Source organism: Acidovorax sp. GW823-FHT01C06, from assembly GCF_058798375.1.
On record NZ_JBXAKN010000010.1, the window covers coordinates 166,596 to 261,417 of the forward strand.

Genomic DNA, 94,822 nt, shown 5'->3' on the forward strand with positions numbered 1-94,822 from the left:
CTTCGTGATCGCCACCCAGAACCCGCACGACCAGCTGGGCACCTTCGCGCTGCCCGAATCGCAGCTCGACCGCTTTCTGATGCGCATCTCCATCGGCTACCCCGACCGCGCGGCCGAGCGCGTGCTGCTGGCGGGCGCGGACCGGCGCGACATGGTGGACACCATGCTGCCCCTGCTGTCCGACGAGGAACTGGCCGAGCTGCAGCGCCAGGTGCAGGCCATCCATGCGGCCGACCCGCTGCTCAACTATGTGCAGGACCTCATCGCCGCCACGCGCTCGGGCCGGTGGTTCCTGCAGGGCCTGTCGCCCCGCGCGGGCATCGCCCTGGTGCGTGCGGCCAAGGCGCAGGCCCTCATCAGCGGGCGCGACTACGTGGCGCCCGACGACGTGCAGGCCGTGCTGCCCCAGACCATCGCCCACCGCCTGGTGCCCGTGGGCGATGCCGGACGCGGCGCGGTGGAACAGGTGCGCGCCATGGTCGAGGCCGTGCCGCTGCCGTGAAATGACAGCCGCCCATCCCCCCGCCACGCTCCGCCCGACCGGGGGCTGGCGCGCCATCCTGGCCCGGGTGAGCCCGCTTGCGCCACTGCGCCGCCGCTTCCAGCGCTGGTGGCAGGCGCGCCTGCCGCTGAGCGACACGCTCGCGCTCACGCAGCGCAATGTCTACATCCTGCCCACCGGCTCGGGCTGGATGCTGGCATTGACGCTCATCGTGCTGCTCATCGCGTCCATCAACTACCAGCTCAACCTGGGCTACCTGCTGACCTTTCTGCTGGCGGGCAGCGCCGTGGTGGGCATGCACATCTGCCACGCCAACCTGCGCGGGCTCACGCTGCACCTGAAGGCGCCCGAGCCACACTTCATGGGCACCAGCACGGCGTTTGACATCCAGCTGTCCAGCGAGCGCAAGACGCCGCGCTACGGCATCGCCCTGTCGGTGCACGGCACGGGCAAGGAGGCACACCACTGGGCCTGGACCGACGTGCCCGCGCAGGGCCAGTCGAGCGTGCAGGTCGCTTTCAAGCCCCCGCGCCGGGGCCTGCACCGCGTGCCCACGCTGACGGCCGAGACGCGCTTTCCGCTCGGCACCTTCCGCGTCTGGACCTACTGGCGGCCCGCGGCCCAGGTGCTGGTCTACCCCGCGCCCGAGACCCCGGCACCGCCGCTGCCGACCGGCGAACCGCGCGCGGGCGGCGCCGGCAACACGCCCACGCAGGGCATTGGCGAATTCGACGGCGTGCGCGCCTACCGCCGGGGCGACCCGCTCAAGCTCGTGGTCTGGAAGAAGGCCGCCAAATCGCTGGGCACCGGCACGGACGACCTGGTCAGCCGCGACGCCCAGCAAGCCCAGCGGCACGAACTGTGGCTGGACCTGGCCCGCGCCTCGCTGCCCGACCACGAAGCCCGCATCTCACGCCTGGCCGCCTGGGTGCTGCAGGCCGACCGGCTGGGGCTGGACTATGGCCTGCGCCTGCCGGGTGTCGAGATCGCCCCGGACACGGGTGCGGCGCACCGACGAAATTGCCTGGAGGCACTGGCGCTGTGCTGAACCCCGCTTCAAAATCCGTATCCAGTGGGCCCCTGTCGCATACAGGCAAGGCGCAGGGAGCTATATTTTTTATAGCATGTCCACCACTCCAAGCCGGGCCTGGACCGTTGCCATGAACCTGCGCCAGACCCTTGTTTCCCTGCCGCGCGACGCCCGCGACACGCTCTTTCTGCTGTTCGTGATCGTCTGGGTCATCGCACCGCAGGTGTCCAACCTGCCGGTGTGGACCAGCCTGCTGGCCGGCGGGCTGCTGCTGTGGCGCGGCTGGCTCGCCTGGAAAGGCCGGCCCCTGCCCGGGCGCTGGACCGTGGGCGCCCTGCTGGTGGTGGCGGTGGCGGGCACGCTGTTCACGCACCGCACCATCCTCGGGCGCGATGCGGGCGTCACCCTGGTCGTCATGCTGCTGGCGCTCAAGATGCTGGAGCTGCGCGCGCGCCGCGACGCGATGGTGGTGTTCTTCCTGGGCTTCTTCACGATGCTCAGCAACTTCTTCTTCTCGCAGTCGCTGCTCACCGCCGCCGCCATGCTGGTGGCGCTGCTGGGCCTGCTCATGGCGCTGGTCAATGCCCACATGCCGGTGGGGCGCCCGCCCCTGGCGCAGACCTTTCGCATGGCGGGCACCATGGCGCTGCTGGGGGCGCCCATCATGGTGGCGCTGTTCATGCTGTTTCCGCGCATGGCGCCGCTGTGGGGCATGCCCGGGGAGAACCTCACGGGGCGCAGCGGCCTGTCGGGCACCATGAAGATCGGCGAGATGGCCGAGATCGCGCTCGACGAACGCGTGGCCATCCGCCTGCGCTTCGCGGGGGCGCCCACCGATGTCCCGCCCCAATCGGCGCTGTACTTCCGCGGGCCCGTCATGACGGCGTTCGATGGCCGGCAATGGCAGGCCGAGCCGTTTCGGGAAGACAGCGCCTGGGCCGCACGCGCGGCCCTGCCAGCCAACCTGCAGGTCAGCGGACCGGCCGTGCGCTACGAAGTGACGCTCGAGCCCCAGCGGCAACCCTGGCTGATGGTGCTGGAAGCCACCCCCGAGGCGCCCGAGCTGCCCAACAACATGCGGGCCTACATGACCCAGGACCTGCAGTGGATGACCTCACGCCCCATCACCGAGGTGATGCGCTACCAGGCCGTGAGCTACCCCGAGTACCGCCATGGCCCCCAGCAGTCCGTGCGGCAGCTGCGCGTGTACACGGAGCTCCCCCCCGGCTTCAACCCCCGCACCCTGGCTTTGGCCGCGCAAATGCGCGCAGACCCCGCGCTGGCCAGCGGCGGAACAAGCGCGCTGGTCAATGCGGCCCTGCAGCGCCTGCGCACGGGCGGCTACACCTACACCCTCGATCCCGGCGTCTATGGTGAACACACCGCCGACGAGTTCTGGTTTGACCGCAAGGAAGGTTTTTGCGAACACATTGCCTCGGCCTTCGTGGTGCTGATGCGCGCCCTGGATGTGCCCGCACGCATCGTCACGGGCTACCAGGGGGGTGAACGCAATCCCGTGGACGGCTACTGGACCGTGCGCAATGCCGATGCCCACGCCTGGGCCGAGGTGTGGATGGAAGGCCGCGGCTGGGTGCGCGTGGACCCCACGGGCGCCGTCTCGCCAGGCCGCGTGGGGGCGTTCCAGCGCCTGCAGGCGCCCCAAGGCGCGTTCGCGGCAGCGATGGGCGCGCTCAGCCCGGGCATGGTGCAGAACCTGCGCGCCGTGTGGGAAGCCGTCAACAACAGCTGGAACCAGTGGGTGCTCAACTACACGCAGAGCCGCCAGATGGACCTGCTCAAGGCGCTGGGGTTTGAATCCCCCAGCTGGCAGGACCTCACCACCGTGCTGGGCACCCTGGTCATCGCGGCCGCGCTGGGCGGCATGGGCTGGAGCCTGTGGGAACGCAGCCAGCACGACCCCTGGCTGCGGCTGCTGGCCCGCACGCGCCAGCGCCTGGCGCGCGCGGGCCTGCCACTGCCGGAAACCCTGCCACCGCGCGCGATGGCCGAACGGGTGCGGGCACAATTCGGGGCGCCAGCCGACGCAGTGGCAGACTGGCTGCTGCGGCTGGAGCGACTGCGCTACGCCCCCCACCCCGACACCGAACTGGGCACGCTGCGGCGCGAATTCCGCACCCTGCCCTGGCCCAAGAAATGAATCATCCCCCTGAGCGGCTTCGCCGCTCCGTGCAGCCGCCAGAGACGGCAGCCCTTCGGGGCCGTCCCAGCCTGCGCAGGCAGGCCTGGATCCGCGGCCTCCAGCTCCTTCTCTCGGCTCCGCCAGCGCGGCGAGGCGGCCCTTGCGCGATGACGCTGGCCCGGGCCGCGCCGGTTTCGCGGCGCAGGGACACAACAAAGTAACGAACAACCGACATGAAGAAGACAGCCCGATGGGCCAAAATTGCTCTATTTTTAATAGCATCTTGCACAATAGCAGCAAGCGCCAGCCCCCAAAAACCCTCTAAACCCACCGCCACGAAGCAAAAGCCCGCGGTGCCCTATGCATCGCGCCCCGAGGCCCTGCAGTTTGCCGACGACCTGGCCGCACGCCGCGACCTGGACCGCGAATGGGTGCGCCAGGCCATCGGGCAGGCGCACTTCCTGCCACAGGTCCCCCGCCTCATGCTGCCGCCAGCCAAAGGCACCGCCAAGAACTGGCGCGTGTACCGCAGCCGCTTCATCGATCCCATCCGAATACGCGCCGGCCAGCGGTTCTGGCAGGAGAACGAGGCCACGCTGGAGCGGGCCGAGCGCGAGTACGGCGTGCCCGCCGAGATCATCGTGGGCATCATCGGCGTGGAGACCATCTACGGCCAGCAGATGGGCACGTTCCGGGTGATGGACGCGCTGGCCACGCTGGCGTTTGATTTCCCGTCAACCCACCCGCGTGCCAAGGAGCGCACCGCATTTTTCCGCGGTGAGCTGGAGCAGTTCCTGAGCCTCACCAACCGCAGCGACACCGACCCGTTCGAGCCCCGTGGCAGCTACGCCGGTGCCATGGGCCTGGGGCAGTTCATGCCGTCGAGCTGGGTGCGCTATGCGATTGACTTCGATGGCGACGGCCGCGTGGACCTGTTCAAGAGCCCGGCGGACGCCATCGGCTCGGTGGCCAACTACTTCCGCGGCCATGGCTGGACGCCAGGCATGCCCACGCACTTTGGCGTGCAGTTCGACGGCGCGCGCCTGCAGCTCGACGACCTGCTGACACCCGACATCCTGCCCACCTTCAGCGTGGCCAGCATGACAGCCAAAGGCGCGGTGCTGGATGCCCAGGGCGCGCAGCACACCGGCCCGCTGGCACTGGTGGAACTGCAAAACGGCGGCGAGCCCGCCAGCTATGTGGCAGGCACCGAGAATTTCTACGCCATCACGCGCTACAACTGGTCCAGCTACTACGCGATGGCCGTGATCGAGCTGGGCCGCGAGGTGGCGGCGGCGCGAGCGCGCTGATCCTGGCGCTGAGGCGGCCGGAGCAGGCGCACAGGGTCGACCGAGGGGCCGAGCACCGGATGACCCGCAATACCCTTCGCGAGCCGAACTGCCTGGTGGGGCTGCGGATCGGAGCCAGCTGTACTACCCGCACCGCACGCATCCGGTGGCGAAGGGGAAAAGATCTGTCCTGGCCGCAGGGCCAAAGCGGGGTTTGCCAGCGCCTGCCAGCGCGGTTGCGCAACTCAAGCCACAATGCGTCGCTCCCCCGCTTGCCCGGCAACCGCCGCGGCGGCATGCACTATTCCTGACCACCATCCCATGCCTGCATCACCTTCTTCCATGCCCGCTGCGGACGCGATCGTCCGTGTGCGCGGCGTGAGCAAAACCTACGCTGGCGGTTTCCAGGCACTCAAGAACATCGACCTGGACATCCGGCGCGGCGAGATCTTTGCCCTGCTCGGGCCCAACGGCGCGGGAAAGACCACGCTCATCAGCGTGATCTGCGGCATGAGCAATGCCACGGCGGGCTCCATCAGCGCCGATGGCCATGACACCGTGCGGGACTACCGCGCCGCCCGCGCGGCCATTGGCCTCGTGCCCCAGGAACTGCACACCGATTCGTTTGAAACCGTGTGGGCCACGGTCAACTTCAGCAGAGGGCTGTTCGGCAAGGCTCCCGACCCTGCGTTCATCGAAAAGATCCTGAAGGACCTGTCGCTGTGGGACAAGAAGGACAGCAAGATCCTCGCGCTCTCGGGCGGCATGAAACGCCGCGTGCTGATCGCCAAGGCGCTGTCGCACGAGCCCAAGATCCTGTTCCTCGACGAGCCCAGCGCGGGCGTGGACGTGGAGCTGCGCCACGACATGTGGCGCCTGGTGCGGGCGCTGCGCGATGCGGGCACCACCATCATCCTGACCACGCATTACCTGGAGGAAGCCGAGGACATGGCCGACCGCATCGGCGTGATCCGCAAGGGCGAGCTGATCGTGGTGGAGGACAAAGATGTGCTGATGCGCAAGCTGGGCAAGAAGCAGCTTGCACTCACGCTGCAGCAACCGATGCAGCAGATACCCGCGTCGCTGGCCCGCTGGCCACTGGTGCTTAGCCAGGGTGGCACCATGCTCACCTACACCTTTGACACCCAGCAAGAAGACACAGGCATTGCCGCACTTTTGCGCGCGCTGGCCGAACACGGGATTGACTTCAAGGACCTGCATTCCAGCGAGAGTTCGCTCGAAGACATTTTTGTGGGCCTGGTGCACCAGGACAAGGACCAGGACCACGCCCCGTCGCAACAGAAAGCATCCCGAGCATGACCGGCCTGAACCTGCATGGCGTGCGTGCCATCTATCGCTTCGAGATGAACCGGGCCTTTCGCACCTGGATGCAAAGCCTGATCGCACCGGTGCTGTCCACGGCGCTGTACTTCATCGTCTTTGGCTCGGCCATTGGCTCGCGCATGGGCGACATCGGCGGCGTGAGCTATGGGGCCTACATCATCCCCGGCCTGCTCATGCTGTCGCTGCTGTCCGAAAGCATTTCCAACTCGGCTTTTGGCATCTACATGCCCAAGTGGTCCGGCACCATCTACGAGCTGCTCAGCGCGCCGGTCAACTGGGTCGAGGTGCTGCTGGGCTATGTCGGCGCCGCAGCCACCAAGTCGCTGCTGGTATCGGTGCTCATCCTCACCACCGCCAGGGTGTTTGTGCCCTACGAAGTGGCGCATCCGGTGTGGATGGTGGGCTTTCTGGTGCTCACCGCCGTCACATTCTGCCTATTCGGATTCATCATCGGCCTCTGGGCTGACAGCTTTCAAAAGCTGCAGGTGATCCCGCTACTGGTCATCACACCGCTGACGTTTCTCGGCGGTGCGTTCTACAGCATCAGCATGCTGCCGCCGTTCTGGCAGACCGTTTCGCTGTTCAACCCGGTGGTCTATCTCATCAGCGGGTTGCGCTGGGCGTTCTACGGCCAGGCCGATGTCCACATCGGCGTGAGCGCGGGCATGACGTTCGTGTTCATGGCCCTGTGCCTTGTCGTGGTGTGGTGGGTGTTCAAGACGGGACGGCGCATCCGGCGCTGAACGCACCGCAAGACCTGGGCTGGGCGGTGCTTCATAGAGTCAGCATTTTGAACTTGAAACAACCCGTTCGGTCTGAGCCTGCTGCAACTGGACGACCTCTTACCGCAAGACTCCTGCCCACCTTCAGCGCCGCCAGCATACAAGCGAAGGGGCGGCGTGCTGGATGGCACCGCCGCGCAGCATCTGGGACCCCTGGCCTCGTCGAACTACACAACGGCGGCGATACGCCGAGCTACGTGCCGGGCACCGAAAACCGCTACGCCATCACCCGCTACAACTGGTCGATCTACTACGCCATGTCGGTGATCGAGCTGGGCAGCGAAGTCGCGGCTGCGCGGTCCACGCAGTAGCCGTCAACAGTCGGGCCGGCCGCCGCTGGAACCCAGCCCAGCTCCGGCGCAATGTACTGCGCGGTGTCGCTCAGGATCTGCGCGTACTCGTGCACGTTGAAGTCATATGGCAGTTCCAGCCGCAGCTCCTGCACGCGCGGCACGATCGGGTCCTGGCGCAGGCTTTCCAGGATCTCATCGGACGTCCCCACCAGATCGCGCGCAAACAGCGTACGGCGCTCGCCCTGGGGTGCCATCGTGCGAACCTCGCGCAGCGCCGCCCAGGCTCGGTAGCGCGCCCGGCTCGCAGCATCTGCGCTGTCCAGCGGCACGACGACCCGACCCAGCGCCACACGCGGGGCGTGGGGAGCCGACCAGTGGGCATGAAACAGTTCGAGCTGGCTGCGCTGCGCCGCGAAGAAATCGTCTGTCTGCTCACCGCGGTTGAGGTTGCCGATCAGCAGGTGGTAGCCCTGCGCCCCCGCCCACTGCGCAGACTTCAGCGACCCGCCGCCGTACCACAGCCGCTCCACCAACCCCGCCGCATGCGGCTGCACCCGCGGGCGCTGGCGTCCTGCGGGCGACTCCACGAAAAAGTCGTCGTCGCCGAAATAATCACCGCGCAGGTTGCTGCGCAGCCGCTCCACCCGCGCGTGCGAAAAATCGATGGCCTGCGCATCGCCGTCGAACAAGCGCCCGCCTAGCAGCGGCCCGTAGGGTGGCGCCCCCGCACTCAGCCCCACCTGCAGGCGCCCGCGCGACAGCACGTCCACCATCGCCAGGTCCTCGGCCAGCCGGAAAGGGTTCTCATACCCCATCTGGATCACCGCCGTGCCCAGCGCGATGCGCCCCGTGCGCTGCGTGGCGGCGGCCAGCAGCGTGGCCGCGGACGACACCGCCCGCTCCAGATGCCGCTGGCGCACCCACGCGCCCTGGTAGCCCAGCGCTTCCCCCAGCTCGAACAGCCGCAAGGTGTCTTCCAAACCCTGCAGCGGGCTGTCCTCGGCATAGTTGCCCGGCGTCAGAAATGCGAGATGAGAAATAGCCATGGATGAAAAAGAAAAAGGATCAACAGACGCCGATCAGACCGACAGACGCCCGCAACCGGCGCGCCCCCACGCCAGCGCACCCGTGGATCTGGCTCCGCCAGTCCACCGGGTGCGCCCCCCTGAGGGGGAAGTCGCGCAGCGGCTCAGAGGGCTTCAGAACTTGGGCAAGCCCGGGGGATTGGTTTCCGATTTGGGCAACGCTTCCTCCAGCAGACTCCAGCGCTGCAGCGCCTGCGTGTACTTGCCGTTCTTGATGAGCCCATTGGTGGCCAGCGTCAGCGCATCGGCCAGGCCCGAGCCCTTGCGCGTGGTGATGGCCACGTCGGACTTGAGCGGCCAGCCCGCGTTCACCGTGCCCACGAGCTTGATCGTGCCGTCCTTGGCCGCGTGGTAGGCCTGCGGCGCGTTGGGGTTGAAGTTGGCGTCGGCCCGGCCCGACACCACGCCCAGCAGCCGCGCGGCGTCGTCGTCGAAGTACACGGGCTCCACGGGCTTGAGGCCTGCGGCGACGTTTTGCTTGTTCCACTCCAGCAGGATGCGCTCCTGGTTGGTGCCCGATCCGGTGATGACCTTCAGCCCCGCAATGTCCTTGGGCTCCTTGATGGACGTGATCTTGCTGTCGGCGCGCACATAGAAGCCGTGCAGGCCCAGGCGGTAGGTGGAGAAGTCGTACTTCTCCTTGCGCTGCTCCGTCACGCCCACGTTGGAGATCACCGCGTCGTACTTGCCCGAGGTGAGCCCGAGCGGCCAGTCGGCCCAGGCAATCGGCAGCAGTTCGAGCTTGAGCCCCAGGGCGTCGGCAATCAGCTGCGCATAGTCCGGGTCGAACCCCACCACCGTCTTGGCGTCGCTGGCATACGTGGCGATGGGGGGCGCAAACGGCGCGATCGCCACGGTGAAGACTCCTTCCTTCACGAACTTGAAATTCTTCGGAATGGCCTGGACGGCCGCTGCGTCTTTCTCGGCGCGGATGCGGCCCATTTGCTCGGGGCTGAAGTCAAACGCGGTGGCAGCACCGGCCACGGTCCACGCGCAGGACAGCGCGCACGCCGAGGCCAGGGCCACCAGGCTGCGGCGCGACAGGGAATGGAGAGTCAGAATCATGGATGGTCCTTGAAGGCTGCAGGCTTACTTCTTGGGCAAGCCGGGAGGGTTGGTGCGCGAGACCTGGATGGCCTCGGACTGCAGGTTCCAGCGCTCGAGCGCCTTGGCGTAGTTGCCGTTCTTGATCTGCGCATTCAGTGCCGTGGTGATCGCGTCGGCAATGCCCGAACCCTTGCGCGAGGTCACGGCAATCTCGGCCGCCTGCGGCCAGCCGCCCGAGAAGGTTCCCACCAGTTTCGTCTTGCCATCGCGCGCGTTGTGCGCGGCGATGCCGTTGGGGGCCAGGTACGCGTCGGCGCGGCCCGAGGCCAGCGCCAAGTACAACACCACATCGTCGTCGTAGTACTGGATGTCCACCGGCTTGAGGCCTGCGGCGATGTTCTGCTGGTTCCAGCGCAGCAGGATCTGCTCCTGGTTGGTGCTCGCGCCGACCACCACCTTCAGGCCCGCCACATCCTTGGGCTCCTTGACGGACGTGATCTTGCTGTCGGCCTTCACATACACGCCCAGCTGGTCATTGCGGTAGGTCGAGAAGTCGAACTTTTCCTTGCGCTCCTCGGTGACGGTGACGTTGGAGATCACCACATCGAACTTGCCGGACTGCAGGCCCAGTGGCCAGTCGGCCCAGGCCACGGACACCAGCTCCAGCTTGCGCCCCAGGCTGTCGGCCACCAGCTGTGCGATGTCCGGCGCGTTGCCGACGGGCGTCTTGTTGTCGGTGGCATAGGCGCCGAATGGCAGCCGGCCGGTGGTGGTGCCCACGGTGAGCACCCCCTCCTTGGCAAACTTGAAGTCCTTGGCGACCAGCTTGAGTGCCTCGTCCACCTTCTGCGAGCGGGGGCGCATGGGCTGCTCAGGGCTCAGGTCGATGGCCTGCGCAGCAGCATGGATGGGCGCGAGTGCGGCGATGGACGCAGCGGCCAGTGCCAGGGCTGCGAGGGTTCGGTTCACAAGGGTCATGGGTCGGCTCCGGGGATGGGATGGATGGGTCAGGAAAACAGGCAAAGGAAGAAGCAAAAAAATTGCGCAGATCAGAGCGGCGCCCACGCCGCAGCCCGGCCTGGGCCACAGGCCGGCTGACCCAGAGGTCCGCTGCGGGTGAGGCAGGCCGCGGCTCAGAGCACCTTGGCCAGGAACTCCGCCGTGCGGGGATGGTCGGGCTGGCTGAACACCTTGGCGGGCGTGCCGGTTTCCAGCACGCGGCCCTGCTCCATGAAGACGACCGTGTCGGCCACCTCGCGGGCAAAGCCGATCTCGTGCGTCACGATGATGAGCGTGGTGCCGGTGCGCGCCAGCTCCTTGATCACATCGAGCACCTCGCCCACCAGCTCCGGGTCCAGCGCAGACGTGGGCTCGTCGAACAGCAGCACCTTGGGCTTGAGCGCCAGGGCGCGCGCGATCGCCACGCGCTGCTGCTGCCCGCCGGAAAGCTGCCGCGGGTAGCTGTGCGCCTTGTCGGACAGGCCCACGCGCGCCAGCAGCTCCAGCCCCAGCGCTTCGGCCTCTGCACGGGGCAGCCTGCGCACGGTGACCGGTGCTTCGACGATGTTCTCCAGCACCGTGAGGTGTGGGAACAGGTTGAAGTTCTGGAACACCATGCCCACGTCCACCCGGCGTTGGAGGATGTCCTTCTCGCCCAGCTCGTACAGGGTGTCCGCTTCCTGGCGGTAGCCGATCAGCTCGCCATCGATGGCAATGAAACCATCGTCCACGCGCTCCAGGTGGTTGATGGTGCGCAGCAAGGTCGACTTGCCCGAGCCGGACTGCCCCAGGATCACCGTGACGCTGCCGGGTGGCACCGTCAGCGTCACGTCCTTCAGTACGCGCAGGGCGCCGTAGCTCTTGGACACGCCGTGGATGGTGACTTCACCACCGCGGTTGCGCTCGCCCGTCCAGCGCGGCACGGTGGCGACGGCGGGCGTGGGCGCTGCTGCCGGTGCGGTCACCGCTGTATCACCTTGAACGGCCGCGCGCCGCGCAGGCCGCAGGCGCTGCGCAATGCCGCCGAAGATCGACGGCGGCAGGCTGCGCAGCGCGCCCTTGGAAAAATGCCGCTCGATGTAGTACTGCAGCAGCGACAGCACCGTGAGGATCACGAGGTACCACACGGTCGCCACCATCAGCAGCGGGATCACCTCCAGGTTGCGGCGGTAGATGATCTGGATGGTGTAGAACAGCTCGGGCAGGGCCAGGATGTACACGTTGGACGTGCCCTTGGCCAGCCCGATGATGTCGTTGAAGCCTGCGGGCAGGATGGACCGCATGGCCTGCGGCAGCACGATGCGGAACGCCTGGCGGCGGCGCGGCAGGCCCAGTGCGGCGGCCGCTTCCAGCTGCCCCTGGTCCACCGACAAAATGCCGCCACGCACGATCTCCGATGCAAAGGCCGCCTGGTTCAGCGTGAGGCCGATCAACGCCGCCACGAAGGGGCTGATGAGCTGCGTGGTGGGGTACGAGAAGAACGTCCAGCCGGTGAAAGGCACGCCCAGGCTCACGGTCTCGTACAGGTAGCCCAGGTTGTTGATGATGAGCAGCAGCACGATGACCGGGATGGACCGGAAGATCCAGATGAACGTCCACGACAGCCCCGCCAGCAGCGGCGAGCGCGACACCCGGGCCAGTGCCAGCGCCGTGCCCAGCGTGAATCCGAACAACGCCCCCAGCGCGGTGAGCAGCAGCGTGCGGCCCAGGCCCACCAGCACAGGCTCCGAGAAGAAATACTCGCCAAAGATGCTCCAGCCCCAGCGCGGGTTGGTGAACACCGAATACAGCACCAACGCGATGACCACGGCGGCAAACACCGTGCCGGCGGCCCGTGCCCGGTAGCGCGCGGGCACGACTTTGTAGTGGGAATAATCGCCCTTCACCGGGACAGGGGCCGGGGAGGATGAGGGTGTGAGGGCAGGCGCGCCGGGCCCATGGCTGTGGGCACCAGGGGGTGCGGCATGGCCGGGGCCCAGCGGCAGACCGGCAGCGGCGTCCAGGGTGGTGGAGGTGGACATGGTGGTGAGGTCTCGCAGGCTGTCGGGGTTCGTGGAAAAGAGCGGGGGCAGGCGGGGCCGGTGCGCGTGACGGTTTTCAGGCCGCTTGCGCAACCACCGCGGCGCGCCCTACGCCCAGGGCGTGCGGTGTGGCGGGCGCCGTCAACGTGGCGGGGGACTCCAGGCCCTCCACGGCGCGCAGAGTCTTCTCGAACGGCAGATGGCGGTACGTCTCGTGCGGCAGCGATGTGTCGAACAGCGCCGTGTACCCATGGCCCAGATACAGCCCCACGGCCTCGGGCTGGCGAAAGCCGGTGGTGAGGTACAGCCGCGCATAGCCTTGGCGCAGCGCCTGGGCTTCGAGCTCCCGCAGCACCCTGGCGGCGAGGCCCTGGCGGCGGTGGGCCGAGTGCGTCCACACGCGCTTGAGCTCCGCTGTGTGCGCGTCGCTGTGGCGCTTGAAGGCACCGCCGCCAATCGCCTGTCCGCCGCGCAGCAGCAGTACAAAGTTGCCGCCGTGCTCCGGCGTGAACAGCTCGGGCGGGTACTTCTCCATCTCGCGCTGCCCGCCCTCGCGGTCGTAGAACTCGCCGTAGCGCGACTCGTACTCGTGCGACAGCTCGTCGATGAGCGGTCGAGCCAGGGGATCGGCGGGCGAGGTGTAGATGAAGCTGTCACTCATGGGGAGGGCTTTCTCGTGAAAGGGGTCTCAGGCCAGAAACCGCTCGGCCAGCCGCACCCAGTACGTGGCCGAGGGCGCCAGGATGGCGTCGTTGAAGTCGTAGTACGGGCTGTGCAGCGATGCGCCATCGCCATTGCCCACGAACACGTAGCTGCCCGGACGTTGGAGCAGCATGAAGGCGAAATCCTCGCTGGCCGTGCGCGGGCGAAAGCCCGCTTCCACGCGGGCCGCGCCGAAGGTGTCGATCGCCACGCTGCGTGCCAGTTCCGTCTCGGCTTCATGGTTGAGCACCGCCGGGTAGCCGGGCCGGTACGACACATCGGCCGTGGCACCAAAGCTCTCGGCCTGCGCGCGGGCGATGGCCGGAATGCGCCGCTTCAGAACCTCGCGCACCTCGGGCTTGAAGGCGCGGGCCGTGAGCTTCAGTTCCACGCTGTCGGGCACCACGTTGGGCGCGTTGCCGCCGTGGATCGAGCCCACCGTGACCACGCCCATGTCGAGCGGATCGACATTGCGCGAGACCACCGTCTGCAGCGCGGTGATGATGTGCGCGCTGGCCACTACGGGGTCCACTGTCTCGTGCGGCGCGGCGCCGTGGCCGCCCTTGCCGCGCACGGTGATGGTGATCTGGTCCACCGAGGCCATGGCAGGCCCCGTCACGCAACCAAAGTGCCCCGCGCCCACGCAGGGCCAGTTGTGCAGGCCGAACACCGCGTCGCACGGAAAGCGCTCGAACAGGCCCTCGCCGATCATGCGGTGGGCGCCGCCGCCGTTTTCCTCGGCGGGCTGGAAGATGAGGTTCAGCGTGCCGTCGAAGCGGCCCGACTCGGCCAGGAAGCGCGCCGCAGCCAGCAGCACCGTGGTGTGCCCGTCGTGCCCGCAGGCGTGCATCACACCGGCGTTCTGGCTGGCATAGGGCAGGCCCGTGGCCTCGGTGATGGGCAGTGCGTCCATGTCGGCACGGATGCCCAGGGTCTTGGGGCCCTGCCCCTTGCGCAGCGTGCCCACCAGGCCGGTGCCCGCGATGCCGGTGGTCACCTCGTACCCCCAGGACGCGAGGCGCTCGGCCACAATGGCCGAGGTGCGGTGCTCCTGGAACGACAGCTCGGGGTGCTGGTGCAGGTCCCGGCGCAATGCCTGGAACTCGTGGATGAAGGCGGCAATGCCCTCTTCCACGCTTTTCACCCGCTGCACGTCGTGTGCGGACGCCGCTACGGGCAATGCTGCGCCCATCACGCCACCTTCTTCTCTGGCGCCGTGGCTGCGTCCGCATCGGCCTGCGCGTACCGGCTGGCCTTGCGCGGCAGGCCCAGGTGGTCGCGCAGGGTGTGGCCCGGCAGCGTGCGCTGGTAGCGGCCCCGCGACTCCAGCACCGGAATCACGTGCGCGATGAAATCATCCAGCCCCTGCGACAGCACGGGGAAGCCCAGGATGAAGCCATCGGCCGCGCCCTCGTCCACCCAGCGGATGATCTCGTCGGCCACGCGCTCGCCCGTGCCCACGAACTGCGAGCGCGGCGTGGCGGCCTCCAGCGCCACCTGGCGCAGGGTCAGGCCGCGCGCCTTGGCATCGGCCTTGATGCGGTCGGTGGTGGAGCGAAAGCTGTTGCGGCCGATCTCGCCCAGCTCCGGGAAGGGCGCGTCCAGCGGGTACTGGCTGAAGTCGTGGTGGTCGAAGTAGCGGCCCAGGTAGGCCAGCGCTTCATCGACCGTGAGCAGCTCGCGGATGGCCTGGTACTTGGCGTCCGCCTCTTCCTGCGTGGCGCCCACGACGGGCCCGATGCCGGGGAATATCTTCACATCGTCGGCCTGGCGGCCGTGCACCACGGCACTGGCCTTGACCTTGCGCAGAAAGCTGCGCGTCTCCTCCACCGAGGGTGAATGCGTGAACACCGCATCGGCGTACCTGCCCGCCAGGCCGATGCCGGCGTCGGAGGAACCCGCCTGGAAGATCACCGGCTGCCCCTGCGGCGACCGGCCGATGTTGAGCGGCCCCGCCACCTGGAAGAAGCGGCCCTTGTGGTTCAGCGTGTGCAGCTTGGCGGGGTCGAAGAACTGGCCCGTGGCGCGGTTGCGCACCACGGCGTCTTCGTCCCAGCTGTCCCACAGGCCTTGCGTCACCTGCAGGTACTCGTCGGCGATCTCGTAGCGCAGCGCATGGTCGGGGTGGTTGCGGCTGTAGTTGCTGGCCGTGCCCTCCAGCGGTGTGGTCACCACGTTCCAGCCAGCGCGCCCCTTGCTGATGAGGTCCAGCGATGCGAACTGCCGCGCCACCGTGAATGGTTCGCTGTACGAGGTGGAGATGGTGCCCGCTAGTCCGATCTTCGACGTCGCCACGGCCAGCGCCGACAGGATGGAGATGGGCTCGAAGCGATTCAGGAAATGCGGGATGGATTTCGCGTTGATGAACAGCCCGTCGGCCACGAAGGCGAAGGCGATGCCGTTGGCCTCGGCCTTCCGCGTGGTCTCGATGTAGAAGTCGAGGTTGACGCTTGCATCCGCGGGGCCTGCGGGGTGCTTCCACGAATTCATGTGGCCGCCTGCGCCATGCAGCATGACGCCGAAGCGGATGGGTTGTGGGGTGTTGCTCATGGTGTCTGTTCCAGGGGAAAGGGGGCGGCCAGCGGGTCAGGCCTCGGCGGTGGCATAGGCGCCCGCCAGCAGCTCCACCGAGGCCAGGCGCTCGGCAAAGCCCGTGACCGGCGTGTCGACCACGAACTCTTCGATGCCGTAGCGCTCACTGAGCGCATCGAGCTGCTCGCGCACATGCTCGGGCGAGCCGGCAATCACGTGGGGCCGGGTTTCTTCGAGCCGGTAGTCCGCCACGCCGGCCTGGCGCGCAAACTCGGCGGCGGCCTGGGCGCTGGGCAGGTTCACGCTCTGTCCGGTGGACAAATGCAGCTTGAAGACACGCAATGCGCCCACCAGGCTGTCGGCCTGCGCCTGGGTAGGGGCCACGAGCGCATAGAGCGCCAGCGAGGGGGCGCGGCCAGCGGCTTCGCGGTACACGCGCACCGTGCGCTCGATGTTGACGGGGTCGTCATTGAAATGGCCCGCGTACGTGAAGTGCCAGCCATGGCGCGCCGCCAACGCCGCGCTGTCGGGGCTGCCGCCCAGCAGGTGGCGCTCGGGCAGGCTGGGCGGCGCGGGGTAGGCAACGGCACCCGCCAGCGCGTGGTCCGGGTCCAGCGTGCCGTGCAGAAAGGCGTCCAGCTCCGCAAAGCGCGCGCCAAAGTCCGCAGGCCGGGATTTATCGTGCAGCGCCTGCAGCGCCCGGGTGGACAACGGCAGGCCGCCGGGCGCCTTGCCCACGCCCAGGTCCACCCGGCCGGGCGCCAGTGATGCGAGCACCTTGAACGCCTCGGCCACCTTGAAGGGGCTGTAGTGCTGCAGCATCACGCCGCCCGAGCCGATGCGGATGCGCGAGGTGCGTGCCAGCAGGTGGGCCACCAGCACTTCGGGTGCCGAGCCGGCCAGGCCCGGGTTGCCATGGTGCTCGGCCACCCAGAAGCGGCGGTAGCCCAGCTGCTCGGCACGCTGGGCCAGCGCTACGGTGCGCTGCAGCGCCTCGGCCGCCGTGGCTCCGTCGGGGATGGGACTTTTGTCGAGCAGGGAGAGGGTGTAAGACACGGTGGAGGCAGCGATTCGCGCATGGGTGATCAATGCGACAAATTCTGTGGCCCGACGGCCTGCACCGGTTGCGCTAACTTTTCATATCGATATGCGGCGCGCGCTGCGCAGGCAGCACTGCACACGCTCGCGAGGCTCTGCGCTCCCCTCTGGCGCGCGCTCCGTGCATGAGCATGCGCCCCGTCAGAGCCACCGTGGAACTGGCTTTGCCAGGCCACGGGTGGCGTCCCCCTGCGGGGGAAGGCGCCGAAGGCGACTCAGGGGGGTTTAGAACCTTGTCATGGTGCAGCTGTGGGGCTGCTGCGCCTTGGCGGCAGGGATCTGCCGCACCACGCGAAAGCCGTAGCCCGAGCCTTCCACGTCGAACTTCACGCCCGGTGCGCCCTTCTTGTCCATCACGCCCACCACCAGCGCCTGCTGGAACTGGTGGTCCGCCGCGCGCATGCTGCCGCCCTGGCCCGACAGCTGCACGTTGGCGCTCCCCATCTGCCGCGCCACGGCCACGGCGTCGGTGCTGCCCGCGCGTTCGATGGACTGGGCCAGCGCCTCGACCATGAGCTGCATGCGCATGTGCACGTAGTCGTCCTGCGGTTTCGGGAAACGCGTGCGGAACGACTGGTAGAACGCCTCGCTCTGCGCGCCCGGCACGTTGGGCAGCCAGTCGGCCACCGCGACCACCTTGCCGATGCCCGCGTCGCCGATGGCGGCGGGCGCACCCAGCGCGTTGCCGTAGAAGGTGTAGAAGCTGCCCTCGTAGCCCACTTCGCGCGCGGCCTTCACCAGCAGCGTGAGGTCGTTGCCCCAGTTGCCGGTGACCACGGCCTGCGCGCCGCTGGTCTTGATCTTCACCGCATAGGGTGCGAAGTCCTTCACGCGGCCGATGGGGTGCAGCTCGTCGCCCACCACGGTCACATCGGGGCGCTGGGCGGCCAGCTGCTTCTTCGCCTCGCGCAGCACGGCCTGGCCGAAGCTGTAGTCCTGGCCGATGAGGTAGACGCTCTTGAGGCCCTTGTCTTCGCGCATCACTTCCATGAGCGCGGCCATGCGCATGTCGGCATGGGCGTCGAAGCGAAAGTGCCAGAAGCTGCACTTCTCGTTGGTGAGGATCGGGTCCACCGCCGAGTAGTTCAGGAAGATCACGCGCTTGTTCGGCTCGCGCTCGTTGTGCTTGTTGATGGCTTCGATCAGCACCGCCGCCGTGGCCGACGAATTGCCCTGCAGGATGACCTGCGCGCCGTCGTCGATGGCCGCGCGCAGTGCCGACAAGGCCTCCTCGTTCTGGCCCTTGCTGTCGTAGCGCTCCAGCGCCAGCGGGCGGGGGCCGCCGCTGCTGGCGGGCAGCTGCACGCCGCCGCGTGCGTTCACACGCTCCATGGCCCAGTAGACGTTGCGGTAGACCGCCTCGCCGGTGTTGGCGAACGCGCCCGAGAGGCTTTCGATGAGCGCCACCTTCACCGGTTTGGCCGGGGCCGCGGCCGTGGTGCCGGGCGCGGTCTGGGCATGGCTGGCGGAAAGGGGGGCCACAGCGCAGACCAGCGCCGCGGCCAGCGCCAAAACCGGTTGACGTAATGCCGCTGCGCCTGTTTTCAAGCCCACGGAGCGCAATTTATTCATGCCATTTTTCCCTTGAAAAGCAACCCGGCCGTACACAACTCCTTGGCATGCGGCGACCACGTCGAGAGCCGCGCAGTTTATAGGAGTTACCCATGATCTTCGCCCCCGTGATCCGCCGTGCCGCTTATGCCCAGTCCCCCCGTTCCGCCGACCTGGCGCTGCAGCGTTTCCTGATGGGCGCACTGGCCGCACCCGCAGCCCCGGCCTCTGCCGGCTGCGCCGTGACGCAGGACGAAAAGACCACCACCTTGCAGCTGGATGTACCGGGCCTGGCCCGCGAGCAGCTGTCCATCAGCATCGAAGGCAACCAGGTGCGCCTGCAAAGCGTGGAGGGCGCGCCCCGTCAGGTGCAGCGCGCCTGGGAGCTGGCCACTGATATCGACGTGGCCAACAGCTCCGCCAAGCTGGAAAACGGCGTGCTGACGCTGACGCTGGCCCGCCTGGAGCCCGTGAGCCGGGCCACATCGCTGAGCATTCAGTAAACGGCAGCGCCTGCACAGTTACCCGCCCGCACAGGGCGGGCCGCCTGTTGCCAGCACGAATGCTATTGATTCAGTAGCTGAAAGCGCCCCTGCCGCAAGCGGCAGGGGCGCTTTTTCTTATGAAGCGACCTGCCGACAGGCCTGCGCAGCGGCCGGAGAGCGCGCTCAGTGTGGCAATGCCGGAACCCGGGCCCGCGTGCGGTATTCGCTGGGGCTGCAGCCCACATGTGCGCGGAACACACGGCTGAAATGGGCGCTGTTGGAGAAACCCCAGGACAGCGCGATGTCAGTCACCGACCGCTGCGCCTGCGCGCTGCTGCGCAGGTCTTGCAGGCACGCCTCCAGCCGCCGGTGCTGGATCATGGTGGCCAGCGTGTTCTCCTCGTCCGCCACCGCGTTGTACAGGTGCCGCTTGCTGCAGTTGAGCGCCTGCGCAATACGGTCGATGGTGAGGTCCGGGTCTGCGAGGTGGCGGTCGATGTACTGGCCGATACGGTCCCGCAGGGCCTCGCGCTGCGACACGGCGCTGTGCTGGCCGTTGCGCTCCAGCAGCGACAGCTGCACCAGGTGCGTGATCACGTCGGCCACGCCGTCGGCAGCGGCGTCGGACATGCTGGGCAGCTCGGTGAACGCCGCGCGCATGGTGTCCCACGCCAGGCGCGACACGCCCGTGGTGCCTGAAAACCGCTGCACCATCAGGTCGTCGAGCTTGAGCTTGCGCTCGGGCAGTTGTTCCTTCGGGATCATCAACACCATCTGGCGCACGGCCTCGGGGTTGCTCACGGCGTAGGCGCGCGTGGTGTCGTACACGCTCCACTCGCCGGGCGACAGCCACACCTGGCGGCCGTTCTGCTCGAAGCAGGCGCGCCCTTCGAGCTGCGCCACCACCTTGATGTAGGCCCGGTCGCTGCTGCGGATGAGGCTGGGGGTGCGCACCACGCGGTGGCGGCTCACGTCGAGCTGGCACAGGTTGACGTAGCCCGCCTGGCCCGACGTGATGTGGCCCGCGAAGGCCTCGTCGCCGAAGGCATCGGACTCCAGCCCGCCAATGAGGCGCCACACCGCATCGCCCCAGAGGTGCAGGCGGTCGCGCGGTGGCACGGTGTCGGTCGATACCTCGGTCAGAGGGTGGGCCATGGGTGTCTCCAGTCGTCATGCAGACGGTGCCGCCTGTCTCAGCGGGATTATCGGCCGCGCCGCTATTCCTGCGGCGGGCACGGAAATCCGGGTAAACCCCCTGCGCCGTGCACGCTGGGACAAAGCTTTTGTGCACGCTCAGCCCAGCGTACCGGGCGGCGTCTTCCTACGATCCGGGTACGGCCTGCACTGCGCGGGCCTCCCATCCGAGGAGACACACAATGACAACGCATTCACCATCCCAACCCTCCAAGCGCCAATGGATCAAGGGGGCCGCCGCCACCGTGGGCGCGCTGGCCGTGGCGCCGCAGCTGCTGGCCCAAGGCAGTGGCAGCGCCCCCGTGCGCATCGGCTACGCGATTGCCCGCACGGGCCCCTGGGCCGCAGGCGCCCAGGTCAGCCAGGAGCCCAACTACCTGCTGTGGGCCGAGCAGGTCAATGCGGCGGGCGGCCTGAGCATCAAGGGCGCCAAGCGCCCCATCGAGCTCATCGGCTACGACGACCGCAGCGAGACCGAGACCTGCGTGCGCACCTTCGAGAAGCTCATGGGCAGCGACAAGGTGGACCTGATCCTGCCGCCCTGGGGATCGGGCGCCAACTTCGCCATCGCACCGCTGGCCAACCGCTTCGGCTACCCGCTGCTGGCGCCCACGGCGCTGTCGCGCAAGCTGATCGACATGAACCTGCCCTACTTCTTCTCCCTGCTGCAGCAGCCCGACAAGATGATGGGCGCGCTGGTGGACATGCTGGTGGCCAACGGCGTCAAGTCGGTGGCCATCGTCTACATGGACGACCTGTTTGGCCTGGAGAACTTCGCGGCGCTGAACAACGCGCTCAAGAAGACCAGCATCCAGGTGGTGGAGCGCAAGAGCTACCCGCTGGGCGTGAAGGACCTGGCGCCCGTGCTGCGCGGCATCAAGGACCTGAACCCCGATGCCTTCATCGGCATCACCTACCCACCCGACACCATCCTGGCCAGCCGCCAGGCGCGCGAGGTGGGGCTGAACCCCAAGTTCTTCTACGCCTCGGTGGGCACCGCCTTCCAGTTGTACAAGAACGTGATGCAGGCCAACACCGAAGGCGTGATCGGCATGGGATCGTGGAGCGTGAAGACCAGCCCCGAGGCCAAGGCCTACTTCGACGCCCACGTGAAGAAGTTCAACAAGGAGCCCGACCGCTGGGCCAGCGGCCATGCCTGGGCGGGCCTGCAGATCCTGCAGCAGGCCGTGGAGAAGGTGGGGCTGGACCGCAAGGCGCTGCGCGAGCACATCGCCAAGAACGAGTTCAAGACCATCCTGGGCGGCATCCGCTTTGCAGGCAGCGAGAACGCCTCCATCCCGGGCACGGTGAGCCAGTGGCAGGGCAGCGACTTCGAAGTGGTCTGGCCCAAGGACCGCGCCACGGCGCAGCTGAACACCGCAAAACCAGCCTGGAAATAACACAGTGTCTCTGACTTCCTGGGCCGAACTGGTCGCCAGCGGCCTCATTACCGGCGGCATCTACGCGCTGGTGGCCATGGGCCTGAACCTGCAGTACGGGCTGATGCGCATCATGAACATCTCGCATGGCGAGTTCCTGATGCTCGGCGCCTTCCTCACCTGGTGGGCGCACACTGCCTGGGGGTGGTCGCCGTTGCTGCTGATGCCCATCGCCTTCATCGCGCTGTTCGTGCTGGGGGTGGCGGTGCATGCGCTGTGCTTCAAGCGCCTGGCGGCGCGCGCACCCAACGTGGACGTGTTCGAGGCGCGCAGCCTGATGGTGGGCTTCGGCCTGATGTTCCTGGTGCAGAACACCGCCCTCTTGATCTGGGGCGGCGACCTGCGCGGCTACGAATACCTGTCCGATCCGGTGCAGGTGGCGGGCATGCGCTTCACCGAAAACAAGCTGGTGCTGTTCGGCGTGGCACTGGCGCTGTCGGCCGCGCTGATCGCGCTCCTCAAGCTCACCTTGCTGGGCAAGGCCGTGCGGGCGCTGATGCAATCGCCCACGGGGGCACAGCTCGTGGGCATCAACACCCGGCGCCTGCACCCGATGATGTTCGGCATCGGCCTGGGCCTGTCGGGTGTGGCGGGAGCGCTGCTGTCAATGACCTACGAGATCTCGCCCTCCATGGGCGAGCCCTACACCGTGACCGCGCTGATCGTGATCACGCTGGGCGGCTTCGGCAGCCTGGCGGGCAGCCTGGCTGGGGGCCTGCTGTTGGGTGTGGTCGAGGCCCTGGGCATGCACTTCAGCAGCCCCTCTCTCAAGATGCTGCTGAGCTACGCAGTCTTCATCGGCGTGTTGATCTGGCGCCCCAACGGGTTGTTTAGCAAAAAATGAAACTCCATTCCAACAAGCCCTGGCTCGCGCTCGCAGCGGGCACGGCCGTAGTCGGCACCCTGCCCTGGCTGGTGTCCGAGTTCATGGCCTCGGTGCTGCTCAGCTGCCTGATGTACATCGCACTCGCCACCAGCTGGTCGCTGTTCTGCGGCGCCACGCGCTATCTCTCGCTGGCCACCTCTGCCTTCTTCGGCATCGGGGCGTATGCCAGCGCCACGCTGCTCGGTAGCCTGCCCTGGCCGCTGGTGATCGTGGCCGGCGCGCTGATCGCCGCCGCGGTGGCCGTGGTCATGGGTGCGGCGGTGCTGCACCTGCGCGGCACCTACTTCGCGGTGCTCACCTTCGGCATGACGGAGCTGATCCGCCATGCGGTGACCTTTGTCGAAAAGCAGGTGTCGGGCACCGTCGGTCGCGTGCTCACGGTGGTGCCCAGCAACGAGACGGTGTACCTCACGGTGCTGCTGATCGCGGCGGCCGCCATTGCCACATCGATTGCGGTAAAGCGCAGCCGCTTCGGCCTGGCGCTCTCGGGCATCGGCGCCGACGAGCAGCGCGCGCAGACGCTGGGCGTGGACACGCGCCTGGCCAAGATCGCGGGCTTCGGCATCACGGCCGCGTTTGCCGGCGCCGTGGGCGCGGCCATGGCGGTGCGCTGGACCTACATCGAACCGGCGGCCGTGTTCAGCCCCTTCATCGGCTTCCAGACGGTGCTGATCGCGCTGATCGGCGGCGCGGCCAGCATCGGCGGCCCGGTGCTCGCGGCCATCGTCTTCAGCCTGCTGGCCGAGACGCTGCGCCTGCAGCTGCCCTACGGCTACATGATGGTGCTGGGCCTGCTGCTGATCCTGTGCGTGATGTACCTGCCCAACGGGCTGGCCACGCTGTGGCAGCGCAAGCGGGCGGCCACGCCTGCCACGCCGGCCACACCTGCCACTGAGGCCGGCCATGTCTGAAGCCCTGCTGACCATCGACAGCGTGACCGTGCGCTTTGGCGGGCTGACCGCCGTGGACGGCGTGAGCGCCAGCCTGCACGCAGGCGAGCTCATCGGCATCATCGGCCCCAACGGCGCGGGCAAGACCACGTTCTTCAACGCGATCTCGGGCGTGCAGCCACCGACCTCGGGCACGCTGCACTGCGGTGCCGACAACCTGACCGGCAAGGGGCCGCACCACTATGCGGCCCACGGCATCGCGCGCACCTTCCAGACGCCGCGCGTGTTCCCCGACATGAGCGTGCGCGACAACGTGCGCTTTGGCATGCAGTTCGCGGGCCGCCACCGCCAGGGGCCCGTGGGCCTGCGCAATGAGGACGAGATCCTGGCCATGTTGGGCCTGTCAGCCCTGGCCGACCGGCCCGCCGCCGACGTGACGCCTTCGCAGCAGCGCCTGCTGGAGATCGGCATGGCCCTGGGCACGCGCCCGCGCCTCTTGCTGCTCGACGAGGTGGCCGCCGGCCTGACCGAGGCCGAGGTCGATGCCATGGCCCAGCGCATCCGCCGCCTGCGCGATGACTGGGGCCTCACGGTGGTGTGGATCGAGCATGCGGTGACCACGCTGCTCAAGTACGTGGAGCGCGTGCTGGTGCTGCACCAGGGCCGCAAGATTGCCGACGGTACACCCGCCGAGGTGGTGCGCAACAAAGAGGTGATCGAGGCCTACCTGGGCGATGAGATGGGCACACAGGCCACGCCCGAAGGAGCCACGGCATGAGCGGCGCACACCTCACGGTACAAGGGCTGGTCACGGGCTACAACGGCTTCCAGGTGCTGCAGGACCTGTCGCTCGAAGCCCAGCCCGGCATCACGGTGATTGTCGGCCCCAACGGCGCCGGCAAGACCACGCTGCTCAAGGCGCTGGCCGGCCTGCTGCCGCGCCAGGGCACGGTGCAACTCGACGGCCAGGCCGTGCCGGCCCTCAATGCGACGGCCTGCGTGCAGCGCGGCCTGGCCCTGGTGGCCGAGGGCCGCCAGCTGTTCCCGCAGATGACGGTGACCGAGAACCTGGAACTCGGCGGCTGGCTGGTGCCCTCGCGCGTGCGCGCCGAGCGCCTGGCCCAGGCCTTCGAGGACTTCCCGCGCCTCAAGGAGCGTGCCCAGCAGCTGGCCGGCACCATGAGCGGTGGCGAGCAGCAGATGGTGGCCGTGGCCCGCGCCATGATGAGCGGCCCGCGCCTGTTGATGCTGGACGAGCCCTCGCTGGGCCTGGCCCCACGCATGGTGGACGAGCTGCTGGCCATCGTGCAGCGCATCGCGGCGCAGGGCGTCACCGTGCTCATGGTGGAGCAGAACGTGCGCAAGGCGCTGCAGGTGGCGCAGCGCGGCTATGTGCTGGAGCGCGGGCGCATCGTGGCCTCGGGCGATGCCGCCACGCTGCTGCAGTCCGACGCGGTGCGCCAGGCCTATCTGGGCGTTGCCTGAACGTCCCACACCCCATCCCCATCCGACTTTTCCTTCCTATTCATCCAGGAGACATTCCATGACTGCCATTTCCATGCTGATCAACGGCGAGCGCGTGCAGGCCGCCGGCGGCGCTACCTTCGAGCGCCGCAACCCGCTCGACGGCTCCGTGGCCACCACCGCGCCCGCCGCCACCGTGGCCGATGCCAAGGCCGCAGCAGACGCAGCCGCCAAGGCCTTCCCGGCCTGGTCGGCCCTGGGCCCCAATGCGCGCCGCGCGCTGCTGCTCAAGGCGGCGCACGCACTCGAAGCCAAGGGCGATGCCTTTGCTGCCGCCATGGCCGCAGAAACCGGCGCATCGGGTCTGTGGGCCGGCTTCAACGTGCACCTGGCGGCAGGACTGCTGCAGGAGGCTGCGGCCCTCACCACGCAGATCGCCGGCGAGGTGATTCCGTCGGACGTGCCCGGCAGCCTGGCCATGGGCGTGCGCCAGGCCGCGGGCGTGGTGCTGGGCATCGCGCCGTGGAACGCGCCCATCATCCTGGGGGTGCGCGCCATTGCCACGCCGCTGGCCTGCGGCAACACGGTCATCTTGAAGGGCTCGGAGCTGAGCCCGGCCACGCACGGCCTGATCATCGAGGCGCTGCAGGAGGCCGGCCTGCCGCCAGGCGTGGTGAACTTCGTGACCAATGCGCCCGCCGATGCCGGTGCCGTGGTCGAGGCCATCGTGGCCCACCCGGCCGTGCGCCGCGTGAACTTCACGGGCTCGACCAAGGTCGGCCGCATCATCGCGCAGACGTGTGCCAAGTACCTCAAGCCCGTGGTGCTGGAGCTGGGTGGCAAGGCACCCTTGCTGGTGCTGGACGATGCGGACGTCGATGCCGCCGTGGCGGGTACCGTGTTCGGCTCGTTCGCCAACTCGGGGCAGATCTGCATGTCCACCGAACGCATCATCGTGGACAACGCCGTGGCCGACGAGTTCGTGGCCAAGCTCGGCGAGCGCGCCAAGGCCCTGCCCCTGGGCGACCCACGCAAGGGCCCGGTGGTGCTCGGCTCGGTGGTGGACATGGCCACGGTGCACCGTTGCAACGCGCTCATCGACGACGCGCTGGCCAAGGGCGCCACGCTGGTGTGCGGCGGCAAGAGCGACAGCACGCTGATGCAGGCCACCGTGCTCGACCACGTGACGGCGGAGATGGACATCTACCGCGAGGAGTCGTTCGGCCCCGTCAAGCCCGTGGTGCGCGTGAATGGCGTGGAAGAAGCCATTGCCTGCGCCAACGACAACGAGTTCGGCCTGTCATCCGCCGTGTTCAGCCGCGATGTGGCCAAGGCGTGGAACGTCGCGGCGCGCATCGAGTCGGGGATCTGTCACATCAACGGGCCGACGGTGCATGATGAGGGGCAGATGCCGTTCGGTGGGGTGAAGAGTTCGGGGTACGGGCGGTTTGGGGGGATGGCGGGGGTGCGGGAGTTCACGGAGCTGCGCTGGATCACGGTGCAGACAACCCCGAGGCACTATCCATTTTGAGGGCGTTGAAACGGCCCCCATATACGGTGGACGGGCATGAGCGTCCACCTGAATGCCGCGCGCCTGGTCAATGTCGGTCAAGCCGCCATTCGCCCCCCTGCGTCCGAGCTTGAGAGGCGTATTCAAAGGTTTCTGGGAAAGGTGCACAGAAATCAGCGCCCGTCGCACAACCCCGCAGGCATCGCCGATGCCTGCGCTTTTTTTCTTGACAGCTGGTAGCCCACCCCATAAGGTTGTTAGCGATTGTTTCAGCATTCATCGGCTAGTGCGCCGGCCCGGAAATAGCTGCATGCAACGAAGTCGATGGCTTCATTCTCAAAAAAGCAGGCGCCCCCCTCAGTGACCACCGCAGCGGTATCGAGGACTTGCAGTGCGGTACCGAGTGTGAAAATCCGATTTCGTGAACATGTGGCTTGAGCGGTGACAGCGCACTAGATTCGCGCAATGTGCTGTCCAGCATGAATGGCGCGACAAACGAACCGCCGCAAATGTGCCTCCCACGGGAGCGGACACGCATCAGCGTTGTCAATCACTACAGCGGACAACCAGACATGAGCAGGATTTGTTTTCGTATTGCCACAATGATTCTCTTTGTGGTTGGTTTTTCCAGCCAGGCCTGGGCCCAGGCATTCACAGAAGATTTTGACAACATCACGTTGCTCACGGGCAATGGATGGTTCATGCAGAACAACAGCACCCCGGCCGGCTCAACCAGCTGGTTCCAGGGGACAGCAACCACAGCGACGCCAACCCCCGGCCCCTTCAACGCGTATAGCGGCGCAGCCAATGCATACATTGGCGCCAACTACAACAACACCGGCAGCACCGGCACCATCAGCAACTGGCTCGCGATGCCAAACCGGACGCTGCGCAATGGGGATGTGCTGACCTTCTTCACAAGAAAACCCACGGGGACCGACTATCCCGATCGGCTGGAAGTCCGGCTGAGCACCAATGGCGCAAGCACAAATGTGGGATCAGGCGCCACCGCCGTGGGGGACTTCACGGCGCTGCTGCTCAGCGTCAATCCAACGCTGGTGGCCGGCGGCTATCCCCAGACGTGGACGCAATACACCATCACTATCTCGGGACTTCCAGCCCCCACCTCTGGACGCATGGCGTTTCGCTATTTCGTCACCTCGGCCGGTGCTCTCGGAACGAATTCCGACTACATTGGTATCGACAACACGGTGTACACACCCTATGTGTGCCCGGCATTCACGATGACACCGGGGGGCGCGCTGGCCCCGGCAGTCTGGGGTCAGGCCTATAGCACCCCCCTTTCACAGACGGGTGCACTGGGAGCGCCAAGCTATGCGGTGACTGCTGGTGCTTTGCCCCCCGGGTTGACGCTGGGTGGTAGTGGCACCATCTCCGGCACGCCAACGGCCACTGGAACCTTCAACTTCACAGTGACAGTCGCGGACGCCAGCGGCTGTTCGGGTTCGCAGTCCTACTCCATCCAGGTCGAGGCCAATGTGCCTGGCGCGCCCCAGAACGTCAGCGTCACGGCTGGCAACGGGCAAGCGACCGTGAACTGGCAAGTACCATCCCACGATGGCGGCAGCGCCATCTCCGGCTACACGGTCACAGCGGTGCAAGACGGCAGCAAAACGTGTACGACCTCGGGTGCGCTCGGCTGCACGGTCTCTGGCCTCACCAACGGATCGGCGTACAGCTTCCGCGTCGTGGCTACCAACAACAAGGGGCCTTCCGCCGCAGGCATCAGCAATGTGGTCACACCAACACTTTCGACGGTGACCGGCGCGGTACCTGGCATGTCAGGCGCCGGCTCAGTCACCCTCGCTGGCGGAGGCGCAAGCTGTACGCTGGATTCCAGCTCTGCATTCACGGTGCCTTCTACGGCCCCCGCCAACCGCACCTTGCCTCATGGCGCGTTCGAGTTCCTCGCCACCGGCTGCACCGGCAGCGTCACCATCTCCATCACGTACCCGACTCCGTTGCCTGAAGGCGTGCAGTTCTGGAAGTTCGGACCGGCTACGGCAGGAGCACAGACCTCCACCTGGTTCTTATGGACCGAGGCAGTGCTCAGCCCGGACCGCCGCACAGTGACGTACAGCATCACTGACAACGGCATAGGTGATTCAGACATTGCCGCAGGGCGTATCCGCGATCCGCTGGCTCCGGCACTGGGCTCTGACCCCACCAGCATCCCGGTCAACAACCCGTGGGCACTGGCTGCACTGGCTGCCATCCTGGGTTGGATGGGACTGCGCAGGCAACAGCGCGGTTCTGCAGGATAGGTTTGTCGACGGGGCTGGAATGACCAGCCCATTTCAGCCGACTGGCACGATGGAATCCAGCGGCCACCGCGGCTTCACATCAAACGCATAGTCGGTGTTCGCCTCCTGCTGCCCCGCCTGCAGCCGCATTGCCGCCGCCATGGCGATCATGGCCCCGTTGTCGGTGCACAGGTGCAATTCGGGGTAGTGCACCCGCACCCTGGCCGCCGCGCAGGCGGCATTGAGCTGCGCCCGCAGATGCCGGTTGGCGCCCACACCACCGGCCACCACCACGCGCTTGAGGCCGGTCTGCTTGAGCGCCGCCAGCGTCTTTTTCACCAGCACCTCGACGATGGCGGCCTCGGTGCTGGCCGCCAGGTCGGCCTTGCGCGCTTCGAGCCCGTCGCCCAGTTTTTTGGCCTGGGTCAGCACGGCGGTCTTGAGCCCGGCAAAGGAGAAGTCGAGATTGCCGCTGTGCAGCAGCGGGCGCGGCAGCTTGAAGGCCGCCGGATCGCCCTGCTCGGCAAGGCGTGACAGCGCCGGCCCTCCCGGGTAGCCCAGGCCCATGAGCTTGGCCGACTTGTCGAAGGCCTCGCCCGCCGCGTCGTCGATGGTCTCGCCCAGGATCTCGTAGCGACCCACGCCGTCCACCCGCATGAGCTGGGTGTGGCCGCCGGAGACCAGCAGGGCCACGAAGGGGAACTCGGGCGGGTCCGCGCTCAGGAAGGGCGAGAGCAGGTGCCCCTCCAGGTGGTGCACGCCCAGCACCGGCTTGTCCAGCGCCGCGCCCAGCGCGCAGGCCACGCCGGCCCCCACCAGCAGGGCACCCGCCAGGCCCGGGCCGCGCGTGTAAGCGACCACGTCCACGTCCGCCAGCGTCTGGCCGGACTCGGTCAACACTTGCGTGGCCAGCGGCAGCACGCGGCGGATGTGGTCGCGGCTGGCCAGCTCGGGCACCACGCCACCATAGGCCTGGTGCATCTCGATCTGGCTGTGCAGGGCGTGGGACAGCAGGGTGGGAACGGCATCGCCCGTGGAGCGCACCAGCGCCACGCCGGTCTCGTCGCACGAGGATTCAATTCCGAGGATCAACAGACTCATGCCCCGAGTGTAAAACCCGGGCTCGCGAGGGGCCTGATGCAAAAACCCCTGCCGGCGGTGGCCGGCAGGGGTCGTGCATCCCCAGGGTCGCAGGCCGCGCCTACCAGCGGTCCGAGCGCATGCGCAGCTCCCAGCTGCCGCTGCGCAGTTCGTACACGCCCACCGCGCCGTAGCGCTGCTCGCCCTTGTCATCCCAGGTCATCGTGCCGATCACGGGCGCGTAGCCGTTGATGCCGTGCATGGCCTTGGTGATGTCCTTGGGGTCCGCGGACTTGGCCTTCTGGATGGCCGCCGAGAGCACGTACATGCTGTCGTAGCTGTAGTGCCCGCCGTACGCGGGCGGCTTCTTGTAGGCATCGATGTACTTTTCCAGGAAGGGCTTGCCCGTGGAAAACTCCTTGGCTTCCAGCACGGGCGAGGTGGCATAGACGCCCTCGACGATGCCGGCCCCCTTGGTCATGTCGGTGGTCTTGATGGTGTCGCCGCCCAGCAGGCTCACCTTGGTGTGCCCCACCTTGCGCAGGGCTTCCAGCAACGCCAGCGCCTGGAAGTCATTGAGGGTGGAGACGATCACCTCCACCTTCGCGGCCTTGAGTTCGCCGGCCAGTTCGTCGAATGCCGTGGTCTTGTCGTCGAACGACTTGCGCACCACCACCTCTTTCTTCTCGGCCTTGAGCTGCGCGGCGGCCCCGTCGGCCAGGCCCTTGCCGTAGGGCGTGCCATCATCCAGCGCGGCATAGCGCGCGGCGCCCAGCTGGGTGGCGGCAAACGAGCCGATGGCGCGCGCCTGCAGCGTGTCGTTGCCCACCATGCGGAAGGTGGTGGAGAAACCCAGCTGCGTGAACTTGGGGTTGGTGGAGATGGCGATCTGCGCGATGTCCTTGGCCGCGTAGATGGGCGCGGTCTCGATGCTCACGCCCGAATTCAGGTGCCCGATGACGGCCACCACGCCGGCATCCACCAGCTGCTGGGCCACCGTCTTGCCGGTGGCCGCGTCGGCCTTGTCGTCCACCGCCACCACCTCCAGCGTCACCCGCTTGCCGTCCACGGTGTAGCCGCCCTTGTTCAGTTCGGCCACGGCCAGGTTCACGCCATTGAGCAAGTCCTGCCCGAGGGCGCCCAGGGGGCCGCTCAAGGGCTGCGCCACGCCGATCTTGATGGTGTCGGGCACCTTGCCGCACCCGGACAGGAGCAGCAGCGCCATGGACGCGGCGGTGGTCAAGGCCAGCCCGGCGGCGAAACGGCGCCGGTCAATATGCTTGTTCATGCGGAATCCTCATCAATATGTCAATGTGACCAGATGTATATGCGACGACGGAGGAAAGGCGCTATCGGGTATGCCCTGCCAATCGGCAAACTATTAGCAAGTTTCAGACCCTGCAAGGCAAGGCCCTTGCCGGAACCCGGCACCTGCCCGGGGCGCACCGCTTCGGCGCACCAATTTGTGGCGTAAAAATTGCTTATGCTCCAGGGTATGAACGAGTCTCTGCGCATCGTGGTGGTGGCCCCGGACCTGGCCATTGCCGACCCCGACGACGAACACGCCGTGCTGCAGGCGGAGCGTTCGCGGGCGCTGCGCATCGGGCTGCTGGAGAACAATTTCAACCTGATCGCCACGCTGCCCGCGGATGTGTTCCTGAGCGAGCGGATCGCCCAGCTGCAGCCCGACCTGATCATCGTGGACGCCGAGAGCGAGGCCCGCGACGCGCTGGAACACGTGGTGGTGGCCACGCGCGACGAACGCCGCCCCATCGTGATGTTCACCAACGACGAGGACACCTCGCACGTCAAGGACGCGGTGGCCGCGGGCGTGTCGGCCTACATCGTGGCCGGCCTCGCGCCCCAGCGCATCCGCCCCATCCTGGACGTGGCGATGGCGCGCTTCCAGCACGAGCAGGCGCTGCGCGCCGAGCTCGCCGATGCCAAGACCGAGCTCAAGGACCGCAAGACCATCGACCGCGCCAAGGGCCTGCTCATGCAGCGCCAGGGCCTGACCGAGCAGGCCGCGTACGAGAAACTGCGCAAGACCGCCATGGACAAGGGCCTCAAGCTCGTGGATGTGGCCCAGCGCATGCTCGACGTGATGGACCTGCTCGGGTAAGCAGGTGACATCCTCCTGAGGCGCTGCGCGCATCGGTGCAGCCGCCAGAGGCCGCCCGCTCTCGGAGACCGTCCAGACTGCACAGGCAGTCTTGGAGCCGCGGCCCCTGGCCCCTCCTCTGCCCGGCTCGGGAAAGGGGACGATCCCCTCGCTGCGCAGCGGTCCTTACCCGGCATCCCCGGCCTGGGCCACGCCCAGGTCCACCGGCTTCTCCCGGATGGTGCGCCGCACAAAGGCAGTGCGGCATTCACCGCGCGCACCACCTCCGCGCGTTTGCAGGTCAAAAAGGCCCCCGGCGCTTGATCCATTTGCGCAAGAAGCTATCAGTTCAATAGCAAATCATGCGCCGAACTGATGCGGAGCCCGTGCGGCAAGGCCTGGCACGCCACTTGCTTTAACCCCTGCGAGACCAATGGCGGTCTCACCCCCACACAGCACGGGCCCAAAGGCGGGCCGGTGCTGGGCGAGCCCTTCATCGGGTATCGCCATGGACAGAGGCGTCCCTCACCGACCGGTGCTGCATGTATGCAGGCTGCTCGGGAGGACGCCTTTTTTGTTTTCAACGCTATGAGGAAGTGCCCCATGACCGATCTGCTCAAAACCAGCCTCAACCGCCGCACCGTGCTGCAGGCCGCCACCGTGGGCGCCGTCGGCGTCAGCCCCGCGCTGCGTGCGCTGGTGCACGCCCAGGGCTCGGACGCGCCGGAGAAGAAGGAAGTCAAGATCGGCTTCATCCCGCTGACCGACTGCGCCAGCGTGGTGATGGCCTCGGTGCTCGGCATCGACAAGAAGTACGGCGTGACCATCATCCCCACCAAGGAAGCCTCCTGGGCCGGTGTGCGCGACAAGCTGGTCAACGGCGAACTCGACTTCGCCCACGTGCTGTACGGCCTGGTCTACGGCGTGCACCTGGGCCTGGCCGGGCCCAAGAAGGACATGGCCGTGCTGATGAACCTGAACCACAACGGGCAGGCCATCACGCTGTCCAAGAAGCTCGCCGACAAGGGCGCCGTCAATGGCGCGGGCCTGGCCAAGCTGATGGCCAGCGAGAAGCGCGAGTACACCTTCGCGCAGACCTTCCCCACCGGCACGCACGCCATGTGGCTGTACTACTGGCTGGCGGCCAACGGCATCAACCCGATGAAGGATGCCAAGGTCATCACCGTGCCCCCGCCGCAGATGGTGGCCAACATGCGCGTGGGCAACATGGACGGTTTCTGCGTGGGCGAGCCCTGGAACCACCGCGCCATCATGGACGGCATCGGCGTGACGGCCACGACCACGCAGGACATCTGGAAGGACCACCCCGAGAAGGTGCTGGGCACCACGTCCGAATTCGTGCAGAAGTACCCCAACACGGCCCGTGCCGTGACGGCCGCCATCCTGGAGGCCAGCAAGTGGATCGACGAAGGCCTGGCCAACAAGAACAAGATGGCCGAGACCATTGCCGGCAAGGCCTACGTGAACACGGGCGTCGATGCCATCAACCAGCGCATCCTGGGCCGCTACCAGGACGGCATGGGCAAGACCTGGGACGACCCCAACCACATGAAGTTCTTCAACGAGGGCACGGTGAACTTCCCCTACCTCACGGACGGCATGTGGTTCCTCACGCAGCACAAGCGCTGGGGCCTGGTCAAGGACCACCCCGACTACCTGAACGTGGCCAAGGCCGTGAACCGCATCGACGTCTACAAGCAGGCGGCCGCCGCTTCCAAGACGCCGCTGCCCAAGAGCGAAATGCGTACGAGCAAGTTCATGGACGGCGTGGTGTGGGACGGCAAGGACCCCGCCAAGTACGCCGACAGCTTCAAGATCAAGGCGTAAGCGCCCTGCCCCGTCCACCCTGCACAGGAGAACACCATGGTCAGTGCCGTCTTTCACTCCCCGCTGGATGCAGCCCCCGTGGTTGCACAGAACGCTATGAATAATGTAGCTAGCAGCGCTTCGCCCGCAAGCGCCAGAAGCCAAAAACAGTCAAAAACGGCAATGGCGGCAAGCCCTGCGCCCACGGCATCTGCAGCCCCCGCCGGTCGCGACTGGGCGGCGCTGTCGCGCGGCTTCTGGATGGCGGTGCTGCCGCCGCTGTGTGGCCTGGGCTTGCTGGTGGGTCTGTGGGCCGTGGTGTCAGCCACCACGGGCAACAGCATTCCCGGCCCGGTGGAAACCTGGAAGCAGGCGCTGGAAATCTTCAGCAACCCGTTCTACCGCAACGGTCCCAACGACCAGGGCGTGGGCTGGAACGTGCTGATGTCGCTCGAACGCGTGGCCGTGGGCTTTGGCATGGCGGCGCTGGTGGGCATTCCAGCGGGCTTCGTGATCGGGCGCTTCAACTTCCTGTCGCGCATGTTCAACCCGCTCATCAGCCTGCTGCGCCCGGTGTCTCCATTGGCCTGGCTACCGATCGGCCTCCTGGTGTTCAAGGGTGCCAACCCGGCCGCCATCTGGACGATCTTCATCTGCTCCATCTGGCCCATGATCATCAACACCGCCGTGGGCGTGCAGCGTGTGCCGCAGGACTACATGAACGTGGCCCGCGTGCTCAACCTGTCGGAGTGGAAGATCGCCACCAAGATCCTGTTCCCCGCCGTGCTGCCCTACATGCTGACCGGCGTGCGCCTGGCCGTGGGCACCGCGTGGCTCGTGATCGTGGCCGCCGAGATGCTGACCGGCGGCGTGGGCATCGGCTTCTGGGTGTGGGACGAGTGGAACAACCTCAACGTCAAGAACATCATCATCGCGATCTTCGTGATCGGCATCGTCGGGCTGGTGCTGGAGTTCGCGCTCATCAAGCTGGCCACTGCGTTCACCTTCGAAGAGGTCAAAACCTGACCCACCCCTGAGCCGCGCCTGCGGCGCGTCATCCCCTCAGGTGCCCCCCAGTGGCCCGGCCAAGCCGGTGCCGCGGCGGTCCTCGAAACAACCCGGAGTTCCTCATGCACACCTCTCTCACCACCAAGTTCATCGAAGTCCATGGCGTGGAGCAGACCTTCAAGACCGCCAAGGGCCTGTTCCCGGCGCTGCGCGACATCAACCTCACCATCGCCAAGGGCGAGTTCGTCGCGCTGATCGGCCACTCGGGCTGCGGCAAGTCCACGCTGCTGAACCTGATCGCGGGGCTGACCACGCCCACCAACGGCGCACTGCTGTGCGCCAACAAGGAGATCAGGGGCCCGGGGCCGGAGCGCGCTGTGGTGTTCCAGAACCACTCGCTGCTGCCCTGGCTCACCTGCTTTGACAACATCTACCTCGCCGTGGAACGCGTGTTTGGCGGCAAGGAAACGAAGGCCCAGCTCAGGGCCCGCACCGATGCGGCGCTGGCGCTGGTGGGCCTCACGCACGCCGGGCAAAAGCGCCCCGGCGAGATCTCGGGCGGCATGAAGCAGCGCGTGGGCATCGCCCGTGCGCTGGGCATGGAACCCCAGGTGCTGTTGATGGACGAGCCCTTCGGCGCGCTCGATGCCCTGACCCGCGCCAAGCTGCAGGACGAGCTGCTGGAGATCGTGGCGCGCACGCAAAGCACCGTGGTCATGGTCACCCACGACGTGGACGAGGCCGTGCTGCTGTCCGACAAGATCGTGATGATGACCAACGGCCCCGCCGCCACCATTGGCGAGGTGCTGGCCGTCGACCTGCCCCGCCCCCGCCGCCGCGTGGAGCTGGCCGAGGACCCGCGCTACGTGCAGTGCCGCAAGGCGGTGATCGACTTTCTGTACACGCGGCAGGCGCATGTGGAGAAGGCGGCCTGACGGCGGGCCCCGGGATGCCGCAATCGGGCGGCCCCCCCCCACGGGAATGCAAGGGCTCTGGCCACAAGGCCAGGGCCCTTGCCGCTTCGGCCTCTGTCTCTGTCTCAGCGCGCCCCGGTGATGTACTGCTCCAGCTGCTCGATGATGAATTTCTGCTCGGAAATGATGTCCTTGACCAGGTCACCGATGGAAATCATGCCCACGAGCTTGCTGCTGTCGTCCACCACGGGCAGGTGGCGCAGCCGGTTGCCGGTCATCAGCTGCATGCACTGCTCGCTGGTGTGGTCGGGCCGCACGAACAGCACGGCGGTCGTCATCACGTCCCGCACCTGGGTGACCGAGGACGTGCGCCCCATGAGCGCGATTTTTCGCGCGTAGTCCCGCTCGGTGAAGATGCCCACGATGTCGGCGCCTTCGGTCACGATCAACGCACCGATGCCCTTGTCCGCCATGAGCTTGAGCGCATCGAACACCGAAGTGGCGGGCCCGATGGTATGCACGGTGGCATCGGGTTTGGATTGAAGAATCTTGGCGACTACGGTCATTGGAACCTCCCTCGTGATGGCTGAAACAGGTACAGAGTGATTTCAGCCCATAAGCCTTGCCGATGCAACCCGCGCAAGTGCCATTCACCACACCTTTGGCGCGTTCCCCACGGACTCGATGCACATGTTTCGCACTTGTTGCATTCGGGAGAACCCGAAACAAACCGAAAAGAATCGAAACCGCGCTGAGACGACGCATGCCGCGCCGCCCGGCACGATACAGCCCATGTCCAACGCGCTTTCGAAAGGATTCACCGCCCACCTCTCCTGCCACCACGATCGCTTGCGACTGGCTACCGGCCCTCGGGCCGCAGGCAGAAAGACAGGCGTCTGGATTGTTTCCAAAACTGGAACAGTTAGTTTGCGACCGAGTAGTTTTTCTTTGTACCACCGCGGCGTACAGTTCATCCCATCGATGAGCCGAACCCGCAAGGCGACTCACCGAACCCGGTTCAGAAATGGTTTTTGTCCCGGCTTTTTTGAGACGCTTTTTTCTTCCTGAAGGATTTCATCATGAACAAGACCGCCCGCTTCCTCTCCATCGCCGCCGTGGCTGCTTTCGCTTCGTTCGGTGCCCAGGCCGACGAGGCCGATGCCTCGCAGTTCGCCACGAAGTTCGAGACGAACCGCACCCGCGCCGAAGTGGCCGCCGAAGCCGCCACCGTGGCCCAGACCCGCTCCATCGAACCCGCAGGTTCGCGTGTGGTGACGTATCAATCCACGGCCGACCGCGCCGCCGTGCGTGCCCAGGCCGCCGATGCCGTGCGCACCGGCCAGATCCCTTCGGGTGAGCGTGGTTGATCAGCGTTTGATTCGCTGAATCCAGGCCCTCTCCTGCTGCGTATTTCCAAGTACATCGCCCTCATTTTTTTGAATTTCACCGGAGTTTCACCATGAACAAGACCGCACGCTTCCTCTCCATCGCCGCCGTGGCCGCTTTCGCTTCTTTCGGTGCACAGGCCGACGAAGTCGATGCTTCGCAATTCGCCACGAAGTTCGAAACGAACCGCACCCGTGCCGAAGTGCAAGCCGAAGCCTCGGCAGTGCCCCAAACCAGCGGTGCCATCCCCGTCGGTTCGCGTGCCTTGGTCTACACCTCCACCGCTGACCGCAACGCGGTGAATGCCCAAGCTGCAGACGCCCTGCGCACTGGCAAGATCTCGTCCGGCGAAATCGGCTCCCTGTAATCCGTCCTGCCCGCGCCGCAAGGCGGTGCGGGCAGGCAGTTGCAAATGCAAAAAGGCCGAGGCCCCTTTCGGGGCCTCGGCCTTTTGTCTTTGGGAGCCGCAATGGCGTTGCGGCAGCCGCGTCTCACCCAGGCTTATTTGCTCCCACGCGCCTGCGCCACGGCGCCCTGCACGTCCTTCCACAGCGCCTCGCCCACGTTGGCGGCAATGCTGGTATTGACCGCCCCCAGTTTCTCGCGCATGCGGCTGGCTTCTGCGGGCGACAGTTCGTTGACCTGCATGCCCTTGGCCTTGAGGTCGGCCAACGCCTTGTCGGCCTCGGCGCGCGTATCCTGGCGCTCGAAGTCGCGGCTCTTCCTCGCGGCATCGAGCAGCACCTTCTGCTCGGCCTTGTTGAGGCCGTCCCAGTACTTCTTGCTGACCAGCACGATCCAGGGGCTGTAGACGTGGTTGGTCACCGTGAGGTACTTCTGCACCTCGTAGAACTTGCTCGACAGGATGGTGTTGTAGGGGTTCTCCTGGCCGTCCACGGTGTTGGTCTCGAGGGCGGTGAACAGTTCCGAGAACGGCAGTGGAACGGCATTGGCTCCCAGGGTCTTGAAGCTGTCGAGGAACACGTTGTTCTGCATCACGCGCAGCTTGATGCCATTCATGTCCTCCAGCTTGGTGACAGGGCGCTTGCTGTTGGTCAGGTTGCGAAAGCCGTTCTCCCAGTACACGAGGCCCACGAGGCCCTTTTCCTGCAGCTTGTCCATCACCTTCTGGCCCACGGGGCCGTCCAGCACCACATCGGCCTCCTTCGCGTTGTTGAACAGGAAGGGGGTGTCCCAGATCGCCATTTCCTTGGTGATGCCCACCAGCGTGGCGGTGGAGCCCACCATCATCTCCTGCGCACCGCCGACCAGCGCCTGCTGCATCTGCACGTCCGAGCCCAGGGCGGCGGCGCCGATGGCGCGCACCTTCATCTTGCCGCCCGAGGCCTTTTCGACCTCTTCGGCGAACAGCTTGGTGGCACGCCCCTGGTTGGACACTTCGTTGAGGCCGTAGCCAAACCGGATGATGCGTGGCTTGAAATCCTGCGCGGCGGCCTGGAACGAGCAGGCAAGGGCGGCCACCGACAAGGCGGCCAGAAGGGTGCGGCGGAAAGTTTTCATGGTTGTCTCCATTAGCGGGTGGGAAAGGAAAAAAGAGGGGAGGAAACGGGCGGTCAGCGCAGCCACACCACGGGGGCGGTGACGATCTGTGGAAAGGCGACCAGCAAGGCCAGGATCAGCACGTAGGTGAAGAGGAACGGGTTCACGCCCTTGATCACGCTGTGCATCGATATCCGCCCCACCCCGGCCACCACGTTGAGCACCGTGCCCACCGGCGGCGTGATGAGGCCGATCGCGCCGTTGAGCACGAACATCAGGCCGAAATACACCGGGTCGATGCCCGCCTTCACGGCGATGGGCAGCATCACGGGCGCGAAGATCAGGATGGTGGGCGTGAGGTCGAGCGCCGTGCCGATCAGCACCAGCACGATCATCATCACCGCCATCAGGAGGCGGGGGTTCTCCACCAGCGGACCCAGCCAGCTGGTCAGCACATTGGGCAGGTCGGCCAGCGTGATCATGTAGCTGGCCACCTGGGCGCCCGCGCAGAGGAACATCACGATGGAGGTGGTCTTGGCCGCACGCACCAGCACGCCGTAGATTTCCGCGATCTTCATTTCGCGGTGGACGAACAACGCCACCACCAGCGCGTAGAACGCGGCCACCACGGCGGCCTCGGTGGGCGTGAAGACGCCCGACTTCATGCCGCCGATGATGATCAGGGGCATCAGCATGGCCCAGAAGGCACGCACCGTGGCGCGCAGGCGGTCCTTGACGGGCAAGGGTTCGCCCTGCGGCAGGTCCATGCCGCGCAGCACCCAGCGCCAGGCGAAGATGAGGCCCGCGCCCATCATCAGGCCCGGCACGATGCCGGAGACGAACAGCGCAGAGATCGAGGTGTTGGTCGTCACGCCGTAGATGACGAACGGCATGGAGGGCGGGATGATGGGCGCGATGATGCCGCCCGAGGCGATCAGCCCGGCCGACGTGTTCATCGGGTAGCCCTGCTGGCGCATCATGGGCAAGAGGATGGTGGCCAGCGCGGCCGTATCGGCCAGCGCGGAGCCGCTCATGCTGGCCATGAGCACCGCCGCGCCGATGGCCACGTAGCCCAGGCCGCCCCGGATGTGCCCGACCCAGGCCTGCGCCATGTCGATGATGCGGCGGCTGATGCCGCCCGAGTTCATCAGCTCGCCAGCCAGGATGAAGAACGGCACGGCCAGCAGCGGAAAGCTGTCCACCCCCGCCACCAGGTTCTGGGCCAGCAGCTGCGCATCCCAGAAGTCGAGCACCCACGCCATGCCCGCGCCCGTGAGCACGAGGGCCAGGCCCATGTTCATGCCTGTGCCCATGAGCACCAGCATGCCCACGGAGAAAACAATAAAAGCCTGCGCTTCGGGTCCCAGGGACATCATCGGTTACTCCACCTCGGCGCCGTGACCCAGGTCCAGCGGCTTGCGTTGAATCAATTCGATCAGCGCCATGACGCCGATGGCGACAGCGCACAGGAAGGCGGGCAGCGGCAACAGGGCCGCCGGGTAGCCCAGCACCACGGAATGGCTGTCCATGCCGACGATCACCTGGTGCCAGGCGCCCCAGGCCAGCATCGCGCAGGCCGCGATCACCAGCAGCCGGATCAACGCCGTGAGCGCGCCAAATGCCAGGGGACGCTTGGCGAGCAGGCCCGCCAGGCTGGTGAAGGCCATGTGCTCGCCGGCGGGGTAGGCCGCCGCAGCGCCAATGAAGACCATCCACACGAAAAGCAGGCGCGAGAGTTCTTCGCTCGCCACGACGCCACTGCCAAAGCCGTAGCGCAGCACCACATTCACGAACACGGCCACGGCCATCACGGCCAGGCAGGCGGCCATGAGCACCTGGGAGGCGGCGACGTACCGGCTGGGCCGCACGGGGGTGGAGTCTTCCGGGGTGGTCATGCGGCCTCCGTGGCGGCGATCCAGGCCGAGGCCTGCTGTTGAAGAACGGCCAGGGCGGCCAGTGCATCCAGCCGCAGCACTCCCGCCTCGCCCACGGGCGACTCGAGCGTGGCGAACTGGCTGTCCACCAGCGCGCTGGAAAAGAAATGGGTCCCGGCACGGTCGGCCACGCGCTGGCCCGCGCTGGCACGGTCGATCTCCAGGAAAACGAACCGCAGCCCCGGGCAGGCGTCGCGCAGGCGGTCCCGGTAGGACTTCTTGAGCGCGGAGCACGTCAGGACCGCGCCATGGGGCTGTGCCTGCAGCAGCTGCCCGAGCGTGGCGAGCCACCCCTCGCGGTCTGCATCGGTCAGCGCGATGCCCTGGCGCATCTTTTCACGGCTCGCCGGGCTGTGGTGGTCGTCTCCCTCGATCAGCGGCAGGCCCTCGGCTTGCGCCAGGGCCGAGCCCAGGCTCGACTTGCCGCAGCCCGCCACGCCCATGACCACCAGAAAAACCGTTGACGGCAAGACACTCATGTTGGTAGCGCTATCCAATTGATCCATAAAAAAGGCACCCTGGCTGGATGCCGCAATAACCGTGGCAACTTTTGCAACTTCGTCCAAAATGGGCGTCAATGTCTTGTCCCATCGTTTGGACAGCGCTATCCTAACCACATCGATCCGCACCCCAATGAGGGTTAACCCTTGAACAAACCCGAGACAAGGCGCCGCTCCAGCGGCCGCATGACACTGAGCGACGTGGCCCAGGCCGCCGAGGTCAGCCCCATCACCGCCTCCCGCGCGCTGCGCGGCGAGCGCGGCGTGGCGCAGGAACTGGTGCAGCGCGTGAAAGACGCCGCCCAGCGGCTGGGCTACGTGCCCGACCCCGCCGCCAGGGCCCTCGCCTCCCAGCGCAGCGTGCAGGTGCCCGTGCTCGTGCCCCTGCTGTCCAACGCCCTGTTCGTCGACGTGCTGGAGGCCGTGCACCGCGCGCTGTTCCCCCACGGCTACCAGGCGCTGATCGGCGTGACCCACTACGACCCGCAGGAAGAAGAGCAGCTGCTGCGCACCTACCTGGCCCACCGCCCGGCGGGGCTGCTGGTCACCGGCTTCGACCGCACCGAGGCATCGCGCCAGATGATCGCCGCCAGTGGCGTGCCGTGCGTGCACCTGATGGAGATGACCTCCGCGCCCGGCGTGTACTGCGTGGGCTTTTCGCAGCAGGACGGGGGCCACGGCATGACGGCCCATCTCCTGGCCCGGGGCCGTCGCCGCGTGGCGTTTGTCGCGGCCCAGCTCGACCCCCGCACCATGCAGCGCGCCGAAGGCTACCGCCGCTGCCTGAAGGAAGCGGGCCTGTACGACCCGAAGCTGGAACTGCTCAGCCCCCAGCCCTCGTCCATGCGGCTGGGCGGAGAACTGCTGGAGGAACTGCTGCGCACCCGCCCGGGCGTCGATGCCGTGTTCTTCTGCAACGACGACCTGGCGCAGGGCGGCCTGCTGGCAGCGCAGCGGCTGGGCCTGCAGGTGCCCGGCCAGGTCGCCATCGCGGGCTTCAACGACCTGGCCGGCAGCGACCAGATGCTGCCGCCGCTGACCACGGTGCGCACGCCACGCTCGGCCATCGGCGAGGCCAGTGCGCGCATGCTGCTCGCGCTGATGCGCGGCGAGGCGCCCGAGCGGAACTCGGTCGACCTGGGCTTTGAGTTGACCGTGCGGGGGAGCACCTGAAGGGAGGAGCAGCACAGGGGCCGGAAACCCTGGATTTCTGGCCTTTTTGGCCTCCAGCCCTCATGCACAAAGCGCTAGCCGCTATGGTTTTTGATTTCACCAAGAACCCCGCCGCGCTCCCAGCCCACATCCTCAGCCCGCGCCCATGGCCTCGTGCCAATACCCGACCGTTGCGCCCCGGGCCAGAAGGTGCGCCACGGCCGAGCCAGGATCCACCCAGCGAATGTAGGGCGTGGGGTCGCCGGCCAGCACCTTGAGGCCCACGGCCGTGCCAGAGGAGCCGGGCACGCAGGGGATGGGATTGGCCAACGTGCCCGGCACCAGTTCGGCGTATTCCGCCAGCGTGTCCTCGTGCTCGCGATAGCCGCGGTAGCGGTCGTATGTTTCGCGGTCCACCCGGGCCCAGCAGATGAAACCCAGCGGCTTGAGGTCATCGGCCTTGAACGGGACCTCCAGCTCACAGCTGATGAAGTACTGCTCGTCGCCGATGCGGCAGGTGAAGTCGTCGTCGAACACGAGTTCATGCTCACGCTCGAGGGCCGGGTCCGGCAGCCGCCACATCATGTAGGGCGAGAGTTCATCGTGGTCCTTGCCGCAGCTCGCGCAGGTGTATGCCATAGGGATCGACTCCTGTGATGTGCGCACTATGCACCGGCGTGGCGTGCCACGGACACCCGCGCGTCCTGGTACGGCAACAGCGGCGTGCCGCTTGGCCACGCCTTCAGCGCACCGGCCCGCACAGGGCGGCTGCCCAGCTTGCCGACGCACTCCAGCCCCCGGCCACGGGCCGATGGAGGTACGGCTGCACCAGGCACCAGCCCTGCGCCGCACAACGGTGCCTGCGTTCTCTTGCAGCAGGCGCGCACGCAGCCATGCAGGCAGGTCGCGATGAATCGTTCGGTGGTTGAAACTGCCATGGTCTCCATCAGCAGGCAGGCACCCGCGCCCTGCCCTGGCCGCGAAGGCTACCGCACACCGCCGGCCGCGGCCACCCTACCGGCGGGGGGCGGGCGTGCAAGAACCCATGTCCCGCGAGGCCGTGGGCCGCCGCCCACGCAACCGGCCGCCCGGCGCCTGTCAGACGGGCGCCAGCGCGCGGCCGGAAGACTTTGCCGCCTGGCCGCCCTTCATCTCCTTGCGCAGCGCCACCGCATCGCGCGTCTGCGCGGGCGCCGAGGCATCGATGCGGAACACCTGCACCGTCTCGGTCATGGTCTGGGCCTGGCCGTTGAGCTGCATGGCCGACGCGGCGTTCTCCTCCACCAGCGCGGCGTTCTGCTGCGTGATGGTGTCGAGCTGGGCCACCGCCGAGTTCACCTGCGAGATGCCGCTGAGCTGTTCGTTGGACGCGCTGTGGATCTCGCCGATCAGCGTGTTCACCCTGCGCACCAGCTCCAGCGATTCGGCCATGGTCTTCTGCGCGGCGTCGGTTTTTTCATGACCCTCGCTCACCTTGGTGGCGGAGTCGTCGATCAGCTGGCGGATTTCCTTGGCGGCGGACTGCGTGCGGTGCGACAGGCTGCGCACCTCCGACGCCACCACCGCGAACCCCCGCCCCTGCTCGCCCGCGCGCGCGGCCTCCACGGCCGCGTTGAGCGCCAGGATGTTGGTCTGGAACGCGATGGAGTCGATGAGCTGCGTGATCTCGCTGATGCGGCCCGACGCGGCCTGGATCTGCTTCATCGTGCTGGCCACGCCATCCACGGCCTCGCTGCTGCGCTCGGCCACCCCGGTGGCCTGCGTGGCCAGCACCGTGGCCTGGCGCGCCGACTCGGCGGTTTGCTTGACGGTGCCGGTGATCTCCTCCATCGACGCGGCCGTCTGCTGCAGGTTGCCGGCCTGCGCCTCGGTGCGCGCCGACAGGTCCTGGTTGCCCTGCGCGATCTCGCGGGTGGAGACCTGCATGTGCTCGCTCTCCTGGCGCGCGTCGCGCACGATGGACAGCAGGTTCACGTTGAGCTGCGCCAGCGCCTTCTGCAGGTCGCCCACCGTGTCGCTGCGCGTGGCGCTGATCTTCTGCGTCAGGTCGCCTGCCGCCATGCGGTTGGCCCATCGCAGCATCTGCGCCAGCGGCGCGACCGTGACCTTGTGCAGGTAGGCCGCCATGGCCAGCGCCAGCAGCGCCACGGCCACCCACGCCACCCCGGACGCGAGCGTCACCGCATGCCCGCCCAGCCATGCGGCCCCGAACGAGGCGAGCACCAGCAGCAGCGTGCAGAGCATCATCTTGCCCAGGGGCCCCAGGCGCACCCAGCCGGCGACGCGCCCCCAGGACGTGTTCTTCACCAGCTGGCCCGCGCGCAGCACGTGCACGGACGTGCCGGCCTGCTTCTCGGCCTGCATCTGCCGGTACAGCCGGTCGGCCGCCTGGATCTCTTCGCGCGTGGCCTCGGTGCGCACCGACATGTAGCCCGTGGGCTGGTCGCCCTGCATCAGGGGCGTCACGTTGGCCATCACCCAGTAGAAAGAGCCGTCCTTGCGCCGGTTCTTGACAGCCGCCGACCAGGGTGCGCCGCTGGCGATGGTGTCCCACATGTCGCGAAACGCCTCCTCGGGCATGTCCGGGTGCCGGATCATGTTGTGCGGCTGGCCCAGGAGTTCTTCCTTTTCGTACCCGCTGACCTCGATGAACATCGGGTTGCAGTACAGGATGCGCCCCTTGAGATCGGTGGTGGACACCAGGGTCTGGCCGGCGGGAAACGCATATTCCTGGGTGCTGACGGGCAGATTGACGCGCATGGTGGGTCCCTCATCAAAGAATGGGAATAGGCCGTTGCTCGGTCCACCGCCCCCTGGCACCACGAGACACGCCAGGCACGGATGCAAACCATGCTAATCCAGGAACTTGCAATCCTGAAACAAATTCGGGCCGTGCCGCGCCAAAATTCCCCAAACAGGTGCATCGCGCCCACACCGGGTTGGTGCGTTGCGCTGCACCATTCCAGACACCCCGCCGGCCGGGCACCCATCCCGGCCGCAGCGAACGCTGGCGCATGATGGCGCCCGGGCTGGGTTCCATTTGCGCTTTGGCAATGCACCGGCTTGGCACAGCCATTGCTTGAGGAAGCCTGCGGCCAATGCGGGCCGCGTGTCAGCCCGGTGCAACGGCGGATTGGGCGAACAGGACGTTGGCGTCTTCATGGGCAGGCACAGGCTGGGACACAGCCCGAGCAGTCCATGCAGGCGCCTTTTTGTTTTTCTGCCCGGCTGGGGTGTGCTTGCGGCAGGCACCACGGCCCTTTTGCGCAAGATCGCCATGCTTCAATTTCGCGAGTTCCTCAAGTCCGGCCACGCGCCCACGCTGTGGTCGTCCTTTCTGTATTTCGGTTTCTCGTGCGCAATCTGGGTGATCAACGGTGCCATGGCGCCGTTCATCCGCGAGGCCTTCCAGCTCACCCCCACGCAGATGGGCATGATGCTGTCCATCCCCATCTTCGCGGGCGCGCTCATGCGTTTTCCGCTGGGCATCCTGGCGCAGTACATCGGCCGCAAGAACGCCACGCTGGTCGAGATGGCCGGCATCTTCCTGGCCATGGGCTTTGGCTACATGTTCGTACACACCTACAACGACCTGCTGGCCATGGGCATCCTGCTGGGCGTGGCGGGCGCCAGCTTTGGCGTGGCGCTGTCGCTGGGCTCGGGCTCGTTTCCGCCGCGCTACAAGGGCCTGGCCATGGGCATCGTGGGCGCCGGCAACGTGGGTACGGCGGTGGCCGCCCTGCTCGCCCCCGCGCTGGCGCAAAAGTTCGGCTGGCAGGCCGTGTATGGCTTTGCCGCCGTGAGCGTGGCCATCCCCGCGCTGGTGATGGCCGTCTACGCGAAGGAACCTCCAGACCTCGCGGCCCACAGCAGCTTTCGTGAACACATTGCCTGCCTGTTCGAGAAGGACGGCTGGGCCTTCAGCCTGATCTACGCCGTGACGTTTGGCGGCTTCATCGGCCTGACCGCCTTTTTGCCCAGCTACTTCTACGACCAGTTCAGCGTGAGCAAGGTGCAGGCAGGCCAGCTCACGATGATGGCGGCCTTTCTGGGCGCGGCCCTGCGCATATTCGGCGGCTGGCTGTCGGACCACTGGGGCGGCGTCAACACACTGACGGGCGTGCTCGCCATCACGGCCGTGAGCATGGTGCTGTGCGGCCTGGCAGAGAACTCGCTGCCCATCACCATGCTGCTGTTCCTGGTGTGTTTTGCAGCGCTGGGCGCGGGCAATGGCGCACTGTTCCAGCTGGTGCCGCTGCGCTGGCCGCTGACCACGGCGGTGGCGGGCTCGATGATCGGTGAGATCGGCGCGCTGGGCGGCGGCCTCATCCCCAACGGCATGGGCATCTCGCGCCAGTACACGGGCACTTACCTGTGGGGTTTCGTGGGCATCGCAGTGTGTGCGCTGGCCATGCTGCTGCTGCTGCGCGTGATGCAGATCCGCTGGACGCGGACCTGGGCCGAACGCGGCGGACGGGCCAGGATTTCCTCCTGAGGCATTGCGGCCTTGCCTTGTGCCTGCCCACGGGGGCGCGGGCACGGGCCGCCCGAAAGGACAAGCCCCTGCCCGGCATCCCGGCAGGGGCCGGGGCGGCTTCAGAGGCCGCGCACCACCGCGATGTTATTTTGAAGTAAAAACAGGCCCTAGCGCTTTCTCCATCGGCGCCAGCAGCTATGTTTTTAATAGCAAAAAGCCACCATTGCCGCCCCCTACCGGGGCAGGAACAGCAGCCAGTAGATCAGCAGCAGGTTCACCAGCACGCTCACCGCGAGCGCGATCTTCCACAGGGCCGTGGCATCGCGCTGCATCAGGGGCTGGGGGCCGGGGGCCGACAGGGGCCGCGACGCGCCGCGCTCCAGGGCCAGCAGCAGCTCCTCCGCCGTCTCGAAGCGCTGCGCGCGGTGGCGCGCCACGGCCTTCAGGGCGATCTGGTCGAGCCAGATGGGCACGCCCGGGTTGTGGCGGCTGGGGGCCACAGGGTCGCGGTGGTAGCGGCCCAGCTGGTACTGCACCACCTCGCCATAGGGCAGGCGCCCGTGGCTGAGCAGCTGGTACAGCGTGACGCCCAGCGCGAACAGGTCGCTGCCCGCGTCGGGCAGCTGGCCGGCGGGATCGCCGTTGCGTTCGTAGCCCGGCCACTGCTCGGGGTTCATGTAGCTGGGGGTGCCCGCGTGCAGGCGGCGGGTGGCCTCGGGCTCGCGGCCCGAGAGGGCCACGCCCAGGTCCAGCACGCGCAGCACGCCGTCGTCGCCCAGGTGCAGGTTGTCGGGCTTGATGTCGCGGTGCACCACGCCCTGGCGGTGCAGCCAGCCCAGCACGCGCGCGGCCTGCACGGCCACCGTCACGGCCTGCCCCACGGCCAGGTGCTGGCGGTGGCGCAGGCGCTGCCCCAGCGTGTCGCCGGAATGCCAGTCGTACAGCAGGTAAAACGCGCTGGCCCCCGCGCCGTCGCCCGTGCCGGTGGCACCCAATGGCCAGTCGTTGAGCCGCGCCAGATGGGCTGCGGCCTGGCCCGACTGCATGCGCCGCGCCACCCAGGCCTCGTGCGCCAGCGTGGCGCGCTCTTCCACGTCGTGGGCGCGCGCGGGCAGCAGGGTCTTGAGGGCATACAGCCGCTGCGTGGCCCCGTCGCGCACCTGGTAGATGCGGTGGATGCCGCTGTCGGCCACCAGGGCCGTCACCGTGAGGCCATCCACGGTGTCGCCCACCTTGAGCAGGGGCAGCACGGGCAGGTCCTGCGCACGGCGGGATTCATCCTGCAGTGTGGCCTCCAGAACGCCCTGCACCTGCACGATCAGCGCGGTCACGTTGTCGCTGCTGCCACGGCGCAGCGCGGCCTGCACCAGCCCGTCGCTCAGGGCCTGCGCCGGCCCGCCCTGGCGCAGCAGCTGGCGCAGTTCGCGCACGGGAAGGCTGCCGTGCACGCCATCGGAGAGCAGCACGAACAGGTCGCCGCTGTGCAGTTCGCCCTGGCTGTAGTCCACCACCACATGGTCATCCAGGCCCATGGCACGGGTGAGCTGGTGGGCGAAGTCGTGCTGCGACATCACGTGGTCGGCGGTCAGCTGCTGCAGCCGGCCGCCGCGCAGCAGGTAGGCCCGCGTGTCGCCCACATGGGCCAGCGTATACGACTGGCCGCGCAGCACCAGCGCGGTCACGGTGGTCAGCCCCACCGCGGGCTGGCGGCGCCGGTTCATGGACGCGAGCCAGCCGTTGTGGGCGGACAGGATGCGGTCCAGCGCCACCGTGGTGTCCCAGGTGTCGGGCGTGGCGAAGTAGTCGTTCACCAGCGTGTTGACCGTGGTCTGGGCGGCCTCGCGGCCATTGCCGCCGGTGCTCACGCCATCGGCGATGGCGGCGATGGCACCCCGCTCGCGCTCGCGCCCCTGCCCGGACACCAGCGCGGCGAAGTCCTCGTTCAACGCCTTGCGCCCGGCCTGCGAGGTGTAGCCAAAGTCCAGTTCAAAACTCATGCACCAGCTCCATGCAGGTTTCATGCCCAAGGTGGTGCATGCCGCGCCCGCCGGGTGCGCGGGGCGGCACGGGTCCGGCCCCGGCCTGCCCCATTCTCCGGGCCCGGCGCCAGCCCGCGCCCCAGATGCGTGCAGGGCGACTGGCACAAGCATTGCTTAACGTAGGCAACGACCCTGCGGGGTCCCGCAATTCAGCCGTGCAATGGCGCACCGAGGAGTTGTACGGACAAAGGCGTCCCCACATGCCGTTTCGAATCGCATTCGAAGCAGCATCGTGTGGACGCCTTTTTTGTTTTTCGCGCCGCCCCGGCGGCGCAACGGACGGAGTCACGATGAAAAAGCTCAAGCTGGTGATGGTGGGGAACGGCATGGCCGGTGTGCGCACGCTGGAAGAGCTGCTCAAGATTGCCCCCGATCTGTACGACATCACGGTGTTCGGCGCCGAGCCGCACCCCAACTACAACCGCATCCTGCTCTCGCCCGTGCTGGCCGGCGAGCAGACCATCGACGAGATCATTCTGAACGACTGGTCCTGGTATGCCGACAACCACATCACGCTGCACACCGGCTTCACGGTGACCGACGTGGACCGCGTGCGCCGCGTGGTCAGCGCGACCAGTGCCGCAGGCGATGTGATCACCGCCGAATACGACCGCCTGATCATGGCCACCGGCTCGAACCCGTTCATCCTGCCCGTGCCGGGCAAGGACTTGAAGGGTGTGCTGGCCTACCGCGACATCGCCGACACCCAGGCGATGATCGACGCCGCCGCCACCTACAAACACGCCGTGGTCATCGGCGGCGGCCTGCTGGGCCTGGAGGCCGCCAACGGCCTCATGAAGCGCGGCATGCAGGTCACCGTGGTGCACGTGGCGGGCTGGCTCATGGAGCGCCAGCTCGACGACGTGGCGGGCAAGATGCTGCAGGATTCGCTGCAGCAGCGCGGCATGCAGTTCCTGATCGGTGCGCAGACGCAGGAACTCGTGGGCAACGCCGATGGCCGCGTGGCCAGTGTGAAATTCAAGGACGGCACCGAGGTGCCCGCCGACCTCGTGGTGATGGCCGTGGGCATCCGTCCCAACACCGCGCTGGCTGAAAAGATGCGTCTGCACGTGAACCGCGGCATTGTGGTGAGCGACACGCTGCAGACCACCACCGACGCACGCATCTACGCCGTGGGCGAATGCGCCGCGCACCGGGGCATTGCCTATGGCCTGGTGGCCCCGCTGTTCGAGCAGGGCAAGGTGCTGGCCAACCACCTGGCCGAGTTCGGCATCGGCCGCTACCAGGGCTCGCTGACCTCCACCAAGCTCAAGGTCACCGGCATCGACTTGTTCTCGGCCGGCGACTTCCAGGGCGGTGAAGGCACCGAGGAAATCGTGATGAGCGACCCCTTCGGCGGTGTGTACAAGAAACTCGTCATCAAGGACGACAAGCTGGTGGGCGCCTGCCTGTATGGCGACACGGTGGACGGCAGCTGGTACTTCAAGCTGCTGCGCGACGGCCGCAGCGTGACCGACCTGCGCGACAAGCTCATGTTCGGCGAATCGCATCTGGGCGACACGGGCCACCAGGGCCAGAGCAAGGCCGCCGCCATGCAGGACAGCGACGAGGTCTGCGGCTGCAACGGCGTGACCAAGGGCGCCATCTGCAAGGCCATCAAGGAAAAAGGCCTGTTCACGCTGGACGAAGTGCGCAAGCACACCAAGGCCAGCGCATCCTGCGGCTCGTGCACCGGTCTGGTGGAGCAGATCATCATGTTCACGGCGGGCGGCGACTACAGCGCCACGCCCAAGACCAAGGCCATGTGCGGCTGCACCGACCACGGCCACCAGGCCGTGCGCGATGCGATCCGCACAGCCAAGCTGGTGACCATCGCCGACGTGTTCAGGTTCATGGAATGGAAGACGCCCAATGGCTGCGCCAGCTGCCGCCCCGCGGTCAACTACTACCTCATCAGCACCTGGCCCAAGGAGGCCAGGGACGATCCGCAAAGCCGCTTCATCAACGAACGCAGCCACGCCAACATCCAGAAAGACGGCACCTACAGCGTCATCCCGCGCATGTGGGGGGGAGAGACCACGGCCGACGAACTGCGCCGCATCGCCGACGCGGTGGACAAGTACAAGATCCCGACCGTCAAGGTCACGGGTGGCCAGCGCATCGATTTGCTGGGCGTGAAGAAGGAAGACCTGGTCAATGTGTGGAAGGACATCGGCATGCCCAGCGGCCACGCCTACGCCAAGGCCCTGCGCACCGTGAAGACCTGCGTGGGCAGCGAGTGGTGCCGCATGGGCACCCAGGACAGCACGCAAATGGGCAAGGACCTGGAGCGCGCCATGTGGCGCATGTACGCCCCGCACAAGGTCAAGTTCGCCGTGAGCGGCTGCCCGCGCAATTGCGCCGAGGCCGGCATCAAGGACGTGGGCATCATCGGTGTGGACTCGGGCTGGGAGATGTACGTGGCCGGCAACGGCGGCATCAAGACCGAGGTGGCGCACTTCTTCACCAAGCTCAAGACCGCCGAGGAAGTGCTGGAGTACACGGGCGCGTTCTGCGAGCTGTACCGCCAGGAGGGCTGGTACCTGGAGCGCACCGTGCACTACGTGGACCGCGTGGGCCTGGACTACGTCAAAAAACGCATCCTCGAAGACCACGAAGGCCGCAAGGCCCTGTGGGAGCAGCTGCAGTTCGCGCTCGACGGCGAGCCCGACCCCTGGTTCGAGTTCGACAAGGCGGCGGTGGACACCCGCCAGTTCGCCCCCCTGGGCGCCTGAGTCCCCACGGAGCACATCCCATGCAACGCAGAACCCTCCTGACCGCCGCGGCCTGCGGCGCCCTGGCCCCGCTGGGCAACGCCCACGCCCAGGTCACCGACCTCAACGACGCCATCAACAAGGCCGGGCGCCAGCGCATGCTGAGCCAGCGCGTGGGCAAGGCCTGGCTGGCCCTGTCCCACAAGGCCGACACGCCCACGGCGCGCCAGGTGCTGGGCCAGTCCATCGCGCTGTTCGAGCGCCAGCTGGCGGAGCTCAAGGCCTTTGCGCCCTCGCCCGCCATCCGCGAGACCTATGTGAAGCTGGAAACCGCCTGGGCCGCCCACAAGGTCACGCTGGCGGCCGAAACCTCGTCCGCCGACAACGCCAGCGCCATGCTGCAGGCCGATGCCAAGGTGCTGGCCCTGGCCCATCAGGGCACCACGCAGTACGAAGCCGCGCTGGGCAAGCCCGTGGGCCAATTGGTCAACGTTGCGGGCCGCCAGCGCATGCTGAGCCAGCGCATGGCCAAGTTCTACCTGGCCGCCATGCTGCCCGTGGACGCGGCCACCGCCACCACCGAGATCGCCAAGGCGCGCGGCGAATTCATCGCCGCCACCGAGCTGCTGCGCAACGCCCCCCAGGCCACCAGCCGCATCCGCCAGGAGCTGCAGCTGGCCGACGGGCAGTGGGTTTTTTTCGACGCCGCGCTGCAGCGCATGCAGGGCGGCGGCAACGTGAACCGCCAGGTGGCCGAGGTGTTCGTGGCCAGCGAGAACCTGCTCTCCAGCATGGACCGCGTGACCGGCCTGTACGCCGCGCTTTCCGCCTGAGCCCGGCTGTTCGTCCGGTACCCCGTCCCACGGCCCCACGCCCCCGCAACACAAAAAAATCGAAGGAATCATCGCCATGACCATGACCACGACCACCCCCGCCGACTGGAAGCTGATCTGCCGCGTGGACGACATCCCCGAGCTGGGCTCGCGCCGCGTGGCGCGCCCCCAGGGCCTGGACGTGGCCGTGTTCCGCAACGACGCCGGGGGCGTGTTCGCGCTGCTGGACCGCTGCCCGCACAAGGGCGGCCCGCTGTCGCAGGGCATCGTGTTTGGCACCCACGTGGCGTGCCCGCTGCACAACTGGACCATCGGCCTGTGCGACGGCCAGGCCTCGGCGCCCGACGAAGGCTGCACGCCGCGTTTCGCCGTGAAGGTGGAAGACGGCAGCGTGTACCTGGACGCCACGGAACTGGCCTCGCACGCGCTGGACCTGGCACGGCCGCTGGCCGGGCCCGCGCGGCGCGGCGTGGCGGCGTGAAGAAGAAGCCCCGGAGCCAGCTCCGCGCCAGAAGGCCTGTCGCCCGAAAACGCTAACAAATTCATAGCTTTCAGCGCTTACCACACAAGCGCTGGAGCACAAAAACACCGGAATCCACGCCATGCAAGAAACCAAATCCACCTGCCCCTACTGTGGCGTAGGCTGCGGCGTGATCATCGAAAGCGACGGCCCCCAGATCACCGGCGTGCGGGGCGACCCAAACCACCCCGCCAACTTTGGCCGCCTGTGCACCAAGGGCTCGACCCTGCACCTCACCGCCAGCAGCCCCATCACGCTGCAGACCCGGTTGCTGCAGCCGCAGCAACGTCTGCAGCGCAGCGATGCTCCACGCGCCATCTCATGGGACACGGCCCTGGGCCTGGCCACCGAGAAGTTTGCCCACACCATCCAGCAGCACGGCCCCGACGCCGTGGGCTTCTACGTGAGCGGCCAGTTGCTGACCGAGGACTACTACGTCTTCAACAAACTCGCCAAGGGCCTGATCGGCACCAACAACATCGACACCAACTCGCGCCTGTGCATGAGCAGCGCCGTGGCGGGCTACAAGCAGACGCTGGGCGCCGACGCACCGCCCGCCTGCTACGACGACGTAAAACACGCGCAGTGCCTGTTCATCGTGGGCAGCAATGCGGCCTGGGCGCACCCCATCCTGTTCCGCCGCATCGAGGACGCGCGCGCCGCCAACCCCGGCATGAAGGTCATCGTGGCCGACCCGCGCCGCACCGACACGGCCGGCATGGCCGACCTGTTCCTACCCATCCAGCCGGGCAGCGACGTGATGCTGTTCAACGGCATGCTGCACATCATGCTGTGGGAAGGCTGGATCGACGCCGCCTACATCGGCGCGCACACCACGGGCTTCGACGAACTCAAGGCCCTGGTGCGCGACTACACACCCGAACGCGTGGCGCAGACCTGTGGCATTTCGGTGGCCGACCTGACCACCGCCGCCAAGTGGTTTGCGCAGTCCAAAGCCACGCTCAGCCTGTACTGCCAGGGTCTGAACCAGAGCAGCAGCGGCACGGCCAAGAACGCAGCGCTCATCAACCTGCACCTGGCCACCGCACAGATCGGCAAGCCCGGCGCGGGCCCGTTCAGCCTGACCGGCCAGCCCAACGCCATGGGCGGGCGCGAGGTGGGTGGCCTGGCCAATCTGCTCAGCGCCCACCGCGACCTGGCCAACCCGCAGCACCGCGCCGAAGTGGCCGCGCTGTGGGGCGTGGCCGATGTGCCCAGCAAGCCGGGCAAGACGGCCGTGGAGATGTTCCAGGCCGCTGCCGACGGCGAGATCAAGGCCCTGTGGATCGCCTGCACCAACCCCGCGCAGAGCATGCCCGACCAGGCCACCGTGCGCCGCGCGCTGCAGCGCGCCGAGTTCGTGGTGGTGCAGGAGGCCTTTGCCACCGCCGCCACCGCGCAGTACGCCGACCTGTTGCTGCCCGCCACCACCTGGGGTGAAAAAACCGGCACCGTGACCAACAGCGAGCGCCGCATCTCGCGCGTGCGCTCTGCCGTGCCCGCCCCCGGCGAAACACGCCACGACTGGGCCATAGCGGTGCAGTTCGCGCACCAGCTGGAGGCCCGCCTGCGGCCCGGCCAACCCACGCTGTTCCCCTACGCCACTGGCGACGCCGACCAGGGCGCCGAAACCGTGTGGAACGAGCACCGCGAAAGCACGCGAGGGCGCGACCTGGACATCACCGGCCTGTCGTGGGAGATGCTCGAATCCCAAGGGCCACAACAGTGGCCGCTGCCCGAGGGCGCCACCACCGGCAAGGCGCGCCTGTACGAAGACGGCGTGTTCCCCACCGCCGACGGCCGCGCACGTTTTGCCCCGCACGCCTGGTTGCCCACGGCCGAACAACGCGAATCGCGCTACCCCTTCAGCCTGACCACGGGCCGCCTGCGCGACCAGTGGCACGGCATGACACGCACCGGCACGCTGGGACGCCTCTTCGGCCACGTGGCCGAGCCCAGCGTGCAGCTGCACCCGCAGGACATGGAGCGGCGCGGCCTGAAGAACGGCGACCTGGTCTATGTGACAAGCAAGCGCGGCACCATCGTGGTGCCCGCGCAGGCCGACACCACGGTGGGCCTGTCGCAGGCCTTCATGGCGATGCACTGGGGCAGCGAGTTCTTGAGCGGCTGCTCGTCCACCGGCGAGCGGCTGGCGGGCGTGAACGCACTCACCACCTCGGCCTACTGCCCCACGTCCAAGCAGCCTGAGCTCAAGCACGCGGCCGTGAAGGTGCTCAAGGCCGAGCTGCCCTGGACGCTGCTGGCCATGGCCTGGCTGCCCGCCAGCAGCGCCCAGGCCACGCGCGAGGCGCTGTCCGCGCTGATGGCGCAGTTTCCGTTTGCCAGCTGCGTGCCCTTCAGCAACAACACGCCGCTGGGCGAACCCGGGCGCGAGCGCGTGGGTGTGCTGCTGCGCGCCGCCGCGCACGAAGCCCCGCCGGACGCCACGGTGGAACACATCGAAGCCCTGATGGGCCTGGCCACCACCGACACGCTGCGCTACGCCGACAAGAAACGCGGCCAGCGCCGCGCCGCGCGGCTGGCACGCCACGGTGACACCACCACGCTCGAAGGCATCGTGCTGGCGGGCGACACCAGCGCCGAGGGCTGGCTCAAGACCCTGCTGCAGGAAGAACTGCCCGCGCAGACCTACGGCCGCCTGCTGCTGGTGCCCGGCGCCAAGGCCCCCGTGGCCGTGCAGTCGCGCGGCAAATCGGTGTGCACCTGCTTCAACGTGACGGACACCGCCATCACCGCCGAGCTGGCGCGCTGCCACGGCACCGACGACGACCGCCTGGCCCAGCTGCAAGGCAAGCTGCGCTGCGGCACCAACTGCGGCTCGTGCCTGCCAGAACTCAAGCGCATGGTGCGCGCCACCGGCCCATTGGCGTCCAAGCCCCTGGCGCAGGCCACCATATAACCAAAAGTTCTCTGGGTTGCAGGAAAATAGCGGCTCAGTTCCCCCTAGAACCCCCACAAGGACTTGTGCAACAGGGCTCCAGCTAGGCATTTTCGGCGCAGACAGTACGCCTGTACGGCAAGCCGAAATAACGACGCTGGAGCCCTGTTTCACAAGTCCCGCAAAAAAATACCATGGGCATCAGTCAGTACATCAAGGAGATCGGGCGCGGCGCGCGCGGCGCCAAGCCACTCGCGCGCGCGCAGGCCACGGATCTGTTCGGCCAGGTGCTGGATGGGCAGGTGAGCGACCTGGAGATCGGCGCCTTTTGCCTGGCCATGCGCATCAAGGGCGAGACCTCGGAGGAGATGTGCGGCTTTCTCGATGCCACGCACCAGCGCCTGGCCCTGCTGCCCGCCACCGACCGCCCGCTCATCGTGCTGCCCAGCTACAACGGTGCGCGCAAGCTGCCGGTGCTGACACCGCTGCTGGCCCTGCTGCTGGCACGTGAGGGCCTGCCCGTGCTGCTGCATGGCATGCGCACCGAGGCGCGCCGCATTCTGGCATCGGATGTGCTGCTGGCCCTCGATGTACCTGCGCTGACAGCTCCCGAAAAGATAGCAAATGGCACGGTGCGCCACATCCACACCCAGCACCTGCACGCGGGCCTGGCGCGCCTGCTGTCGGTGCGCGAGGTGGTAGGCCTGCGCAACCCGGGGCACAGCGTGGTCAAGCTGATGAGCCCGTGCGCAGGGCCCTCGGTGGTGGTCACGGCCTACACCCATCCTGAATACTTCGAGATGCTGCAGACCACCTTCCACACGCTGGGCATGAGCGCGCTGCTCTCGCGCGGCCTGGAAGGGGAGGTCGCCACCGACCCCCGCCGCACGCCCCGCTACGACGGTTTCGTGCACGGCGTGCACAAGGTGCTGGAAGCGCAGCAGCCCGGCACGGCCAGCGAGGTGCCGGGCCTGCCGGCCGAGATCGACGTCGCCACGACCGCCACCTACACGCGCCGCGTGCTGGCGGGTGAGTTGCCGGTTCCACCCGCGATTGCGCGCCAGGTGGAACATATCTTGCAACTTGCCGATCAAACAGTTTCGGAGACATCCCCATGAGCCGCCCCACACCCCCCGCCACCCTGCCCCCCTCCAAGCCCCACCTGGGCACCGGCGGCAGTTGCACGCTGGTCGGCGCGGGCCCGGGCGACCCGGAGCTGCTGACGATCAAGGCCCTCAAGGCGATCCAGGCAGCCACCGTGCTGCTGGTGGACGACCTGGTGAGCGATGCCATCGTGGCCCACGCATCTCCAACGGCACGCATCATCTACGTGGGCAAGCGCGGCGGCTGCAAGAGCACCCCCCAGGCCTTCATTGAAAAGCTGATGCTGATGGCGGTGAACGAAGGCGAGAACGTCGTGCGCCTCAAGGGCGGCGACCCGTTCATCTTTGGCCGTGGTGGTGAAGAAGTGGAGCACCTGCGCGCAGCGGGTGTGCCGGTCACCGTGGTCAACGGCATCACGGCGGGCCTGGCGGGCCTGACCTCGCTGGGCGCACCGCTCACCCACCGTGAGCATGCCCACGGCGTGGTCTTCGTCACCGGCCACGCCAAGCCCGGCGACGCGGGCACCGACTGGCGCCAGCTGGCCGCCACGGCCCGCGACGCCAGGCTCACGCTGGTGATCTACATGGGCGTGAGTGGCGCTGCCACCATCGAGCAGGAGCTGCTCACCGGCCTGCCGGCCGACACCCCCGTGGCCATCATCCAGCACGCCAGCCTGCCGCACCAGCGGCAGGCCGTGACCACGCTGGGAGCGCTGCATGCCACCATCACCCACGAAGGGCTGGCCAGCCCGTCGGTGATCGTGGTGGGCGATGTGGTGCGCGGCGTGGCCCTGGCATCGCAGGACGCTCCCCTGGCGCGCCGCGCCGTGTAGGCCGCGGACTCCACGCCGTCTCCCCACGGTCCCGGCCGGGGCCGCCGCACCATGCGCCCCACGGCCAACGGCACACCGCTGGCGGTCCCATCGTCCCCCCGCACGGCGGCCATCCGGCGGCCACGCGCTGGCCCGGCTATTGCTTGAAGTATGTATCTGAATGCAATGAGCACAAGGACCACCATGGCAGCCTATTCCCTCTCCCCACGCCCGGGCACGTCCGCACCGCCTTCCACCCTGCCCATGCCTTCGCCACCGGCGGCACGCGATGCCGAGATGTCGCTGGTCAACCTCGCCGCCCGCCAGCGCATGCTGTCCCAGCGCATGGTGCTGCAAACCGTGCTGGCCGCCGGCGGCAGCGACCTGCACCTGAAGGCCGCGCGCGGCACCCTGGCCCTGTTCACCGCCAGCCAGGCCCGGCTGGTGGACACGCCCCGCCATTTCAACGCTCCCGACGCCGACCGCATCCGCAAGGTGTATGGGCAGCCCGGAGGCGTGGGCACCGTCATCGATGCCTTTGCCCAGCAGGTCGCCACCGCGCTGGACCTGACGGAGCGCCGCAGCCCACGCGTCGAGGAAGTGCTCGCGCGGCTGGTGGAGACCACCGACGGCGTGCTGGAGGCACTCAACACCGCCACCACGGTGTTCGACCAGGTGGGCAAGGCCCAGTCCGAAACCCTCATGAAGGAACTGGCGGGCATCGTGGAGTCCATCCAGACGGTGGCCCGCGAGGCCAAGGTGGTCAGTTTCAATGCGCAGGTCATGGCGGCGCGCGCGGGCCAGCACGGGCGGGAATTTGCCGTGGTGGCGAACGTGCTTTCGGGCATCACCCATGAAATCGACGGCCTTTCGCTGCAGGCCGTGTCGCTGGCAGGCCGCACCCGCAACGCGGCCTGACCCCCATTCCGCAAAGATGGCGCGAACGTCCCGGAAGACCGCGAACAGCCTCTTACAATTGGCATCCATGGAAACGCCGCCGGTGCGCGGGGCGCCCACACTGCGAGAGCGCAGGCCCGCCCGCCAGGGGCCTTCCCGCTGACTGCCAGACACAACACCATTTTCGGGAGATGCGCGAGCCATGAAGATCACCACCCTGTGCAAGAGCCTGGCGTTGGCCGGCTGCCTGCTGGCCAGCGCCAGCGCGGCCTGGAGCTACGAAATCAACGCCGGCAAGGTGCTGGACGGTGCGGGCAAGGCCATCCAGCTGCGCGGCGTGAACTGGTTTGGCTTCGAGACCAACAACCATGTGGTGCACGGCCTGTGGGCACGCAACTGGACCGACATGATCACGCAGATGCAGGCGCAGGGCTTCAACGCCGTGCGCCTGCCCTTCTGCCCCGCCACCTTGCATGGCTCCGCCACGCCCAGCAGCATCGACTACGGCCGCAATGCCGACCTGCAGGGCCTGTCGGCCATCCAGGTGATGGACAAGGTCGTCGGCGAGCTGAGCAACCGCGGCATGTATGTGCTGCTGGACCACCACACCCCCGATTGCCAGACCATCAGCGAGCTCTGGTACACCCCGGGCTACAGCGAGCAACAGTGGATCAGCGACCTGACCTTTGTGGCGCAGCGCTATGCGGGCGTGCCCGGCGTGATCGGCATCGACATCAAGAACGAACCCCACGGCGCGGCCACCTGGGGCACCGGCAACAACGCCACCGACTGGAACCGCGCGGCCGAGCGCGCCGCGGCGGCCGTGCTGCAGGTGGCGCCCCAGTGGCTGATCGCGGTGGAAGGCATCGGCGAAAACCCCAGCTGCTCGGGCGGCAACGCGCACTTCTGGGGCGGCAATCTGGAACCCCTGGCCTGCACGCCGCTGAACATCCCGGCCAACCGCCTGCTGCTGGCGCCGCACACCTACGGGCCGGACGTCTACGTGCAGCCCTACTTCAATGCCGCCAATTTCCCGAGCAACATGCCGGCCATCTGGGAGCAGCATTTCGGCCAGTTCGTGCAGGCCGGTCATGCCGTGATGCTGGGCGAGTTCGGCGGCAAGTTGGGCCGCGGCGATGCGCGCGACGTGTTGTGGCAGAACGCGCTGGTGGACTACATGGTCGGCAAGGGCATGCGCAGCGGCTTCTACTGGTCGTGGAACCCCAACAGTGGCGACACGGGCGGCATCCTGGACGACGACTGGACCACCGTGCGCGCCGACAAGGTCCAGTTGCTGCAACGGCTGTGGGGCGATGCAACCACGCCCACACCCACACCCACGCCAACCCCTACGCCGACTCCGACCCCCACCCCGACGCCAACGCCCACCCCGGCCGCGAACTTCTCCGTCCTGCAGACGACGGACAGCGACTGGGGTTCCGGCTATTGCCAGCGGGTCCAGATCGTGAACACGGGCACCACCCAGGGCAACTGGGCCATCACCGTCCCGGTGAGCGGCACCGTCAACAACCTGTGGAACGCCACCTGGTCCCAGGCGGGCAGCAACCTCAACGCCTCTGGCGTGGACTGGAACAAGACGCTCTCTCCCGGAGCGGCGGCCGAATTCGGCTTCTGCGCCGTCCGCTGATCATCACCCCGCGCCGCCGTCGCGCGGCGGCGCACATACCTCCAGCCAGCCCGTCCATCAAGCCGTCAGGTGCCCGCCGACTCGCGCACCTGCTGGAAGCGTTGCGCCAGCTCTTTGCGCAGCGCCTTGCGCAGCAGGGCCGCTTCCCAGCGGCGGCGTTCGTCGGCCGTGGACGGCGACAGCGCCGGCACCGTCACCGGCTTGCGCGATTCATCCACCGCCACCATGGTGAAAAAGCAGCTGTTCACATGGCGCACCACCTGCGAGCGGATGTCCTCGGCCACCACCTTGATGCCGATCTCCATGGACGATGACCCCGTGTAGTTCACGCTGGCCAGGAAGGTCACCAGCTCGCCGACATGGATGGGTTGCAGGAACATCACCTGGTCCACGCTGAGCGTGACCACGTAACACGCCGAATACCGGCTGGCGCACGAATAGGCCACCTGGTCCAGCAGCTTGAGAATGGCGCCACCGTGCACATTGCCCGAGAAATTGGCCATGTCGGGCGACATGAGCACGGTCATGCTGAGTTGGTGGGAAGGGATGTTCATGCCGCGATTCTAGGGGCCGCACCGTCTCGGCGGCACAACGCCACGGCCGCTACACTCCCGCCACACAAGCCAGTTCAAGGCACCGGGTGCCGGAGGGAAAACATGCTCGAAATCGACAAGCTCAATGAATTCACCGAAAGCCACGGCGCGCTGCGCACGGGGCGCGGACTGGTGTCGGGCGTGATCGCGCTCACGCTCGCGATCCTGTGCTTCCTGGGCGTGCTGGCCTTCCACTTCCCCGAATACCTGACCACGCCACAGCTGCGCAAGAGCTACGATGTGACGGTGATCCGCACCATCATGCTGGCGGCCATGGCGATCGCGGGCGGCATCTCGCTGGTCAACATCCTGTTCAACCGCTCGCGCTGGCTGGCCACGTTTGCCTTCGCCATGGTGGCGCTGGCCGCCTTCCTGGGCGGCCACAAGGTGGAGGTGGACCCGAACTTTCCCGACAACACGCCCTACATCGGCCTGGACTGGTTCATCCTCGACCTGCTGGGCAGCTCGCTGATCTTCATCTTCATCGAGAAGCTGTTCGCGCTGCGCAAGGACCAGCCTATCTTCCGCGCCGAGTGGCAGACCGATTTCCACCACTTCATCGTGAACCACATGGTGGTGGGCTTCGTGCTGCTGGCCACCAACCTGCTGGTGCACAAGTTCTTCGGCTGGGCCGCCAACGACGGCATCCGCGGCTGGGTGCAGGGCCTGAACTTCTGGGTGGCGCTGTTCCTCATCGTGCTCGTGGCCGATCTCGTGCAGTACTGGACACACCGCGCCTACCACGAGGTGCCGCTGCTGTGGCGCCTGCACGCCGTGCACCACAGCGTGAAAAGCATGGACTGGATGGCCGGCTCGCGCCAGCACATCCTGGAGCTGCTGATCACGCGCACCCTGGTGCTCGCGCCCATCTACGTGCTGGGCTTTTCCAAGGAAGTGATCGACGCCTACATCGTGGTCGTCGGCTTCCAGGCGGTGTTCAACCACGCCAACGTGAGCGTGCGCCTGGGGCCGCTGCGCTACGTGCTGGTCACGCCCAACTTCCACCACTGGCACCACAGCCAGGACCAGGAGGCGCTGGACAAGAACTACGCGGCGCACTTCGCGTTTCTCGACTACCTGTTCGGCACCGCCGTGAAAAGCACCAAGCTCTGGCCCGAGCACTATGGCGTGCTGGGCGACTACGTGCCCAACGGGTTCGTCAAGCAGTTCAAGTTCCCGTTCACCTGGAAAGGGTGAGGCGGGTTCGTCCGACGCACTACAGCTTGCCGAGCTCGGCTTCGAGCGACTTCAGCTGGTTGCGCAGCTCGTTGGTTCGCGCCTCGCACGCGGCCTTGTCCTTGTCGGCACCGGCGGCGCGCTCCTGCGCGAACTGGGAGCCTGAGGCCAGGGTGCTGCGCCGCAGCGGGCCGGCGTGGGCCACGGCGGTATCCGGCGCCGTGGCCGCACATTCCTGCTGGCTGCGCTCGACGGCCGCGCGCGCCTGGGGCACGCCCTGGTTCTGCAGATAGTGCTTGCGCTGCCAGGTCGCGCCGAAGGCGCCTTCCTTCGCGGTGGAAGGGGCAGGCTGCACGGGGGTGGCGCCCTGCATGGCGGGCCGCACCTCGACCTTCTCGCCCTGGCCCGGGCAGGGCCCGTCCTGGAACGACACCTTGCCATCGGCGTCCGTGCATTTGTTGATGGCCCAGGCCGGGGCCAGAAAGCCCAGCAGCAGCAACAGCAGGGCGCAGGCGGCATAGCGGATCGGATTCATGGAACAGTCCTTGGCGGATGGATGGCGCATGCTAACGCCCCGCGCGGCCAGTCCCCCGGGCGACGGTGCTTGCGGGGAAACCCCGTGGCCGCCCGCGCGGCAACCTTCCTACCATGGGCTCCCCCTGCCGCCCCTGGAGACCCCATGCCCGTTGTGCCGCCCTCCGACGCCCGCCTCGCCCTTGCCGCCAGCGCCGCCCACGCCCCCTTCGGCCCATGCCGCCGCACTCTGCTGTGCTGGGCCGCCGCCGCGCTGTCGCCACTGCCGGCCATGGCCCAGGCGCAGCCCCGCGCAGACGTGAGGGGCGACATCCTGATCGGCAGGTCCACCGCGCTGTCGGGCGGCATGGCACCGTTTCTGCAGCCCATCCATGAAGGCCAGGATGCCGCCATCGAGGACGCCAACGCCAAGGGCGGCATCGGGGGACGCAAGATCCGCCTGGTGACCATGGACGATGGCTTCGACCCGCGCCGCACGCTGGAAAACGCCGTGCAGCTGAGTGAAAAAGAAGGCGTGGTGGCCCTGTTCGGCGTGTCGGGCACCTCGCAGGTCATCGGGCTGCTGCCCTACCTCGCGCAGGCCAGGCTGCCGCTGATCTCCGTGTACACCGGCAGCCCGGCGGTGCGCGCGCAGCAGCACCCGTACCTGTTCACCACGCGCGCCAGCTATGCCGATGAGCTGGTCAGGATCGTGCGCAACCTGGTGGCGGTGCAGACCCTGCGCATTGCCGTCGCCTACGAAAACAACGACTTCGGCAAGCTGCTGCTGCCGCTGGTTGAAAAAACGATCGCGGCCGAAGGCGCCACCATGGCGGGCTCGCACGCGCTGGACCCCAAAGGCCAGGACGCCGCCGATGCCGCCAAGGCGCTGGCCGCGCACAAGCCACAGGCCGTGTTGCTGGTGGCGGCGGGCCCTCCGGTGGTGGCGTACGTGCGCGCCAACCGCGCACATCTGGGCGTGCCGGTGTATACCTTATCGCTGGGCGCGGGCTCGGCGGTGCTGCGGGCGCTGGGCGAAGACGCGCGCGGCCTGGCCGTGGCACGCACGGGCCCCTCGCCCAGCCGGCCGACCATCGCGCTCACGCGGGACTTCCAGGCGTCGATGAAGCGCCACGACAAGCCCGTGGACTACGACCGCTACACCGGCTACATGGATGCGCGCGTGCTCATCGAGGGCCTGCGCGCAGCGGGGCCCGGCGTGACGCGCGCGAGTCTGGTGCAGGCCATGCAGGGGCTGGGCAACCTGGACCTGGGCGGCTACGGCTACCAGTTCAGCGCACAGAACCACCACGGCTCGAACTTCGTGGACATCGCGGTGGTGGGCTCGGGTGGCGTGTACCGGCAATAGGCACCGGTTCGAGGGGCCTACCCGCCCCGTGCGAACGCTGCGGCGACAATGGCGGCCCGCCAACGCCGCCTTCGCCCCACCGTGCCCCACGCTTCCTCCCCTCCATTCGACGTAGTCATCATCGGCGCCGGCGCCGCCGGCCTGTTCTGCGCCGCCCAGGCGGGCCAGCGGGGCCTGAAGGTGCTGCTGATCGACCATGCCGAGAAGGTGGCCGAGAAGATCCGCATCTCGGGCGGCGGGCGCTGCAACTTCACCAACCGCGACCTCGATCCCGCCGCGCCCCACAAGCACTTCGTGGGGCAGAACCCGCAATTTTGCCGCTCGGCGCTCTCGCGCTACACCCCCGCCGACTTCATCGCGCTGGTACAAAAACACGGCATCGCGTTCCACGAAAAACACAAGGGCCAGCTGTTCGCCGACCGCTCGGCCGAGGACATCATCGCCATGCTGCTGGCCGAGTGCGCGGCGGGCCAGGTGACGCACTGGCAGCCTTGTGCGGTCAAGAATATAGTGTTTTCAGCCCCTGGCGCTGATCCATCAAGCGCTGGCAGCTATCAAATTGATACCGACCGGGGCCCGGTGCGGGCGCGCTCGCTGGTGATCGCCACGGGCGGGCTGTCCATTCCCAAGATCGGCGCGACCGATTTCGGCTACCGGCTGGCGCAGCAGTTCAACATCCCGCTCATCGAACGCCGCCCGGGTCTGGTGCCGCTGACCTTTGATGGCGCGGGCTGGGCGCCGTATGCGCAACTCGCGGGCTTGGCGCTTCCGGTGCAAATCAGCACCGGTGCCAAGAAAGCCCGTATGGCCTTCGACGAAGACCTGCTGTTCACCCACCGCGGCCTCTCGGGCCCGGCCGTGCTGCAGATCTCCAGCTACTGGCAGGAGGGCACGCCGCTGGTCATCGACCTCGCGCCCACGGTGGATCTGCCCGCCGCGCTGGCGCAGGGCAAGGCCCGTTCGCGCAAGCTGATCGCCAACGAGCTGGCCGCCCTCGTCCCGGGCCGCCTGGCGGACGCCTGGGCCCAGCGCGAGGCCGACTGGCAGCGCCCCATCAACGAGGCCAGCGACAAGGCCCTGGCGCGGCTGGCCGAACAGCTGGCGCGCTGGGAGCTCACGCCCACCGGCACCGAGGGCTACAAGAAAGCCGAGGTCACGCTCGGCGGCGTGGACACGCGCGTGCTGTCGCAGCAGACCATGGAGTGCAAGACGCAGCCGGGCCTGTACTTCATTGGCGAAGTGGTGGACGTGACGGGCTGGCTGGGCGGCTACAACTTCCAGTGGGCCTGGGCCAGCGCCCATGCCTGCGCGCAGGCGCTGCCGCTGGCGGCGCATTGAGGCGGCGGAGGACGCCTGTGCAGGTGGCTCCCCGGGGATGGCTCCTGCACTCCGGTCAGACACACAAACAAACGCTTTACCAGCCATGGGGAGCCTCGGCATGGACGGATTCGAACGCGCGGAGAGGTGGCAAGCGGCTGCCACGGCCACGGGCGCGCTGATCGCCCTTGTACCGGCCGCAAGCATGGCCGGGAATATCTTCATCGCGATCCTTGCGGCACTGGGCATGGGGTCGCTGGCCGGGGGCGCGGTGATGGTGCGGTGGCTGCTCACCGAAGAAGGTGACGCCTACCTGCGGGCCGACTCGCGCATTTCGGGCCGTTCGACCTCTCGCCTCTCCCTGTGTCTGGGCAATTTCTCGCCAGGCGCCCTCCTGGTCGGGCTCGCCGTTGCGCTGCACATCCGGCTCGCATGATGGGGACCACGGCGGCATTGAGGAGACATCATCCGGCCAGCGAGGCTGGCTGAATGCACTCGGAAGCCAGCCCGCGCACTGGCGCGCCATGGAGCACGCAGTGCTGCAATGCCCAGGCGAGCAGGGCCTCGGGCGGCAGCGGGCGGCTGAAGTGGTAGCCCTGCAGCTCCTCGCAGTCCAGCGCACTCAGCACCTGGGCCGTGGCCAGGTCTTCCACGCCCTCGGCCACGATGCGCAGCCCCAGCGTGTGGCCCAGGGCGATGATGGCCCGCGTGATCGCCATGTCGGCGGGGTTGCTCAGCATGTCGTGCACGAAGGACTTGTCGACCTTGAGCCGGTCGATGTCAAAGCGCTTCAGATAGGCCAGGCTGGAGTAGCCGGTTCCGAAATCGTCGATGGACAGCTGCACGCCCAGCGACTTGAGCGCGGCCAGCTGCTGCTCGGCCGCGTGGGCGTTGTCCATGAGCTGCGACTCGGTGATTTCCAGTTCGAGCCGGTGGGCGGGCATGCCGGTGCGGGCCAGCAGCGCCTCGATGTCGGCCACCAGTTGCGGGTCCGCCAGTTGCGCGGCCGAGAGGTTGACCGAGATGGAGACGTCCGACAGCGGGTGGGCCGGCGCACGCCCGGCGGGATGGCCGGCGGGCGGTGCCTGCCAGCGCGCCCACTGCTCGCAGGCCTGCTGCAGCACCCAGCCGCCCATCGCGCGGATCATGCCGGTCTCCTCGGCGATGGGGATGAACTCGCTGGGCGGGATGGCGCCCAGCGTGGGGCTGTTCCAGCGCAGCAGGGCCTCCACCCCCAGCAGGCCGCCGCTCTTGGCGCTCACCCGGGGCTGGTAGTGCAGGCTCAGCTCATGGCGCTCCAGCGCGCGGCGCAGGTGCTGTTCCATGGACTGGCGGGCCAGCGCGCGCTGGTCCGTTTCGGCCGAATAGAACAGCGCCATGTCGCGGCCCGTGGTCTTGGCCTCGTACATCGCCGCATCGGCGCGGCGCATCAGCTCGTCGATGTCGCCGCCGTCCTCGGGGTACACGGCGATGCCCACGCTGCATGACACATTGAGTTCATGCCCCTCCACCGGGTGGCTCTGGCGGATGAGGGGGATGAGGCGCCGCTCCACGAGCTGCTGCACGTCCTCGCGCCCGGCCACGTCGCGCATCACCACCACGAACTCGTCGCCGCCCAGGCGGCTGACGGTGTCGCGGCTGCGCACGGCCTGCGTGAGGCGCCCGGCCACCGAGCGCAGCAGCCCGTCGCCGATGTGGTGGCCCAGCGTGTCGTTGATGGCCTTGAAGCGGTCCAGGTCGATGAACAACACGGCGACCTTCTCGCCGGTGACGCTGGACTGCGCCAGCGCCAGCTGCAGGCGCTGCACGCACAGCGAGCGGTTGGGCAGCTCGGTGAGCACGTCGTGGTGCGCAAGGAACTGGATGCGTTCCTCGCTGCGCTTGCGGTCCGTGATGTCGATGGCGATGCCGATGTGGTTGGCCACGGCGCCGCCGCCCTTGCCCTCGCGCACGGCCGACACCATGAGCCAGGCCGGGTAGGTTTCGCCCGAACGGCGGCGAAACCGCACCTCGCCCTGCCAGGACTCCTTGTCGAGCATGGTGCGGCGGATCTGGGTGGACAGGGGCTCGCCGCCGGACTCCTCCAGCAGGAAGCCCAGATCTTCGCCCAGCACCTCGTAGAAGTCGTAGTGCGTGCTGCGGCAGAACGCCTTGTTCACGCTGATGATCTGCTGGTCGGCATTCATGATGATGATGCCCTCGGACGACGCCTCGAACACCTTGGCCCACAGCTCCAGGCGCTGCTCCATGACCTTGAGCACGTTGATGGGCGTGAAGGCCGTGAGCACCGAGTCGCGCCCCTGGAACTGCAGCCGCCGCGCCGACAGCACCGCCCAGGAGGGCTCGGGGCTGCCCTTCCAGCGCACCTCGAACTCGTCCACCGAGCCCTGGTCCGCCAGGCGCTGGAAGAAGCGCGCGCGCACGCCCGGCTCCAGCCCTGCGGCCCAGGGGTCGGTCTTGCGGTCATTGAGCCAGTGGGCGGCGGGGGCGTTGGAATGCAGCACCTCGTGCTCGGGGATGGAGGTGACGACCATGGGGATGGGGAAGGCCTCCACCAGCTCGCGCTGGGCCTCGGCCGCGCGGGCGCTGGCCGCCAGCTCCTGCTGCAGCAGGCGTTCGCGGTCCAGCTGGGCCAGCATGTCGTTGAAGGCCGTGACCAGCCGGCCGATCTCGTCGCTGCTGCTCCAGTGGGCCCGCAGGGTGTGGTCGCCGCTCTTGCGCACCTCATCGGCCACGCGCGCCAGTTGCTGCAGCGGCTTGGCGATCTGCCGGGCCACCAGCGTCACCAGAGAGAGGATGCAGCCCAGCAGCACGAGCGCGGTGCCCAGGTGCAGCCACATGCGCGCGTACAGCCCGTCCACCCGGCGGTTGAGCAACCGCTCCAGGTCGACGATGCCCACCGCCCAGGCATCGCGCAGGGCGCCCAGCACCTGCGCCTGCTGCGCCCCCACCTGGGCCAGGGTCAGGCGCGATTCGCCCGCCGCCACGCCCTGCAGCAGCGCCTGGAAGCTCTCCAGCGAGGCCTTGAGCGCCTCGCGCTGGCCCATCAGGGCCGTGCGCATCTCGGGAGAGCCCGCGATGAAGGCCTGGTTGTAGTCCGACTCGATGCCCTGCATCACCGCGTCGAGCCGGCCCACCAGCGTGAGCAGCTCGGAAGACCACTGCGGCCCGCGCCCCGCGGGCGCGGCATGGAGAAACACCACGGTGTCGTGCACCGCCTGCAGCAGCTCGGGGAAGCGCAGCACCACCAGCGACATGCCGTAGTAGCTGTCCAGGTCCGGGTCCAGGATCAGGTTGGACTGGTTGCCCACGGTGGTGAGCAGTTCTCGGCCGTCGCGCAGCAGCTGGCTGCGCAGCCGGGTGAGGGACGGCGCATCGGTGGCCGCCGGCGGGTGGGCGGCCAGCTGCTGCAGCACCCCGCTGAAGCGCTCGCCCTGCTCCTCGGTATGCAGCTGCTCGTCGTGGGCCGCACGCACGCCCGCCAGCCGCGCAAGAACGTCCGCCACGAGCGGCGGCTGCTGCGATGCATCGAGGAACTGCCCCATGAGCCCGTCGCGCAGCACCGCCGCATAGGTGGTGCCCACGATTTCCTTGCGCGTGAAATCGATGGCCACGTACTTTTCGTGGATCAGGATGCTGGAGACATAGATCACCGCCGACAGGTCGAGCAGATAGATGAGCATGAGCTTGCGGCCCACACTGAGGCGGCCCAGCCAGCCCGATACGCGGTGCATGAATGCCATGGTGTCTGCGGCGAAGGCCTGCCCGGGCGGATGACCCGGGCAGCCCACCGACGGTGGAAGATGAGTGTTACAACATGAAGCAATTTCCACGCCATTTCGCCGATCCGCCTGCGATGCGCCCGATTCGCCGACGCCGCGCCCCCCGGAAAGTCGGCGCGGCCCTGCCAGGGAGCCCGTGCCGGGCGATTGGCGGAGCCCAGCCGCCCGTGCCGCGAGAGGGGGGAAGCACGAAGCACCCCAAGGCGGAACCCGCTTCAGCTATAATCTCCGGCTTTGCTGGCAATGCCCCGTCGGCCAAATACTAGTTACAGACGGGGAAACCGCCACGCACGGTCTTGAGGCCCGATCTCCCCAAGACCCTCTGCGGGCAACATTTTGGAAACCATTAGCTAATGACTACGATCCGCGTAAAAGAAAACGAACCCTTTGACGTCGCCCTGCGCCGCTTCAAGCGCACCATTGAAAAGCTCGGCCTGCTGACCGACCTGCGCGCCCGTGAGTTCTACGAGAAGCCCACCGCCGAGCGCAAGCGCAAGAAGGCAGCCGCCGTGAAGCGCCACTACAAGCGCGTTCGCAGCATGCAACTGCCCAAGAAGATGTACTGATGGATCTTCGGCCCCAAGCCTTCTTGCTTGGGTCCCAGAACCCGCGCTAGGGACGCCAAGCGCGGGTTTTTGCTTTTCCGGGCTTGCACAAAGCCCCTCTGGCGTCGTTGCAGCGCCTTGCCGTAGCAAGAAGACTACTGTCTGCGGCGCTGCGCCTGGCCAGAGGGGCTTTGTGCAAACCCTCCGTCCCTGTCTGAAACCCCATAAAAAGGAAGCCATCATGAGCCTCAAGGACCAGATCACCGAAGACATGAAGACCGCCATGCGCGCCAAGGACAGCGAGCGCCTGGGCACCATCCGCCTGCTGCAGGCCGCGATGAAGCAAAGGGAAGTGGACGAGCGCATCGTGCTGGACGATGCGGCCGTGGTCGCCATCGTGGACAAGCTCATCAAGCAGCGCAAGGACTCGATCACCGCCTTCGAGGGCGCGGGCCGCCAGGACCTGGCCGACAAGGAGAAGGCAGAGATGGCCGTGCTGCAGGCCTACCTGCCCGAGCGCATGTCGGCCGACGAGACCCTGGCCGCCGTCAAGGCCATCGTGGCCGAGCTGGGCGCCGCGGGCCCGGGCGACATGGGCAAGGTCATGGGCGTGGTCAAGACCCGCCTGGCCGGCAAGGCCGACATGGGCCAGGTGTCCGCCGCCGTCAAGGCCGCGCTCGCCGGCTGACCGCCCGCCTCGCCACCCGGCGATTTACTATCAATTCAATAGCTGCCAGCGCTTGATCGACAAGCGCCGGTGGCTATTTTTACTTGAAATCTCGCATCCACACGCTCCTTGGCGCACCCGCTCAGAAGCGCACCACCACCTTGCCGAACGCGCCGCGCTGCAGGTGCGCGAAAGCAGCCGGCGCTTCGTCGGCGCCATACTCGCCCGCGATCACCGGCTTCAGCCCGGTGGCATCCACCGCGCGCACCAGGTCCTCCAGCGCGCGGCGGTGGCCCACACCAATGCCCTGCACGGTGGCCCGCCCCAGCAGGAAGCTGTAGACCGACGCACTCACCGTGTCGCCGGCCAGGGTGCCGATGACCGACACGCGCCCGCCGTGGCGCAGCGCCTGCATCGACCGGCCCAGGTTGGGGCCGCCCACCGTCTCCAGCACATGGTCGGCGCCCTGCCCCCCGGTCAGCGCCCGCACCTGCGCGGGCCAGTCGGCCTCGCGCGCCAGCGCATGGGCGGCGCCCAGGGCGAGCACCTGTTCGCGCTTGCCCGCATCGCCCGAGACCACGATGGGCACGGCCCCGTGCTGGCGCGCGATCTGCACGCCGAACAGCGCCACGCCGCCGGTGCCATGGATGAGCACGGCCTGCCCGGCGCGCACGTGGCCGGTCTCCACCAGCGCGAACCAGGCCGTGAGCCCGGCGATGGGCAGGGTGCTCGCGGCGGCGGCGCCCAGCGTGGCCGGCGCGGCCACCGCCCAGTCCGCCTCCAGCAGCACGTGCGAGGCCAGCATGCCCGGCCCCGGCGCGCCCAGGGCCACGGCAGCGGCAGGGCGCTCGCCCTCCAGCCAGCCGCCCCAGAAGGTGCTCAGTACCCGGTCGCCGGGGCGCCAGCGGGTGATGCCCGCGCCCACGGCCAACACCGTGCCGGCCAGGTCCGAGGCGGGGGTGAACGGAAATTCCAGCGGCATGCCCATGCCGTCCTGCGCCATCAGCAGGTCGCGGTAGTTGAGGGCCACGGCCTCGGTGCGCACCAGGATCTGGCTCGGCCCGGGCGCGGGCATGGGCACCTCGGTGCGCTCCAGGTGGGCGAGGCCGAAGCGGGGCAGTTGCCAGCGCTGGAGGGTAGCGGGTGTGTCGTGCATCGTCGAGTTCCAGGGAAAGAAAGAGATTTCGATGCTATTGGAGCTTTATGGATGCCAGTGTTTCTTGTTTTTCCCATCGCTGGATAGCAAAATTCTCCAATGAACGAACGTTTGCAGGGAATCGAGGCCTTCGTGGCGGCCGTGGAGGCCGGCAGCTTCGCGCTGGCGGCGGCGCGGCTGCACCGCACCCGCTCAGCGGTGGGCAAGGGCATCGCGCGGCTGGAACAGCGGCTCGGGGTGCGGCTGTTCCACCGCACCACGCGCAGCCAGAGCCTGACCGACGACGGACAGGCTTACTACGAACGCTGCCGCCGCGCGCTGGCCGAACTCGACGCGGCCGATGCCGCCGTGGAGGCCGGCCGCCACGAGCCCGTGGGCACCCTGCGCATGAGCATGCCGGCGCTGTTCGGCCGCGCCTGCGTCGCGCCCGTGCTGCTGGGCCTGGCACGCGAGCACACCGGCCTGCGGCTGGACCTGCACTTCAGCGACCGGCGGGTGGACCTGGTGGAAGAGCGGATCGATCTGGCCATCCGCAGCGGGGTGCTGGACGACAGCAGCACGCTCGCGGCCCGCCCGCTCGGGCACCAATGGATGGGCCTGTATGCCGCGCCGGACTACCTGGCGCGGCACGGCCGGCCGGCAAGCTGGGCGGCACTGCAGGCCGAGGCGCCCCGCCACGCCTTCGCCAGCTACGGACGCGACGACGGGCTCAAGCCCTGGCACTACAGCGATGACGCCACGGGCGAGCCGCGCACGTTCGCGGTGCCCGCGCGCGTGCGCTGCGACAGCCTGGAAGTAGTGGCCGCCACGGCGGCGGCGGGGCTGGGCATCGCGCGGCTGCCCGAGTGGCTGGCGGCCGAGCCGGTGGCCGCCGGCACGCTGGTGAAGGTGTTCGACGAGGCGCGCCCCTTCGGCTACGAGCTGCACGCCGTCTGGCCCCAGGCGCGCGCCCTGCCACGGCGCACGCGCGTCGTCATCGACGCGCTGGCCGCGCAGCTGCCCGCGCTGCTCGGAGCCCGCTGAACGGCGGGCGCGGGCCGCCGTGGGGCGGCACTGGCAGCGGCGCCCGCGCCGCGCCGCGCCGACCCATGGCAGCCCCGGCCGGCCTCAGGCCGTCCCGGGCATGCCCTGCAGGCGCCCCGCTTCCTGGCGGAAGTACACCTCCAGGAACTCCACGCACACCCGCACCTTGGCCGAGCGGTCCAGCCGCGTCGGGTACACGGCCCAGACGTTGGCTTCCTGCCGCCAGTCGGGCAGCACCTGCACCAGCCTTCCCGCACGCAGGTGCGCCCCCACGTCCCACAGCGAGCGCAGCACGATGCCGCGCCCGTCCACCGCCCACTGCACCGCCATCTCGCCATTGTTGGCCGACAGCGGGCCGCGCACCTTCACCGTCTCGTCCACCGCGCCGCTGCGCAGCCGCCACACGCCGAACGGGTGGTCGCGCTCCTTGATCACCAGGCAGTCGTGGCTGGACAGCTCCGCCAGCGCGCGCGGCGTGCCGTGGCTCGCCAGGTAGGCGGGCGCCGCGCACAGCACGCGGTGGTTGTCCGCCAGACGGCGGGCGATCAGGTGCGGAGCGATCTCGTCGCCCACGCGCACGTCCAGGTCGAACCCTTCGCCGGCCACGTCCACCAGCCGGTCGAACACTTCCAGCCGCACCTGCAGGCCGGGGTGCTGCTCCACCAGCCGCGACAGCGCGGGCGCCACGATCTGGCGGCCAAAGCCAAAGCTGCTGCTCACCCGCAGCTGACCACGCGGCTCGCGCCGGGTGATGGCCACCTCCTGCAGCAACTGATCCATGTCGTCCAGGATGCGCTGCGCCCAGTGGAAGACACGCTCGCCCTCCTCCGTCACGGCCACGCGCCGCGTGGTGCGGTGCAGGAGCTTCACGGCCAGCTCCTGCTCCAGCAGGCGGATGCGCTTGCTCACGTACGCGGGCGAGGTGCCCAGCTCCGCCGCCGCGTCGCCAAAACTCGATTTGCGCACCACCACGGTGAACACGCGCAGGTCGTCGGTGGCCGGATTTTTATGCACGATGTGTGAAGAATATGAGCACAGTTGCCGGATTGTATTTTTTGCCGCACTGCCAAACAATCCGTGCTGATTCCCCCTGCCTTTCTTTTCCCTTCTTTCTCTTCCCCAGGCACCAAGGACCCCGAATGAGCACCAACACCCCCTACAAGATCGCCGTCATCCCCGGCGACGGCATTGGCAAGGAAGTCATGCCCGAAGGCCTGCGCGCGGTGCAGGCCGCCGCCCAGCGCTTCGGCATCCCGCTGGAGACCACCACCATCGACTGGGCCAGCTGCGACTACTACGCCGCCCACGGAAAAATGATGCCCGACGACTGGAAAGCCCAGCTCTCGGGCATGGACGCCATCTTCTTCGGCGCCGTGGGCTGGCCCGCCACCGTGCCCGACCACGTCTCGCTGTGGGGGTCGCTGCTCAAGTTCCGCCGCGAATTCGACCAGTACATCAACCTGCGCCCCGTGCGCCTGTTCGAGGGCGTGCCCTGCCCGCTGGCGGGCAGGAAGCCCGGCGACATCGACTACTACGTGGTGCGCGAGAACACCGAGGGCGAGTACACCTCGCTCGGCGGCATCATGTACGAAGGCACCGACCGCGAGATCGTGATCCAGGAATCGGTCTACTCGCGCCATGGCGCCAACCGCCTGCTGAAGTTCGCGTTCGACCTGGCCCAGAGCCGCCCGCGCAAGCACGTGACCCTGGCCACCAAGAGCAACGGCATCGCCATCAGCATGCCCTGGTGGGACCAGCGCGCCGAGGAAGTCGCCAAGGCCTACCCCGAGATCACGCTGGACAAGCAGCACATCGACATCCTGACCGCGCGCTTCGTGCTGCAGCCCGGGCGCTTCGACGTGGTGGCCGCCACCAACCTGTTCGGCGACATCCTCTCCGACCTGGGCCCCGCCACCACGGGCACCATCGGCCTGGCGCCCTCGGCCAACCTGAACCCCGAGCGCACGTTCCCCAGCCTGTTCGAGCCCGTGCACGGCTCGGCGCCGGACATCTACGGCAAGAACATCGCCAACCCCATCGCGATGATCTGGTCGGGCGCGCTGATGCTGGACTTCCTCACCCAGGGCCAGGGCGCTGGGCGGCAGGCGCACGATGCGATCGTGGCGGCCATCGAGGAGGTCCTGCGCAGCGGGCCGCGCACGCCGGACCTGGGCGGCTCGGCCGACACCACGCAGGTGGGCGCGGCCATCGCGGCGCTGGTTTCCAAGGGGTAGGCCCTCGCCCCGCGCCCCCGGGGCGCGTGCCCGCGCACGGCATTTGCGCCGGGCCGCGCGCAGTGCCGGCGTGGGTTCACACGGGCGGCGGAGCCTGCCGCGCCCCTGCAGAAGACCACCACGCCCCGAACCGCTGGAGGCCGGGCTGCGCCAGCAGGTACAGCCCTGTCAGCAGCAGCAGGCCCAGAGGGGGCAGCGGCGCATAGGTCACCCAGGGCGGCGGGCTGCCCTCCCGCAGGGCCATCGCCGCGAAATTCGCGACGACGGCCAGCGTGAAGGCCATCGACACCCAGCGGTGAAACCGCCGCACGCCCTGGCCCCGGCTCATTGCGGGCCTCCCGCGGCCTGGATCATCTTCCAGCCGTTGCCCGCCGGGTCGCGGAACCCCGCATCCACCTGGCCGAACCGGTCCACCGGCTCCTGGGTGAACTCCACGCCCTGGGCGCGCATGTGCGCGTATGCGGCGCGGCAGTCGCGCACATGCAGGACCAGCGGCGGCATCGCCCCCTTGGCCACCATGGCGCGCAACGCCTGGGCCGTGGCCTCGTCGTGCATCGGCGGCCCCGGCGTGAACAGCCCGAGCTGAAACGCCGGCTGCTCGGGGTGCTGCACCGTCAGCCACCGGTAGGCACCATTGCGCACGTCCGTGTGGACGCGGAATCCGAGCTTGTCGACATAGAACGCCAGGGCTTCGTCCTGGTCGTTGACATACACACCCACCACACCGATACCTTGGCTCATCACATCTCCTTGGTTGAGGGCCGGTTTGTACCCTCCGCCAGGCGGCGGCGCTTCTCCGAAACTGCGGTGGCAAGGTCCGGGCGCTGCGCGGCCTTCAGAAAACAGGCGGGCACGCTGCCCAGCTGCTGCGCCTCGTGCCGGGCGTCGATGCGCAGGGTGCTCGGGCTTTTTCCGGTGACGTCCCGGAACGTGCGGCCGAAAGTGCCCAGGCTTTCCCAGCCGGTGGCATAGGCGATCTCCGTGATGGGAAGGTCCGTGTCCCGCAGCAGCGTGGTCGCCTGTTCGATGCGCCGGGTGAGCAAATAGCGGTGCGGCGGAATGCCGAAGGCCTGCCGGAACGAGCGCGCGAAATGGGCGTCGGAGACGCCGCTGACCCGGGCCAGCCGCTTCACCGGCCACGCTTCGTGCGAGGCGGCGTCCATGTGGTCCTTCGCCCGCAGCAGGCGGCGCAGCAGGGCCGGGTCCTGCTGCGCGCCGGTCCCGTCCGGCGTGGACGGCAGGCCGGCGGGGTCTTCGCGCGGGGGAATGAGATCCGGAGTCACGGGCGGCATGAGGACAGCATATCGCCTTCACCGCGGCCGCCGCGTTCCCTTTCCCTGGATGCCCGCGGCCACCTCCCGCAAGCATTCCACCAGCAATCCCGTGGTGGGTGTGGGCCTTTGCCCGCGCAGCGTGATCAGCCCCACCGGAGGCAGGTCCACCGGCACGGGCAGCGCAAGCACGGCCACCAGCCCCTGCGCGGCGTAATGCCGGCCCACCGTGCGCGCCATGAAGGCCACGGCGCCGCGCTGCTGGACGAAGCTGATCTGCGACAGGAAGGACGCCGATTCGATGATGTCCTGCGGCGGGTGCAGGCCGTGCGCGAAGAACTGCTGTTCCAGCTTCACCCGCAGCGACGCCCAGGGTGGGGGCAGCACGCACGGCTGCGCGGCCACCTCGGCCCACCCGACCTTGCGCTTGCGGGCCAGGGGGTGCGTGGGGTGCGCCACGGCCACCATGGGGTCGCCATACAGGGCCTCGGTCTCCAGGTCGGGCGAGGCATAGCCGGGCTCCAGGCGGCCCACGAACAGGTCCAACTCGCCCAGGCGCAGCTTGGGCAGCAGGCGCGTGAGGTCCCCTTCGTCGATCAGCACCGTGGTGCGGCGGGACCGCGCCTTGAGCAGCTCCACCGCCTGCGCCAGCAGCACCGGCGTGGCCGCCACCATGGCCCCCACGCTGGTGCGGCCCACGGCACCACTGGCCTCGGCGGCGATTTCGTCGCGCGTGCGGTCATACCCCGCCAGCACCGAACGGGCGAAGCGCACCACGCTCGCGCCCGCGGCCGTGGGCTCGGTGCCGCGCGTGGAGCGCTCGAACAGCGGCAGGCCGAACATGCGCTCGATCTCGGCCAGCGTCTTGGAGACCGCCGGCTGCGTGACCGACAGGAACTCCGCCGCGCGGCCCAGGTGGCGGAACTGGTCGAGCGCCACGAGCATCTGCAGGTGGCGCAGCTTGAGGTTGGAGCGCAGTACGCGGTCGATCTTGGCCATCGTGGTCTTCTTTCTGGCGGGCTCGATACATTACTTCAAGGCAATGAAGCCAGTCCATATCTTCATTGGATTGTTATGCACCGGTTCTGAACAATGGCGGCTCCCGACCCCACAAACAACAGGAGACAGGCATGCACAACACCCCCCGCATCGCAAGGCGCCAGTTCGTGCTGGGCGCATTGAGCGCCAGCGCACTGACGGCCACCCCGTCCGGCAGCCTTTTCGCCCAGGCCTGGCCCGAGCGCCCCCTCACCTTCATCTGCCCCTGGCCCGCGGGTGGCACGGCCGACCAGTCGATGCGCGCGCTGTGCGCGGTGGCGGGCCGGGTGCTGGGCCAGAGCATCGCGGTGGAAAACAAGGTGGGCGCGTCCGGCATGATCGGCGCCAAGGCGCTGGCCTCGGCCAGGCCCGACGGCTACACCGTCGGCCAGATCCCGATCTCGGTCACGCGCTTCTCGCAGCTGGGCACGCTGCAGGCCGACCCGCGCAAGGACTTCACCTACCTCGCGCGCACCTCGGGCCAGACCTTCGGCATCGCCGTGCCCGCCAGCTCGCCATTCAAGACGCTCAAGGACTTCGTGCAGCACGCCAAGGCCCACCCCGGCAAGGTGACCTATGCCCACGCCGGCGTGGGCGGCGCCACGCATGTGGGCATGGAGGAGTTCGCGGGCGCCGCGGGCATCCAGCTCAACCACGTGCCCTACAAGGGCGGCGCCGAGGCGCTGCAGGGCGTGCTGGGCGGCCACGTGGACGCGCTCGCCGACTCCAGCTCGTGGGCGCCGCACGTGGAGGCCGGCAAGCTGCGCCTGTTGGCCACCTGGGGCGAGCAGCGCACGGCCCGCTTCAAGGAGGTCCCGACGCTGCGCGAATCCGGCTATGACGTGGTGGTGGACGCTCCCAACGGCATCGGCGCGCCCCGGGGCCTGGACCCCGCCATCGCCGCCCGGCTGCGTGAAGCCTTCAAGCAGGCCGTGGCCAGCCCCGAATTCAAGACCGTGGCCGACAAGCTCGACGCGCCGCTGCTGTACCTGGACGGCCCTGACTACGAAAAGTACGTGAACACGGTCTACGCCAAGGAGACCGTGCTCATCGAAAAACTCAAGCTGCGAGAGCTGATGCGCAGTTGAGCCCCGCAGCCACCAGAATCACCCCCCACCACAAGGCCCACGATGAACGCCCCCACGGCCCCCGGCCTGCTCGCCAGCCCGCTGCTGCACCTGCACCCCCACGACAACGTGCTCGTCGCCAAGACGGCGCTGGCGCTGGGGCAGGAGATTCCCGAACTGGGCGTGCGCACGCGCGCCCAGGTGCCCGCGGGCCACAAGATCGCCGCGCGCCGCATCGCCGAGGGCGAGCAGGTCAAGAAGTACGACACCGTGATCGGCGTCGCCACGCGCGACCTGGAGCCCGGCGACTACGTGCACAGCCACAACCTGCGGCTGGTGGACCACTACCGCGACCCGGCGTTTGGCGCCGACGTGCGGCCCGTGGCGTACGTGCCCGAGGGCGAGCGCGCCACCTTCCAGGGCTTCGTGCGCGCGGACGGCGGCGTGGGCACGCGCAACTTCATCGGCATCCTGTCGTCGGTGAACTGCTCGGCCACCGTGATCAAGAACATCGCCGCGCACTTCACGCCCGAGCGCCTGGCCGACTTTCCGCACGTGGACGGCGTGGCCGCCTTCGCGCAGACCAGCGGCTGCGGCATGTCCTCGCCCAGCGAGCACTTCGACGTGCTGCGCCGCACGCTGGCGGGCTATGCGCGCCACCCCAACCTGGCGGGCGTGCTCATCGTGGGCCTGGGCTGCGAGCGCAACCAGGTCGCCTCCCTGGTGGAGTCGCAAGGGCTGCAGGAAGGCAAGCTCATGCGCACGCTGGTGATGCAGGACGTGGGCGGCACGCGCGCCACCATCGCGGCGGGCATCGCGGCCATCGAGGAGATGCTGCCCATCGCCAACCAGGCGCGGCGCAGCACCGTGAGCGCGAGCCACCTCAAGATCGGACTGGAATGCGGCGGCTCGGACGGTTTCTCGGGCATCACCGCCAACCCCGCGCTGGGCGCGGCCATGGACATCCTGGTGCGCCACGGCGGCACGGCCATCCTGTCGGAAACGCCCGAGATCCACGGCGTGGAGTTCATGCTCACACGCCGCGCCATCAGCCCCGCCGTGGGCCAGAAGCTGCTGGACCGCCTGGCCTGGTGGGAATGCTACACCGCGGGCCAGAACGCCCAGTTCAACGGCGTGGTGGGCCATGGCAACCAGGCCGGCGGCCTGGCCAACATCTTCGAGAAGTCGCTGGGCTCGGCCATGAAGGGCGGCACCACGCCGCTGCGCGCGGTGTACGAATACGCCGAGCCCATCACCGAGCATGGCTTCGTGTTCATGGACTCGCCCGGCTACGACCCCGTGGCCTCCACCGGCCAGATCGCCAGCGGCGCGCAGCTCATCTGCTTCACCACGGGGCGCGGCTCCATGTTCGGCAGCAAGCCCGCGCCCACCATCAAACTGGCCAGCAACACGCCCATGTACCAGCGCCTCGAAGAGGACATGGACATCAACTGCGGCGTGATCGTGGACGGCGAATGCAGCGTGCCCGAGATGGGCCGGAAGATCTTCGAGCAGATCCTGCGCCACGCGAGCGGCGAGGCCACCAAGAGCGAGGCCCTGGGCCTGGGCGACCACGAGTTCGTGCCCTGGCACCTGGGCATCGTGTCCTGAGAATTTGCTCCCAAAAACATAGCATCCTGCGCTTGTTGAACAAGCGCTTTCGGCCTATTTCATTGAAAACCATGCCCCTGACCCTCACCCGCCCCGCGCTGATCCGCAGCGCCAACTTCATCGGTGGCGAATGGACCGTGGCCACCGGCGCCCGGCTTGACGTGACCGACCCCGCCACCGGCGACACCATCGCTTGCGTGCCGGACTCCGGCGCTGGCGATGCGCTGGCGGCCCTGGACGCGGCCCACGCCGCATTTCCCGCCTGGCGCAAGGTGCCCGCCAAGCAGCGCGCCGCCATCATCAAGCGCTGGAACGACCTCGTGCTGGCCCACCAGGACGACCTGGGCAAGCTCATCTCGCGCGAGCAGGGCAAGCCCCTGGCCGAGGGCAAGGGCGAAGTGGCCTACGCCGCCAGCTACATCGAATGGTTCGCCGAAGAGGCCACGCGCATGAACGGCGAGGTCATCCCCGCGCCTGTGCCGGGCCGGCGCATGTTCGCCCTGCGCGAGCCCGTGGGCGTGGTGGCCGCCATCACGCCGTGGAACTTCCCGGCCGCGATGATCGCGCGCAAGATCGCCCCGGCCCTGGCCGCCGGCTGCACCGTGGTCTGCAAGCCCGCCGAGGACACGCCGCTGACCTCTCTGGCCCTGGTGCTGCTCGCGCACGAGGCCGGCGTGCCGCCGGGGGTGCTCAACATCGTCACCGCCTCGCGCGAGAAGACGCCCGAGGTGGTGGACGTGTGGCTCGACGACAGCCGCGTGCGCAAGATCACCTTCACGGGCTCCACCCCCGTGGGCAAGCACCTGGCGCGGCGCAGCGCGGAGACGCTCAAGAAACTCTCTCTCGAACTCGGCGGCAACGCGCCCTTCATCGTGTTCGAGGACGCCGACGTCGGCGCCGCCGTGGACGGCTTCATGGCCGCCAAGTTCAGGAACGGCGGCCAGACCTGCGTGTGCCCCAACCGCGTGTTCGTGCAGCGCCGCGTGTTCGAGGCGTTCGCCCACCAGCTCGCGGCGCGCGTGGCGGCGCTGCAGGTCGGCCCGGCCAGCGACCCGGCCTCGCAGATCGGCCCCATGATCAACGGCCGCGCCGTGCAGAAGATCGAGCGCCACGTGAATGACGCGGTGGCCAAGGGGGCGAGGGTGCTCACGGGTGGCAGGCGCCTGGCCGAGCTGGGCGCCACCTACTACGCGCCCACCGTGCTCACCGGCGCCGACGCCACCATGGCCTGCGCCTGCGAAGAGACCTTCGGCCCCGTGGCGCCGCTGACCGTGTTCGACACCGAAGAGGAAGTGATCGCCGCCGCCAACGACACGCCCTTCGGGCTGGCCGCGTACTTCTACAGCCAGGACGTGCGCCGCATCTGGCGCGTGGCCGATGCGCTGGAGACGGGCATCGTGGGCATCAACGAGGGGGCGCTGGCGGCGGAGGCCGCGCCGTTTGGCGGCGTGAAGGAGTCGGGCTACGGCCGCGAAGGCTCCACGCACGGCCTCGACGACTACCTGCACACCAAGTACGTCTGCCAGGGCGGGCTCGATTGACCCGCAGCTTTCGCGCGGCGCCGCATGCGGCGCCCAGCTCCCCTCCCACAAGGAATCCCATGCCCGCACACAACCCCTTCAAGGCCGCGCTCGCCGGCCGCCATCCGCAAATCGGCCTGTGGCTCTCCATGGCCGACCCGTACCTGGCGGAAGCCGCCGCCACCTGCGGCTACGACTGGCTCTTGATCGACGGCGAGCACGCGCCCAATGACGTGCGCAGCACCCTGGCCGCGCTGCAGTCGGTGGCCGCCCACCCGTCCCAGCCGGTGGTGCGCGTGGTGGAAGGCAGCACGGCCCTGATCAAGCAGATGCTGGACATCGGCGCCACGACCCTGCTCGTGCCCATGGTGGACACCGCCGAACAGGCACGGGGCATCGTGGCGGCCACGCGCTACCCGCCGCTGGGCATCCGGGGCGTGGGCAGCGCCGTGGGCCGCGCGTCGCAGTGGAGCGCCCGCACCGACTACCTGAACATCGCGGACGACGAAGTGTGCCTGCTGGTGCAGGCCGAGACCACCACGGCGCTGGCCAACCTCGGCGCCATCTGCGCCGTGGACGGCGTGCATGGCGTGTTCATCGGCCCGGCCGACCTCGCCGCCTCCATGGGCCACCGGGGCAACCCCGGCCACCCCGAGGTGCAGGCGGCCATCGAAGGCGCCATGCGAACCATCATCGCCAGCGGCAAGGCCGCGGGCACCCTCACCTCCGACCCCACGCTGGCGCAGCGCTACCTCGACCTGGGCTGCACCTTCGTGGCCGTGGGCGTGGATGTGCTGATGTTCGCCAACGCGGCACGCAGGCTGCGGGCCCACTTCGGCGGCAGCGGGCCGAAGGCGCCGCCCGGCGGCGGCGCGGCGGCCGCCTATTGAGCCCGGCCTGTCTTCGCCTCAGCGCGGCAGCGCGTCGCCGAAGACCTCCAGGGCCCGGCCGTGCAGCGAGCGCAGCGTGTCCGCAGGGTCCACGGCCTGCCCCAGGGCCAGCGCTCCGCTGCGCTGGAACGACGGTGCCATCAGGCGCTGCGCCGCCTCGATCACCAGGGGCGCCGTCACGGCATAGATGTCCTGCCCGCGCACGCGCGCCGTGCGGGCCTGCCCGTTCTGCACAAGCCGCACCGCCAGCTCGAAGCGCTGCGCCGACCGGCCGCTGCCGTCCACCGCCGTGGGCGGCGGCGTCGCCGCATCGCGGATGTCCGCGAGCGCCGAGCGGTTCAGGAACGAACGGATCGTGTCGGCCCGCAGATGGTGCACGAGCGTGATCGTTTCGCTGAACGGCAGCTCCACCATCGGATACGTCCCGAGCGGCGGCGCGAAGGTCCAGTCCGGCACATCGGACGACGGGACCAGGGGCACCAGGGCACCGCCCTGGACCACCTGGCGCGGCGCCTTGTTGCGCTCGCCCGTCTCGCGGGTGCCCACGGTGGGCCACCAGCGGTCCAGCCCCATGGCCACCGTGATCTCGTCAATGCGCCCCGCCGAGGCCAGCGCGCTGGCCAGCAGATCGGCCAGCCCTCCATAGAAGCCGGCGGCCGGCATCACCACCCGCCTGGCGGCCCGCGCTGGCGCATCCAGGTCGGCAAAGCTCGCCTGCGCGCTGGGCTGCTCCGCCGTGACGTCGATGTAGTGGCAGCCGGCCCGCAGCGCGGCCCGCGCCACCGGGGGCGCGGTGTCAAGGAAAGGACCCGCGCAGTTGATGACCACCGCGCAGCCCGCGAAGGCCTGCCCGAGCGCGCCGGGGTCGTCCAGGCCCGCCACGCGGCAGGCGACGCCGGAGGGAAACAACGCGCCAAGCCGGGCGGCACTGCGCCCCACCGCCACCACGGGCAGGCCGCGCAGCCGGGCCTCGCGAACGACAAACTGGCCGGTGTGGCCCGTGGCGCCATAGACGGCGATGGACTGGAGAGGGGAATGCATGGTGACCTTTCAAAAGATAGATACAGACCTGTATGTTCTTAATACTACATACAGGTCTGTATCATGTCAACATGCAATGACGCCGGCGTGTGTCCCGTCGATGGACGCGCACGGCCGCGCGGCCCGGTGCGGCCCGGTGTTCAGGGGCCGAATGCAAAAAGGCCCTCGCCATGGCGAGGGCCCTTGTTTGCCGGAAGTTGCCCTGAACGGGCCCGTCCGCCGTCCGCTCAGCTGCCTGCGACCTTCATGCGGTTCACGAGGATGGAGCCCACGGTCTTGGCGCCATAGTTGTAGGCATCGGCGCCCACGGCCTCGATGCCCTTGAGCATGTCCTTGAGGTTGCCCGCGATGGTGATCTCGTGCACGGGGTAGGCAATCTTGCCGTTCTCGACCCAGAAACCGCTCGCACCGCGCGAGTAGTCGCCCGTCACGTAGTTCACGCCCTGGCCCATGAGCTCGACCACGAAGAGGCCCGTGCCCAGCTTCTGCAGCATGGCGTCCAGGTTGTCGCTGGCCTGGGTGAGGCGCGATGTCATCACTAGGTTGTGCGAGCCGCCCGCGTTGCCCGTGGTCTTCATGCCCAGCTTGCGCGCCGAGTAGCTGGACAGGAAATAGCCCTGCACGCGCCCGCCCTGCACCACCTTGCGCGGCGCCACGCGCACGCCCTCCTCGTCGAACGGCGAGCTGCCCTTCCCGCGCAGGATGAAGGGATCTTCCAGAATGTCGATGTGCTTGGGAAACACCATCTTGCCCAGCGAGTCGAGCAGGAAGCTGCTCTTGCGGTACAGCGAGCCGCCGCTCACGGCCTGCACGAAGCCGCCCAGCAGGCCAGCGGCCAGGGTGGATTCGAACAGCACGGGGCATTGGGTGGTGGGGATCTTGCGTGACCCGAGACGGCTCAATGCGCGCTGCGCGGCGTACCGGCCCACGGCCTCGGGCGAGGCCAGTTCGGTGGCGTCGCGCATGGAGCTGTACCAGGCGTCGCGCTGCATCTCTGCGTTGCGGCCGGGCAGCGAGGCGATGGGCGCCACCGAGAAGCTGTGGCGCGAGCTGGCATAGCCGCCGCGAAAGCCGCGTGTGTGGGCGCTGAAGAAATGGCTTTGCTGCGCCGACACGCCCGCGCCTTCGCTGTTGGTGATGCGGCGGTGGGTCTTGAGCGCGGCGGCCTCGCAGGCCTTGGCGATTTCAGCGGCCTCTTCGCTCGTGAGGGCCCAGGGGTGGAACAGGTCCAGGTCGCGGTGTGTGTCCGCGGGGGCGACGTCGTCGGCATCGGGCAAACCCGCCACGGGGTCTTCGGCCGTGAAGCGGGCGATGTCATACGCGGCCTGCACGGTCTGCTCGATCGCCCTGCTGGAGAAATCGGATGTGCTGGCGTTGCCGCGGCGGTTGCCGATGTAGACCGTCACGCCCAGCGACTTGTCGCGGTTGCGCTCCACGTTCTCCAGTTCGCCCTTGCGCACGCTGACCGACAGGCCGCAGCCCTCGGACGCCTCGGCGCCCGCGTCGGTGGCGCCGAGCTTTTTGGCATGGGCCAGGGCGCGGTCGACCAGTTCCTCGAAGAAGGGGCGGCTGTAGCTGAAACCGCTGTCAGGGGTGGCGCGGGAAGTGGCAGGGGCTTGCGCGGCGGGCGGGGCGCTTTGGAGGCGCGCGGCGCGGGTGGAGGGTTTATTCATAGCGGAAGCTATGATACTTGCCGCTGTGGCGCGCTCTGCGCCGCTTCTCTTTTTGCCCCCACCCATGTCACGCAAACCCAAAAAAGGCTACTTTGTGCGAGGCCAGTTCGTTGCCGAAGGCAGCGAAATGGACATTCAGCTCAAGGCCGAACTCAAAGGCACGCCCGATGCCAGCCGCACCGACCTCAAGCGCGAAAGCGACGAACTGCAGGAGCTGGGCAAGGAGCTGCTGACGCTGCGCGCCGACCTGTTCGACGCCGTGGGCTTGCCCGACAAGCTGGTGGACGCACTGGCCGAGGCCAAGCGCATCACCAATTTCGAGGGCAAGCGCCGCCAGATGCAGTACGTGGGCAAGATCATGCGCAAGCTCGAACCCGAGCTGGTGCAGGCGGCCCGCCAGGCGCTGCAGGAGCAGCACAAGGGCTCGGCCACCGAAAAGATGCAGCTGCACCTGGCCGAACACTGGCGCGACCGCCTGATCGCCGACGACGAGGCGCTGGCCCCCTGGATGGCCGAACACCCAGGCACCGACACCCAGCAGCTGCGCGCGCTGATCCGCCAGGCGCGCAAGGATGCGCCCCCCGCCGACAAGGCCGCCGTGTCGCAAGGCCTGGCCCCCCGCAAGGGCCGCGCCTACCGCGAACTGTTCCAGCTGGTGCGCGAGCACCTGGGCGGCACGGGCACGGACGACGCCAGCGGCATCGACGAGGACGACGGCGATGAGTGAGGCCCGACACGACCCGGTGAAGGTCGGCATCGTCTCCATCAGCGACCGCGCCAGCTCCGGGGTCTATGAAGACAAGGGCCTGCCCGCGCTGCAGGACTGGCTCGCGCGCGCCCTGCTCAACCCCATCGCCTTTGAATCGCGCCTGATCCCCGACGAGCAGGACGGCATCAGCGCCGCGCTGATCGAGCTGGTCAACGCAGGCTGTTGCCTGGTGCTGACCACCGGCGGCACCGGCCCCGCCCCGCGCGATGTGACGCCCGAGGCCACGCTGGCCGTGGCGCACAAGGAGATGCCGGGCTTTGGCGAGCAGATGCGCCAGATCAGCCTGAAGTTCGTGCCCACCGCCATCCTGTCGCGCCAGGTGGCCGTGGTGCGCGACCAGAGCCTCATCATCAACCTGCCCGGCCAGCCCAAGGCGATTGCCGAGACGCTGGAAGGCCTGAAGGACGCCGACGGCAAGCAGATCGTGCCCGGCATCTTTGCCGCCGTGCCGTACTGCGTGGACCTGATTGGCGGCCCGTATCTGGAAACGCGCGACGAAGTCTGCAAGGCGTTCCGGCCCAAGAACGCGGTGCGAGCGCCTCGCCCGGCCTGATTTCTCACGGCTCAAAGCAAAAATAGCTGCCAGCGCTTATTCAACAAGCGCTGGAAGCTATAATTTTTATAGCATTCTGATTCTTGAATGCAGCGCAGGCAAGCCGCTACTTGCCCACCAGCTCGTTGAGCTTGCCCGCCTCGAACTGCTCCTTGAGCGCCGCATCACACGGCACGCAGTCCTTGTTCTGCGGGTTGGCGGACAGTTTCTCGATGGCCTGCCACAGCAGCGCGATCTGGTGCTCCTGCGACGAGGCGTTGTCGATCAGCCCGCGCATGGCCTGCGAGAGGGGGTCGTCCTCCTGCGTGATGCCATAGGCCGTGAACTTGCGGGCCTGCTGGGGTTCGGTCACGTCGGCGCTTTCGCCCGCCTTGGACGGAATGATGCGCGCCGGGATGCCCACCGCCGTGGCGCCCGGGGGCACCGGCTTGATGACCACGGCGTTGCTGCCGATCTTGGCGCCGTCACCCACCTCGAAGCCGCCGAGCACCTTGGCCCCCGCGCTCACCACCACGTCCTTGCCCAGCGTGGGATGGCGCTTGGCGCCCTTGTAGAGCGAGGTGCCGCCCAGCGTGACGCCCTGGTAGATGGTGCAGCCGTCGCCGATCTCGGCGGTCTCGCCCACCACCACGCCCATGGCGTGGTCGAAGAACACGCGCTCGCCGATCCTGGCGCCGGGGTGGATCTCGATGCCGGTGAACCAGCGCGCGAAGTGCGAGATGAAGCGCCCGAACCATTTCAGGCCGTGGTGCCAGCACCAGTGCGCCGGCCGGTGCAGCCAGATCGCGTGCAGGCCCGGATAACAGGTGACCACCTCCCACGTGCTGCGCGCGGCAGGATCGCGGTCGAGGATGCACTGGATATCGGAGCGCAGGCGGGCGAGCATCGGTTCTTTTCGTTATGTGTTTATGGGCTGCACAGTCTATCGTTTTGACTGGCTCGCCTCGATCATGGCCTTGGCGACACCTCGCAGGATGTGGATTTCCTCGGGGCTGAGCTGCGCGCGGTTGAAAAGCTGGTTAAGGCGGGGCATGAGCTTCTTGGGCGCGGCGGGGTCCAGGAAGCCGATGGTGGTGAGCGCCTGCTCCCAATGGCCCAGCATGCCCGCCACCTGGGTGGCGTCGGCCAGGGCGCGGGCGGGCGTGGCATCCAACACCGGGAACCCGCCCAGCGCCATGCGCCATTCGTAGGCAATCACCTGAATGGCCGCGCCCAGATTGAGCGAGCCAAAGCCGGGATTGGTGGGGATGGAGAGCGCCACGTGGCAGCGGTAGACGTCTTCGTTGGTCATGCCAAAACGCTCGGAGCCAAACAGAAAGGCCACACCTGCCTGGCGGCCCGCCACCGATGCGGTGGGTGCCGATTCCTCAATGTTGTGGGTGTTTTTGGCCTCCAGCGCCTTTCCGTCAAGCGCTGATAGCTCATTTTTTAATAGCAAATCGAAATGCGCACGGGGTGCTGCCGTGGGCGGCCCGAAGTCGCGCGGGGTCATGGCCGTGGCGCACAGGTGGCTCATGCCGTCCAGGGCCTCGTCCAGCGTGGCGACGATGCGGGCGTTCTCCAGCACGTCGAGCGCGCCGCTGGCGCGCTGGATGGTCTCCTCGCGCCGCAGCACGTTGGGCCAGCGCGGCGCCACCAGCACCAGGTCGTCAAAACCCATGGTTTTCATGGCGCGGGCGGCGGCGCCCACATTGCCGGCGTGGCTGGTGTTGATCAGGACAAAACGGGTCTTCATGGCAGCGGAAAAGGAGGGTGTGCGGGGCACGAACAGGACAGGCGAAGCGTGGAAGCAGTGCGGACAAAGGCCCGCGGGTTAGGCAAAAAATGGCACTGCGGGTAAAATCCCGCCCTCATTGTCGCCGCCCGCATCGCCGGGACGGATCGCACCGCTCCTGATTCGCAGGCTGCCCACGCCACCGTTGCATGCGGGCACCCTGCTCACCACCACAATCTATGTCGTCCAATCTGCACCCCATGCTCAACGTGGCCATCAAGGCCGCACGCGCCGCCGGCGCCATCATCAACCGCGCGGCCCTGGACGTGGAATCGGTGCGGATCTCGCAAAAGCAGATCAACGACTTCGTGACCGAAGTGGACCATGCGTCCGAGAAGATCATCATCGAGACGCTGCTCACGGCCTACCCCGGCCACGGCATCCTGGCCGAAGAGTCGGGCAGCGAATACGGCGCCAAGGATTCGGAATTCGTCTGGATCATCGACCCGCTGGACGGCACCACCAACTTCATCCACGGCTTTCCCGTGTACTGCGTGAGCATCGCCCTGGCTGTGCGCGGCAAGGTCGAGCAGGCGGTCATCTACGACCCCTCGCGCAACGACCTGTTCACGGCCACCAAGGGCCGCGGCGCCTACCTGAACGAGCGCCGCATCCGCGTCTCCAAGCGCACCCAGCTCAAGGACTGCCTGATCTCCACGGGCTTCCCCTTCCGCCCGGGCGACAACTTCAAGAGCTACCTGAACATGATGGCCGACGTGATGCAGCGCACCGCCGGCCTGCGCCGCCCCGGCGCCGCCGCCCTGGACCTGGCCTACGTGGCCGCGGGCTTCACGGATGGCTTCTTCGAGACCGGCCTGTCGATCTGGGACGTGGCCGCCGGCTCACTGCTGGTGACCGAGGCCGGCGGCCTGGTGGGCAACTTCACGGGCGAGGCCGACTTCCTGGAGCAACGCGAATGCCTGGCCGGCAACCCCCGCATCTACGGCCAGCTGGTACCCATCCTGGGCAAGTACAGCAAGTTTGCGAGCGCGGGCGACAAGGCGGCCGTGCGCCAGGCGGCTGCGGCAGACGCACCCGTCAGCGCTGAAGCCGAGGCTGCAGCCGATGTGGAGTCCGACACCACGGGTGCCGCCCCACAGGCCGACGCCCCCAAGAGCGAAGACGCGCCGTTCTGATGTATGCCTGAGCACCGTCCCCTATCGGGACTGTGCTCAGTTCGGGTCGGGGTATTTCTGGGCAATGCTGCGGAAATCTTCCGCAATGTCCACGAACGCATCCACCATGTCGGGGTCGAAATGCGTGCCCTTGCCCCGCACGATGGTGTTGCACGCCTGGTCGTGCGAGAACGCGGGCTTGTAGACCCGTTTGCTGATGAGCGCGTCGTACACGTCGGCCACGGCCATGAGGCGCGCCGACACCGGAATGGCATCCCCCGCCAGCCCCTGCGGGTAGCCCGAGCCATCCCACTTTTCCTGGTGGCAGTAGGCGATCTCCTTGGACACGCTCAGAAAAGCCACCCGCATGCCCAGGCGCCGCTCGGCCTCCTCAATCGCGTTGCGGCCCAGCGTGGTGTGGGTCTTCATGATCTCGAACTCTTCCACGGTGAGCTTGCCCGGCTTCAGGAGGATGCTGTCGGGGATGCCGATCTTGCCGATGTCGTGCAGCGGCGCCGACTTGTAGAGCAGCTCGATCATCCGGTCGTTGAGCACCGGCTCGAACCGCGGGTGGTGGCGCAGCCGCTCGGCCAGCGTCTTCACGTACAGCTGGGTGCGGCGGATGTGGTTGCCGGTTTCGTTGTCGCGCGTCTCGGCCAGCGAGGTCATGGCCATGATGGTCACGTCCTGGATGGCCTGCACCTCCAGCGTGCGCATCGCGACCTCGCGCTCCAGGTAGGAGCTCTTGTCGCGCAGGAAATCCGCCGTGGCCTTGAGCGCCAGATGGGTGTTCACGCGCGCGAGCAGGATGGGCGGGCTGATGGGCTTGGTGATGTAGTCCACCGCGCCCAGCGCCAAGCCCATGCGTTCGTCATCGGGGTCGGAGCGCGCGGTGAGGAAGATCACCGGGATGTCGCGCGTGGAGGACGCGGCCTTCAGGCGCCGGCAGACCTCGTAGCCATCCATCTCGGGCATCATGATGTCCAGCAGGATCAGGTCGGGCGGCGTGCCCGACTGCGCGATCTTCAGGGCCTTTTCCCCATGGTTGGCCACTTTCACCAGGAAATGCTCGCGCAGCAGGCTGCCCATCAGGGTGAGGTTGTCGGGCGTGTCATCCACCACCAGCACCGTGGCGATCGGTTTTTCAACCAGAACGGCCTGCGGGGAGGCAAAGGGCGCGTTGTCCATGGAATTTCCTGCGTGTTGTGCCGCTCAGGGGGTGTGGGCGGCAGGGTGTTCGGAGCCTGGCGCATCGGCCATGGCCCCCAGGGCCTGCTCGAAATCAAAATTCAGGGTGTGCATCTCGACCACCGTGAAGGCGCTCCCCAGAACGGGCTTCAGCACAGGGGCATTGTGTTGGAAAAACTCCGGCGCTGCAGGATCGTCCTGCTCCAGCAGGCCGCGCAGGTGCTGCAGGGCACCTGCGCCGTCCAGCCCCTCGTGGCCCGCACCCGCGCCAGCCACGCTGTCCGGCGCCGCCGGCCGGTGCCGCTGCATCCACGCCTGCAGGCCGTCCAGGAGGGGCTGCAGCGCAGAGTCCACGGCCCCCAGAAGGGCCGCGGCGGCACCCGCCTCCTGCCCGCTGCGCAGGGCGTGCTCCAGCGCCTGGGCATGGGAGGACACCTCCTCGGCCCCGATGTTGGCCGCCACGGAACGCAGCGTGTGCGCCAGGCGCTCGGCGAGCACCGTGTCGCCGCCGGCGCTGGCCTGCTCCATGTCGGCAAGCACCCGTGACTGCCCCTGCACGAACCGGCGCAGCATCTCGGCGTACAGGGCCGGCTTGCCCAGCGCGCGCTGCAGGCCCAGGGCCGTGTCCAGCCCCGCCACCGTGGGCAAGGACAGGCCGGACGCCGCCTCGCCATCCGGCGGAGCCGTGGCGGGCAGGCCCGGCGCGGGCGGCTTGCCCAGGCCTGGCCGGGGCCGGATCCAGCGGCCCAAGGCGCTCCAGAGCGCCGCGGGCTCGATGGGCTTGGCCACATGGTCGTTCATGCCCGCGGCAAAGCAGCGCTGGCGGTCGGCCTCCATCGCGTTGGCCGTCATGGCCACGATGGGCAGCTGGGCATACCGCGGGTCGCTGCGCAGCCGCCGCGTGGCGGTTTCTCCGTCCATGACGGGCATCTGCATGTCCATCAGCACCACGTCATAGGGCTTGCGCTCGATGCGCTCGATCGCAATCTGGCCGTTTTCGGCCACATCGACGGAAAAACCGGCTTCCCGCAACAGCTCGACCGCCACCATCTGGTTGAGTTCGTTGTCTTCCACCAGCAGCACGGACGCGCCCCGGATCGCGAGCGGCAGCTCGTCCGCCGCAGGCGCCGGGGTGACCACGCGGCGCGGGCTGTAGGTGGAGTGTTCCAGCGGCTGCATCAGCGTGTCGAACAGCAGCGACGCGTTGACGGGCTTGATCAGCACCGTGTCGATGCCCTGCGCGCGCGCGGCGCGCATCACATCCTCTCGCCCGTAGGCCGTGACCATGAGCATCTTGGGCACCTGCGCCATCCCGAGCCCCCGGATGTGGCCCGCCAGCTGGATGCCATCCATGCCCGGCATGTGCCAGTCGAGCAGCAGCAGGCCGAAAGGCTGGTGCCGCGCCATGGATTCGCGCAGCCTGTCGAGCGCTTCCAGCCCGGAATAGGCCTGTTCCACCTCGAAGCCCATGGCGTGCAGCATGTCGGACAGCACCGTGGCCGCCGTGTGGTTGTCGTCCACCACCAGCACCCTGCGCCCCCGCAGGTCCGGCGGCGGCAGCAGCATCCGCGCGGGTGCCCCGCGCTCGAGCGGCACGGCGACCCAGAAGGTGGAGCCTTGGCCATGGATGCTCTGCACGCCGACCTCGCCGCCCATCAGTTCCGCCAGGCTCTTGCAGATGGCCAGCCCCAGCCCCGTGCCGCCATAGCGGCGCGTGGTGGACGTGTCCGCCTGCTGGAAGCTCTGGAACAGCCGCCCCATCTGGTCCACGGTGAGCCCGATGCCCGTGTCGCGCACCTCGAAGCGCAGCAGCACGCGGTTGCCCGCCTCCTCCACCAGCCGCACGGCAATGCTGATCTCGCCGGTGTCGGTGAACTTGATGGCGTTGTTGGCGAAGTTGATGAGGATCTGCCCCAGCCGCAGCGAGTCCCCCACCAGGTTCGGGGGCACGTCGGCCCCCACGTCGCAGACCAGCTCCAGCCCCTTGGCACCGGCCTTGTAGCCCACCACGTCGGACACGCTCTCCAGCATGCGGTCGAGCACGAAGGGCTGCTTCTCGACCGTGAGCTTGCCCGCCTCGATCTTGGAAAAATCGAGGATGTCGTTGATCACGCCCAGCAGGTGCTGGCCCGCCTGCTGGATCTTGCTCACGTAGTCGTGCTGGCGCGCCGAAAGGCCCGACTTGAGCGCCAGGTGCGACATGCCGATGATCGCGTTCATGGGCGTGCGGATCTCGTGGCTCATGTTGGCCAGGAAGTTCGACTTGAGCGCGGTGGACTCCTCGGCCAGCTCCTTGGCGCGGCGCAGGTCCTGCTCGGCGCGCTGCCGGTCGGTGATGTCCACAAACGTGCCGATGGCGCCCCCGGGCGAGCCGTCGGGCCGCGAGAATCCGTGCAGCCAGAACAGGGTGTGGTGGACCATCCCGTCGGCATACGGCAGGTCCACCTCCTTGTGCACCGACTGGACCCCGTTCAGGGCTTCCTCGGCATCCGCGTCGAAGCGCTCCCGCTCGGCCTCGGGCAGGAAGGCCAGGTCCAGCACCGTCTTGCCGATCAGCGCCTCGCGCTGCACGCCAAAGGCCTGCTCGTAGGCGCGGTTGAAGCCGATGTAGCGGCCATCCGCCCCCTTGTAGAACAGGGGCACGGGAATGGCGTCGATCAGCGCCTGCTGAAAGTCCAGTTGCTCGGCCACGCGGGCCTCGAGCAGCTTCTGGTCGTGGACGTCCACGTTGACGCCCACCACGCGCACCGCCTTGCCCCTGCCGTCGCGAAAGATGCGGGCGGCCGACAGGAACCAGCGCTCCTCGCCTTGCGGCCGCACGATGCGCCACGAATCACGCAGATGCATCTCGCCCCCCGCCAGCGCACCGGCAAACGCGGCGGCGGCCCGGTCGCGGTCCTCGGGGTGCAGGCGCTCCATCCAGTCCTGCTGCGTACGCTCCCCGGTGCCGGGCGGCAGCCCGAACATGGCCAGGAGCTTTTCGCTCCACAACACCTGGCCGGTGGCCAGGTCGATGTCGAACACACCGATCTTGCCGGCCTCCTGCGCCAGTTCCAGCCGCTCCTTGGCCTGCTGCATCGCGATCTCGGCGCGCCGCTGTTCGCTGACATCCTCGATCACCCAGATGGAGGCGGTCCTGCAGCCGTCCATCTGCAGGCTTCGGCCCGCCAGCCGCGCCTCGAACCGGCTGCCGTCCAGGCGGCACAGGGACGTGGTCTCGCGCACGGCCTCGCCAGCCGCCAGGTCGCCCCCCACGCGCGCGTTGAACCGGTCCGAACCGGCCGCGCCGCCGAACAGCGCCGACACGCCCTGCCCCAGCAACTGGGACGCGGTGCCCCCCATCAGCTCCATGAACGCCGGGTTGAACTGGCGGACCTGCCCATCGCACAGCAAGACGATGGGAGGCGCGTTGTCGAAGATCGCGGTCTGCTGCTCCAGCAGCTCATTGAGCAGGCGCTCGCGCCGCTCCAGCTCCTGCTGGGCCTGGATGCGCTCGGACACATCGGCGTGCAGGCCGACGATGGCGATGCGCTTGCCGCGTTCATCGAACACCGGAGACAGCGTGGCCTCGTCGTGGTAGATGGTTCCGTCCTTGCGGCGATTCACGAACTGGCCCCGCCAGGAACGGCCCGACAGCAACGTGGACCACATGTCCTGGTAGGTCCGTGCGGGGGTCTGGCCGCTGGCGACCATCGATGGCTTCTTGCCCCGGACCTCTTCCAGCGTGTACCCGGTGTTGCGCTCGTACTGCGGGTTGACCCAGTCGATGCGGCCATCCCCGTCCGTGATCACCACCGAGGCGGGGCTGCTTTCGAGCGCGGCCCCCAGCACGCTGAAACGCTCTAGCGCGGCGGCCATCCGCGCGCGGCTGCGCAGCAGATCCAGCAGCAGCAGGCCCAGCAGGCACAGCAGCACGAACGCCCCGCCCCCCACCTGCAGGCGCTCGGTGGCGGGCATGAGCGCGCTCACATCGTCCAGCATCGCCAGCTGCCACTGGCCGCCCGGGTCGCCCCAGTCAACGCGGCGGCGCTCCACCGCGTAAGTCACTCCGTTGAGGACGACCTCGCCCGCATCCGGCGCAAAAGGCAGTGCGGACGCCAGGCCCTTGTCGAAATGATTGCCGAACTGGCGCGATGCGCGGATCGCGTCAATGCGCGCCTGGGTGAGCGGCGGCGCCACGGCGAACAGCCATTCGGGCCGTGTGGACGCGAACACGACACCGTGAGGAGACAGCAGCACGGTCGGCATTTCGGTGCGCCGCAGCACTTCGTCGAACGACTCGAAGCCCACCTTGAACATCACCACGCCGATGATGGTGCTCGACGGCGTGTCGCTCTCGTACAGCGGCGCGGCGTAGTACAGGCCCCGCTCCTGCGAATTGCTGCCGATCGCGGCATACACGCTGATCGCGCCCTTGATGGCCTGCTGGAAATAGGGCCGGAACGCAAGGTTCAGGCCGGTGGAACGGGTGCCCGGCGTCTCATGCGCCACCACGGTGCCGTCGCCGGACATCACGTAGACCCCGCTCACCAGGAACCGGCCACGCGCCACCCCCAGGCGCGCCAGGGCCTCGGGATCGTCCGGCGGCAACTCGCCCCGCGCCATCGCCTTGAGCAGCGGCTCGCTCAGGCCCAGCAGCGACACCGCCCCCAGCATGCCACCGCCGGTGATGCGGTTTTGCAGCACGTCGACGGTCTGCTGCAGCAGCTTCGCGCGCTCGGCGGCGCGTTCCGCGCCCTGCCAGTGCATCGCGGCCAGCACCACCAGCCACGCACCCGCCAGCGCCGCCACCACCACCAGCACAAAGCCCCGCGCGCCCGGGGCATTGCGGTCCAGCACCTTGTCCAGGAACACTCCCACGCCTGCGCCAACCCGCGTCACGCCCCACCCCCGGCCGTGCCTGGACCGTGCCCCAGGCGGGGCCTACCGTGCGGGATACAGCAAGGCATCGATATCTCCCACCGGTCCGGGCCGCCCGAAAAGAAACCCCTGGAACCCCTCGCAGCCATGCAGCCGCAGGAACGACAGCTGCCCCGTCGTCTCCAC

81 protein-coding genes (1 of these 81 running past the window's edge) are annotated in these 94,822 nt (G+C 68.0%); 46 read left to right on the forward strand and 35 right to left on the reverse strand.

Features of this window, described 5'->3' with window-relative positions; translation table 11 throughout:
- The 6 genes from AC1RCS_RS19795 to AC1RCS_RS19820 all read left to right on the forward strand — a co-directional run.
- A protein-coding gene (locus AC1RCS_RS19795) for an AAA family ATPase (protein WP_218294447.1) crosses the window boundary here: on the forward strand, positions 1 to 502 show its 3' portion. The gene continues 419 nt to the left of window position 1, outside the view; only the last 502 of its 921 coding nucleotides appear in the window; the start codon falls outside the window, past its left edge; its stop codon occupies positions 500 to 502.
- Between the two features lies 1 nt (position 503).
- Positions 504 to 1,550 (forward strand): DUF58 domain-containing protein, encoded by a 1,047-nt coding sequence (locus AC1RCS_RS19800; protein ID WP_218340658.1) that lies wholly within the window; start codon positions 504 to 506, stop codon positions 1,548 to 1,550.
- A gap of 112 nt (positions 1,551 to 1,662) precedes the next feature.
- Positions 1,663 to 3,690: a transglutaminase TgpA family protein gene (locus AC1RCS_RS19805; RefSeq protein WP_218294446.1), complete on the forward strand. Its 2,028-nt coding sequence runs from the start codon at positions 1,663 to 1,665 to the stop codon at positions 3,688 to 3,690.
- 215 nt (positions 3,691 to 3,905) lie between these two features.
- Positions 3,906 to 4,982, forward strand: a complete 1,077-nt coding sequence (gene mltB / locus AC1RCS_RS19810) for a lytic murein transglycosylase B (protein ID WP_492245558.1) — start codon at positions 3,906 to 3,908, stop codon at positions 4,980 to 4,982.
- Between the two features lie 300 nt (positions 4,983 to 5,282).
- A complete protein-coding gene (locus AC1RCS_RS19815) occupies positions 5,283 to 6,281 on the forward strand; it encodes an ABC transporter ATP-binding protein (protein WP_218293905.1) in 999 nt (332 codons plus the stop codon).
- A 5-nt stretch (positions 6,282 to 6,286) separates the two neighbouring features.
- A complete protein-coding gene (locus AC1RCS_RS19820; RefSeq protein ID WP_218294445.1) occupies positions 6,287 to 7,048 on the forward strand; it encodes an ABC transporter permease in 762 nt (253 codons plus the stop codon).
- Between the two features lie 289 nt (positions 7,049 to 7,337).
- Here the strand turns inward: AC1RCS_RS19820 and AC1RCS_RS19825 are convergent, their stop codons facing one another.
- The 9 genes from AC1RCS_RS19825 to AC1RCS_RS19865 form a co-directional block, all read right to left on the reverse strand.
- Positions 7,338 to 8,426, reverse strand: a complete 1,089-nt coding sequence (locus AC1RCS_RS19825) for an LLM class flavin-dependent oxidoreductase (protein ID WP_492245557.1) — start codon at positions 8,424 to 8,426, stop codon at positions 7,338 to 7,340.
- Between the two features lie 153 nt (positions 8,427 to 8,579).
- Entirely contained in the window at positions 8,580 to 9,530 is a 951-nt protein-coding gene (locus tag AC1RCS_RS19830) for an ABC transporter substrate-binding protein (RefSeq protein ID WP_492245556.1), read from the reverse strand.
- 24 nt (positions 9,531 to 9,554) lie between these two features.
- Entirely contained in the window at positions 9,555 to 10,490 is a 936-nt protein-coding gene (locus AC1RCS_RS19835; RefSeq protein WP_492245555.1) for an ABC transporter substrate-binding protein, read from the reverse strand.
- A 155-nt stretch (positions 10,491 to 10,645) separates the two neighbouring features.
- Positions 10,646 to 12,532 carry an amino acid ABC transporter permease/ATP-binding protein gene (locus tag AC1RCS_RS19840; RefSeq protein ID WP_492245554.1) on the reverse strand — a complete coding sequence of 629 codons (1,887 nt, stop codon included), beginning with the start codon at positions 12,530 to 12,532 and terminating at the stop codon, positions 10,646 to 10,648.
- 76 nt (positions 12,533 to 12,608) lie between these two features.
- Positions 12,609 to 13,193 carry a GNAT family N-acetyltransferase gene (locus AC1RCS_RS19845; protein ID WP_492245553.1) on the reverse strand — a complete coding sequence of 195 codons (585 nt, stop codon included), beginning with the start codon at positions 13,191 to 13,193 and terminating at the stop codon, positions 12,609 to 12,611.
- Positions 13,194 to 13,220: 27 nt separating this feature from the next.
- Complete coding sequence (locus AC1RCS_RS19850) at positions 13,221 to 14,426, reverse strand: M20 aminoacylase family protein (protein WP_492245552.1); 1,206 nt, start codon at positions 14,424 to 14,426, stop codon at positions 13,221 to 13,223.
- Positions 14,426 to 15,784: an LLM class flavin-dependent oxidoreductase gene (locus tag AC1RCS_RS19855; RefSeq protein ID WP_492245551.1), complete on the reverse strand. Its 1,359-nt coding sequence runs from the start codon at positions 15,782 to 15,784 to the stop codon at positions 14,426 to 14,428. The genes AC1RCS_RS19850 and AC1RCS_RS19855 overlap by 1 nt, the downstream gene beginning before the upstream one ends.
- 36 nt (positions 15,785 to 15,820) lie before the next feature.
- A complete protein-coding gene (locus AC1RCS_RS19860) occupies positions 15,821 to 16,822 on the reverse strand; it encodes an LLM class flavin-dependent oxidoreductase (RefSeq protein ID WP_492245550.1) in 1,002 nt (333 codons plus the stop codon).
- Between the two features lie 267 nt (positions 16,823 to 17,089).
- Positions 17,090 to 18,436 carry a branched-chain amino acid ABC transporter substrate-binding protein gene (locus tag AC1RCS_RS19865; protein WP_492245549.1) on the reverse strand — a complete coding sequence of 449 codons (1,347 nt, stop codon included), beginning with the start codon at positions 18,434 to 18,436 and terminating at the stop codon, positions 17,090 to 17,092.
- 92 nt (positions 18,437 to 18,528) lie between these two features.
- Here AC1RCS_RS19865 and AC1RCS_RS19870 point away from each other — a divergent pair, with 92 nt between their 5' ends.
- Positions 18,529 to 18,918 (forward strand): Hsp20/alpha crystallin family protein, encoded by a 390-nt coding sequence (locus AC1RCS_RS19870; protein ID WP_218293895.1) that lies wholly within the window; start codon positions 18,529 to 18,531, stop codon positions 18,916 to 18,918.
- Positions 18,919 to 19,083: 165 nt separating this feature from the next.
- Here the strand turns inward: AC1RCS_RS19870 and AC1RCS_RS19875 are convergent, their stop codons facing one another.
- Positions 19,084 to 20,055 carry an AraC-like ligand-binding domain-containing protein gene (locus AC1RCS_RS19875; protein ID WP_369641903.1) on the reverse strand — a complete coding sequence of 324 codons (972 nt, stop codon included), beginning with the start codon at positions 20,053 to 20,055 and terminating at the stop codon, positions 19,084 to 19,086.
- A 221-nt stretch (positions 20,056 to 20,276) separates the two neighbouring features.
- Between AC1RCS_RS19875 and AC1RCS_RS19880 the strand changes: the two genes are divergently transcribed.
- The 8 genes from AC1RCS_RS19880 to AC1RCS_RS19915 all read left to right on the forward strand — a co-directional run bounded on the left by AC1RCS_RS19880 (position 20,277) and on the right by AC1RCS_RS19915 (position 28,568).
- Positions 20,277 to 21,494 (forward strand): amino acid ABC transporter substrate-binding protein, encoded by a 1,218-nt coding sequence (locus AC1RCS_RS19880; protein WP_492245548.1) that lies wholly within the window; start codon positions 20,277 to 20,279, stop codon positions 21,492 to 21,494.
- Between the two features lie 4 nt (positions 21,495 to 21,498).
- The gene (locus AC1RCS_RS19885; RefSeq protein WP_492245547.1) at positions 21,499 to 22,377 is read left to right on the forward strand and encodes a branched-chain amino acid ABC transporter permease; all 879 of its coding nucleotides are present in this window, start codon (positions 21,499 to 21,501) and stop codon (positions 22,375 to 22,377) included.
- Complete coding sequence (locus AC1RCS_RS19890; RefSeq protein ID WP_492245546.1) at positions 22,374 to 23,330, forward strand: branched-chain amino acid ABC transporter permease; 957 nt, start codon at positions 22,374 to 22,376, stop codon at positions 23,328 to 23,330. The genes AC1RCS_RS19885 and AC1RCS_RS19890 overlap by 4 nt, the downstream gene beginning before the upstream one ends.
- A complete protein-coding gene (locus tag AC1RCS_RS19895) occupies positions 23,323 to 24,087 on the forward strand; it encodes an ABC transporter ATP-binding protein (protein ID WP_492245545.1) in 765 nt (254 codons plus the stop codon). Before AC1RCS_RS19890 ends, AC1RCS_RS19895 begins: the two co-directional genes overlap by 8 nt.
- Entirely contained in the window at positions 24,084 to 24,794 is a 711-nt protein-coding gene (locus AC1RCS_RS19900) for an ABC transporter ATP-binding protein (protein ID WP_145695436.1), read from the forward strand. The genes AC1RCS_RS19895 and AC1RCS_RS19900 overlap by 4 nt, the downstream gene beginning before the upstream one ends.
- A gap of 58 nt (positions 24,795 to 24,852) precedes the next feature.
- Positions 24,853 to 26,304, forward strand: a complete 1,452-nt coding sequence (locus tag AC1RCS_RS19905; protein WP_492245544.1) for an aldehyde dehydrogenase — start codon at positions 24,853 to 24,855, stop codon at positions 26,302 to 26,304.
- Between the two features lie 36 nt (positions 26,305 to 26,340).
- Positions 26,341 to 26,523 (forward strand): hypothetical protein, encoded by a 183-nt coding sequence (locus AC1RCS_RS19910; protein ID WP_492245543.1) that lies wholly within the window; start codon positions 26,341 to 26,343, stop codon positions 26,521 to 26,523.
- 332 nt (positions 26,524 to 26,855) lie between these two features.
- Positions 26,856 to 28,568, forward strand: coding sequence for an IPTL-CTERM sorting domain-containing protein (locus AC1RCS_RS19915; RefSeq protein WP_492245542.1), 1,713 nt, complete (start codon positions 26,856 to 26,858; stop codon positions 28,566 to 28,568).
- A 33-nt stretch (positions 28,569 to 28,601) separates the two neighbouring features.
- Here the strand turns inward: AC1RCS_RS19915 and tsaD are convergent, their stop codons facing one another.
- Both tsaD and AC1RCS_RS19925 read right to left on the reverse strand, forming a co-directional pair.
- The gene (gene tsaD / locus AC1RCS_RS19920) at positions 28,602 to 29,648 is read right to left on the reverse strand and encodes a tRNA (adenosine(37)-N6)-threonylcarbamoyltransferase complex transferase subunit TsaD (protein ID WP_369641897.1); all 1,047 of its coding nucleotides are present in this window, start codon (positions 29,646 to 29,648) and stop codon (positions 28,602 to 28,604) included.
- Positions 29,649 to 29,748: 100 nt separating this feature from the next.
- A complete protein-coding gene (locus tag AC1RCS_RS19925; RefSeq protein WP_218293884.1) occupies positions 29,749 to 30,915 on the reverse strand; it encodes a branched-chain amino acid ABC transporter substrate-binding protein in 1,167 nt (388 codons plus the stop codon).
- A 207-nt stretch (positions 30,916 to 31,122) separates the two neighbouring features.
- Here AC1RCS_RS19925 and AC1RCS_RS19930 point away from each other — a divergent pair, with 207 nt between their 5' ends.
- The 4 genes from AC1RCS_RS19930 (at position 31,123) to AC1RCS_RS19945 (ending at position 35,498) form a co-directional block, all read left to right on the forward strand.
- Positions 31,123 to 31,749: an ANTAR domain-containing response regulator gene (locus AC1RCS_RS19930; protein ID WP_218293883.1), complete on the forward strand. Its 627-nt coding sequence runs from the start codon at positions 31,123 to 31,125 to the stop codon at positions 31,747 to 31,749.
- Between the two features lie 582 nt (positions 31,750 to 32,331).
- Positions 32,332 to 33,576 carry a CmpA/NrtA family ABC transporter substrate-binding protein gene (locus AC1RCS_RS19935; RefSeq protein ID WP_218340636.1) on the forward strand — a complete coding sequence of 415 codons (1,245 nt, stop codon included), beginning with the start codon at positions 32,332 to 32,334 and terminating at the stop codon, positions 33,574 to 33,576.
- Between the two features lie 36 nt (positions 33,577 to 33,612).
- Positions 33,613 to 34,581, forward strand: a complete 969-nt coding sequence (gene ntrB, locus AC1RCS_RS19940; RefSeq protein WP_492245541.1) for a nitrate ABC transporter permease — start codon at positions 33,613 to 33,615, stop codon at positions 34,579 to 34,581.
- 104 nt (positions 34,582 to 34,685) lie between these two features.
- A complete protein-coding gene (locus tag AC1RCS_RS19945) occupies positions 34,686 to 35,498 on the forward strand; it encodes an ABC transporter ATP-binding protein (protein WP_218340634.1) in 813 nt (270 codons plus the stop codon).
- A 104-nt stretch (positions 35,499 to 35,602) separates the two neighbouring features.
- On the opposite strand, the gene AC1RCS_RS19950 is transcribed toward AC1RCS_RS19945, so the two are convergent.
- On the reverse strand, positions 35,603 to 36,043 hold the full coding sequence (locus tag AC1RCS_RS19950) for a CBS domain-containing protein (RefSeq protein WP_218293878.1): 441 nt from the start codon (positions 36,041 to 36,043) through the stop codon (positions 35,603 to 35,605).
- A gap of 513 nt (positions 36,044 to 36,556) precedes the next feature.
- On the opposite strand from AC1RCS_RS19950, the gene AC1RCS_RS19955 reads away from it, so the two are divergent.
- On the forward strand, positions 36,557 to 36,844 hold the full coding sequence (locus tag AC1RCS_RS19955; protein WP_218293877.1) for a DUF4148 domain-containing protein: 288 nt from the start codon (positions 36,557 to 36,559) through the stop codon (positions 36,842 to 36,844).
- Between the two features lie 92 nt (positions 36,845 to 36,936).
- Positions 36,937 to 37,230, forward strand: coding sequence for a DUF4148 domain-containing protein (locus AC1RCS_RS19960; RefSeq protein WP_218293876.1), 294 nt, complete (start codon positions 36,937 to 36,939; stop codon positions 37,228 to 37,230).
- 134 nt (positions 37,231 to 37,364) lie between these two features.
- Here the strand turns inward: AC1RCS_RS19960 and AC1RCS_RS19965 are convergent, their stop codons facing one another.
- From AC1RCS_RS19965 to AC1RCS_RS19980, 4 genes are read right to left on the reverse strand one after another with little or no spacing between them, the layout of a single operon-like run.
- Positions 37,365 to 38,384, reverse strand: coding sequence for a TRAP transporter substrate-binding protein (locus AC1RCS_RS19965; RefSeq protein WP_218293875.1), 1,020 nt, complete (start codon positions 38,382 to 38,384; stop codon positions 37,365 to 37,367).
- 53 nt (positions 38,385 to 38,437) lie between these two features.
- Positions 38,438 to 39,736: a TRAP transporter large permease gene (locus AC1RCS_RS19970; RefSeq protein ID WP_218293874.1), complete on the reverse strand. Its 1,299-nt coding sequence runs from the start codon at positions 39,734 to 39,736 to the stop codon at positions 38,438 to 38,440.
- Between the two features lie 6 nt (positions 39,737 to 39,742).
- The gene (locus AC1RCS_RS19975; protein WP_218293873.1) at positions 39,743 to 40,258 is read right to left on the reverse strand and encodes a TRAP transporter small permease subunit; all 516 of its coding nucleotides are present in this window, start codon (positions 40,256 to 40,258) and stop codon (positions 39,743 to 39,745) included.
- Positions 40,255 to 40,740 carry a gluconokinase gene (locus AC1RCS_RS19980; protein WP_218294444.1) on the reverse strand — a complete coding sequence of 162 codons (486 nt, stop codon included), beginning with the start codon at positions 40,738 to 40,740 and terminating at the stop codon, positions 40,255 to 40,257. Before AC1RCS_RS19980 ends, AC1RCS_RS19975 begins: the two co-directional genes overlap by 4 nt.
- A 204-nt stretch (positions 40,741 to 40,944) precedes the next feature.
- Here AC1RCS_RS19980 and gntR point away from each other — a divergent pair, with 204 nt between their 5' ends.
- Positions 40,945 to 41,970, forward strand: a complete 1,026-nt coding sequence (gene gntR / locus AC1RCS_RS19985; RefSeq protein ID WP_492245540.1) for an HTH-type transcriptional regulator GntR — start codon at positions 40,945 to 40,947, stop codon at positions 41,968 to 41,970.
- Positions 41,971 to 42,102: 132 nt separating this feature from the next.
- On the opposite strand, the gene AC1RCS_RS19990 is transcribed toward gntR, so the two are convergent.
- Both AC1RCS_RS19990 and AC1RCS_RS19995 read right to left on the reverse strand, forming a co-directional pair.
- Complete coding sequence (locus tag AC1RCS_RS19990; protein ID WP_369641893.1) at positions 42,103 to 42,588, reverse strand: DUF2199 domain-containing protein; 486 nt, start codon at positions 42,586 to 42,588, stop codon at positions 42,103 to 42,105.
- A 459-nt stretch (positions 42,589 to 43,047) separates the two neighbouring features.
- A complete protein-coding gene (locus tag AC1RCS_RS19995; protein WP_492245539.1) occupies positions 43,048 to 44,709 on the reverse strand; it encodes a methyl-accepting chemotaxis protein in 1,662 nt (553 codons plus the stop codon).
- Positions 44,710 to 45,226: 517 nt separating this feature from the next.
- Between AC1RCS_RS19995 and AC1RCS_RS20000 the strand changes: the two genes are divergently transcribed.
- A complete protein-coding gene (locus AC1RCS_RS20000) occupies positions 45,227 to 46,444 on the forward strand; it encodes an MFS transporter (protein ID WP_492245538.1) in 1,218 nt (405 codons plus the stop codon).
- Between the two features lie 215 nt (positions 46,445 to 46,659).
- Here the strand turns inward: AC1RCS_RS20000 and AC1RCS_RS20005 are convergent, their stop codons facing one another.
- The gene (locus AC1RCS_RS20005; RefSeq protein ID WP_492245537.1) at positions 46,660 to 48,423 is read right to left on the reverse strand and encodes a bifunctional protein-serine/threonine kinase/phosphatase; all 1,764 of its coding nucleotides are present in this window, start codon (positions 48,421 to 48,423) and stop codon (positions 46,660 to 46,662) included.
- A 332-nt stretch (positions 48,424 to 48,755) separates the two neighbouring features.
- Between AC1RCS_RS20005 and nirB the strand changes: the two genes are divergently transcribed.
- From nirB to AC1RCS_RS20045, 8 genes are all read left to right on the forward strand, one after another.
- A complete protein-coding gene (gene nirB / locus AC1RCS_RS20010; RefSeq protein ID WP_492245536.1) occupies positions 48,756 to 51,200 on the forward strand; it encodes a nitrite reductase large subunit NirB in 2,445 nt (814 codons plus the stop codon).
- A gap of 20 nt (positions 51,201 to 51,220) precedes the next feature.
- Positions 51,221 to 52,012, forward strand: a complete 792-nt coding sequence (locus tag AC1RCS_RS20015) for a type IV pili methyl-accepting chemotaxis transducer N-terminal domain-containing protein (RefSeq protein ID WP_218293867.1) — start codon at positions 51,221 to 51,223, stop codon at positions 52,010 to 52,012.
- 82 nt (positions 52,013 to 52,094) lie between these two features.
- Entirely contained in the window at positions 52,095 to 52,493 is a 399-nt protein-coding gene (nirD, locus tag AC1RCS_RS20020; RefSeq protein ID WP_218294442.1) for a nitrite reductase small subunit NirD, read from the forward strand.
- 121 nt (positions 52,494 to 52,614) lie between these two features.
- Positions 52,615 to 55,452: a nitrate reductase gene (locus tag AC1RCS_RS20025; RefSeq protein ID WP_492245535.1), complete on the forward strand. Its 2,838-nt coding sequence runs from the start codon at positions 52,615 to 52,617 to the stop codon at positions 55,450 to 55,452.
- Between the two features lie 173 nt (positions 55,453 to 55,625).
- Positions 55,626 to 56,549 (forward strand): DNA-binding protein YbiB, encoded by a 924-nt coding sequence (ybiB, locus tag AC1RCS_RS20030; protein ID WP_492245534.1) that lies wholly within the window; start codon positions 55,626 to 55,628, stop codon positions 56,547 to 56,549.
- Positions 56,546 to 57,367 (forward strand): uroporphyrinogen-III C-methyltransferase, encoded by an 822-nt coding sequence (gene cobA, locus AC1RCS_RS20035; RefSeq protein ID WP_218293864.1) that lies wholly within the window; start codon positions 56,546 to 56,548, stop codon positions 57,365 to 57,367. Before ybiB ends, cobA begins: the two co-directional genes overlap by 4 nt.
- A 183-nt stretch (positions 57,368 to 57,550) precedes the next feature.
- Positions 57,551 to 58,264: a methyl-accepting chemotaxis protein gene (locus AC1RCS_RS20040; protein WP_218293863.1), complete on the forward strand. Its 714-nt coding sequence runs from the start codon at positions 57,551 to 57,553 to the stop codon at positions 58,262 to 58,264.
- 181 nt (positions 58,265 to 58,445) lie between these two features.
- Entirely contained in the window at positions 58,446 to 59,891 is a 1,446-nt protein-coding gene (locus tag AC1RCS_RS20045) for a cellulase family glycosylhydrolase (protein ID WP_492245533.1), read from the forward strand.
- A gap of 65 nt (positions 59,892 to 59,956) precedes the next feature.
- On the opposite strand, the gene AC1RCS_RS20050 is transcribed toward AC1RCS_RS20045, so the two are convergent.
- Positions 59,957 to 60,445, reverse strand: a complete 489-nt coding sequence (locus AC1RCS_RS20050) for an acyl-CoA thioesterase (RefSeq protein ID WP_218293861.1) — start codon at positions 60,443 to 60,445, stop codon at positions 59,957 to 59,959.
- A gap of 102 nt (positions 60,446 to 60,547) precedes the next feature.
- On the opposite strand from AC1RCS_RS20050, the gene AC1RCS_RS20055 reads away from it, so the two are divergent.
- Positions 60,548 to 61,681 carry a sterol desaturase family protein gene (locus tag AC1RCS_RS20055; RefSeq protein ID WP_218293860.1) on the forward strand — a complete coding sequence of 378 codons (1,134 nt, stop codon included), beginning with the start codon at positions 60,548 to 60,550 and terminating at the stop codon, positions 61,679 to 61,681.
- Between the two features lie 19 nt (positions 61,682 to 61,700).
- Here the strand turns inward: AC1RCS_RS20055 and AC1RCS_RS20060 are convergent, their stop codons facing one another.
- Positions 61,701 to 62,195, reverse strand: coding sequence for a DUF4124 domain-containing protein (locus AC1RCS_RS20060; protein ID WP_492245532.1), 495 nt, complete (start codon positions 62,193 to 62,195; stop codon positions 61,701 to 61,703).
- Positions 62,196 to 62,339: 144 nt separating this feature from the next.
- Here AC1RCS_RS20060 and AC1RCS_RS20065 point away from each other — a divergent pair, with 144 nt between their 5' ends.
- The 3 genes from AC1RCS_RS20065 (at position 62,340) to AC1RCS_RS20075 (ending at position 65,295) form a co-directional block, all read left to right on the forward strand.
- A complete protein-coding gene (locus AC1RCS_RS20065) occupies positions 62,340 to 63,542 on the forward strand; it encodes an ABC transporter substrate-binding protein (RefSeq protein WP_369641884.1) in 1,203 nt (400 codons plus the stop codon).
- 48 nt (positions 63,543 to 63,590) lie between these two features.
- Positions 63,591 to 64,880 carry a BaiN/RdsA family NAD(P)/FAD-dependent oxidoreductase gene (locus AC1RCS_RS20070; protein WP_218340620.1) on the forward strand — a complete coding sequence of 430 codons (1,290 nt, stop codon included), beginning with the start codon at positions 63,591 to 63,593 and terminating at the stop codon, positions 64,878 to 64,880.
- Positions 64,881 to 64,980: 100 nt separating this feature from the next.
- Positions 64,981 to 65,295: a hypothetical protein gene (locus tag AC1RCS_RS20075; RefSeq protein ID WP_218340619.1), complete on the forward strand. Its 315-nt coding sequence runs from the start codon at positions 64,981 to 64,983 to the stop codon at positions 65,293 to 65,295.
- 28 nt (positions 65,296 to 65,323) lie between these two features.
- Here the strand turns inward: AC1RCS_RS20075 and AC1RCS_RS20080 are convergent, their stop codons facing one another.
- Positions 65,324 to 68,602 carry an EAL domain-containing protein gene (locus AC1RCS_RS20080; RefSeq protein WP_218340618.1) on the reverse strand — a complete coding sequence of 1,093 codons (3,279 nt, stop codon included), beginning with the start codon at positions 68,600 to 68,602 and terminating at the stop codon, positions 65,324 to 65,326.
- Positions 68,603 to 68,994: 392 nt separating this feature from the next.
- Between AC1RCS_RS20080 and rpsU the strand changes: the two genes are divergently transcribed.
- Positions 68,995 to 69,207, forward strand: coding sequence for a 30S ribosomal protein S21 (rpsU, locus tag AC1RCS_RS20085; protein WP_005799779.1), 213 nt, complete (start codon positions 68,995 to 68,997; stop codon positions 69,205 to 69,207).
- 220 nt (positions 69,208 to 69,427) lie between these two features.
- On the forward strand, positions 69,428 to 69,874 hold the full coding sequence (locus tag AC1RCS_RS20090) for a GatB/YqeY domain-containing protein (RefSeq protein ID WP_218293854.1): 447 nt from the start codon (positions 69,428 to 69,430) through the stop codon (positions 69,872 to 69,874).
- 121 nt (positions 69,875 to 69,995) lie between these two features.
- Here the strand turns inward: AC1RCS_RS20090 and AC1RCS_RS20095 are convergent, their stop codons facing one another.
- Entirely contained in the window at positions 69,996 to 71,009 is a 1,014-nt protein-coding gene (locus AC1RCS_RS20095) for a zinc-dependent alcohol dehydrogenase family protein (RefSeq protein ID WP_492245531.1), read from the reverse strand.
- A 99-nt stretch (positions 71,010 to 71,108) separates the two neighbouring features.
- Here AC1RCS_RS20095 and AC1RCS_RS20100 point away from each other — a divergent pair, with 99 nt between their 5' ends.
- Positions 71,109 to 72,032 carry a LysR substrate-binding domain-containing protein gene (locus AC1RCS_RS20100; RefSeq protein ID WP_492245530.1) on the forward strand — a complete coding sequence of 308 codons (924 nt, stop codon included), beginning with the start codon at positions 71,109 to 71,111 and terminating at the stop codon, positions 72,030 to 72,032.
- Between the two features lie 84 nt (positions 72,033 to 72,116).
- Here the strand turns inward: AC1RCS_RS20100 and AC1RCS_RS20105 are convergent, their stop codons facing one another.
- Complete coding sequence (locus AC1RCS_RS20105; RefSeq protein WP_492245529.1) at positions 72,117 to 73,046, reverse strand: LysR substrate-binding domain-containing protein; 930 nt, start codon at positions 73,044 to 73,046, stop codon at positions 72,117 to 72,119.
- Between the two features lie 125 nt (positions 73,047 to 73,171).
- Between AC1RCS_RS20105 and AC1RCS_RS20110 the strand changes: the two genes are divergently transcribed.
- Positions 73,172 to 74,266: a tartrate dehydrogenase gene (locus AC1RCS_RS20110; protein WP_492245528.1), complete on the forward strand. Its 1,095-nt coding sequence runs from the start codon at positions 73,172 to 73,174 to the stop codon at positions 74,264 to 74,266.
- 76 nt (positions 74,267 to 74,342) lie between these two features.
- Here AC1RCS_RS20110 and AC1RCS_RS20115 read toward each other — a convergent pair whose 3' ends face one another.
- The 4 genes from AC1RCS_RS20115 to AC1RCS_RS20130 are packed head-to-tail and all read right to left on the reverse strand — an operon-like array spanning position 74,343 to position 76,536.
- Positions 74,343 to 74,594, reverse strand: a complete 252-nt coding sequence (locus AC1RCS_RS20115; RefSeq protein WP_492245527.1) for a hypothetical protein — start codon at positions 74,592 to 74,594, stop codon at positions 74,343 to 74,345.
- Positions 74,591 to 75,007 (reverse strand): VOC family protein, encoded by a 417-nt coding sequence (locus tag AC1RCS_RS20120; RefSeq protein ID WP_218341908.1) that lies wholly within the window; start codon positions 75,005 to 75,007, stop codon positions 74,591 to 74,593. Before AC1RCS_RS20120 ends, AC1RCS_RS20115 begins: the two co-directional genes overlap by 4 nt.
- On the reverse strand, positions 75,007 to 75,558 hold the full coding sequence (locus AC1RCS_RS20125) for a helix-turn-helix transcriptional regulator (RefSeq protein WP_218341909.1): 552 nt from the start codon (positions 75,556 to 75,558) through the stop codon (positions 75,007 to 75,009). Before AC1RCS_RS20125 ends, AC1RCS_RS20120 begins: the two co-directional genes overlap by 1 nt.
- Positions 75,559 to 75,576: 18 nt before the next feature.
- A complete protein-coding gene (locus tag AC1RCS_RS20130; protein ID WP_369641877.1) occupies positions 75,577 to 76,536 on the reverse strand; it encodes a LysR substrate-binding domain-containing protein in 960 nt (319 codons plus the stop codon).
- Between the two features lie 131 nt (positions 76,537 to 76,667).
- Between AC1RCS_RS20130 and AC1RCS_RS20135 the strand changes: the two genes are divergently transcribed.
- The 4 genes from AC1RCS_RS20135 (at position 76,668) to hpaI (ending at position 81,663) form a co-directional block, all read left to right on the forward strand.
- Positions 76,668 to 77,663: a Bug family tripartite tricarboxylate transporter substrate binding protein gene (locus AC1RCS_RS20135; protein WP_218293845.1), complete on the forward strand. Its 996-nt coding sequence runs from the start codon at positions 76,668 to 76,670 to the stop codon at positions 77,661 to 77,663.
- A gap of 42 nt (positions 77,664 to 77,705) precedes the next feature.
- Positions 77,706 to 79,253, forward strand: a complete 1,548-nt coding sequence (locus AC1RCS_RS20140) for a UxaA family hydrolase (protein WP_492245526.1) — start codon at positions 77,706 to 77,708, stop codon at positions 79,251 to 79,253.
- A 71-nt stretch (positions 79,254 to 79,324) separates the two neighbouring features.
- Positions 79,325 to 80,794: an NAD-dependent succinate-semialdehyde dehydrogenase gene (locus AC1RCS_RS20145; protein ID WP_492245525.1), complete on the forward strand. Its 1,470-nt coding sequence runs from the start codon at positions 79,325 to 79,327 to the stop codon at positions 80,792 to 80,794.
- A 59-nt stretch (positions 80,795 to 80,853) separates the two neighbouring features.
- Positions 80,854 to 81,663, forward strand: a complete 810-nt coding sequence (gene hpaI / locus AC1RCS_RS20150; protein WP_218341899.1) for a 4-hydroxy-2-oxoheptanedioate aldolase — start codon at positions 80,854 to 80,856, stop codon at positions 81,661 to 81,663.
- A gap of 18 nt (positions 81,664 to 81,681) precedes the next feature.
- On the opposite strand, the gene AC1RCS_RS20155 is transcribed toward hpaI, so the two are convergent.
- Both AC1RCS_RS20155 and pmbA read right to left on the reverse strand, forming a co-directional pair.
- The gene (locus AC1RCS_RS20155) at positions 81,682 to 82,704 is read right to left on the reverse strand and encodes a saccharopine dehydrogenase NADP-binding domain-containing protein (protein WP_492245524.1); all 1,023 of its coding nucleotides are present in this window, start codon (positions 82,702 to 82,704) and stop codon (positions 81,682 to 81,684) included.
- 227 nt (positions 82,705 to 82,931) lie between these two features.
- Positions 82,932 to 84,377, reverse strand: a complete 1,446-nt coding sequence (gene pmbA / locus AC1RCS_RS20160; protein ID WP_369641873.1) for a metalloprotease PmbA — start codon at positions 84,375 to 84,377, stop codon at positions 82,932 to 82,934.
- A gap of 64 nt (positions 84,378 to 84,441) precedes the next feature.
- Between pmbA and yjgA the strand changes: the two genes are divergently transcribed.
- Positions 84,442 to 85,104, forward strand: coding sequence for a ribosome biogenesis factor YjgA (gene yjgA / locus AC1RCS_RS20165; RefSeq protein WP_218293840.1), 663 nt, complete (start codon positions 84,442 to 84,444; stop codon positions 85,102 to 85,104).
- A complete protein-coding gene (mog, locus tag AC1RCS_RS20170) occupies positions 85,097 to 85,699 on the forward strand; it encodes a molybdopterin adenylyltransferase (RefSeq protein WP_218293839.1) in 603 nt (200 codons plus the stop codon). Before yjgA ends, mog begins: the two co-directional genes overlap by 8 nt.
- 106 nt (positions 85,700 to 85,805) lie before the next feature.
- Here mog and cysE read toward each other — a convergent pair whose 3' ends face one another.
- Positions 85,806 to 86,585: a serine O-acetyltransferase gene (cysE, locus tag AC1RCS_RS20175; protein WP_218341902.1), complete on the reverse strand. Its 780-nt coding sequence runs from the start codon at positions 86,583 to 86,585 to the stop codon at positions 85,806 to 85,808.
- Positions 86,586 to 86,621: 36 nt separating this feature from the next.
- Positions 86,622 to 87,434 (reverse strand): RNA methyltransferase, encoded by an 813-nt coding sequence (locus AC1RCS_RS20180; protein WP_492245523.1) that lies wholly within the window; start codon positions 87,432 to 87,434, stop codon positions 86,622 to 86,624.
- Positions 87,435 to 87,652: 218 nt separating this feature from the next.
- Here AC1RCS_RS20180 and AC1RCS_RS20185 point away from each other — a divergent pair, with 218 nt between their 5' ends.
- Entirely contained in the window at positions 87,653 to 88,609 is a 957-nt protein-coding gene (locus AC1RCS_RS20185; protein ID WP_492245522.1) for an inositol monophosphatase family protein, read from the forward strand.
- A 36-nt stretch (positions 88,610 to 88,645) separates the two neighbouring features.
- Here AC1RCS_RS20185 and AC1RCS_RS20190 read toward each other — a convergent pair whose 3' ends face one another.
- Positions 88,646 to 89,776: a response regulator gene (locus AC1RCS_RS20190; RefSeq protein ID WP_492245521.1), complete on the reverse strand. Its 1,131-nt coding sequence runs from the start codon at positions 89,774 to 89,776 to the stop codon at positions 88,646 to 88,648.
- A 24-nt stretch (positions 89,777 to 89,800) separates the two neighbouring features.
- A complete protein-coding gene (locus AC1RCS_RS20195) occupies positions 89,801 to 94,657 on the reverse strand; it encodes a PAS domain S-box protein (RefSeq protein WP_492245520.1) in 4,857 nt (1,618 codons plus the stop codon).
- Positions 94,658 to 94,822: the final 165 nt, after the last annotated feature.

Bases quoted from the DNA above. Each gene is read 5' to 3' on its own strand.
- AC1RCS_RS20185 (WP_492245522.1), top strand. From the start codon at position 87,653: ATGTCGTCCAATCTGCACCCCATGCTCAACGTGGCCATCAAGGCCGCA.
- cobA (WP_218293864.1), top strand. From the start codon at position 56,546: ATGAGCCGCCCCACACCCCCCGCCACCCTGCCCCCCTCCAAGCCCCAC.
- AC1RCS_RS19845 (WP_492245553.1), bottom strand. From the start codon at position 13,193: ATGAGTGACAGCTTCATCTACACCTCGCCCGCCGATCCCCTGGCTCGA.
- AC1RCS_RS20125 (WP_218341909.1), bottom strand. From the start codon at position 75,558: ATGCCGCCCGTGACTCCGGATCTCATTCCCCCGCGCGAAGACCCCGCC.
- AC1RCS_RS19875 (WP_369641903.1), bottom strand. From the start codon at position 20,055: ATGGCCCACCCTCTGACCGAGGTATCGACCGACACCGTGCCACCGCGC.
- AC1RCS_RS20190 (WP_492245521.1), bottom strand. From the start codon at position 89,776: ATGGACAACGCGCCCTTTGCCTCCCCGCAGGCCGTTCTGGTTGAAAAA.
- AC1RCS_RS19945 (WP_218340634.1), top strand. From the start codon at position 34,686: ATGCACACCTCTCTCACCACCAAGTTCATCGAAGTCCATGGCGTGGAG.
- AC1RCS_RS19910 (WP_492245543.1), top strand. From the start codon at position 26,341: ATGAGCGTCCACCTGAATGCCGCGCGCCTGGTCAATGTCGGTCAAGCC.
- AC1RCS_RS19970 (WP_218293874.1), bottom strand. From the start codon at position 39,736: ATGTCCCTGGGACCCGAAGCGCAGGCTTTTATTGTTTTCTCCGTGGGC.
- AC1RCS_RS19905 (WP_492245544.1), top strand. From the start codon at position 24,853: ATGACTGCCATTTCCATGCTGATCAACGGCGAGCGCGTGCAGGCCGCC.
- AC1RCS_RS19990 (WP_369641893.1), bottom strand. From the start codon at position 42,588: ATGGCATACACCTGCGCGAGCTGCGGCAAGGACCACGATGAACTCTCG.
- AC1RCS_RS20040 (WP_218293863.1), top strand. From the start codon at position 57,551: ATGGCAGCCTATTCCCTCTCCCCACGCCCGGGCACGTCCGCACCGCCT.
- AC1RCS_RS20120 (WP_218341908.1), bottom strand. From the start codon at position 75,007: ATGAGCCAAGGTATCGGTGTGGTGGGTGTGTATGTCAACGACCAGGAC.
- AC1RCS_RS19850 (WP_492245552.1), bottom strand. From the start codon at position 14,426: ATGGGCGCAGCATTGCCCGTAGCGGCGTCCGCACACGACGTGCAGCGG.
- AC1RCS_RS20075 (WP_218340619.1), top strand. From the start codon at position 64,981: ATGGACGGATTCGAACGCGCGGAGAGGTGGCAAGCGGCTGCCACGGCC.
- AC1RCS_RS20060 (WP_492245532.1), bottom strand. From the start codon at position 62,195: ATGAATCCGATCCGCTATGCCGCCTGCGCCCTGCTGTTGCTGCTGCTG.
- AC1RCS_RS19965 (WP_218293875.1), bottom strand. From the start codon at position 38,384: ATGAAAACTTTCCGCCGCACCCTTCTGGCCGCCTTGTCGGTGGCCGCC.
- AC1RCS_RS19980 (WP_218294444.1), bottom strand. From the start codon at position 40,740: ATGGGCGTGGCGGGCTGCGGCAAGTCGAGCCTGGGCTCGGCCCTGGCG.
- AC1RCS_RS19995 (WP_492245539.1), bottom strand. From the start codon at position 44,709: ATGCGCGTCAATCTGCCCGTCAGCACCCAGGAATATGCGTTTCCCGCC.
- nirD (WP_218294442.1), top strand. From the start codon at position 52,095: ATGACCACGACCACCCCCGCCGACTGGAAGCTGATCTGCCGCGTGGAC.
- ntrB (WP_492245541.1), top strand. From the start codon at position 33,613: ATGGTCAGTGCCGTCTTTCACTCCCCGCTGGATGCAGCCCCCGTGGTT.
- AC1RCS_RS20050 (WP_218293861.1), bottom strand. From the start codon at position 60,445: ATGAACATCCCTTCCCACCAACTCAGCATGACCGTGCTCATGTCGCCC.
- hpaI (WP_218341899.1), top strand. From the start codon at position 80,854: ATGCCCGCACACAACCCCTTCAAGGCCGCGCTCGCCGGCCGCCATCCG.
- rpsU (WP_005799779.1), top strand. From the start codon at position 68,995: ATGACTACGATCCGCGTAAAAGAAAACGAACCCTTTGACGTCGCCCTG.
- AC1RCS_RS19815 (WP_218293905.1), top strand. From the start codon at position 5,283: ATGCCTGCATCACCTTCTTCCATGCCCGCTGCGGACGCGATCGTCCGT.
- AC1RCS_RS19825 (WP_492245557.1), bottom strand. From the start codon at position 8,426: ATGGCTATTTCTCATCTCGCATTTCTGACGCCGGGCAACTATGCCGAG.
- AC1RCS_RS20180 (WP_492245523.1), bottom strand. From the start codon at position 87,434: ATGAAGACCCGTTTTGTCCTGATCAACACCAGCCACGCCGGCAATGTG.
- AC1RCS_RS19900 (WP_145695436.1), top strand. From the start codon at position 24,084: ATGAGCGGCGCACACCTCACGGTACAAGGGCTGGTCACGGGCTACAAC.
- AC1RCS_RS20135 (WP_218293845.1), top strand. From the start codon at position 76,668: ATGCACAACACCCCCCGCATCGCAAGGCGCCAGTTCGTGCTGGGCGCA.
- AC1RCS_RS19915 (WP_492245542.1), top strand. From the start codon at position 26,856: ATGAGCAGGATTTGTTTTCGTATTGCCACAATGATTCTCTTTGTGGTT.
- AC1RCS_RS19840 (WP_492245554.1), bottom strand. From the start codon at position 12,532: ATGTCCACCTCCACCACCCTGGACGCCGCTGCCGGTCTGCCGCTGGGC.
- AC1RCS_RS19800 (WP_218340658.1), top strand. From the start codon at position 504: ATGACAGCCGCCCATCCCCCCGCCACGCTCCGCCCGACCGGGGGCTGG.
- yjgA (WP_218293840.1), top strand. From the start codon at position 84,442: ATGTCACGCAAACCCAAAAAAGGCTACTTTGTGCGAGGCCAGTTCGTT.
- mltB (WP_492245558.1), top strand. From the start codon at position 3,906: ATGAAGAAGACAGCCCGATGGGCCAAAATTGCTCTATTTTTAATAGCA.
- AC1RCS_RS19865 (WP_492245549.1), bottom strand. From the start codon at position 18,436: ATGAATAAATTGCGCTCCGTGGGCTTGAAAACAGGCGCAGCGGCATTA.
- AC1RCS_RS20065 (WP_369641884.1), top strand. From the start codon at position 62,340: ATGCCCGTTGTGCCGCCCTCCGACGCCCGCCTCGCCCTTGCCGCCAGC.
- AC1RCS_RS20095 (WP_492245531.1), bottom strand. From the start codon at position 71,009: ATGCACGACACACCCGCTACCCTCCAGCGCTGGCAACTGCCCCGCTTC.
- AC1RCS_RS20110 (WP_492245528.1), top strand. From the start codon at position 73,172: ATGAGCACCAACACCCCCTACAAGATCGCCGTCATCCCCGGCGACGGC.
- AC1RCS_RS20005 (WP_492245537.1), bottom strand. From the start codon at position 48,423: ATGAGTTTTGAACTGGACTTTGGCTACACCTCGCAGGCCGGGCGCAAG.
- AC1RCS_RS19830 (WP_492245556.1), bottom strand. From the start codon at position 9,530: ATGATTCTGACTCTCCATTCCCTGTCGCGCCGCAGCCTGGTGGCCCTG.
- AC1RCS_RS19950 (WP_218293878.1), bottom strand. From the start codon at position 36,043: ATGACCGTAGTCGCCAAGATTCTTCAATCCAAACCCGATGCCACCGTG.
- AC1RCS_RS19955 (WP_218293877.1), top strand. From the start codon at position 36,557: ATGAACAAGACCGCCCGCTTCCTCTCCATCGCCGCCGTGGCTGCTTTC.
- AC1RCS_RS20155 (WP_492245524.1), bottom strand. From the start codon at position 82,704: ATGCATTCCCCTCTCCAGTCCATCGCCGTCTATGGCGCCACGGGCCAC.
- AC1RCS_RS20015 (WP_218293867.1), top strand. From the start codon at position 51,221: ATGCAACGCAGAACCCTCCTGACCGCCGCGGCCTGCGGCGCCCTGGCC.
- nirB (WP_492245536.1), top strand. From the start codon at position 48,756: ATGAAAAAGCTCAAGCTGGTGATGGTGGGGAACGGCATGGCCGGTGTG.
- AC1RCS_RS20115 (WP_492245527.1), bottom strand. From the start codon at position 74,594: ATGAGCCGGGGCCAGGGCGTGCGGCGGTTTCACCGCTGGGTGTCGATG.
- AC1RCS_RS20080 (WP_218340618.1), bottom strand. From the start codon at position 68,602: ATGGCATTCATGCACCGCGTATCGGGCTGGCTGGGCCGCCTCAGTGTG.
- AC1RCS_RS19835 (WP_492245555.1), bottom strand. From the start codon at position 10,490: ATGACCCTTGTGAACCGAACCCTCGCAGCCCTGGCACTGGCCGCTGCG.
- ybiB (WP_492245534.1), top strand. From the start codon at position 55,626: ATGGGCATCAGTCAGTACATCAAGGAGATCGGGCGCGGCGCGCGCGGC.
- AC1RCS_RS19880 (WP_492245548.1), top strand. From the start codon at position 20,277: ATGACAACGCATTCACCATCCCAACCCTCCAAGCGCCAATGGATCAAG.
- AC1RCS_RS20100 (WP_492245530.1), top strand. From the start codon at position 71,109: ATGAACGAACGTTTGCAGGGAATCGAGGCCTTCGTGGCGGCCGTGGAG.
- AC1RCS_RS20140 (WP_492245526.1), top strand. From the start codon at position 77,706: ATGAACGCCCCCACGGCCCCCGGCCTGCTCGCCAGCCCGCTGCTGCAC.
- AC1RCS_RS19895 (WP_492245545.1), top strand. From the start codon at position 23,323: ATGTCTGAAGCCCTGCTGACCATCGACAGCGTGACCGTGCGCTTTGGC.
- mog (WP_218293839.1), top strand. From the start codon at position 85,097: ATGAGTGAGGCCCGACACGACCCGGTGAAGGTCGGCATCGTCTCCATC.
- AC1RCS_RS20045 (WP_492245533.1), top strand. From the start codon at position 58,446: ATGAAGATCACCACCCTGTGCAAGAGCCTGGCGTTGGCCGGCTGCCTG.
- AC1RCS_RS19935 (WP_218340636.1), top strand. From the start codon at position 32,332: ATGACCGATCTGCTCAAAACCAGCCTCAACCGCCGCACCGTGCTGCAG.
- AC1RCS_RS19805 (WP_218294446.1), top strand. From the start codon at position 1,663: ATGAACCTGCGCCAGACCCTTGTTTCCCTGCCGCGCGACGCCCGCGAC.
- AC1RCS_RS20070 (WP_218340620.1), top strand. From the start codon at position 63,591: ATGGCGGCCCGCCAACGCCGCCTTCGCCCCACCGTGCCCCACGCTTCC.
- AC1RCS_RS20000 (WP_492245538.1), top strand. From the start codon at position 45,227: ATGCTTCAATTTCGCGAGTTCCTCAAGTCCGGCCACGCGCCCACGCTG.
- AC1RCS_RS19890 (WP_492245546.1), top strand. From the start codon at position 22,374: ATGAAACTCCATTCCAACAAGCCCTGGCTCGCGCTCGCAGCGGGCACG.
- AC1RCS_RS19975 (WP_218293873.1), bottom strand. From the start codon at position 40,258: ATGACCACCCCGGAAGACTCCACCCCCGTGCGGCCCAGCCGGTACGTC.
- AC1RCS_RS19855 (WP_492245551.1), bottom strand. From the start codon at position 15,784: ATGAGCAACACCCCACAACCCATCCGCTTCGGCGTCATGCTGCATGGC.
- AC1RCS_RS19870 (WP_218293895.1), top strand. From the start codon at position 18,529: ATGATCTTCGCCCCCGTGATCCGCCGTGCCGCTTATGCCCAGTCCCCC.
- AC1RCS_RS20145 (WP_492245525.1), top strand. From the start codon at position 79,325: ATGCCCCTGACCCTCACCCGCCCCGCGCTGATCCGCAGCGCCAACTTC.
- AC1RCS_RS20055 (WP_218293860.1), top strand. From the start codon at position 60,548: ATGCTCGAAATCGACAAGCTCAATGAATTCACCGAAAGCCACGGCGCG.
- pmbA (WP_369641873.1), bottom strand. From the start codon at position 84,377: ATGAATAAACCCTCCACCCGCGCCGCGCGCCTCCAAAGCGCCCCGCCC.
- AC1RCS_RS19925 (WP_218293884.1), bottom strand. From the start codon at position 30,915: ATGAACAAGCATATTGACCGGCGCCGTTTCGCCGCCGGGCTGGCCTTG.
- AC1RCS_RS20130 (WP_369641877.1), bottom strand. From the start codon at position 76,536: ATGGCCAAGATCGACCGCGTACTGCGCTCCAACCTCAAGCTGCGCCAC.
- cysE (WP_218341902.1), bottom strand. From the start codon at position 86,585: ATGCTCGCCCGCCTGCGCTCCGATATCCAGTGCATCCTCGACCGCGAT.
- tsaD (WP_369641897.1), bottom strand. From the start codon at position 29,648: ATGAGTCTGTTGATCCTCGGAATTGAATCCTCGTGCGACGAGACCGGC.
- AC1RCS_RS20025 (WP_492245535.1), top strand. From the start codon at position 52,615: ATGCAAGAAACCAAATCCACCTGCCCCTACTGTGGCGTAGGCTGCGGC.
- AC1RCS_RS19930 (WP_218293883.1), top strand. From the start codon at position 31,123: ATGAACGAGTCTCTGCGCATCGTGGTGGTGGCCCCGGACCTGGCCATT.
- AC1RCS_RS19960 (WP_218293876.1), top strand. From the start codon at position 36,937: ATGAACAAGACCGCACGCTTCCTCTCCATCGCCGCCGTGGCCGCTTTC.
- AC1RCS_RS20090 (WP_218293854.1), top strand. From the start codon at position 69,428: ATGAGCCTCAAGGACCAGATCACCGAAGACATGAAGACCGCCATGCGC.